Source organism: Cohnella sp. GCM10027633, from assembly GCF_042675445.1.
GTDB lineage: Bacteria > Bacillota > Bacilli > Paenibacillales > Paenibacillaceae > Cohnella.
Genome location: NZ_JBHTGV010000002.1, coordinates 137,161 through 252,503, shown reverse-complemented (window position 1 = coordinate 252,503; position 115,343 = coordinate 137,161). Strand labels below are relative to the sequence as shown.

Genomic DNA, 115,343 nt, shown 5'->3' with positions numbered 1-115,343 from the left:
TCGAACCTTTCAAGACAATACCTCCCTTGTGTTTATCATGCACAATCATCTATATAAATTCCGACCGGTACGGAATCTATATCAGCCTTTGACGGAGCCGATCGTAATGCCGCTGACGAAGTACTTCTGCGCGAATGGGAACAGCAGCACGATCGGCCCGGTAGCGACGACCGTCATCGCGAGCTTGAACGTCTCCTTCGGCGCGTCCAGACTCGTCACGTGCTGAGCCATCGCCGCGGATAAGTTGATGGAAGCCAGCATTTTGTACAATAAGTACTGCAACGGGATGAGATCGTCCTTGTTCGTGAACATCATCGCCGTCCACCAGTCGTTCCAGTAAGCCAGCACGGTGAATACGCCGATCGACGCCAACGCGGGCTTGGACAAGGGTAGGATCATCGTGACGAAAATCCGGAAGTGTCCCGCGCCGTCGATCTTCGCCGACTCGATGAGCGGCTCGGGAACGGAGCCGCGAATGAAGCTCCGCAGAATCAGCACGTACATGACGTTGAACATCGGACCGAGGATGAGAACGGCATACGTATTGGACAGATCCAGGTAACGGCTAATCCAGATGTAGAACGGCGCAAGTCCGCCGCTGAACAGCGTCGTGAAGAACAGGAAGAACGAGAAGACGTTGCGAGCCTTCAGTTCCTTACGGCTGATAACGTAAGCCGCCATCGACGAGATGAATAGCGACAGCGTCGTGCCGATGACGGTGATCAGAATCGACACGCGATAGCCGGACAAGATATCGGCCGGATATCTGAAAATGTAGGAGAAGGCTTCCAACGAGAAATCCCGCGGCCAGAACCAATACCCCTCCTTCATAACCGAGGATTCGGACGTCAGCGAGCCTGCCACCAAGACGATGAACGGGATGAGACAGAAGATCGCGATCAAGGTCACAATCGAATAGGAGAGGAAAGTGAAAGCCGGAGCCTTGCCGAGCGAGCTTCCGGAAGCGTTCGTATTCATGTCTGTCACCTGCTTATCGTAAGATTAGAACAATGCTTGATCTTTGTCGTATCGGCGCACGAGCCAGTTCGCCGTCAAGATAATGACGAGCGTGAGCACCGATTGGTAGAAGCCTACGGAGGAAGCCATGCCGAAGTCCGCCGTACCCATCAACGATCGGAAAGCAAGCGTATCGATAATATCCGTAGCGTCCATCAGCATGCCGTTATTGCCGATCAATTGATAGAACATATCGAATTCGCCGCGCATGATTCTCCCGAGACCGAGGAGGAGCAGAATGACCATCGTCGGCTTCAATAGCGGAAGCGTGATCTTCATAATCTTCTGCCTGCGAGAGGCGCCGTCGATCGTCGCCGCTTCGTAGATTTCCTGATCGATGCCGACGATCGCCGCCAAGTAGAGAACGCTGCCGTAACCGACCCACTTCCACACGTATAGCAGCGGCAGAAGCAAGTACCAGTAACCGGCCGTCGAATAGATGTCGATCGCTTCGAGATGTAGCGACTCCAGGATACGATTGACGATGCCGTATTCGTAATTGAGGAAGTTATAGACGAACGCCGATACCGTTACCCAAGAGATGAAGTACGGCAGGAACATCAAGGTCTGAGATAAGGACTTGAACCACTTCTTCTGAATCTCCGAGATGAATACGGCCGCCAAGATCGAGAAGAACGTATAGCAGCCTAAGAATACGACGTTGTAAGCAATCGTGTTGCGCGTGACAATCCACGCCTTGCCGGAATTGAAGAAGTACTCGAAGTTCTCCCAACCGACCCACGGACTCGAGAATAAGCCTCCTCGAATCGTGAACGACTGGAACGCCATCACGATGCCACCCATCGGCACATAGGCGTAGATGATGAAGTAAACCGCGATCGGAACGAACATCAGATATAGAACCCAGTTGGAACGAATATCTCTCATGCGACTACCTCCAAGCGTGCTGCTGTGCAGGAACTCCTCTGCCTATGTACCATCGTAAGGGAATTGCCGACTGCCTCATACCCGACAAATCTACGATTACCTTCGATAACTTAAGCTTGCCTTAGAAATAACAAGCCTGAACAGAGAAGAGCCTCTGTTCAGGCTTCGAATCAAGCGATATACGCATTCCGGCGACTATTCGATTCTGCGCTCAGGCAGTCGCAATACGACGCTCGTGCCCTCGCCCTCGCTACTCGCGAACTTCAATCCGTACATCGGGCCGTACGAGAGCCGCAATCGCTCTTCGATATTGTGCACGCCGTATCCGCCGGTTTGCGCTTGCGCCGGTTGACCGGAGACGACCGACGCCAACCGATCCGCGGTCATTCCGACGCCGTTATCCGCGACTTCGATGCAGACGTCGCCCCGATCCAGCCATGCGGAGATGCGAATCGTCCCCTCTTCGCTCTCCGTCTCCATAATTCCATGCAGAATCGCGTTCTCCACGAGCGGCTGCAGGATAATCTTCGGCAGCTCGCAATCGTACAGCTCCCGCGGCACCTCCACCTCCAACCGGATACCGTCCGAGAACCGCATATTCTGAATGCGCACGTAAGCTTCGATATGCTGAAGCTCGCTCTCGAGCGTCACGAATTCGCGTCCGTTAGAGAGACTGAGCTTATAGAACACGGCCAGCTCGTCCACGACGCGCTTAATGTCGCGCGAACCCGATTCGATCGCCATGACGTTGATCAGATCCAGCGTATTGTAGAGGAAGTGCGGATTGATCTGCGCTTGAAGCGCCTTCAGCTCCTTGTTCTTCACTTCCCGCCCGAGCGAATAAGTCTCGTCGATCAGCCCGGACATATTCTGCACCATGACGTTGAAGTTGTGCGTGAGCTCCCCGATCTCGTCCTCGCCGGCCTTCAGCGGGGCGAGATTGAAGTTGCCGTGCTTGACTTTGCGCACATGGACGATGAGCCCGCGGATTCGTCTCGTGGCGGAAGCCGCTACGAAGAACGACAGAGGCAGCATGAGCGGGACGACGAGCAGGAAGATCGAGACGATCTGATTGCGCGCCTTCACGCTGGATTGCAGAATATCCGAATACGGAACGATGAGCGCGAATCTCAATTCCGTATGCGGGATCGCAAGGACGCCGAGCAGATGCCGGCGTCCATCGATCGTATATTGATCGTTATCATACTGATCGCCGGACGTGCTCCGCTCGTACAGCCGGTTAATATCCCCGACCAAGTCCTGATGCGAGGACGGAAGCGAATCCGAGTGACTGAGCACGGCTCCCTGCTCGTTCATCAAGATCGCTACCGTATTCGGCGTCAGAACGGCATGATTCAGAACGGACTTCATCGCGGACGGCTTGATTCGTCCGCTGACGATGCCGTCGAATTGCTGGATATTGTGCTCGTTCGGCACTTTGCGCAGCACGGTAATCTCTCCGTCCTCGGCATCGGTCCCGACTTCCGAAGCCGGCAGCCACACGAAGGCTGCTTTGGACGACGAGAACGAACCGTACCACGGTTTGGTCGCCAGCTTGCCGATGCTCACGAAGTCGACGTTCTCCGTCGCGCCGGCCAGACCATGCTTCATATAGAGCTGAATCATTCCGATATCGTCGTTGTATCGGAACAGATTCACGAGCCTCGACAGCTCCAAGGCGTCCATATGCCACAGATTGATATCCTCGTATTGCTTCGAATCGGCGCTGACGCCGGCCTTCACGAGATCGTTCAAGGCGATGAAGTTGAGCACTTCCATGATCGCCTGCGACTTGTACTCCAGGTAAGATTTCGTCTCGTTCAGCATCTTGTGCGAGGAGTACACGGCCGCTTCCTTGTTCTCGTTCTGGGTGAAGTTGATATGCAGGAAGAGAAGCAGCAGGAACGGAATAAGGATGACCAATACATAGGTGGCGAACAACTTATACCGGATGCTCAGCTTGAAGAACTTCCGCCAATTGCCATAGCGATTCATCGTACGTTACGCTCCCTGTATTCGCTCGGCGTCATGCCGCTGTTCCGCTTGAAGAACGTCGTGAAATAGTTGGCATCGGCGAACCCGACCCGCACCGCGACTTCGAACAGCTTCAGATGGACGTCGCGAAGCAACTCCTTGGCCGCGTTCATTCTCGTCTCGGTAATGAACTCCTTGATCGTCTGTCCTCTCTGCTTCTTGAAGTAAGCGCATAGATACGTCTCGCTCAATTGCACGTGATCGGCGATGTCGCGGATCGCGAAGCCTTTCTCCTGATAATGCCCGTGAACGTAACGTACGATGTCACGCATCTTCCCGGCCCCCGCGCTGACTTCTTCGTCCCCCTTGTCCATGCACGCGTCGAGCAGCGCCAGCACGTATTGCTCCAGCGCGTCCAGACTAGGCACGCGGTCGATCTCCTTCCACATGTAACGCCGTTCGGTGTCCTCGGATAGCTCGGTCATGCCATTGTGTACCGCCGTATCCATAATCGCGAGGAGATATTGGAAGTAAGTATCCTTCAGCCGCAGGATATCCAGATCGAGCTTCCTGCGACAATGCTGCGTCCACTTCCTGAGAATAAGCTTGGCCTCTTCGAGATTCCCTTGACGGAGCTGTTCGCGAAGCATGCGGACCTCCTCCCAGTCCGTCTCGACGGGCTCGTGACGATTAAGCGCTTCGGCGAACTGCAGCCTTCCTCCGTCGGAATAATATTGCAGCGCGCTCGCCAACGAAGCACGGCGATAGGCTTCCGGGATGTCCGAGAGCGTCTTCGCCGGCTCTCCGATGCCCAACCTCAGGTCGATCGCCTCCCCGGCAATGCCGCGCAACGCGGCATCCACCTGCTCGATCTTCTCTCTCCCCTCCCGATAAGCGCTGCCGAATGCGCCCGGAAGCAGGACGACGAGCCGATTGCTCGAATCGAAGCCCGATAGGAGCAGCATCTCGAGCAGCTTCGAATCGCCGTTGATGCCTTCCAGTATCGACGCTTGCGTCGATGCCGGATCCTCGGGCAGATCCGAAGGATCCCAATACAGATTCGCCACGGCTACCGTATAGGGACCTTCCGGCGGCAAGAGGAACGTCTCCCGACTGCGAAGCGCAGGCAGCACGTGCGCAGACGAAGGATGGTTGATGAGCTTGCGCACCATCTCTTGACGGAGTACCGGCAAGCTACGATCTACGTCGGCTTGATATTGCCGTTCCTGCTCTTGCCGGTCGATCGCTTCCCTGCGCAAGGCGATCGCGGCTTCGACCGCGGAACGCACTTCCGTTAGAATCACTGGCTTTTCCAAATATGTTAACGCTTTCAAATGTATCGCCGATTTCAAATATTCCTTGTCCGAGAAGCCGCTTAAGAAGAGAATCTGGCAATTCGGGTCCGTCTCCCGGTATTGCCGCGCGAATTCGATTCCGCCCAGCTTCGGCATACGAACGTCGCACACGATAATATCCGGCTTCCACTCCAGCGACAACTCGAGCGCGACCAACCCGTTCTTGGCCGTATTCACCTCCATAATACCGAGCTCTTCCCAAGGGATATAGTTGCGAAGCAGCTCTCGTGTCCGTATCTCGTCGTCTACGATTAATAGTTTCATGAGCGCCCCTCCGTTGCAATGCGGATATATCCTTTCATTATAAATCCGGAGGGGTAGCGTGCCTACTTGGAAAATTAATGATCGTCTTCGATTGTCTATGGTTCGGTCGTGCGATTGCGAGGAAGTTACGCTAAAAACTCGGCATAAGACCTTAAATTTGTGGCGTTGATTGTAAATGGCAAGCAACTATAATAAAGATGAACTGCGCAATTATTTTACTGATTTGCGCAAATATAACGAAAGGAGAGGATGTTCGACAGACATCCAGATCGAACTTCATGGAAGTACATTCCACGACATGGAGGTACGATGATGTTCAAGAAAAAACTGGTCTCCGCCACGCTCGCCGCCATTATCCTGATCGGTCTATTGCCCGCCTACACGGCAAGCGCCGCAACGCTTACTTACTCGGCCGACCTCGCGACCGCGTTCGCGAACCCCGAACGAGGCTTCCACAACCGGTACGAAATCATCAACGACGTATCCGTCAACGACTATGCCAGTTCCGCGACGAGCATCGCCGGATTCAACCCCGACATGCTGGACCGCACGTTCGCCCGGGCCAAGCAAGCGGGCAACACCCTCATTCATAGCTACCTCCACCTAGACAAGTTCAAGAACGTCGACCAGCTTCCGCAAGCGCTGCTCGACAACCTCGACTCCGGCCTCGACGCCATTCGGGACGCCGGACTGAAGATCGTGCTCCGCCCCGCTTACGCATGGTCCGAATCTCCTCAGCTTCCCGAGAGCCGCATCCTCGGCCACATCGCGCAGATCAATGCCGTCATCACGGCGAACGCGGACGTCGTCCTCCACCTCGAAACCGGCTACCTCGGTCCTTGGGGAGAATGGCACACGAGCCAATTCACCGACGCGTTCAACCGCGAATCGGCCGACACCCGCTACCGCATCGTCAAGAAGATTCTCGACACGACTCCCATCTCCATTCCGATCGTCGTTCGCTACCCGATCTTCATCAAGGAGATCCTCGAGCTCCCGACGCCGTCCGGCACGACCGCCCTCACGCAGTCCGATCGCGACCGCATCGGCTTCCACAACGACTGCTTCCTGTCCGACACGGCCGACATGGGCACGTACGACAACAACTCCTGGATGGGCTGGTTCTACGTCGAGGAGAAGAAGCAATGGATGTACGACCTCGCAACTTCTGCCGGCGGCAATAAAATGATGGGCGGCGAGACGTGCGACTCTGCCGGTTCCAACGACTTGGCCGGCGTCAACGTGCAGTCCGAGATGAGCAAGCTGAACTTCACCGAGATCAACGAGGACTTCGCCGCGGTTAATATTAATATCTGGAAGAACGCCAACCTCGCCGCCTCCGGCAACGATCCGGCGGAAACCGCCTTCGCCCGCTTGGAGCGCAAGCTCGGCTATCGCTTAAGGCTCGTCGACGCGACGTTCCCGACGAGCGGAAGTCCGGGAGGCACCTTCGCCTTCTCCGCGCATCTGAACAACGACGGTTACTCCGGCATCGTCAAGTCGCGGCCGGCGTTCCTCGTGTTCGACGGCGGCACGCAGCGCTATAACGTTCCGTTGAACGGCGTGGACGTGCGCCAGTGGCTGGCCGGCGCCGTCACGGTCGGCAATCAGACCGTTACGCTGCCGTCGGCCATGGCCGGCGGCACCTACAAGCTGGCGCTTTGGCTTCCGGACGCGAACGAAGGCTTGCGGGCAAGACCGGAATATTCGGTCCGCTTCGCCAACGCGGGCACTTGGGACGCGGTCAAAGGCTACAACGTGCTGGCGAATGCCGTTACGATCAGCGGAACGCCGGTCGCTCCGCAAGCGCCGACGAACGTGCAAGCTTCCCCGGGCAGCACGCAAGTCGCGTTGACTTGGGATGCGGTAGACGGCGCGACGAGCTATTCGGTATTGCGTTCGACGACGAGCGGCTCCGGCTACGCGCAAGTCGCCACGGGCATTACCGGCACGAGCTATACGAATACCGGACTGACGAACGGTACGACGTACTATTACGTCGTGCGAGCCGTGAATAGCGTCGGCGCGAGCGGCAACTCGCCGCAAGCGAGCGCGACGCCGGCGGCGATCTCCGCCCCTGCGGCGCCCGCTTCGTTGACGGCGACCGCGGGCAACGGATCGGCATCGCTCTCATGGCCGGCTTCAACCGGCGCGACGAGCTACGCCGTATTGCGCTCGACGACGAGCGGCTCGGGGTATGCGCAGGTTGCTTCCGGCGTAACCGGAACCTCGTATGCCGACACCGGGCTGACGAACGGAACGGCTTACTATTACGTCGTTCGAGCTACGAACGGCGGTGGAACGAGCGGCAACTCGCCGCAGGCGAGCGCGACGCCGGCCGCTCCGCAGCCGGTGACGATCGATTCGTTCGCCAGCGCGACGGCGTTGTCCAACAAGAAGAACGACCTGAACCAGGATTCGAGTTGGACAATGGATAGCTTGTATTACGGCTCGGACAGCACAGGCAATATCGTCATCAACTCCGGCGGCAACGGTCAATACTTGCAGGAGAACGTCAACCGCAGCCTGGCCGGCGCGTCCAACCTCATCATCCGGGTTCGCGACTGGAGCGACTCCGACTCGGAGAACCATTGGAACGTCGTGTTGAACGACGGAACGGACCATACCGTCGGGCCGATCTCCACATACGGCAACGTGACGGGCAGCTATACGAACATCTCGATTCCGCTGTCCGCCTTCAACGCCAACTTGGCGAACACGCAGTACGTTCGCATCGTCCACCGCGATTCTTCGTACGCCGTCTTGCTCGTCGATTCGATCACGGTCGACGGCGGTGGCAGCGGCGGTGGCGGCGATACGGTCGCTCCGTCCGCGCCGGCGGCACTCGCGTCGTCCGGCGTGACGACCAACTCGATCAGCTTGACCTGGAGCGCGTCGACCGACAACGTCGGCGTGACCGGGTATACCGTGTTCCGCGGCGCGACGCAGGTCGGCACGCCGACGGGCACGAGCTTCACGGATACCGGTCTCTCCGCGGGAACCGCCTATTCGTACACGGTCAAGGCTCGCGACGCCGCGGGCAACTTGTCCGCCGCAAGCTCCGCGCTGTCGGTGACGACGAGCGCCGCATCCGATACGACGGCGCCTTCGGCTCCTAGCAATCTAGCATCCCCTAGCAAGACGAGCAGCTCCGTCAACCTGACCTGGAGCGCGTCGACCGACAACGTCGGCGTCACCGGCTATGCGGTGTTCCGCGGCGCGACGCAGGTCGGCACCCCGACCGGCACCAGCTATAGCGATACGGGCCTTAGCGCCGCCACGGCGTACGTCTACACCGTCAAGGCACGCGATGCGGCAGGCAACTGGTCCGCCGCAAGCTCCGCGCAGTCGGTCACGACCGACGCCGCGACCGCGCAGACGAGCTACGAAGCGGAAGCTTCGGGCAACACGCTCGTCGGTAACGCGGCGACCGCCTCCTGCGGCACTTGCTCGGGCGGCTCCAAGGTCGGCTACGTCGGCAACGGAGCGACGCTGCAATGGAACGGCGTCGTGCCGGCGACGGCGGGCAGCCAGACGGTCAAGTTCTATTACTTGAACGGCGAATCCAGCCGTTCCGCGCAAGTGAGCGTGAACGGCGGCACGGCCGTCACGGTTAACTTCCCGAGCAGCGGCGGTTGGACGACGGTCGCGTCGTTGGACGTGACCTTGACGCTCGCCGCGGGCGCGAACGCGATCAAGGTATCCAACGCCGGCGGATGGGCGCCGGACTTCGACCGCATCTCGCTGAGCGCGCCGCCGGACACGCAAGCGCCGGCCGCGCCGACCGGTCTCGCTTCGCCGGCCAAGACGAGCGTATCCGTCGACCTGACGTGGAACGCCGCCACGGATAACGTCGGCGTCGCCGGCTACCAGGTGTTCCGCGGAGCGACGCAAGTCGGCACGCCGTCCAGCACCAGCTTCACGGACACGGGCCTTACCGCAGGCACCGCGTATTCCTATTCGGTGCGGGCGCGCGACGCGGCCGGCAACGTCTCCGCCGCCAGCTCCGCTCTCTCTGTGACGACGACGCCGCCGGACACCCAGGCGCCGTCCGTTCCGTCGGGTCTCGCCGTCGCGAGCAAGACGAGCGGCTCCGTCAACTTGACGTGGAACGCCTCGACCGACAACACGGGCGTTACCGGCTACCAAGTATTCCGCGGCTCGACGCAAGTCGGCACGCCGTCCGGCACGAGCTTCACCGATACGGGGCTGAGCGCCAGCACCGCTTACAGCTACACGGTCAGGGCGCGCGACGCGGCCGGTAACGTCTCCGCCGCAAGCTCCGCCCTCTCGGTCACGACGAACGCGCCGCCTCCTGGCGGATCGGCGACGACGGTACCGACCGGCGTGCCCGTCAATCCTTACACCGTCAATACGCCTGACTCCGCCTTGGCCGTCCATGCGCTGACGAAGGGTGCCGACCCGATCACGAACCCGCTCAAGGGCTTCGCCATCTGGCACTGGGCGAGCGATAACGCGGACAAGACGGTGATCTCCGGCGGCATTCGCAACTCTCTGGAATGGAAGTATTTCGGCCTCGGCGAGGTCATGACCGGCATGAACGCGTACAACTGGGACATGGTGGAGAAGGTTCTCGACGAAGTCGCCTCCCACGGCAAGCAGGTCGCGATCCGGATCGCCAGCTGCGAATCGTTCTCCAGCAAGGACGTGCCGGACTTCCTCATGAGCGAAGTCCGCAACGGCTGTATTCTGAACTACGACTCTCCGACCGTCATGCAGGCGTTCCAGAACTTCATCGCCGCCTTCGGGGCGAAGTATGACGGAGACCCGCGCATCGGCTTCATTCATCAGGGGCTGATCGGCCGCTGGGGCGAGTGGCATACGTGGCCGAACGACGGCAGCAACGGCACGCAGAACTGGATGATGTCCGACGCGAACGCCAACATCATCCTCGACGCCTACGACGCCGCCTTCAACACGACGCGCCTCGAGAACCGCTACCCGCGCTCGGGCGGCGGCACGCATCTGACGACGCTGGCCAGCATCGGCTTCCACGACGACTCGTTCGCTTACCGCGAGATGGATCCGGCGCTCGGCCGCGTCGGCAGCATGACGCTGCCGCTGTCGATGGACGGCAAGTCCGACGCCCAGCTGACGCAGGCGCTCGTGTTCGGCTCCGAGAACAAGTGGGTCACCGCGAGCATCGGCGGAGAGGTTCGTCCGGAAGTGCAAGGGCAGCTGTTCGGCCCCGCATCGGCGACCAAGGACGACGCGATGATCGACGTCGAGATGTCCCACGCGACTTGGATGATCTGCCAGAACTGCACGTACAACATTAACGACCCTAACGAAGTCGCCGTCTGGCGGAAAATGGGCTACAACTTCTACGCGAAGAACGCCTACTTCAACAACACGGTGTCGGGCAACTTCAAGGTCGGCGTGCAGATCGAGAATACGGGCGTCGCGCCGTTCTACTACGGACCGAGCATGTATCCGGTAGAGCTCGCGCTCAAGAACGGCTCCGGCGCCATCGTCAAGCGATGGACGACGGACTGGGATCTGCGCACGATCATGCCGAAGCAAGTGCGCGCGTTCCCGGAATGGAACGTGCCGGGCAACCCGACGTACGTCGACTTCGGCCAGCCGCAATACTTCGACGCGACGGTGAACGCCGCCGGCGTCGCATCCGGCCAATACTCGCTCGTCATGCGCGTCGTTAATCCGCTCGAACGGATCACCGAAGCGTCGGTCCGCGCCAAGGGCCAATTGCCGGCGTACTTGCCGTGGTATAACCCGCTTCCGCTCCTGTTCGCGAACACGACGCAAGGCTCCGACGGCTGGTTGGGATTGGGCTCGATTACGCTGCAGTAGCAACGCGAGAAGGCAGTCCCGAGGAATTCCGGGGCTGCCTTCTTCTCTTCTTCATGTTTGAATGCAGTTTTTTCGTATAAGCTTTATAATATTGGAAAAAGGACGGTGATACGCATGCTTCCAGAACAACTCCAGAAGAGTCTAGTCGATAAAATCATTCGAGAGACAGATCCTGCCTTCATCCTGCTATTCGGCTCGTTCGCGAAAGGTACGGAACGAGACGACAGCGATATTGACCTTGCCTACTTCGGTAGTAAGCATCTGTCATCGTATGAACGGTTTATTCTTGCCGGAGATCTGGCTGCAATTGCCGGTCGTGAAATCGACTTGGTTGATCTCAAACCTATCGATACCGTTTTTACGGTGCAAATTTTCTCGGAAGGCGAACCTCTATATATAGAAGACGATAATGAATATACACGTCAACGAATGCGAGCTTATAGCATGTATGCGACATTAAACGAGCAACGCGCGCCGATTATCGAAGCCATTAAGGAACGGGGAAGCGTATATGGCCATGAATGATGTCCTATTGAATAAAACAACGACAATCGAGCGCTGCGTGAAACGGATTCGCGAAGTGTACGAAGGTAATCCCGCAAACTTATCGGATATCACCAAGCAAGATAGTATCATCTTAAACATTCAACGCGCTTGCGAGGCAAGCATCGATCTCGCCATGCATATGGTCAGCGGACGGAAGCTTGGCGTGCCCAAATCCAGCCGTGAAGCATTCACGCTTCTATGCGAGAAGGGACTTATCGATGCCGAACTAGCGAAAAATTTAATGAATATGGTCGGGTTCCGAAATATCGCCGTACATGATTATCAGTCGTTGAACGTCGATATTTTAGTAGCGATAGTAGAAAAGCATATCGATGATTTTAAGATGTTCGCGCAGGCTGTTTTGCGGTTGATGCAAGCGAGTGAATAGCTAGCCGACACAAATACAGAGGCAGCTCCCCATTCGGGAAGCTGCCTCTGTGCCGATTTACTTGCCCTTCGCCGCCAGCCAAGCCTCGAATTGCTCCTTGTACGCTGCGACGACCTTGTCGAGCCCGGCCTTCTTCAACTTGTCTAGCGCCTTCGGATAGAACGAGTCGAAGTCGGCGACGCCCATCTTCAGCGGATAGACGCTCGTCTTGATCTCGGCGAGCAGGTTCGCGTACTCGACGGATACCGCTTCCGTATCGAACACGAATCCGAGGTTGATCGCGTTGACGACGGATTCGTCGATCTTCCTCGATTCGATCAAGGAAGGGTGCAGGTTGGACGCGAAGCGAACGTACTTGTAGTTGCCGACCTTCCATTCCGGGAAGTCGACTTCGTTGCCGACCGGGCGCAGCAGCTCCATCTTGCCCGGACCGAGATCCTTGAACCAATCGCCCTCGAAGCCGTAGACGAGCAGATCGTAATTCTCCTGCTTGCTATACAGCCAATCGTAGAACTGGATCATCGCCTCGGGATGTTCCGACGACTTGGGAATCGCGTTGGCGTTGCCGAGCAACGGACGCATCTTCGGCTTATCCGGGGCGAACCGGAATACGGCGTACTCCGCCTCCGGTTTGGCGGCTTTGATCTGCACGATGTTCTCGTTGACGTTACCCATCGCGAACAGCGCGGTCCCTTCGACGGTCGGCTTGGTAACCTGATCGAGCGGCAACGTCAGAATGTCCGGATGAATGAGCCCTCTCTTGTACATATCGCGGAAGTAGAGACTGTCTTGCTTGAATTCCGGCGTCTCGACCCACGATTTGACGATGCCCTGCTGATCGACGTAGATTAAGTCGTCCACGACGTTGAAGGGATACGTGTCGTATTCGCGGTGTATCGTGTGCATCACGTTATTCGGTTTCTTGACGATGTAGAGGCTCGGGTCTTTCTCCGCTTGCTTGATCTTATCCGCCGTCTCGATCATCTCCTGCACGGTTGCCGGCACCGGCAGATCGTATTTGTCGAGCAGATCCTTGCGGTAGGACATCTCTTCGTAATCGTTCGCCCATTCTCTGTAGAACACGGGAACCGCGTAGATTTTCCCGTTGATTCTCATGTTCTCCCAGACATAATCGGGGAACGCGGCTTTCAAATTCGGGTATTTGTCCAAGTACTCGTCGATCGGGAGTATGGCGCCTCTGCCCGCGTAAACCGCCGTTCTGATCCAGTCCTCCATGACCGTGAGGTTATCGAAGGATTCGCCGGAGGTCAACATCAGGTTCGTCTTCTGCTCCCAGGCGTCCCATCCGATGAAAGTGAATTTGATTTCGATGTTCAACCCGTCGTCGGCCATCTTCTTGTTGATCGCATCCCACCGTTTCTGCGCGTCCGTCGGTTCTCCGCCCGGCGTGACGAAGGTAAGCGTGATTTTCTCCGTCGCCGTCGGCTTGGCCGTGCCTTCCGCCTCTCCCCCTGCCGTCGTCTCTTTGTTCGTCGCGGGCGCGTTGGTTCCTCCATTCGTCTCCTTGTTGTCCGAGCATGCCGTCAATAGACCGAAGAGCAGAACGACGGCGATTGCGAGAGCCGAGATTTTCCTTGCACTCCCCATGCTTTAACCCCCTTAAATGGTTGATCGTGCCTTGTATCGAATCCGCTCCGGCCATGGACGCTTCCGGAAAGCGGATGGTCAACCTTTGATCGAACCGATGATCAGCCCTCGGACGAAGTAGCGTTGCAAATACGGATACATCAGCACGATCGGACCGATCGTGACGATGGCCGTCGCCATCTTCGATGATTCGGCGGGCAAGATCGCCCCCGCGTTCGCGACGCCTTGGATTTCGGTCAGCATCCGGATATCGGACTGGATCTTGAACAGAAAATACTGCACCGGATACAAGTTCTGGTTGTCGACGAGCATGATCGCGTTCCACCAGTCGTTCCAGTAAGCGAGTCCGTAGAACAGCGCGATCGTCGCCAGCACCGGCTTGCACAACGGGAAGATGATGCCGAAGGCGATGCGCAGATCGTTCGCTCCGTCGATCTTGGCCGATTCGATCAGCGCGGGAGGCAACGATTGCATGAAATTGCGGGTCAGGAACAGGTTGAACGCGCTGAACAGCAGATTCGGAATGAGCAGCGCCAGCACGTTATTGCTCAGTCCGAGCTGCTTGCAAATCATGTACCACGGCACGATGCCGCCGTTGAAGATCATCGTGAAGAAGAAGAACAGCGCCAGGCGGTTCCGGTAGCGGACGGAATGGTTAGACAGCGTGAACGCCGCCATGGCCGTGATCGCGACCGCGAGCAGCGAGCCGGCCGCCGTCACGAAGACGGAGATGCCGTAGCTGCGGACCATCGTCGAAGTTTCGTTGAATAGCAGCTTATAGGCCGCGAGCGATAGCGATTCCGGGAAGAGGCTGTATCCGTTCATGCGGATCGCTTCCTCGGACGTAATCGAGATCATCAGCACGAGCAGCATCGGCAGCAAGCAGAACAGGCCGAACCCGACCAACAACGCGTGAATGAACCATTGGACGCCACGGGAGCCCGACCTCATTAATACAACGCCCCTTCCGGATAATATCGGCGGATGAGCCGGTTGGCGCCGTAGACGAGCACGAACCCCATGACGGCCTGGTAGACGCCGACGGCCATCGCCTGCGCGGGATCTCCGGATAGCCGGAGCGCGCGATACACGTACGTGTCGATAACGTCGGTAACCGGAAGCAGCAGCCCGTTATCCCGAATGATCGAGTACATCATCGCGAAGTCGCCGTAGAAAATTTTGCCGATGGCGAGCAGCATAAGAACGAGTACGGTAGGCAGGAGGAGCGGCAGCGTGATCGATCGGATCTGCTGCCACCTGTTCGCCCCGTCGATCTTGGCGGCTTCGAACAGCTCGTGATCGATGCCGATAATCGCGGCCAGGTAAATGACGGCGAACAACCCGGCGTCCTTCCATACCTTCATGATCGTCAGGATCACATTCCAGGCGTCAGGCGTGGCGTACCAGTTGATCGGCTCCATGCCGAGTCCCTGCAGAATCTGATTCAATAATCCGTACTGGGTCGAGAACAGGTTGTATACGACGTAACTGACGATGACCCAAGATAGGAAATGGGGAAACAGAAACACCGACTGGGATACCCGCAAAAACCATTTGTTCCGCACTTCGTTCATGACGATCGCCAGGACGATCGCGGCCAAGTGGCCGAACGCGATGAATAGAAAATTGAGCCGGAGCGTGTTCCATGTCACGTTATAGAAGTTGTCGGACTGGAAGAAGAAAGCGAAGTTCTTGAAACCGATGAACTCGTTCTGCCAGAAATACGAAGTGTCGTAGCTGAACTTCTGAAAGGCCATCCACAAGTACGGCAACGTCGCGTAACCGAATACGAACGTATAGAGGATAGCCGGCAACGCGAGTAAATAACTGAACGGATTGCGTAGGATGTCGCTCAGAAAGGAGTAACCGAATTTCCCTTGCATGGATGTATCCTCCATTCTTCGTATCTGCCTTGTCTCCTTCAATTGTAGAAACGTTCGATCGGCCGGTAAACTTCGAATACCCGGAAATCCTGAAAATCCCCGCTTTGCTACCCTTAAAAAAGCCGCAATTCCTCCGAAAACAAGACGATTTCCGGGAACCCGCCCGTTCTAATTGAAAGCGCATTCTCCATTCGATACAATCAAAGCAAGCTGTTATACGGGGGGACGCCGATGACGATCTGGAGCAACCTGAAACGGTACGCGATCTATCGCAGACTGTTGCTGTCCTATATGATCCTCGTGTCGATCTCCGTATTGCTCATTTCCGCCATGCTGTATCAGCGGTTCGCCTATCAGGTCGAATCGGAGATCAACCAGGTATCCATGTCCCGGCTCGACTATCTCCGGAGCGCGACCGACGCGATCCACAATCAGGTTCTGGCCGTCGGCAACGAGCTGCTGCATGATCCCGCCGTCATCACCGCCATGCTGAACGGCGAATTCGATCCGCTGCTCGAGAACGAAGTCGTCCTCCAATTCCGCCGCGTTCAAAGCGTCTATTCTTTCATTTCCTATATCAGCATTTACAACGAGAATACGCAGCGGTATTTGAACAACAGAGGCATCGATAAAGAAGTCGATAGCGAGGTCATCCGGTTGATCGGAAGCAACGAGGGAAGCCGCTACATGGATTTCGTGCCGCGGCTGCTGCATTTGGGGGATTTCATGCCGAACTCGTCGGGTACCGAGCGACTGCTTACGTTCGTGCTGTACTCCAACTTCTCCAATCTCATTCCGAAGAACGGCGCCTTGATCATCAACATCAATGAAGCGGAGCTGATCGGCAAGTTGATCGGCGACTTGACGGACTCGCAGGATCATCTGTGGATGGTCGCCGACCGCGACGGTACCCTGCTATCCCACAACGACCCCGGCATGTTCATGACGTCGATCGCCGACGCGCCGTACTTCCAAGAGATCTCGAGTACGTTAACGGACAAGGGCCATTTCACGGAGAGAGTCAACGGGTCCAGGCAGCTTGTCGTCTATGCCGCATTGGATAAGTTCGACTGGCGGATCATCGGAATGCGGCCGTACGAGCTGCCGTTCTTCGGAATAACCGAACCGCGAACGGTCTTATGGGCGGTAGGAGCCGTCCTCTTGGCGATCGGCGCGGCATTGGCCGTGCTGCTCGCCGGCCGGATGTATAAACCGTATTCCGTCTTCCAATCCAAACACAGATCGCTCGAGACATCCTTGAACTACGCCTATCCGGTGTTACGGGAGTCGTACGTCCGCGGGCTATTATCCGGCAAGGCGGACGCGCAGGCCGGCCGCGCCGGGCTGCTGAGCATGTCCCCTCCGCTTACGGAAGCTTACTTCTGCGTCATCGTGCTAAGCATCGACGATTATAAGCTGTTCTGCCGGCGCTCTTACAAGGAGCAGGATCTGCTCCGATTCGCGATCCGCAACATTACGGAAGAATTGTTGTTCCGGCAAGGCCGTTACCATTCGCTGGAGGTCGAGAGCGACCATCTCGTCGTGTTCGCCCCGCTCGATCGGCCGAACCTCCCCGACAATTTCGTCCTGACGCTTATCGAGCTGCAGCAGACGATCCGCCAATACTTCAAGCTATCGGTATCCGTCGGAATCGGGGACGTCGTCGACGCGCAAGAGAAAGTGAAGGACGCCTATCGGTCGGCGAAGGAGTTACTGAAGTACCGGCTCATGCTGGGACACGGCAGCATTATCGACCGCGCTTCGGTCTTGGATCGGATGACGCGCAGCCACGAATACCCGGCTAAAGCCGAGACCGCCTTGCTCGAAGCGATCGGTCTCGGACGCAGGAAAGAAGCCGAAGCGGAAATCGCCAAGTTCATCGCGGCGATCCGTCCTTTCCGATACAACCATGTCCACATGGATCTGAACCAGTTGAACATCTCCGTTCAGAAGAAGTACGGCAGCGCGCTCTCGCCCGAAGACTACGAGCTTCACGGCTCGCTGCTGTACTCGTTGTCCGATCTGGAGACGCTCGAAGAAGTCGAGGGCGCGCTGAGAGAATTGTGTTGCGCGATAATAGGCAGGCTGGAGGAGAGCAAGGGGAGCCGGAACGCGGAGCTGATCGAATCCGTTCGGCTTCTCATTCAAGAGAGGTATAGCGACCCGAACTTGTCGTTGGACGCGATCGCCGAGCAGGTGCATTATTCGAGCGGCTACCTGAGCAAGCTGTTCAAGCAGGAGACCGACCGGTCGTTCAACGACTGCCTGAACGCGGTCCGGCTAGAGGAGGCTGTCCGACTTCTCACGACAACCGGCGATTCGGCGTCGGCGATCAGCGAGAAGATCGGACTCGGCAGCAGCACTTACTTCTTCACGTTGTTCAAAAAAACGTACGGGATGACGCCGGCGCAATACCGGACGCGGCATTCGCTCGCCGATTTGGCGGCGAAGAAGCGCATCGAGTGAGGGGGGACCAAGCCTGTTACGCTTGTGTAGCAGGAATAAGCTCCAGCTCGTTCATATCCAATACAAAACCGTATGTCTTTAAAATATCGAGTCCAAGCAAACCTTTGTGAGACTGGGGCAGCATACCGACATCAATCTCAAAATTCTTGATACGCAATTGATCGATAACGATTTCATCCATTACCTTCGTATAGAATGGCACCGTCCCGCCAATGCCATATGCTTCATATACGGTGTCGCCGTTATCAAAGGACACTCCGATTTCTTCTAAAACGTCCGGACTGATAATCGTATGCGAAGAGCCGGTATCGATGATAATATCCGTCAGCCGCAACTCTCGCCCACGATAAGAAACAGTAAGCGAGGTTGTCAAAAGCCGACCATCGTAACAAATCCTCATGACCCTCGCCTCACTCGAATTAATGGGTCTCTACGTAGGTGTATCACGCATTCCTCATTGGATGTATGATATACGATGCTACCGGGTTCCGCGCTGAAAAAGGCCTTGTTTGCGTCACTCTCGGCTACCTTCCGAATCGGAGCCATCTCCGTAATAATTTTCTTATCGTCTTCCTCACGATAGTCGAGTATCGATAGATGAACAAATTGGTCAGGAAACAACTCCCGTACTTGTTGCCAGTTCAATTGGATCTCCTCCTTTACTCGTACTCTCTATTAAGAGTATCACAATTTTCATTAGGAGCAATCGACTTGATGATTCACGCCTTCGGAATCTCATGCTCCAACGCAACGCTCAGCGCCCACCGATTCGTCGAATGGCCCTGTACCTGCTTCACCTTACCCATGCGCGAAGCCGTTTCGACCGCGTCCATGTAGCCGGATGCCGGTTCGATCGCGAACGTATAATCGTCGAAGCCGCCGTAGTTCGCCCAGATCGCCAAGTACGGCGTCTCCTCCGGGTCGAACCGGAAGACGATGCGTTCGCCCGTCGCCGGATCGGCCAGGCCGGCCTCGCCCGCTTGCAGCGGCGCCTCGAAATAATACTTCTCCGCGGCTTCGCTCTCCGCTCCCTCTAACGTGGATAAATCGACGCCGCCGCCTTCGGAGGTCGAGGCGAACGGATACCGAGCGAAGTCGAGCGGCTGTCCGATTCTGCCATGATGCGAGTAAGCAACCTGTACGCGATCCAGCGCCGGGTCCGTAAGAATTCTCATCCCGGGGCTGATTCTTAAGAGCGGATGCGCAGCCCATAGATAGGAGAACGGATGCGGCGTCCCGTTATCCAGCCGGTATTCGATCCTGACTTCGGCGCCCTCTAATGTCACTCGTTTGCTCAGCCTGTAAGGCACCTGCACGCCTTCGATGTCCAACGCCAATGCATCTCCGTCGATCTCCCATCGCCAAGGCAAGCACCACACCTCGCCATGATCCGGGAATGCCGCGCCCCGCCACGGTTCGTCCGGACACGGGCACGCATCGATCGTCGGGAACATCTCGTCCCAACCGCCCCGATCCCCTTCTCCCCATCCCATGCCGTAACGGAGCGGCTCCCAAGCTCGATCCGTCCGGTGAATCCATTCCCTCCCCGTGCGCTTGTCGACGAGAGAGACGATCTTCCCGCCTCTGCCGGGTACGATCCGTACCGCCAACAGCTCATTCTCCCCGAGGATGCACGTATAGCCTTGCTCCGAATATTCGCTCCACGCGACCGATCCCATCCGCTGATTCCTCCTCATGTCGACTTCCATCGTCTTAAGTAATTACCCTTACTATACCTGAGGTCGACTCGGGTCTCCATTCACGATAGACGGATTATGATGGACGATATTCTCGCCTACCTTGATCCTTATTATAAAGAAAGAGCCTGACCGACTGGTCAGGCTCTTGCACGCTCTATACGAACCGAATCTCGTCGATCCAGATCGTCCCGCTGCCGCCGTGCCAGAACGTCATCGTCAGTTGCCCCGGGGCGCTGCGGTTGACCCCGTTGGCGACCAGATCGATCTCGATATCCTTGTACGCGGTCGTCACCGTGTTGCCGCTGAAGTCCGCGAGTGTCTTCTCCACGCCGCCGAGCGACAGCTTGAAGTGGGACTGCTCGCCGCCGTTCGCGCCCTTCACTCGCACGATCATCTTCGTGTAGCCGGTAATGCTCTGCGTCACGTCGGTGCCGAGCCAACCGTTGTTGCTGTACTGCAGCTTCAGCGCGCCGCTCTCGATGACGCCGGAGCCGTTCGAGAAGCTGTTCGCGCCCGCCCACTTGCCCAGATCGTTCGAACCCGGCCAGCTTGGCGAACCGTCGAAGTTGTCCAGCAGCAATCCCGTTCCGCCTCCGCCGGAAGCGCTCGTCGCGTCGGTGATGGAGCTGCTCGACGCCGATACGTTGCCCGCCGCGTCCTTCGCCCGAACGGTGAAAGTATACGAAGTGCTCGCCGCGAGCCCCGTGCTCGTATACGAAGTCGTCCCCGTCGAACCGACGAGCGTACCGCCCCGGTATACGTCGTAGCCGGTTACGCCGACGTTATCCGAAGCTGCGTTCCAAGACAGGCTGATGCTCGTAGACGTCTTGCCCGTGACGTTCAACCCGTTCGGCACGCTCGGCGCCTGCGTATCGCTGCCTCCTCCGCCGCCGCTCGTCGCGACCTGGATTCGGTCGAAGTCGGGCGCCCAGCCGCTCGGATTGGATAGCTTAATGGTATTAACCCCCGCCGCCAACGCCACTTGCGTCTGCACCGTGCCGACCGTCGTCCAACCGCCCGTGTTCGGGAAGTTCAACGTGACCGCGGAACCGCCGTTAACGCTCAGCTGCGCCGACCGGGTCGCGTCGCCGTTCAGATAAGATACCGTAATCGTCGCCGTACCCGCCGACGCGGCGTTAACGCCGTTAAATTGCAAAGTGCCGCCGTTGTTGCCGACATACCCGACCTTGCTGCCGCCGGAGCACGATCCGCACGAGCTGACCGCCGCGCCGCCCGCGAGCGTATTGCCCGAAGCTTCCGCTTCGTACGTCGTCGTGGTTCCGCCGCCTCCGCCGCTTGCCGACGTCGTCGCCGTCAAGGGCGAGCTTGCCGCCGATACGTTGCCCGCCGCGTCCTTCGCCCGAACGGTGAACGTATAGGACGTGCTCGCCGCCAGACCCGTATTCGTGTAAGAAGTCGAAGCCGTCGACCCGACGAGCGTGCCGCCTCTGTACACGTCATAACCCGTCACGCCGACATTATCCGTCGATGCGTTCCACGATAGCGATACGCTGCTCGAGGTGACGCCCGACGAACTCAATCCCGAAGGAATCGAAGGCGCCTGCGTGTCGCTGCCGCCTCCGCCGCTGACTCCGCCGTCGTACGCACCGCTCGTCAAGCTATAAGTCAGCGTATTATCGGACTTCAAGCTGCTGAACGAACCCAAATTCTGATCGGAAGGATCGCCGCCGATGCCGACTTTGCCGATCGGCGTACGTCCGCCCGCATAGTAGTTCGCGTTCGCGAACCGGACGCTCGGCTTCCAGCCCGACGGATCCAGAATCGCCAATGCCAACGTATACGTTCCGTTCGCCAATCCGCTCGGAATCGTGAACGACCCGTTTACCGTATTCGTCGCCGGCGCGTTATTGTAAGTCCTCGTGCCCGCGTTCCAATCCGTGCCCGGCAGCCATTGCCGGATGTCGGCATTGAACAGGCCTTTCCACGCCACCGTCTTGTCCGCCCGCAGCAAGCTCGCTTCGACCGGCCAATTGTAATAGAACGGCGAAGATCCTTTGTTCACGACGTTAAACGATACGTTCATCGTGCCGCCCTGCGATACGTTGCCCGAGTAAGACGCTTGATTGATCACGTACCGATACCCGAGCACCTTCTGCATCGACGTCGCCCCCGCGGCCGACGCGGAGTTGCCCGCGTTGTATTCCGCGATCCAGCCCAAGCTCGACGTATGCGTCTTCATGATCCAGTCGATGACGTAATTCGTATTGTTCACGTTGCCGAGCGTGCCGTCGGGGCTTCCGCCCAGGTTCGACTGATCGCCCCAGTCGTACGCGACTTCGCCGCTGTTGATCTGCGTCCGCCACGTGTCCCGGGCGATCTCCCCGTTGCCTCCGGACGCGTCGTCCGGCAGCGCGAAGGAATCCCATTGGATGCCGAACGGATAGTTAACGAACGTATCCGGATAGCGCACCATGACCTTCTTGTTCGGGAACGCGCTGACGTACGCATCACCGAGCGCCTGCTGGAAGCTCAGCGGAATGCGATCCGTTCCGTCGGCGAACTTGGCCGGCCAGATATGCTGCTCGCCCCAGTTGCCGAACAGGCCGAATTCGATCGCCGCGACGCGCGGATCGTTGTTCCACGCTTGTCCGAGCTTATTAATGAAAGCGACCATGCGGTTCTTGTACGTCTCCGAAGTCCATTGCGTGGCCGGATCTCCATGCGGAATGCCGTCCGGCCAATACTCGCCGACGTTCGGGTAGACGATGACGACGCGCGGCACCACCTTCAGGTTGCGATTCTCCAACCCGGCCCAAGCCGTATTGCTCCAATCCTTGATCTTCTGCACGGAATCGGAAGCGAGATTCTCCAGACTCGTATACGGAATATAGTGCTTGTAGATCGACGTGTACTCCTTGTCCGGGAAGTTGTTGCTCCCGATGTACACCGACGGCCTGAACCCCATGTTCGGGTTCTTGAACGCTTCCGACGTCTCGGATAGATTGACCGTGAGCGTCCCCACCGCCGCGTTCGCCTCCTTGCCCGGCCAACTCGACGCTCCCGCGGCCACGACCAAAGCCAAGGACAGCGACAGAATGGATGAACCGATTTTCTTCCTCATTACTGATTCCTCCTCAATGAAATTTACATTATAAGCGCTTACATATTGGAGCAAACGAATAGGGAGCGTCAGTCAAGACCCCCCTTATCGCCTTACCCTTTATGCGCGCTGAATGCAACGCCTTCGATAAACCGCTTCTGGAAAATGAAGAACATCACGATCATCGGGATAACCGCCATGAACGCCCCCGCCATCAGCACCGGATAGTTCGTCGCGAACTTCGAGACGAGCGTCGCGAGGCCGGCCGATAGCGTCAGCTTCTCCGGCGAGCTATTAATGATGAGCGGCCACTGCAGCTCGTTCCACGACCACAGCAGTTGAATGATGACGACCGCGACCAACGCCGACTTCACGAGCGGAAGCATAATATGCCAGAAGATCTGGAACGGATTGCAGCCGTCGAGTACGGCCGCCTCCTCCAGCTCTTTCGAGATGCCGAGGAAAAACTGCCGCAGCAGGAACGTAGCGAACGGACTGATGAGCGCCGCGATCCACAGCGCCGTTACGGTGTTGACGAGGCCCATCTTGCTCATCATCAAATATTGCGGCGTGTAGAAGACCGGGTTCGGCACCATCATGACCGAGATAATGAGAGTGAAGCACAGCGTTCTTCCGGGAAACTTGATTCTCGCGAAGGCGTACGCGGCCATCGAGCTGAAGATGACCGGGAACAGCGTCTTCATGAGCGCCGAGAATGCCGTGTTGATGTAATAATGGCTGAATTCCGATTGCTCGAACGCTTCCTTGTAGCTTTCCCACCGGAATTCGGTCGGGAAGATCACGATCGGGATTTGCGTCGCCTGCGTCTGCGTCTTGAGGGAGGTAAGCACCATCCAGATGAACGGGACGATCATGGCGACCGAGGTTGCGATCAGCACGAAATGAATGACGAGATTAACTTTACGGTTGGATAACAATGCGCCGCCCATTTTGTGCCTCCCTTAGTCGTATACGACCCATTTTTTCTGGAACAAGAACTGCAGTCCCGTCAGGATCAGGTTGATGACGAGCAATACGTTCACGATCGCCGCGCCGTAGTTCTGGTCGTAATACACGAACGCGTTCTGATAGTAGGCGTACACGAGCGACCGTACCGACGGCAACGCGACGTTCGTCTTGCCGATCAGCAGGTAGATCGCGTCGAACACCTGAGTGGCGCCGATGATGAGCACGATCGACGTGAAGAACAGCGTCGGCGTGAGCAAAGGCAGCGTAATGTAACGGAACTTGTTGAATCGAACGGCGCCGTCGATCTCGCCCGCTTCGTACAACGTCTTCGGAATGCCTTGCAAGCCTGCCAGGATCAGCAGCATGTTGAAGCCGATCGCCGCCCACACGCCGACCAAGACGACGGAGTACATGGCCAATCTCGGATCCGACAGCCACGAGAAATGCGTTCCGAGCACATGGTTCAGGAAGCCGTAATCTTGCGCGAACAATACGACCCATACCATGGCCGCAGCGGCCGGCATCGTCACTTGTGGCAAGAAGAAGATGACGCGATAGGCGGATTGCCCTTTGATCTTCGAGTTCAGCAGCACGGCGAAGAACGTGGACAGGACGATCGTGGCCGGTACGAACAACACGACGTAGTACAGCGTGTTGCGCAGGTTCTGCCAGAACTCCTCGTCGTTGAACAACTTCTCGTAATTGCGCAAGCCGACCCAATGATTCACGAGCCCGAAGTTCTCGGACTTCAGGAAGCTCAAGTAAATGGAATACAAAGCCGGCCAGAACCAGAACACCAGCGTTCCGATCAATGTCGGAGCGATCATGGCATACGCCCAAATGTATCTGCTTCTAGATGTCACCGCGGCCACCTCTTTCTTTTATCGAAGGCATTCCGCAAGCGCGGAATGCCTTCGATTCTCTGACTATTCGTTTCTTTATTGCGCGTCCGCGATCGCTTGGTTCATCATCTCGGCGACTTTCTTCGCGCCTTCTTCGATGGTGATCGCGCCGCCCCACGCTTGGGACATGATTTCCGATTCCTTCGCGAACCAGACCGGATACGATTTCGATCCGCTCGGATACGGTACGGCGTCCGCGACTTGATCGATGAACACTTGCAGGTTCAGGTCGGGCTTGGATTTCACCCATGCGTCTTGCGTGCCGTTGAACGCCGGGATCGCCGCGCCCATCTCCGCCGTGATTTCGGCAGCGCGCTTGGAGCCCAGGAACTGAAGGAACAAGCCGGCTTCATCTTTGTGCTTGCCTTTGGCGGACATGACGTTGCCCAGGCCGTTGATGATGTTGCCGCGTTTGACTTTGCCTTTCGGAAGCGGAGCCCAGTTCCATTTGCCCTTGATGATTTCGCTGCCGTAGATGTCCGCGTTGCGCCACGAGCCTTCGAAGATCATCGCGATCTTGCCGGACTTGAACATCTCGGTCGAATCGGTATCCGTCAGCTGTTGGTGCGTCGGAGAAGCGCCGTCGAGAACCATCTGGTAACGGGCTTTCAGCGCTTCGATGGAAGCCGGATCGTCGTAGCCGGATTTGGACATGTCGTCGTTCAGGACGTAGCCGCCGTTAGCCAGCATGTCGTTCCAGTAGCCGACTTGCGTATCCATCTTGGCCGCGAAGCCGTAGATGCCTTTGTCCGGTTGGGACAGCTTCTTCGCGACTTCCGCGAGCTTGTTGTAATCCCACGTGTCGTCCGGATACGGGATGCCCGCTTGGTCGAACAGTTCTTTGTTATAAGCAAGGCCGATCGTGTCGAAGTCCTTAGGAACCGCGTAGTTCTGGCCGTCGAGCGTATAGATCGAGCCGAGGTTGGCCGCGTAGTTGTTCAGATCGATGAGGCCCGATTGTACTTTGTCGGTGATCGGCTCGAGGAAGCCGCCCGTTCCGTACTTGATGAATTGGCCGCCGTGCATCCAGAACACGTCCGGAAGCGTACCGGCAGGCGCCGCCGCGGACATCTTCGTCCAGTAGTCGCCCCATGGGATGACTTCGACCTTCACCTTGATGTTCGGATTTTCTTTCGTGAATTCCGCCGCGATCGCTTCCATCGCAGGCTGTTGGATCTTATCCCAGATCGTATAGCTGATCTCGACGTCCTTGGCAGGCTTATCGCTTGCCGGCTCGCTTGCCTTCTGGGTCGATTGTCCGCCCGAAGCGGATTCGCTTGCTTGGTTGTTATTGTCGTTGTTGCCGCCGCAAGCCGTCATGACCATCGTGAATGCGAGAATCGTGCCCAGCAAGTAGGCTGACTTTTTACCGTTCTGCCACATCTTCGTTTTCCCCCTAATGGATAGTCGGATTGTCCCCGTCGCGAGTTTGTTCCGGAAAATTTGCGCAAATTTTCCGAAGCATTGCATCAAGAGCACCTTTGACATCTTCATCATAAACACTAGCTCCGCACAAAGAAATGCCGAAATTTAAAGATTCTTGCCCCATTTTTAAGAACGTGTTCCCAAGATTACGAGATCGATGCATAATACTCGGTAGGCAAATATTTGCCTAAATGAACGAAATACATGAATCCATTCATCGGAGAAAAAGGGAGAGATCTCGGTGATCAAATTGAAATTGGCCGTCATCGGCGCGGGAGCGCGCGGCTTCCTCAGCTACATGCCCTACGTCCTCAACCACCCGCACGAAGCGGAGATCGTGGCGGTAGCCGAGCCGGACCCGCAACGAAGAGCCGAATTCGCGAAAGCTTTCAAATTAAAGGATAGCCAGACGTTCCTCTCCTGGGAGCAGCTGCTGGATAAGCCCAAGCTATGCGACGCCTTGCTGATCTGCACGCAGGACCGCATGCATTTCGAGCCGACGATGCAGGCGCTGCGCAAAGGGTATCACGTCTTATTGGAGAAGCCGATGTCGAACAACCCGCTCGAGTGCTCACTCATGACGGAAGAAGCGACCAAGCGCGGGCGCCTGCTGTCGATCTGTCACGTCTCGCGCTATACGCCATTCTGGCAGCAGTTGAAAAGCTTGATCGCAGGCGGCCGCATCGGCGACGTCGTCTCGATGCAGCACAACGAGAACGTCGGCTACCTCCACTACGCGCACAGCTTCGTTCGCGGCAATTGGCGGAATTCGGACCTGTCCAGCCCGATGATTCTCGCCAAATCGTGCCACGACATGGACTTGATCCGATGGCTGGTCGACTCGGAATGCATCCGGGTGAGCTCGTTCGGCTCGTTAAGCCATTTCCGCTCGTCGAACGCGCCGGCCGGCTCTACCGAACGGTGCACGGACGGCTGCGCGGTCGAAGCTTCGTGTCCGTACTCCTCGACTCGATTCTACTTGCAGGATCTCGAGGCCAACCCGTTCGCGAGATTGATCGCCGACCCTCCTACCGTAGACAACCGGATGAGAGCGATTCAGTCCGGGCCTTACGGCAAATGCGTCTATCGGACCGACAACAACGTCGTCGATCACCAGGTCGTCAACATGGAATTCGAGAGCGGCGCGACGGTCATGTTCAGCATGTGCGGACTTACGCGGGACATTAACCGGATCGTTCAGATCATGGGGACGAAGGGCGAGCTGCGGGGAGACCTCGTCACGGGAACGATCGATCTGTTCGAATTCGACGGCGGCGTCCGGACGGTCGTGCAGGCATCGACGGCAGACGGGGGCCATCAAGGCGGAGACGACGGCATCATGCGGCAGTTCCTGTCCGACCTGCGGGAACGGCGCTTCGAGAACAACCTGACTTCCGCCGAAGCTTCGCTCGAGAGCCATCTGATGGCGTTCGCGGCCGAGCAATCCCGCCTACGCGGCGGAGAAGTCGTCGATATGAGAACGTTCCGTTCGATGACGGGCCTGTCGCAGCTGGCTTGAGCTCATGCGTCGCGGGGGTTTGGGCCCCGGCGACGCGGGAGTTTGGGCTCCGGCGACGCGGGGGGTTGGGCCCCGGCATGTATTCGGTTTTTCGAATACAATTCCTCAGACATTCGGGTAATGGGCAGATGTGTATGATTTTTCATATACATCTGCCCATTTTCGTAGCCGCGCGTCAAATAGACTCGAAATTTCAAATACACCGAAGAATTTGACCCGTTCAGCGCGACTTAAACACAATTTTTCGCATACATGCCGATTGCCGATTGACTCACTAACGTTTCTCCAGACAACAGGAGCACATGCCTTCGAATCTCTTCGAAGTCATGTGCTCCCTGTTTTTCACGCTCTATCTAGTTCATGAATTGCACGAACTGCAAATACCGTTTCAGCATCACGGCCGCTTCCGCCCGGCTTGCGTTGGCTGCAGGCACGAGGGCGTTACTCGCGTTCCCTTGAATGATTCGGGCTTCGACCAATTCGGCCAACGCCGCTTTCGCCCAAGCTCCGATGGAACCGCCGTCCGTATACTTGCCAAGTATTGCGCCGTCCGTACCCGTTACTTGAACGGACTTGTTCACGTACTTCAACGAGCGAGACAGCATGACGGCGATCTGTTCGCGCGTCACGAGATCGTTCGGCTTGAACGTGCCGTCGGCGTAACCTTCGACGATGCCCGCCTCGACGGCCGTCGCGATCGCGTCCGCATGCCATGCCTTCCCGTTCACGTCGCCGAACGCGGCGGCCGTGCCCGAAGAGGTCAATCCGAGCGACCGGACGAGCAAGGCCGCGAACTCCGCGCGGGTAATCGATTGGTTCGGCGCGAAGCTGTCCGCGGTCGTCCCCTGTATGATCCGCTTCGACGCCAACAGCTCGATATCCGTCTTCGCCCAATGTCCCTTGAGGTCCGCGAACGTCTTGCTGCTCGAAGCGACGGCGTACAGGCTATTGCCGTTGCGCTTGATGACGACTTCCGTATTGCCGTTGCTGCTTGAGAAGGTTGCCGGCACGAAGCTGAACGTCCCCGTAGCCGGGTCGTACAAGACCGCGGTAGACGTGTTCGGATCGACGGATCCCGGAAGGATGATCGATCTCTCCACGTACGTGCTGCCGAAGCTTCCCGCTTCGACCGTCTTGCCGTTGGCGCTCGCGGTAATCTTGTAATCGAATGCGGAGGACAACAGCGCGAGACCGTTCGTATTCGCTTGCTTATCGATCTGATCGGCCGCCGCTCCGGAGACTTTGTCGATCGTAATGCCGATCGTCATCTCTCCGACTTTCACGCCGAGCGAGTCGGCCAACGCTTGCAGATCGACCGCTTGGACCGGAACGCGGTAGTCGCCGGCATCGGTTCGCACGACGAGGATCGCTTCCGGCGTACTTTGCGCCGAACTAGCCAACGCGGAGGCAGGAACCTCGACCCTTACGTTGCCTCCGTCATTGTCCACTTCGACCGTAACCGATTTCGCTCCGCTGCCGTTGCCTTGAAGCGCTTCGAAGGCAGCTTGGAGTTTGTTCGGATCGACGGTCGCGACCGTTTCCTGCTCGCCGTTCGCATTCGCCCGGCGAGTCGTCTTCACGGCGTCTTGACCCAGCTTGACTCCGTTACTCGTCGCTTCCGGATTCGATGTCGGCGGCGATGTCGTTCCGCCGGACGGCGGGTTCGAACCGGAACCGGAATCGGTCGATACGGTTACCGTGAATGCCTTCGAGAAGTTGCCGTCGGAGGACGTAGCCGTAATGACGGTTTGGCCGATGCCTACAGACGTGAGCAAGCCTGCGGCGGATACATAGGCAACATTGCCGTCTGCCGAAGACCACACGACTCTAGCGTTGCTCGCATTGGCCGGCGCTACGGCAACTTCGATCTGCTTGGTTGCGCCCGGAGCCAATCGGAACTGCTCCGCCGTACTCGCGGTTAGGCCCGTAACCCTTGCCGGCGCTTCGGCCGCGCTATTCGCCACCGCTACGCTGCCCAGGCTTAGCCATCCGTCGCCGATTTGACCGGCATTGGCGAAGCGGAACGTCTTGGCGTTCGCGTTGACCTGCTCCAACGGGTTGACGTAACGCATGAAGATCTCATAGCTTCCGTTCGGCAATGCCGGATTGTTCGTCGATTGGAACAGCTTATTGTTATCGAATCCGTTCGTATTAGGCAGGATGTCCTTCAGATCCCAGCCCGGCTCCCATATGCGCACGAAGCCGTTGCCGGACTTGGCGGCAAGCTCCACCTTCCAATCGTAGTAGAACGGCGCTACGCCTCTGTTCTCCAGCTCCGCCGCTACCTTCAGATTACCGTCGGCCGCATCCAAGTAGGCGGTCGGCACATGATACTCGTAGCCCATGTCGCGGGAACCTTCCGTCGCTCTTGCCAGAGCCGTCGGCTCCAGCGGCGTTTGGAACACGCCTTGCGTAATCAACCACGATGCGTGGGTCAGCTCGAGGCTCGTGTAGTAATCCTCGCCTTGGGCGCCTTCGATCGGCGTCGATGGTTCATTGTATTTCGGCGGGTCGTTATTCCACATTTTCACCTGGATTTCCGGTCTCATCTCTCCGCCCATGCTGTTCGTCTTCCAGAACTCGTTCGCTCCCGCGTCGTTCACTCTGCCCCAGAAATGCCAGCCCTGTCCGCCCAAGCTCGGCGGAAGCGTCTGGAACGCGAACGAATCGTCATGATAGCCGACGTCGAAGTTCTTGGTCTTCAGGTCGCTGCTATCCTTCGGATATCTCAATACGAGCTGCGTCTCGTCGAACGCATTGTCGATATCGGTAAGAACCCGGTTCAGGTTAGCGTCGGTCGGCATCAGGTTAGGCGACTTCAAATTCCCGTCGTAAGGATACGTGTGCCATTCTCCCCAGAACCCGATCAAGCCGATCATGATGGCTCCGATGCGAGGGTCGCCGTCGTAACGGGAGCCGAGCGCGGCGATGAAATTGTCCAACGCGCCCAATAACCGCTCGTCGTTATAGTCCGGCGCCAGGCTCGTCGCGTCCTTGCCATTGTCGAATTCCGTATAGCCGTGCGTCGCAACCCCTGCATCGATCAGGAATTGCGGAATGCCCGAGGGCTTATTCGGGTAGTCCAGATACACCCGGAATACGGCCTGGTTGCCTCTGGAGGCTACAGCCGCAAGCCGTTTGTCCAGCTCGGTCCAGTTAAAGTCGTTCAGATTGTTCATCAGCTTGTTAAGCGGCAAGTAGAAGAATTCCATGCTGTACGGCAGTTGGGTCGGCCGATCTCTCCAATCGTCGCCGACTTTGAAGTAAGCTTCCTCCGAAGCATCGTAGAACGGAAGGAGGCCCTTCAACGGATTGTCTACCGGCGCGTCCTGGAACGCGAGCGCATGCGTTCCGTCTACCGTTGCCCAGGAAGGCGCGCTCGGATGGTCGACGGGATCCGTCGTCGATCCGCCGCCGGATCCGCCAGTCCTGCCCGCTAACGCGTAGATGCCGACCTGATCTATGCTGAGGACGTTATCGGCCTGATTGACGGGACTGAAGCCGAATTGAATTTGAAGCACCTTGCTGGCGTCGAACGTCGCATTGCAGGCGTCGCAGCCTTGCCATGCGGATTGGACGAGCGCGCTCCAAGGGATTCTGACCATCCCCGTGTAACCCGCGGCGATCGACAGAGATCCGCCGCCGAGCGTCGTCGGCTTCCAGCCGTCGTCCGCATCATAGAACTGCACCGTTCCGCCGGCCTTCAACGAGAACTCGCCTTTCGGCGCGTCCGTCACCAGCGAGATGTTCAGATCCATGCCCTTGTTGCTCGGCGACGTATTGTCGACCCAGAACGTAAGCCCGTCGAATGCCGACCAATCCGAATCCGTCCCGGTGAAGGCGACGCGCTTAATATTGACCCAATCGGATGTGGATTGGCCCTGAGGAGGAGTCACCGAGAATTTCATCGATTGACTGCCGTTCGAATACTTCGCGTCGTTAATCGATCGAAGCGTAGAAGGCACGCCGGACTCCCAATCGATCTTCCAAATGCTTTGCAGAGCGGCATCATCCGCGTACGATTCGAAATCGTCCAACGTCTTATCCGCCCGATAGAGCTTGATGTCATCGATCGTAATGACGTTATTCGCGTATTCCGCCGGCGGGTAGCCGAATTGAAGCCCGGTTACTTCGCTAGGATCCAACGCCGCTCCGCAGTCCGCCTGAACGCCGTCGCATTGCCATGCGGATTGCACGAATTGATCCCAACCGACTCTCACGACGCCCTCGAAGCCTGCCGGAATGCGCAGCGAGCCGCCATTGAACGCCGCGGGCTGCCAGCTTCCGTCCTCCGCGATCGTCTGCGCCGATCCGCCTTCCTTCAACCCGAATTCGCCTTTGGCAACGGGCGTCTGAAGCGCGACGTTCAAGCTGAAGTCCTTGCCGTCGCTCGTCGTATTGTTCACCCAGAGGCTTAAGCCGTCGAACTTCGACCAATCCTTCTTGTCCGAAGGGATCGAATGGCCGATATTCGCCCAAGTCGAAGCGGCGTTCGCGACCGCAAGCTTCAAGCCCTTGCTTCCGCTCGCCGAGCCGACCGTTCTCGTTACCGAGCCCGGTATGTCGGACCACGCTTCGGACCACGCTTGCCCGATAGCCGCGTTATCCGCGTAGGACTCGAAATTGTCGATCAATCCGGGAGTCGTCACCGGCGGCGTGCCCGTACCAGGATCCGTATCCGATTCGATTCTGTCCGTCAGATAGATTTCGTCGATATAGATCGTGCCCGTCGTATCCCAAGTGTTTAGCGATATCGCTAGACTCCAAATATCTTGCGATAAATCTACTCCGCCTGCCGCCAAGTCGATTACGATATCCTTGTAGCTTGTCGTAATCGTGTCTCCGCTGAATTGACCGAGCGTTTTATTAACGCCGCCAATGCCCAGCTTGACCAGACTCTCTTCGCCGCCGGCCTCTCCCTTCGCCCGAATAACAAGCTTATTCATTTCCGATAGATCGGGGCCGATTCCAGACTCGAACCACGCATTATTCTTTACCTGCAGCGTTAACGCGCCGTTCTCGACAACTCCGGCGCCGCCTCCGTTCGCGAAGTCGTGAGCACCGGACCATTTGCCCAGATCATTCGACGTGCTTGCACCCCACGCCGGCGTTCCGTCGAAGTTATCGACGAGGAGCTTCTGCGGAGGATCCTGCGGCGACGTCGGCGGCGCGGAGCAGTCCGAATCGCAATCCCCGATTAATACCGGCCCCAAGTTGAGCCAGCCGGCAGCGTCTTGATCCGCGTTCGCGAACCGTACCTTCTTCGCCTTGACGCTCGTCTCTTCCAGCGGATTGACGACCTTCATGACCAAGTAATAATAGCCGTCGTTCAAGTCCGGATCGGCGATCGTCGTATCGTAGTAATAAGGCTCGCCGAACGGGACGTACTCGGGATCGCCGTCGACTCCCCACTCCGGATACGTTCTGATCTGCACCGGCTGAACCTTCGTAATATCCCAGCCCGTCTCCCATTGCTTGACGAGCGTCCCCGACGCGTTCTTGACGCCCAGCTTAACCTCCCACGGATAAGCGAACGGGGCTACGCCGTTATTCTGAACGGTAACCCCGACCTTCAACGGATCGCCTTGCGCGACATCGTCGTAATAGGCGCTCTTCACGTTCAGATCGTAGCCCATCTTCCGCACGCCCGCGGCAACGGTTGCGTCGCCGGCGCTATAGTTGCTGATGCCTCCCTGGTTGATCATCCACGTCGCATGCGTCAGTTCGATGTCTTCCAGCGCGTTATCGACGTTAGTGCCGCCGCTGAAGAAAGTTTGCTGAATTTCCGGACGCACTTCTCCGCCGATGGACTGCGTAATCCACTTATTCTCGGAGCCCGCGGCCAGCATCTGGGTCATGAACGAATAATAAGCTCCGCCCATGCTCTCCGGCTGCGTGACGCTCTCGAGCGGATCGCCTTCCTTGAACCCGAAGGAGTCGTCGTGATAGCCGATATCGTAATCGCCCGCGTCAGGCAGCTTCGGATAACGAACCTCAAGCTTGGTGGCGTCGAAGGCGTTATCGTACGCGGCGAAAATCGTGTTGATCGTCGCGTCGCTCGGCATGTAATTCGGCAATCCGTCGGCCGTATCGTCATCGTATGGCCACGTGTGCCATTCCCCCCACAAGCCAACGAGCCCCATGTGGATGTATGCGATCCGCGGATCGCCATCGTACCTGTCGCCGAAAGCGGCAATAAAGTTCGTCAAGTAGGCGATCATGTCCGGATCGTCGTAATCCGGCTCGTCCTGATTCCAAGACGGGTTATTGCGTATCGTGACGTTATCGCGAATAAACTGCGGAATGGCGTTGGGTTTGTCCGGATATTCCAGATAGACCCTCATCGCCGCCTGATTCCCTCTTGCCGCGATGGCGTTCAATTGCGGCTCCAACCCCGCATCGAAGGTGTAAGTATCGGGCCCGCTCATGACCGCGTTCAACGGGACGTATACCCATTCCAAGCTGTGAGGGAACGAAGTCTCCGTCTCCCACGGATAGAAAGGCGCGAAGCCTTTCAGCGGATTGTCCAATGGACTGAGCGCCGGAGTCAAGTCATGCCGGGTCAGGTTGCTATCGACCGCGGGACTCGGGAACGGATTGGTCGGCACGCGGGATGGATCCGGGTCCGCGTAAGCGACGCCGGCGGCATTGCCGGAGAGCGTGCTCAAGAGCAAGCAAGCGATCAGGAACGCTTGGAAAGACGCCTTCTTGAAGGCGCGTAAGGATAATGAATGCAATCGAAATCCTCCTTGTTCGCTTTCTGCAGTGAAAGCGTTATCATTGGTGCGTATACACGTAATAGGCAATGAAGCATGGGGACGTACATGCGATGCTTCCGAAGAAATTTGCGCATAATCTCCTCGGCACGACCTGTCAAAATGCTCAAGATACTTTAACCATAGAGCAAGAAGAACTGTCACGAAATACCACATTTTTAAGATTGCTGTCCGAAATCTTAAGATCTTAATAACTGGGCCGGAATCTTAAATTTGTGGCGTTTCAACGCCAAATGCCGCTGATTTATGATGAAGGAACAAGCAGATAGACATCGACCCGGGGAGTTGGCTCAAGTGAGGTTTAAGACGAGGTTGCGTGCTGGATTGCTAAAGATGGGGTACTCCGTGGGGAACCAACTGTTCGTCTTGTTCCTGGTCAGCATCATCGGATTCGTTCTTTTGACCGGTTACGGGTCTTACTACTCGTCCCAAAGCATCCTGAAGGATAAACTGACGGACGCCTCGAAGCAGACGATCACGCAAGCCGGCGAGAAGCTGGATCTGATCTACACCCAGTACGACGAAAAAACCGAGCAGATCGCGATCAACAATCTGTTCCTGAAAGACATCAGAGACTACTTGAACCCGGAAGTGCCGGAAGTAGACCGCGCGCTGGCCAAGACGAAAATCCAAACGAAGCTGGACGATCTCGTTGCGGTCGACGATTCGTTGACGTCCGTTCAGCTGTACGATGCCGACGGACGATGGGTCGTATCCGGCAGAAAGCCCGCGATCGCGACGGAGGTCGCGAACGAATCGTGGTTCGCCGGCATTCGCTCCAACAACGGACAAGCGATCTGGCTCGAAACCTTACCCGAGGGCTACTCCGGAGGAGGCGAAGCCGCGATCGGCTTGACGAGGGCGATCGGGAATCAGGGCGCGGGCGAGTTTCTGGGCGGCTTGCTCTACGAGATCAAGCTCGACTTGATCGGCAGCGAGCTGGAAGCCGTCCGAATCGGAGACGGCGGCGTCAAGATCGTCGCAAGCGAGAACAATGCCTTGATCTATACAAGCTCCGCAAGCGATACCGAGAGCGCGAACGCCATGATACAAGCGATGGCAGAGCGAAGCGACGATAGCGCGAGCTCGGGGTTCGACTACGTGAAGGACGGCAACGGGATCAACCAAGCGCTCGTCTACGCGAGCTCGGAGAAGAACGGCTGGCGCACGCTGGCTTACGTGCCGGTCGGCGAATTCCTGAGCGAGACGCGTTCGATCTGGCGCAATACGCTCTACATCGCCGGGCTGTCGCTCGTATTGGCGATCGTCATGGGCTGGTGGATGGCGCGCCGGTACGGCCAACCTCTCATCCGGCTCAGAGAGCTGATGAAAGCCGGAGAGCAAGGCGACCTTCAGGTTCGCATGGTGTCGTCCCGGAAGGACGAGATCGGTCAACTCGCCGGCAGCTTCAACGGCATGATGTCGCAGATTACGGGGTTCGTCCATAAGACGGCCGACTCGGCCAAGCAAGTGTTGACCACGTCCGAAGAGTTGCTCAGCGTCTCTCAATCGACCGCAGCCGCGGCCGAGCGGATGACGAGAGCGAACCGGGAGATCGCCGCGGGCTCCGCCGAATTGTCCGGCGAGACCGAGAAGGTAAGCGGCATGGCATCGGAGACGACGAACCGAATGGGTTCGGTTATAGAGAGCAGCGTCCATATGGAGCGATCCGCGACCGAGCTCCGGCAGGCGGGACAGCAAGGTCAGGCTCTAATGGTTCAACTGCGCGGACAAGCGTCGGAGGTCGAGACGAAGACCCGGCTCATGGTAAGCAGAGTCGAGCAGTTGAAGGCGGGCAACCAGTCCGTGAAGACGGTCATGAACAAGCTGAACGACATCATGAAGCGGACGAACATATTGGCTCTGAACGCGTCGATAGAAGCCCATCGCGCCGGCGTCTCGGGCAAAGGGTTCATGGTCGTCGCCGACGAGATCCGGAAGCTCGCGGAGCAATCCAGGGCGACGATCGAGGGTGTCGGTGACATTACGAATCAAATCCTGCACGACATCGACCGCACCGCCTCGTTGATGGAAGAGACGTACCCGATTCTCACGAAGCAATCCGAATTGGTCATGAGCACGGACGAGATTTTCCGAACGGTACAGGAGCGGCAGAACGGGTTCCTCGGGAATCTGTCCGTCATGTCCGACGTCCTTCGCGACATGGAGCAATCGCAGATCCGGTTGGCGACGGCCATGGAGAACGTAAGCGCCATATCGGAGCAATCTTACGCGACGTCCGTGGAAGTGGCGGCGCAAGGTGACATTCAATCGCAGATCAGCAACCGTCTGCTGCAGCTGTCCGAACAGATGGCGGAGCTGTCGGGCGGTCTTCGGAGAGACTTGGATCAGTTCAAGTTCTGACGCGTTGAAACGCGAAAAAAGCGGCTGCTCCCGATATTAACCGGGGCAGCCGCTTCTTCGTTCGAGAACAATTAATCCAACGCTCCGTACACGACTTGGCGCAGACGAGGTTGCGTCTCCCGCTCCAAGTTCGGGAGCATCTGCTGCATATAGACGATCGAGAGCTGCTCGGCGGGATCGACGAGCATATAGGTTCCGGCCAATCCCGGCCATCCGAAGTGACCGATCGATCCGTTATTGCCTCCAACCGCCCGGTTCATCAGCGTCTGTACGCCTAGGCCGTAGCCGTAACCGCTGGAATCGCCCCCGAAATCGCGAAGTTGCCGTTCGTCCAGCTGATTCGTCGCCATGAGCGCGATCGTGCGCGGGCTCAAGATCCGCTCGCCTTCCAGCTGCCCCCCTTGCGCGAGCGCCTGGGCGAATCGGCTATAATCTCCGATCGTGGACAGCAACCCGATGCCGCCGCTCTCGAATCGGCAATCGGGTTCGTACCATCCGTCCATGGGCGGGTTATGACCGCTAGGGGTCAGCTTACCGCCCGGCTCGTAGTGATACAACGTGCATAGACGGCGTCGATTGTCATCGGTCAATCGGAACGCGGCGTCGCGAATGCCGAGCGGGTCGAAGATCTCCTTCTTCACGTATTGACCGAACGTCTGTCCGGACACCGTCTCGACCAACGCCGCGAGCACGTCGTGACTTAGGCCGTAGCGCCAGCGCGTGCCGGGCTCGAAGGCGAGCGGAATCGCCCCGAGCGCTTGCGCGAAGCTTCGCGCGTCCGACTCGCTCCGCGCTTTGTCCCACAGCTCTTGCGTTCGCCGCTCGGTATCGGTCGCCGTTCCGCCGTACGTAATTCCGGACGTCATCGAGAACAAATGCTTGATGCGGACCGAACCCGAAGCCGGACTCGTCGTCTCGTTCCCACCCTCGTCGATCCGGGCTACCTTCGGATTCGCGAACGCCGGCAAGTATTCTTCGAGCGGATCGTCGAGCAGGAAGCGCCCTCTCTCGTATAGCTGCAGCGCCGCGACGCAAGTAACGACCTTCGTCATCGAATAAACGCGATACAACGTATCCTCCGCGATGGGCTGCTTCTGCTCTCTATCGGCGAACCCGAAGCTTTCCCGATACAACGTCTCCCCGCGCCGCGTAACCGTGCAGGCGACGCCGGCCGGTCCCCGCTCGACGATTCGCCGGAGCAGCGGCGTCATACGCTCGTTCAGTCTGTCTCTCGCGCTCATGGACAATCTCCTCTCGATTAGCGGCTTATGCTCTTCATTATCCGAGTCTTGTCCGAGCATGGCAACCCCGCTGTCGGACTCGATTTATTCCTCTAACTCGATCGCCAGAACGTGCGCGTATCCGGTCGGCCCGCGTTCCGGAAGCCGAACGACCAACGTGCCGTAAGCTTGCGCGAATTCGGTCTCTCCGACGCCCAGCAGACGTACCGATTTGACTTTCTCCGTCTCCCTAAGCGAACGAATCACCGCTCGTCCGTCCTCGGGCCAGCGCATCTGAAAGGCGAACAGCGTTGATCCGCGCTTCGTGAACCGGTAATCGTCGGGCGTCCAGTTAACCGCCTCCTCCTTGAAGTGCTCGATAACTACGCTGGACGGGCCTTCCCCCGACACGCGGAACGGGCGCGTCCCGTAGACGGCCTCGCCGTTCGTTTTCGTCCACTTGGCGAGCTCCCGAAGCAGGTATTCGCATTCCTCGTCGATCGTGCCGTCCGGCTTTTGCGGAATATTGAGCAGCAGGCATCCGTTCTTCGCGATAATGTCGATTAAGATTTCGATCACGTGGCCCGGCTTCTTGTAGACGGTTCTCACGTTGTAGAACCAATCTCCGACGCACGTATCGGTCTGCCACGGATCCGGCTTGATGTCAGGTTCTTGGCTGCGCTCGATATCCAGCACGCCGACCGAGAAGACCTCGCTTCGCCGATCCTTCTGGTTATAGACGGCCCGATTAACGCCGCCGTTCAAGCTTGCGCTCGTGTTGTACAGATGCGCGACCGCATGAAGCCCCGCTTCGTAATGGCCTTCGCCGAACGGGAGCGCTCCGTCGGAATACAGCAAATCCGGTTGATACCGGTCGATGAGCTCCTTCATGACGTCGAACCAGCGCTGATGCCAACCGGGGTTCGAGCTGTACCAATCCAGGAGATCCATGTACTCCTTCTCCGCGGAATAGTGCTCGCGGTTCGCCAGGTAGAAATCTTCGTACGCGGGATCGTTGCCGTCGTAAGGAATGCCGGCGAACGCCCCCTCCTTGTCCGCCCCCTTGTTCCACGACCACCAACTGAATGTCGCTCCCATATGCTCGGTTAGCCCGAAGGGCAATCCCCGCTTCTTCGCGGCCGCCTGCCACAAGCCGACGATGTCCTTCTTCGGCCCCGTCTCGACCGAATTCCACTTATGAAGCTTGGAGCCGTAGTTGAAGAAGTGATCGTGATGCATGGCTTGCGCGACGAAGTACTTCGCCCCCGCTTCCGCATAGAGATCCATCAAGCCCTCGGGGTCGAAGTTCTCGGCTTTCCATCGTTGCACGATATCTTTGTAGCCGAATACCGAAGGATGACCGTAATGTCTCGTATGGTAGCGATAGGCATCCGACCCTTCGTTATACATCCCCCGGGCATACCAGTCTCCGTACATCGGAACGGATTGAGGCCCCCAATGCGACCAAATCCCGAGCTTGGCGTCCCGGAACCAATCCGGGCATTCGAAGGTTCGCAGCGACTCGAACGTGGGGACATACGGTCCCTGCGCGATCGACGCTTGCAAAGGCCGAAGTTTCGTTGACATGAATGAACCCCCTCTAATAGACGTAAGCCGCGTACTCCGGCCTCATCATCGTAGCAGTTGTGTGCTATGCTGATGAAGATAGATTCCTAACCTTATCTTGTAGAAAACGAACCCCATCGAAGCGAGTGGTTATCCATGGACGATTCCCGTCAACGCCTTATCCGGCTTTACTTGGCCAATCTGCGCGTCAACACGACCGTCGTCGGCTTTAATCCCGTCATGCCTCATTGGCGGGAGCTGGACTATCGGCCGGAGTACAACAAGTTCTACTTGATCGTAGACGGCGAAGGCTGGCTGAAGATCGGGGATCGGGAATTGTATCCGAAGCCGGGACAGCTCGCGCTGATGCCCGAAGGCGTCACGCAATCCTACTCGACCGTCGGCGACCGTTATTATACGAAATATTGGTGCCACTTCACGGCCAAGGTAGGATCGTTGAATTTATTCGACCTCATTCAGCCGCCATGGCTGGTCGACACGTCGGGAGACGACGAGCCGGCACGACTCTTCCGGGAAATGCTGGATCACTCGGTAAGCGATCGATTAAGCTCCGGCTTGCTGCTTCAGGCGGCGTTGCTCCGGCTGATCTCCTATTACGTGGAACGGGCGAACGGCGCCGGCCTTCGCATCGCGCGCTCGGAAGCCGGCGAGCAGCTTCGCAGCGTACTCGCTTACATCGACGAGCACGTGCGCGAATCGATTACGATAGCGAGCATGGCGGATCTGATCCACGTTCACCCGAACTATTTCATCCGGCTGTTCAAGAAACACTTGGGCGTATCGCCGATCCAATACGTGAATCGCAAACGAATCGAGGAGGCGAAATGGCTGCTCGCCTCGTCCGATTTGCCTCTATACGAGATCGGGCCGCGAATCGGCATTCCCGACGTATCCTATCTTTCCAAGCTGTTCAAAGCGGCTACCGGATTCTCTCCTAGCGCGTACAGATCGATGCTCGCCGTCGAACGTTAACGCCGTCGATTCCGGGGCATTGCTTCTTAGCCGGCGTTCTCACGGACCAACCCAAATCAAAAAAGGGGCCCCCTAGCCAACGCGACCTCCGGTTCGCGCGGCTAAGGCAAGCCCCTTCTCTTCTGCATTCGATTTCCTGACTATTCCACTAGCCGTTTCGACCGCTAAGTCCGAACCTTGCCGCAAGATTCGCGTTCGACGAGCTCGGTCTTCAAGCTGATGTTGACTTCGGAAATATACTTGTTCGTAATGAGCTCCGCGATCATCTTGACGATCAGCGGGCTGATGTCGTATCTGAATCTTCTAACGGTCGTCAGCGGCGGCATCATGAATTCGGATAGCTTCAGATCGTCGAAGCCGACGAGCGAGATGTCCTTCGGAATCTTCAGCTTCAGCTCGGCCAAGCCCTTCATCGCTCCGAACGCGATCATGTCGTTGAAGGCGAATATCGCCGTAATCGCGGGGTGATCGGCGAGCAGCTGCTTAACCGCTTGATACCCGTGAGCCGGATCGAACGCTCCCGCCGAGATCCTCGACTCGTCCCACGTCAAGCCCAGCTCGCGGAACGCATCCCGGCATCCGCGCAGGCGGTTCTCGTTCACCAAGTGACGGCTCGGGCCGGCGATCAGGCCGATGTTGCGATGGCCGAGTCCGTGCAAATACCGAACGACCTCGCTAGCGCCCTTGCGATTGTCGTAATCGATGAAGTTATGCGCGCTGTCGTAGCTTCTGCCGTTCGTCACCAAATAGGGGATGCCGCGATTCGCGAGCTCCTCCACCAGCTTATCCTCGATGAACGGATCGAACACGATCGCCGCGTCGATCTTCTTCTCCCCCAGCAGCCGATAAGCCGAAGAGGCCGCGTTCAAATCGGCCGTATGCGTAGCCAGATGGAACTGATGCCCGTACGCTTCGAACTGCTCCTTCAGATCGTTCAAGTCGGCGGACGACGCCGGATCGTTATCGAAGAAGTCGTTCGCGTCCGGAACGAATACGGCGATGCTGTAGGAGATGCCCGACAGCTTGGAAGGAGTGACGCCGGGTCTCAGATAGTCGCCCGCGATCTCCAGCACCTTCCGCCTCGTCTCCTCGGTGAAGTTCCCTTGGTTATTAATGATGCGGGACACGGTGCTGATCGACACGTTCGCTTTCTCCGCGATTTCCTTGAGCTTAATGGCCCATCTCCTCCGTTCGGGTACAACCTACACTCTCATCTTAATGACAGCGGATTACGGAGTCAATCGATAGACTTCTCCAACCGGTACCAAGGCAAGCGCGCGAGCGGCGCTTCGACGCGGACTCGGCACGGTCCGACCGCCCGGCTTCCGTCATCCCCGACCCATTCGCCTTCCGGGAACGCGATCTCTCGGCTTGTCGATCCCTTCTCCAGGATCGGGGCAACGAGGATCTCGTTCCCGACCATGTATTGATCCTGTACGGACGCGTATCCTTGTCCCGGGAACACGAACTCCATCGCGCGCAGAATCGGCGTCCCCTCCCGGCCCGCTTCGTCCGCGAGGGCGAGAAGCTCTGCGCTCAGTCGCCCGCGCAGCTTCGCGGCTTCCAGGCTGTACGCCGTCATCGTCTCGTCCAGCACCTTCCACGGCGCCGTCGAGAATTGCATCATAGGGAACAGAGCCGCGCACTGCGCGTAGCGGACGAACAGCTCCGGATCGAACGCGGCCCTGCCGAGGTCTCCGTCCCAGCCGCCCCCGACCATGTCCGGACAGTTGAACGAGAAGCCCACGAGCCCCTGCGCGATCGCGTTCGGAATGAGCGATTGGAGGCCGTCGCGTCCCCAGCTATGCGGCTTATCCCGCAACCGTTGCATGAGCGGCGCTCCGCCCATCTTCCAACTGGCGCGGAATTCGCTCAGCGGATAATGCAGACCGAGGCGGCTGTACGCGGCGCAATCCTCGTTCGGAACGTTCGAGCCGCGCCACTCGAAGCCCGCGACCCACTCGCTGTGGCCGTCGCCCGCGGGATCTCCGGCGTCGAACTTGAACCCGTCGATGCCGTATCGCGCCACGAGATCGTCGAGCGTGCCCTTGAACCAATTCCACGCCTCTTCGTACGTGTAGTCCAGCACCGTGCTATACCCGTTCCACCATCTGCGGATCGCGGTCTTCCCGTTCGCGGTCCGAACCAGGTACCCTTGCTTCTCGAGCATTCTGCCCGTGCGGCTGTCCGGACTGACGTACGGGCATACCCACAGCATGACCTTGAAGCCGAGCTCGTGCAGCTCGTCGACCATCTTCTTCGGATCGGGGAAGCGCGCCGGGTGGAAGCTCCACGTGCCGTAATCCTCCATCCAGTTGTCGTCGATGATCAAGACGCCCGGCGGGAACCCCCGGCGAATGATCTCTTGCGCGTAGGCGATCGTCTTCTGTTGCGTCGGTTCGTAGTGCATCTCCATCCACGTGCAATATTGCGGCGCCGTCATCGACAGCGGATCGGGCGTCCGTCCGAGCGCGGGGAAGTGACGGCTTGCGGCTTCGCGATACGCTTCCGGAAGCGAAGCGCCGTCTTCGCTGATCGTGATGTCGCCTTCCGCATCGATATGGAGGGTGCCGGACCGGAATTCGAACTCGAACGGCCGGTCGTGCCAGACGGATCTGCCGCGACTCGATACGAGGAACGGGGAACCCGAGTTTTCTAGCAAGTCGGATAAGTCTTGTCGGACGTCTTCTCCGCCGTACGGCATGCGAACCCCGTCGTGAATCGCGCCGCCCCACCACCGTTCGTCTTCTAACAATGCAATCGTATGTATCGCCATTTTCGGCACTCCCATCGTTTAGGAAAATATTTGCGCAACTATTTTAATCATATCGTCGCACCTCGTTTCCGTCAATGGAGAAATCGTTCTATCCACAAGCAAAAGGGACCTGATTGTCAGGCCCCTTAGGGAATCGCGTTGTTCTATTCAATAAGGCGCTGCATGAAACTCTGCCTCTTCGCTCCGGCTCGCCCGCAGCACCGCCTTCACGTGCTTCAACTGCGCAACGATAATGACGCTGATGATGACGAGCAGGAACCACGAGCTCATCTTGCCGAGGCCGACCATCCGCCAGCCGTCGTGCTGGTCGGGATACTTCCACGCTTGAAAGTACGTCGCGATGTTCTCGGCCAGCCAGATGAAGAAACCGACGAGGACGAAAGCTAGGGTGAGCGGCATCCGGTACGTCGTTGCCCGCACGCGATAGATGATCCGCGTACGCCGGAAGACGATCAGCACGAGCACGGCTAACCACCACCGGATGTCCGGGATGTAATGGTGCGTGAAGAAGTTCAGGTAGATGGCGCCGCCGAGCAATCCCGCCGCGGCCAGGCCCGGCCAGCCCGTCATATCCATGCTCAGCCTGCGCCATGCTTGGCACATATAGCTCGCGACGCTCGCGTACATGAAGCCGCTATAGAGCGGTACGCCGAGCAGCTTCGTATAAGCGGGCTCGGGATACGACCACGAACCCATATGAACCTTGTAAACCTCCAGCACCAAGCCGATCAGATGGAACACGCAGATAACCTTCAGTTCGTCGCGCGTCTCCAATCCGCCGCGGTACATTGCGTACTGCACCGCGAGCAGAATAAGAAGTATGGCGTCGTATCGGTGCAGGAACGGCACTTCGACGACGCTCGACAGCGACAGCGTGCCGAAGATCGCCACGGGAAACACGCAACTCATCGCCTGCTGATAACCGAAGTGCAGCAACTGCACGATCGGCGTAGAGAGTCGCCGTATGTTATTGTTCATCGCTTCGGTATTCCAGAATGTCGCCGGGCTGGCAATCGAGCGCCTTGCAGATCGCCTCCAAGGTGGACAACCGGATCGCCTTCGCCTTGCCGTTCTTCAAGATGGACAGGTTGGCCATCGTGAGCCCGATTCGCTCCGACAGCTCCGTCACGCTCATTTTCCGCTTGGCCAGCATCACGTCAATGTTGATAATCATCGCCATGTCCTATCACCTCAGACCGTGAGATCGTTCTCGGATTTGATATCGATCGCCTGACGCAGCAGCTTCTCTAGGACGGCCGCGAACACCGCGATTACCATCGACGCGAAGATGACGACCATGCCGATCAGGATGACGCCGGGAGCATCGTCCCGCTCCGCGAACAAGTAGAAGAGCGGCATGCCCAATACCCACAAGGCGCTGATCGCAAGCGCGCACTGCTTGATCCGCATGAGCGCCGTAACGGACAGCTCCGAGAATGCGTCGTTGCGATCGATGTACGTGAGCAAGTTGAACGCCAGGTACAGCGCGAAGTAGAACGGAATCGCCGACGCATACAGATCGAGGTACGCGAGCGGTCTCAAATACGCATGGTCCGGGTACATTTCCACCAAGTAATTCGCGATCTCGGGCACGACGAAGATGCACACGGCAAGGACCGGCAACCCCATCAAGACGACGGCCGCCTTCAGGAATAACGTAGGGACGCGTTTCATGGCCACACCTCAATTCGATATTTTCGTATTGAATGTAGCACATTATTTATCGTAATTCAATAAATTTATATTGAAAAAGCGAAGAAGGCGCAGCGCGATTGCCTGCACCTTCTCCGCTCTTATGAAATCCGCCTGCGATCCGTCGCTTACCCTTGCTTCACCAGATGGTCCGCCGTGCGGAACGCGAGCGCCATGATCGTCAGCACCGGGTTGACGCCGCCGTTGGTGACGTGTACCGAACCGTCGCTCACCCAGAGGTTGTCGTAGCCGTGCACCCGTCCCGAACGATCGGTGACGGACGTCTCCGGATCGTCGCCCATGCGCAGCGTGCCGGCCTGATGCTGCCCGCCGCTAAGCCACCCGCCGACGGGTCCCGTATGCCACAATCGCTTCGCCCCGGCGGCCGTAAGCCAATTGCCCGCTTGCTCGACGAGCATGTTCGCCGCGCGAACCGATTCGGTGTGAATGCTCCCGGACAGCTGCGCCACCGGCATGCCGTAGCGGTCCTTGACCGCTCTCGACAACCGCACGCGAGCGTCCGGCGTCGGAATTTCCTGGATCGGGCCTTGAATCTGGCTCGTCCGAGAGTAGCTGTCGCGCATCGTCTCCTTGCCTGCGATTCCCCACCTCGCGGCGTCCGGCGCCAGCGCCCGGAACCAATGGATGAGCGGCAGCCGGGTGAACTCGTTGGCGAGCAACCCTCCGCCGATGACCCCCGCATTACCATGGGCAAAACGAAGCGTCGCGACGCTCACGCCCGGACCGCCGTCTTGGACCGGATCGTCGAACAAGCCGAAAGCGCCCACGTAGACGTGGCCCTGGAGATGCCGGCCGACTTGCCCATGCCGGTTACCGACGCCGTCCGGCTCCGAATCGCTGGCCGAAGCCATCAGCAAGCGCGCGCTCTCGATCGCACCGGCCGCCGCGATGACATGGCCCGCCCGCACTTCCCGCCGGCGTACGGATCCGCCGGCTTCTTGCGCCAGAACCACGCCGGTCGCGCGCTTGCCGCCTTCGGTTACGATCCGCTCCACAATCGTCTCGCAGAGCAGGTCGCAGTTGCCGGTCGCGAGCGCCCGCACGAGCATCGTATTGTGTCCCCCGTTCTTGCTGTTCGTCGGACAGGCGAATCCGACGCATTGGCCGCAACGCCCGCAAGCCGGACGCCCGTCGCGCTCCACGGAGTTGATGAGCAGCGGCACCGGACCGACGTCCCAGCCGAGCTTCTCCGCCGCTCGGGCCAGCCGGTCGCCGTCCGAGTTGTTCGATAGCGGCGGCATCGGATAAGGGCGGCTCCGTTTCCCGTGACCGGGATGGGCGTTCCCGTCCCCGGATACGCCGATTTCCCATTCGGCCCGCACGTAGTAAGGCTCGAGCTCCTCGTACGTAATCGGCCAATCGGCAAGCGAGCTGCCGTCGGGAACGCCGTAGCGCGTCGCCATCCGGAAGTCGTCCGGATGGAACCGCCAAGCCTGCGCTCCATAGACGCGCGTACCGCCGCCGACCGTCATGGCGTTATTATGATAGTCGCCTTCGAAAGGCAGCGTAATCCGTTCTCCTCCGTCGGGCGATACTATCGTCCTAGGATGGCCTTCGATGTCAGGCCCCGTGTTATGACCATACTTGCTTAACCGATGGTTGCGCAGATGGTCCCGGCCGACTTGATCGTAGCGAAGCCAGCTGCCGCGTTCGACGACGAGCACGCAGATGCCCGCTTCCGCCAATACGCAAGCGGCGACCGAGCCTCCGGCACCGGCGCCTACGACGATCGCGTCGTAGCTGTCACGAAGCTGATCGAACGAGATGCGGTGCAGCTCGGTCTCTTCTACCGGAACCGTGCTCCCGTCGAGCGGTCCGGCGCGGAACCCCATCATCTCCCACGACTTGCCCCCGCGATTCCCGCCCGCCTCGGGATTGCCATAGTAACCTTCAGTCACTAGACTCAATAGCTCGTCGAAGAAGAGCCTTGCCGGGACGGGACGGTCGCCGAACCGATCTTGCTCGAGCTCTTGCAGCATGCCGTCTTGCTCCTCCGCCGACAGCTCCGCGAACGAACGGCCGTATCGGTCGACCGCCCATGCGGTCAGTTCGATCAAGCCTGGCGCGATGACCTCGTTCCAGTGCTTCGGATCCTCGGCCGCTCGATGTTCCAAGTAAGTCATGACGCCCGATTCCGTCGCCGAAGGCCACGCATCGGCTGGTATGAGCCGATCGGCAACCGCTTCCAAGGCGGAATATATCTCTTCCGTAATGACACTTTGATTGCCAGTCTGCATCTGTTCCGCCCCTCCCTATGACATGCATAGCCTTATCCTATCAGACGCAGGGACGCTCGTGTATCCTGATTCGACTCCATTAACGGGACTTTTCGTCCTTAGGTTATTTACATGTGGATAACATTCGGTGTGGATATGTGGACTTCGTTAACGCAGAGCAAACAAATCGCAAGGGAGCCGGCGGTTAATATGTGCATAAGCCTGTGGGTAAGTGGGACAAGACGGGGATAATGCCGAAAAAGGCTATAGCCGTCCTGCTGGACGGCTATAGCCTAATCTGGCGCAAAGGGTCGGTTTATTCCGCAATCATCACCCGAAGCTTCGCCTTATGTTCCCCCTGCTCCAGCTTCCACCCCGGCTTGCCGAAGTACGGCGTGCCGTCCGGCTTCCACAGCAACCGCTGCACGCGGGCGTGCCGGTTCGGGTCGTATAGCGGATCGCCTTCGATCTCCCGGTACGGTCTGGCATGATACACGAACAGATCCGCGGCGCCGTCCTCGGACACCGTGAAGCTATTGTGTCCTGGGCCGTACTCGGAAGCTTCCTCGTTGCTGACGAATACCGGCTCCTTCGACTTCGTCCACGAAGCCGGATCGAGCAGATCGCTCGTCTCATCGGCCAATAACAAGCCCATGCAATAGCGGTCGTCGGTACCGCTGGCGGAGTACGCGATGAATACTTTCCCGTTCCGCGCCAGCACGGCCGCTCCTTCGTTCACGCGATGCCGTTGAACCTCCCATTCGTACTCCGGCGAAGAGAGCTTGACGGGTTCCCCGGAGATCGTCCACGGGTTGTCCATCGGCGCGATGTATAGACAGGAATCCTCGATGATCTGCGCCCATACCAAGTACCTCCGTCCCCGGTGCTCGAACGTCGTCGCATCCAACGAGAAGCTTGCGACGGGCAACTGGATTCTCCCCCGCTCGGTCCAAGCGCCCGTCAACGGATCATCGTCCTTGCATTCCAGAACATATGGACGGATCGCCCACTTGTCCTCGGCCGTCCCCGCGGCGAAATAGATATACCATCGTCCGTCGATCCGGTGCAGCTCCGGCGCCCAGATATGATTGCCCATCTCTCCGGCGTCGCGCTTCGTCCAGACGACCGTCTCTTCCGCTTCGGCGAGTCCCGCCACGGTGCGCGAGCGCCTCAGCACGAGTCGATCGTACGCCGGGACGGACCCGGTCATATAGTAGTAACCGTCCGTATGCTTCATGACGAAAGGATCGGCGCGATTCGGAACGAGCGGATTCGGATACTCGTCCGCCCGTACGGTGCCTTCCACGACAAAGCTGCCCGGCTTGTCCAGAAGCGACGGATCGATCGGCTCCCAATCGACCGGGAACTTCCCGACGATTCCGCCCTCGAGCACGACCTCGACGCTGCCCGGCAAGCTCGGCGACTCTCCCGCCGCCGCTACGGCGGCTAACGGCTTCACTTCCGCGATTCTCATCTTAGCGGATCCCTCTCCTTGTCCCTGCACGTAATCGGATGACAAGAGTATAGAAGGTTGCTCCCCGCCGTTCAATCGCCTAATCCGATCAATTGCTATCCTATCGTGCTGCGGATCGGTTAGAACCTTCCGATCGCGACGAACAACGCCAATGCCAGGAACACGACGTTCACGCCGATATCGCGAGCTTCATGGCGCTTCAAGTGGAACAGCGCGCCCAGCAGGACGACTACCGCCAGCAAGCTTGCGGAGATCGGCGTCCATGCCGGCGCGATCCCCGTCGCCTCGGGCACGATCAGCCCGATCGCCCCGAGCAGCTCCGCCGCGCCGATGAACGCGACCAACCCTCTCGGGACGTCCTTCACCCATCCCCAGTCCTTGGCCGCCAGATCGACCCGAACCGCCTTTAACCACCCCGAATAGATGAATCCGAACGCGAGCAATCCTTGCGCGATCCACAACGCGACGTTCATTGTCTACCCTCTCCCTATCGTTCGGATGGTGTATCCTTTCGTCCGATAGGTGTATAATACGCCCTAGGTGTCACATGATGAAGTAGTTACTTTATTTAAACCTAGTATACTTATCGATACCATGACCCTTTACAGCGATCGGAGGCCGTTCCATGTCATCCTACTGCAAATTCGAATCCGCGCTCGAGATTCTCGTCGGGAAGTGGAAGCCCGTCATTCTGCTGCGCCTGTTCGCGAACGGGACGATGCGGTTCGGCGAGCTTCAGAAGGCGATACCCGACATTACGAAGAAGATGCTCACGCAACAACTAAGGGAACTGGAATACCACGATATCGTTCATCGCGAAGTGTATCACCAGGTCCCTCCGAAGGTGGAATATTCGATTACGGAATACGGTCAAGGCATGAGAGCCGTCCTGCAGGTGCTGAACGATTGGGGCGTTACGCATCTCTCTCATTTGAATGAATTATATGGCGATCGTCCTATTCAGCGAGACGAACGCCCCGATCAAGACGGTTAATCCGCTACTCCGGCTTCAACGCCACGAACACGTCGATCTCGTTATCCTCTTGATCGGGCTTATAGCGTTCGTCCCACACTTCGAAGTCGAAGCCGTCGGGCTGGCGTCCGTTCTCTCTCGTCCATTGTCCGTAGAGCAAGTCGTACGTGCGGCCGAGGTCGGATTCGAGCCCTACGTGCGTCACGGTCACATACTGCCTGGCGGGCAGGACGTGGACGATCAGGCCTTCCGGCGGCGCGGTTCCTGCCGACACTTCGTAGCCGATGATCTGCGTGAAACGGTCGACGTGCGGATTGAAGTTCTCTTTCATCGGATAGATCTGCACCAAGTGAACATGCTCGGACGACCGCTCGAATTCCTCCTTGCGGCCGGTCACGGTCCGGTATGCATGCTTGCCGATATCCGATTCCACGATCTCCTGAAGATTAGCTTCATACTTGATCCCGATGACGGTAAAAGACGGCAATTCGATCACTGTCGGTTGTTCCGTACGGTTAGCGGTTGTCATGGACGATTCCTCCGATTAGGTTTGATTGTGCAATCTTCCGATTAGCTCCGCGATGTTAATCCCGTTAATCGTTAACCCCTCGATCTCGCAATCTTCGATCGTAACGTTCTTCAGATTGCAAGACTTGATCGTGCTGCCGGCCATCTCGCACTGTTCGAACCGCATCGGCCGCTGCTCGCCTTGATCTTCCCGGTACGCCGGATGTCCGACGGGCGGCAAGCCGATTCCGTGAATGTAAGCCCCGCCCAGCTGCGCCTCGAAGATCTCCAGATCGGACAAGTTCGCGTCCTTGATGAGAATCCGGGCCATATTGACGTTCGTGAATTTGGAATCGCTCAATTCGACGCAATCGAACTCGGACCCTTTCATAAAGGAAAACTTAGCCGTCAGCTTCTCGTTCTGGTGAATGAAATTCATCGTTCATCCCTCCGTATTCTTAATAGGTGCGTAGATGTCGTAATCGAAGAAGTCGATCTCCGAACGGGGAAGCCATCATCGCCTCCCGCTATTCGTTCGTTACAATGGAACGCTATTCTGCGCGATTCATGATGCGTCGTCTCTCTCCCCGTCGATGCCGCCGAAGGCGAGGTGGTAGCCGTCCGGATCCTCGACGACGAACTCCTTCCACGGCCCAAAGTCCGGATAGACGACCGGCTCCCTCGCGAACTTGGCGCCTTTGCTCTTGAATTCCTCGTACAAGCCGTCGAGCCCCGCCCACGTCACGGTATAGCCCTGCACGTCGATCCCCGTGTCCGCGCCGCTCTCCGGCGGGTTCGGAACCGGCTTGAAGCCTTCCGGCGCCTGATGCAGCTTCAGCGCCATGCCGTTCAATCCGTCCCGCTCCGCCCACCAATCGGTCACGTTGAAGCCGAGCACTTCCCGGTAATACTGCCGCGAACGAGCGATGTCGGATACCGCGAGCACGCTAAGCGAACTGCCGATCTGTTTCCCCATCCAAGAGCGCCTCCAAATCATAGATACGTGAATATGCGAATATACATTCGCCTTTTGGCATGGGAAATCCTGCTAAAGCAAAGGGTAATTTGGTGGAATAATAATTTTTACAACCCAGCTACAGAATTCTTTTCCTGATTCTATACTCTTGCGGTTGTTTTCCCGTCCTCAATTTAAACCATTTGCAAAAATAATGAACGCTGCCGAATTGCATGGACTCGGAGATTGAGGTTGAAGTAAGGTCGGTCTCGACCAGCAGACGTTGAGCCTCTGTAAGTCTAGCTTGGTCATGAAACGTATGCGGCGCTATACCGAACCGTCCCTTGAATATTCGAGACACATAATCGTGGCTATAGGGCATCCATTGCGTCAACCATGCGGGATTGTAGCTTTGACCGCCAAGTTCGGCGAGATTATCTTTGACCTTAGCGATTTGTCTGTCGAGAGGGGAGCCGAAAGATTGTTCTTCGCTCGCCCATCGAAACACTTTGACGATAAGTTGGGTCAACAATCCTCTTAGAATCAGCTCGTTCATTCGCTTCCCGCCGCGATATTCATCAACAATTTGTTCGAAGTGCGGCAACGGCCAAGTCCCCGTCTCCATCCGCCTAGGGAACACTCGTTCCGGATCCGGTTCGTAACGATCGAACTGCTCCCAATTTACGTCCGCTATCTTATTAATAATATTGTCGCCTTCTTGACCCAGATCTCCTGCGAATGCGAAATGCAGCCCGTACAGAACCAAGGGTTCTTCCACGCTCGATTCGAACCAATGCGGCTCCCCGGGTCCGTACGCGAATAAGCAGCCGGCATTCGCCCGAAACGACTCGTTGCCGATCCGCGCCTTTCCCTTGCCCTTCCTGACGTAGATCCATTGATAATCTCCCACAATACGCGGCCCGAACGACTCACCCGGGCGACAGACGAGCCGGTTGGAGTAATGCACGACCGGTTGCAACACAGTCGATTCCCATTCGCGATATTGCACGATATTCAACCCTCTCTCTAATCATTCCGATAGATTACAATCTAATACGCTCATGTTCAAATTCATTATAACGGCCTGATGCTATGATTGTATTAATACCGAGAGGAGGATTCCAATGAACGCCTTACCTGTAAATGACAATGACAAGAAACCGATCTCCGGAACGTTCGCCGATTCCACCGAGCTATTGAACCACCCCGAGCAACTGCGGGCCACGGCCGAACAGGACGGTATGTTATTCTTCCGCGGTCTTATCCCGAGAGAACGCGTGCTGCAAGTAAGAAGAGAAATTCTGAGTATCCTCAACAGCTACGGAATCTTGGACGAACGAGCGGAATTGATGGATGGCATGGCGGATATAGAAGCCGTCAACCGATATAGCGACGATGACCTGAAGTGGAACGGCGTCGGCGTTACGCAGGACATGTACCGCGACATTCAGAAGCTTGAAGCCTTCCATGCCCTGGCTCATTCCCCCGAGGTAAAAGCCATGTTCGCGAAGTTATTCAACGACGTTCCATTCCCTCATCCCCGGCATATCGGCAGAATCATGTTGCCCCACCGCGATGCGAAGATCACGCCGTCCCATCAGGATTTCCTTCATATCCAGGGCGCCGCCAACACTTGGACTTGCTGGATTCCGCTCGGCGACGTCTCTAGAAGTCTCGGAGGATTGACCGTGTTAAAGGGAAGCCATAAATCCGGACTTCTTGGCGTAACGAACGCGCCCGGTGCCGGAGGGTTGGAGACGATTCTGTGCGGACTGAACTACGAATGGGAGACCATCGACTTCGAAGCCGGAGATGTGTTGACCTTCCATAGTCACACCGTTCATAAGTCGACGCCCAATCTTGTCGCCGGGAAAATTCGGCTGTCCTGCGACTATCGCTACCAACCGATCAGCGAAGTCATCGAGGGTGCTTCATTAAAGCCTCACGGTCCATATGAATGGGATGACCTCTACGAAGGTTGGACCAGCGAAGATCTGAAGTATTACTGGAAAAGCAACGACTTCCAATACACGGAGTTCGACGATTCGATCCGTTGGCAGAAAGAGAAAATTTGTTAATTCCCTATCAGATCCTGCTCCATACAAAAAGCTGCATGCTCTGAATATCGGAGCTCGCAGCTTTTTGTTCTACCCTTTAACGGAACCGAGCACGATTCCTTTCGTGAAGTACTTCTGGAGGAACGGATACAGGATGAGAATCGGCAGGGCGGTAACGAATACCTGCGCCCCTTTCAAGGTTCTGTCCGACACGTTAGCGAACATCTTCGCATCGTCCAGAGTCATAATATCGTTCCCTTTAACGACAGCTTGCAGCATCGTCTGAAGCGGATAATCGGCCATGTCCGTCATATACAGCAATCCCGCGAACCAGTCGTTCCAATGACCGACGAAATGGAATAGCGTCACCGTTGCAATTACCGGCATGGATAACGGCAGAATAATACGAGTCAAGCTCGTAAAATAAGAAGCTCCATCTATGAATGCCGCCTCTTCGATTTCACTCGGCAATTGCTTCAAGAAGTTCATCATCAAGATTACGCTGAAGATCGGCACTCCGCCAGGCAGCACCAAAGCCCAGACCGAGTTCATTAGTCCAAGATCGTGCACGATAATGTACGTAGGAACCAACCCGCCGTTGAATAGCATGACGAAGATCATCCCCCACATATAAATATGCCGACCCTTGAATTGTTTGGTTGATTTAGCTAACGGATACGCCATGAGTACCGTAAGGAGATTGTTGATTAGCACGCCCAGTAACGTTCTTTCGGTGGAAATCCAGAATGCCTTCAATACTTCCGGGCGAGTCATAATGACTTTATAGGACTGCACGGTGAAATCAACCGGCCACAATCCGACTAAATTGGCGTTCGCCGCATGGCTGCTGCTCAGGGAGACGGCTAGTACGTTAATAAGCGGAAGAATACATAGGAATGCCGCTCCGGCAAGTATGATGTAGTTAAATATTGCAAACGTTCGCGTTCCCCATGAATCATGTAATTTGTTCATCTGTTGCCCTCCCGAAGGAACATTGCGATTAATAGTCTAGAATACGCGGTATCTCGTCAATTTGTACGCCAACCAATATCCCGCTATGATCAACACGCTATTGACGACGGATTTGATCAGTCCAACCATCGTGCTGAGGCTCCAGTTCGTTTCCTTAAACGCGACACGATACACATAGGTATCCAGAATATCTCCCTTGTCCATCACTAAGGGATTGTAGAGATTAAAGATTTGTTCGAACCCTGCGTTCAATACGCTGCCTAAACTGAGTATCGCCGTCAATAAAATAATAGGTACGATGCCCGGAATCGTAATATGAATCGTCTGCTTCCAACGATTCGCTCCATCGATGACGGAGGATTCGTACAACGCAGGATCGATTCCCGTCAACGCCGCCAAGTAAATGACGGTACCCCACCCAAAGTTTTTCCAAATGTCCGTCAATATGATAATCCAGGGAAAGCTCCGGTTATCTCCAAGGTAATAGAAGGGCTCCATTCCAAACCAACCTAGAAACGAGTTCACGATTCCCGATAAGGAAAATACGTCCAAAATAAGACCGGCAAGAATGACCCAGGATAGAAAGTGCGGCAAATAAATAATCGTCTGTATGCCTTTCTTGAACAAGCTCTTCCGAACTTCATTAAGCATTAAAGCAATAATAATCGGCACAGGAAATCCGATAAGAATCTTCATTCCGGCAATAAATATCGTATTCTTCGTCACGCGCCACACGTCTGGCAGTTCGAGCATGAAGTTGAAATACTTCAACCCGACCCAGGGTGAATCCCATATCCCTTTAGAAGGCATAAACTCTTTAAAGGCAATCAATAATCCGTAAAGCGGTAAATAGGAGAACAGAATGAGAAAAATAACGCCAGGCGCAATCATGAGATGAAGTTGCCATTCATTCGTTGCTAGACGCCTCTTGATCGAATTCATGAAGACACCACCAATGCCCGATTAGATGTGCCAAGTCTCGCCGCAATGACGAGCCTTGGCACTCGATTACGATTACAACTTACTTCTGGCTAGCCAACTCGGCGTTCATTTCGTCAACGATTTGCTTTCCGCCCAGGTCGTTATACTGCTTAATGAAGCCGTCATAAGAATCGACCGGCGCACTGCCTACGATAATTTTAATAATCGTTTGATTCTCCAGATCGAGCAAGGATGCGCTCTTGAGCTTGCCCGTTTCCGTCGCTCCTCCGAACCAGCCGTTGTACACGATCGTTTTGTAGCTGTTTGCGTTCGGTACGCCTTCCAAGAATGTTTTATACCAGGCCCAGTTCGCCGCGTCCCCTTCTTTGCCCTTCTTCACATTCTGGAACGTTACGCGTTGGTCGACGGGCATATTCTCATCCGTGCCGGACTTGAAAGCTTCCGTGAAGAGATTGTAACGATTCGCGTTCGCATCCGGACGATCGTTGAATACCGGCAGCCAGTTGTTAATGCTGGCATTCGCGTATTTCGGATCTTTGTTCAACTCCATCCAAGCCTTCGCCCACTCATTATCGAGGTTGCTGTAAGAAGTCTCGGCAAGGTTATTCAGAAGAACGATCAACGCTTCAGGATGCTCGAATCCTTTGCGAACTACGAAATATCCAGCTACGTTGATCGGCACGTTAGGTTGGTACTCCGCTCCGCCGAGACCCGGCATAGGCATGCTGACGAAGTCGGCTTCTTTAACATTCTTCGGTACGTCTTGCAATGGCCACAATGGCGAGAAAAATTCACCGATCAGAATGCCGACTTTGCCCTGGGACACAAGTTCCATCGATTTCGGCATATCTTTGGTCACGAACTCCTTGTCGATAACGCCTTCTTTGTACAAGTCCGCTAACATCGTCAAGCCCTGTTTCATATTCGGGTTCAAGCTTCCGTATGTCAGCTTGCCTTCGGCATCTTGTTGATACACTTTAGGATAGGCGCCGTAAGCGTTCATCAAGGCGGTGAATTTAAGATCCAACTGGTTGTTCATGGACAATCCGAACGTATTCGGTTTGCCATCGCCATCCGGATCCTCTTTGGCGAAACGTTTCGCCAGATCGATCAACTCTTCGAAAGTCTTCGGCATCGTTGCACCGAGCTTGTCCATCCAGTCTTTACGGATATAGACAACCGGCGAGCCGTTTAAGGCATCCGTTACGTTAGGCATGCCGTAAATCTTGTCGGCACGCTGAGCGCCCTTGAACAATAAGCCGTCTTTGTATCCGACGATTTCTTTTGTTTTATCCGTTGCGTATTTGTCGAAGTAGGGTTTCATGTCTTCAAGCATGTCGTTCTTGATGAGTTGGTCAACGTCGGCTTGCTCCGCGAAGAAAATATCCGGCAGGTCGTTGCTGGCAATACCAAGCTTGATACGCTCGCGATAGTTCTCGTAAGGCACGGCGAATTTGTTGGAGGCTTTAATATTTGTCGTCTTCTCCATCATTTCATACACCGCGTTGTTGCCTGGATCTTCGCCCTCAGGGTAGACCTTGATGTCGAATACATTCTTCGCGAAAACGACATTGACGGGTTCCTTGAATTTGTAATAATCGACCGCTTCAGTCGAAGTAGCCGTAGATGAAGCACTTGCCGATTCCCCTTGTGTTGCTGTCGGACTTGCCGAACCCCCGTTGTTACTGTTGTTACTGTTGTTGCTGCAGGCCGTTGCCATGACAAGTGACAAAGCTAAAGTCGCCAGCAGAGTGACGCGTAGCGGTGCTGATTTCACATGCATCCAATCCTTTCGAAGAAAGTTATTGTGTTTGCCACAGTTTTATCGTAATGGATAGACCCTATTGCCCATAAGAAGAAAGTCTTTACGTTCGTGCACGATTTTGTCCTCTGTCGCCATTTGAGTTTTTATAATGAAAAGACGATTCCCTCACGGGAATCGTCTTGGTTGGACCTATTTACAATTATGAAGTCGATAAAGCGGAAGATCGAAAATCCTGCGGCGGAATGCCCACCGTCTTGCGGAATACCTTCGAGAAATAGTTCGCGCTTTGAAATCCCAGCATGTCGGACACATCCTGAATGCGGTAACGTTCCTCAAGCAACAACCTCTTGGCTTCTTCCATCCGTACTCGCGTAATAAAACTCATCAATTGCTCTCCCGTAATCTGATGAAATAAGCGAGAGAGGTAGGATGGACTTACAAACTTCAGCTTGGCCAACGCGTTAAGGGTTAGGTCCTCGTTCAGATGTTGAAGGATATACTCTTTAACTTGAGAGACGAGCAAGTCGGAAGGATTGTCGCGAACCGCTCCCATCTTAGCGGAGATATGATGGAAGAGCTGCACGAGAAAACTCTTCATGGAATCGATATCCCGATGGGCTTTGAAATTCCCCAAGCGCTCGGTAGTCTGCGAATCCAATTGGTTCTGTAGATTATACAGAAGTAGAAATTGAGTAAGTTGATGTGCAATGGCAACATAATGCAGAGATAATTGTTCGTGGCTAGACAACCCCGCCCCATTCCTGCCGAAGGCATGATCAATGCAACGCTCGAACCTCTCCGAATCCCTTGTCTTGAGTGCTTCGGACAGCTCTTGAGTCATCCGATTCAGAAGTTGATATTGAATCGCCGAAGACTTGTGCCGGTCGGGAGACACAAGCAGCGTACTGCTGAATGAACAGAGTCGTAATGACGATTCCGCATACCAGAATGCTTCAGGCCACTTCTCCCAAGACGATGCTTGGGGAGTCAGAACGATCGAGAATGTAATCCCAAACACGCGTTGGACGGTCTCATGCGCAATCGCCAATCGTTCATTCCACTGCTCCAAATCGGGCTCCGGTTCATCCGTCAGCGCTTGAAGGAGTACAACGTACCAGCCTTCGAAACGAAAGTTTACGAATTGATATTTGCCTAACCATAGTTCATTGACCACATTCTGCACGGAAAATTGCAGTAACAATTCGTCTTCCTTACGGAAACGCGTACCGAAGTCATCGATTCGCATAATCAAAGTCCATACCGCTCTCTTTGCAGAGAGCGGTATTTTCTTCTCAATGAAGGCATCCGCCAATGATAGGGTATGATCGGTCTCCCCTCTGAGCAGTCGCGCCCACCATTTGTCCTGCATTAACGGAAGCGCTTGACGCGATAAATTTTGGGCTTCATCTAAGGAAAGCATCATGTTATACACTTGATCGAGCTGTCCCATCGCTGACTGCAGGCTTTCCACAACCTCTTCGTCCTCAGCCGGCTTGAGCAAGTAATTAAACGCTCCCAGTTGCAATGCCTTTCTTGCATAATCGAAATCCGAATATCCGGACAGGAAGATGACCGCCGTATGCTGCCATCTCTCTTTTACTCTATGCACGAGTTCAAGTCCGTCCATCTCAGGCATCCGAATATCAGCGAGAACGATATCGAATGGCTCTTGCTCGAATTTCCTAAGCGCTTCTCTTGCGGAGAAGGAATAGCAAATTTCGCTAAACTGCAATAGGGAATCCGTTAGCATCTCCGCTAACCCTTCCGCGATCGCGGGTTCATCGTCAACGATAAGCAGTCTATACATGTCCGGTCACCCCCTGCATACTGGATGTCTTGAACGAAGGCTGTTCCTCTGCCCGAGAATTGAGCCGATCCAACGGGATTCGAATCGAGGCCATAAAGCCTTCAGGCGCTTCATTCGTCAGCGTCAACCCGCTATCGTCTCCATATAGATGTTGAAGTCTCCAATTAATATTCCATAAGCCGACATGCTCTGACCCATTCGATTGCTTATCCAACCGGTTCATCAGTTTCAGCCAGCGCTCCGTTTCCATTCCTTTCCCGTTATCTTTGACATCTATTCGCAGGAACCCTTCCTCTCGGAAGCACGCAACCTTAAGATAACCAGGACGATCGACCCGTTCGATTCCGTGTAGCAAGGCGTTCTCGACAAGCGGTTGCAGAAGCAGACCCGGAACTTGGAGCTTCAGCAAGTCAGGTTGAATGTCAATATGGAATTCCAGGCGGTTCGAGAATCTCATCTTCTGAATTTCCAAGTACGTTTTGGTGTATTTAATTTCTTCGGACAATGGAACCTCGCGAGATCCCTGCTGGGTAACGAACCGGAAATAATCCCCTAAATACTTGCATAGCTTGGCGACTTGCTCCATCTCGCCCGACTTTGCCATTCGATAACCGATATAGAAACAATTAAAGAGAAAATGGGGGTTAATCTGCGACTGCAGCTGCTTTAATTCGGCTTGCTGACGTTGAATCTTGCTCTCGAATACTTCGCCGATCAGACTTCGAAGCTGCACGACCATCTTGTTGAATTGCTTATATACAAATCCGAATTCATCCTTCTGACTAACGGGCAAGGAAGAGTTCAAATTCCCGATTTCCACTTCTCGCATCATCTTGACAAGCTTATGAAGAGGCTTATGAATCTGATTATACGTAAACCAAGAGTATAGTATTGCGAATAAAACCATACTGATCGTTATGCCGAAATACCATTTCCAGATTACCGATACAGGAGAGAGAACGTCTTTCTCGGCAATGTAGGAAACCAATGTGAAATTGCGATCCGTCGAGCGTTGTACGAGATACGCTTTCCCCTCAACATGGATGCGGCTCGTCTCTTCTCCGTCCAATTGTTCGTAAATGTTACGATCCAGGGTTTCCGATGTCTCGTCCCCGATTCTTTTCTTCGTCTCTTCGTCAATGAGGAATACTTTGAACTTCTGGTTATCGTCCACCCTGTTCATCGTTTCAATAATGCGCCCCTGCGAAAGCTGCGTACCCAGGATGTAAAGCGCGTTTTTATTATTCTCGTCCGTGACAGCCGACGAAAAAGTAATCGTATCGTTGGCAATGTAACTGACGATTTCATCCGCATGGTTCATATGTCTGCGAAGAATGGTCTCGTCCATCGTCTTGATGGTCGTGACTCCCTCGTTCACGGAAAACTTAAGTTTGGATTGGGGAAGCAGCAGGAATACATCGGTGACGTATTCGCTTGAATAGTTCACGATCTTCATCTTCGAACGGATGCTGTTCGCAAGCTTGACAAAGTCATAACTAAAGCCGTCATTCTGGTGTAAATAGACGGCCGGCATATCGGAGTCATTGTTAAGCGCGATTAACATTTGGTTAACGTTGCGCAGTTCTTCCTGCAAGTAGTTCATGAAAAATTGCAGCTTGGAATGGGCGGATTGCTGAGCTTGATTCGATAAAGAATTCCCTGCTACCCACAACGCCCCGTAACAAATCGCGGTAAAGGGGATCATCACCGCAAGGAAACCAAGGAACATTTTACGGAACACGCCCGTTCGCATTAAACCCTTTACTCCCACCACCACTCTTCTCCTCACCTCCCCCAAGACATACTTCCATGCTTGAGACTCCACTCGTTGACTTCCCGCGTTATAGATGCCCCCCCAAGCGCAAGCCACCGTTCCTTGAAATTGTCATAGTCAGCTAATGAAGCTCCCATGATTATCTGGGTGATTTGTTCGTATTCCAATCGGTTAAGCGCTTGTCCCTTCATTTGCATTTCCGGTGTCGGAGCATCGAAGAAAGCGGAGTACTGGAATTTCGGATATTGGCCGAGCACGGATTCGGCTTCGTCGAACACTTTACGATACGCCCACGAGTTGAGCTGATCCCCCGCTTGAATTTTATAATTGTAGATACTAATAGCAGCGGAAGAAGTGAGCTTGGATGTATCTCCCGTCCTCAGCGCCTCGCTAATTTCTTTGCCGGTCTGCAAATTGCGAAAAGGCGAGTCGAAGAGATAGGGCTTCATATAAAGATGGGCGGAGAAGTCCATATAAGGACCTTCTCCCGCCTTTTTCCAGAATGCGCCCGGCTCTCCTTCATTAGATTGCATCATATAGGTGACATTCAAAGCTTTGACCAAGGCTTCGGGATGCGCATAGCCCTTCCTCACGACGACCCAGCTCCCCACGAAGGGTTGCGCTTTCGGCACGGCTAATTGTCCGTTTACGGTAGGAACGGGCGCCACGATCCAATCGGCGGCAGGGTTGTTCATGACGGTTTGCTTAAGAGGCCAGAGCGGATAATGAAACGGCCCGAACACGATGCCGATCTTGCCTGCCGAGATATCATCCCCTACCTTCGTCAAATCCTTGAAGGGGAATTCCGGATCAATGACGCCGGAATCATACCAACCCTTGATCAATCGAAGCACGGGAATCATCTTGTCGGATAAGGAACCGTATTGCAGGCCGCCTGCACCCGAGTTCAACCACAAACCCGGATAAGCCCCCATCCCGGCGGCTACCGCATCGAGCGTCATTCCCCCGGGAAGGGCTCCCGCACCTTGGCCTGTCCCTTGCTCGAATGCGACCCCCCAAGTATCTTTAAGCCCATTGCCATCCGGATCTTGCTCGGCGAATGCATGAACGACCACGTTTAATTCCTCTGTCGTTCTAGGGACTTCAAGCTTCAAGCGACTTAGCCAGTCTTTGCGGATATACATCAGAGCGACTGAATTGCCCATATCGTAAGGCAACGGTATTCCGTATATTCGGCCCTCTTTGGTCGCCGGAGTAAAGGCGATATTGTTCTGATAACCCATGTTTTCTTTCAAACCAGGCAACGCGTATCGGGCCCAGATCTCGGTCAGATCCTCTACCTGGTTATTCTTAATCATGCGGGATAGCTGCTCCATGGAAACTTGGACTGCGTCGGGCAAATCGTTACTCGCGATATCCAGGTCGATTTTCTCCGTAATTTTACTGCCGTCCGCAACCCATTTGTTCCGAAAATCAATATTCAGGAAAGATTTCATATATCGGGTATGCAAATTATCTTCGATGCTCTCGCCGGGTGCAAACTGCATGACATTGTTCATTCCTGCCCATACGCTCATCCGGATGGTCTCGGGATATGGGGTAATCGGACCCTCAATTTCCATGTCCTTATCGCGAATTGGAGAATTGGATGGAGAAAAGTCGCAACCGGCTATTAAGCTAAGGAATAGTACGCAAAGAAATCCAACCCCGTATAATCTTCTCTTCGAGTTAAGGACCACCTGGTTCAGCCCCCTGCCAATACGTTTTCCTACTATCATAACATCTCGCCTGGCAGGCACCACAAACATATCATGGAAGCGCTGAGTCCAGACCTTAAGCTTGGATAACGAAAATCCTTGCCCGGTTCATGCCCTCTATTCTTACAGATAAGTTCGCGGCGTGCGGGTAAAAGGCGAATGCCGAATTCGTCGGCTTCTCCGGATACAGGAGCTGAACTTCGGCAGAACTGTCGAACCATCGCGCCAGCGGCACGTTGAATACTTCCTCCGTACTTTGCAGCTTCCATACGGCAAGCAGCATCCTCTTGCGCTGCCGATCAAAGAGGCCGAACGAGATCCACCCCTTGCTCTCCCCTAGTCGCGTTAAGCCGGTAGGGTATACGGGAACCGATTGTCTAATGTGCGAACGCTCATTCTTATAGGCGACGATGCCTTCTTGGATCAAGGACATATTGTAATCGTCCGCGGCGTAGAGATGACCGGCCAACACAAGATTTCCGCACATCCCGTTCACAAGATTGAATATCGTCTGCTCGCCGTCCCGCATCGATTGTTGATAGCTTTGTTCCCATACAAGTCCCTCGTTCTTCTGTTCAAGAAACGGAAGGGGATACGGGTAGCTCCAGATCCCCGACTGCTCGGGCAGCACCGCGGCTTCCGTTCCGGTAAGGATTGAAGGGTACCTGTCGTAAAACTCCTGATCGCTCGTGCTCTGAACGTGAAAATGAGCTAGCGCCGCATAATCTTCCCGCATTGCCCCGGAGCCGCAATTTTCTAGAATCAGCTTGGGATGGTTCGCCCTTACTTCATCGATGAAGGAATAGAAGGCATCCATGTTCTCCCGGACGCCGTCCTTCGACACCCCGTCTCCACTGTCCGCATGCGGAATATAATCGTTATAATCATTCTTGACGTAGCCCACGCCCATCCCGACCAACTTATCGAAGATTCGGTGGAAATAATGTCTAACCTCCGAATGGCCAAAATCAAGGAATACGCGGTCGGGTCCACCGATTCTTCTCCCGTTATGAAGCAAGAACCATTCGTCCGGCTTGGCGTAGAGCTTGGATTTCTCATGGCACATTTCGATTTCCAGCCAGATTCCCGGGGTCATGCCCGCTCTGGCAATATCGTTGAGCATCTCCTGCAGGCCGCCTTCGCCGAAACGCTCATCGACAGGCTCCCAATCCCCAAGCACCTGGACGGGCTCATCCACATGGTCCATGAACCAGCCCGCATCCATGCAGAAGATATCCGCTCCCGCCGTCGCCGCGGACGCGATAAGCGGTTCTAAGCGTTTCCTCGTAGGAAGACCCCAGATGCCATTCATGAAATCATTATAGACGACAGGAAATTCACCCTCCCAAGCATTGGAAGGTTTAAGCGCAAGACGTCTATAGTGCGTGAGTGCAGCAACCGCATCATTGAAATCTCCCTCTGTACAGCCGAAAGCAATAGGAACGCTCGTATACGTTTCGCCCGGCAATAAAGTTTTACTCCAGTTTCCGAACCGCTCGCTTCCTGCGTCCGCATGAAGATATAAGCACCCCTCCGGGCCAGACCAAGACCCTCGGAAACCGATCTCTACATTCCATGAAGTGGAAGTTTCCAATTGGACATACCACGCCTTGCAAGTCTCCTTGTCTTCGAGTACGAACATGGGCAAATACTTGCCGGTGCTGAAGGAACCATAGGAGGAGAAACGAATAGTGTTGGACGGCGGATGCGGCGATTGGTGATAGAGTCCCAAATCCTCGAGACCTTGATTGCGCCATTGTCCTTCTCCATGCCACGTCTGATGAGCGTAATGAACCCGTATCTTGTCCGGATGCTGCCAATTCTTGAGCCCTTCTGTCGCGATTCCGTTCAGGAGCGCGGAAGAGAGGTAATTGAGCTTGCGAGACTCTTCTCCCGTATTCGTAACGGAGGTCTTCTGGCGAATAACCGCGCAACCGGGTACGAATTCGTAATCGACTCTGACTCTTAAGCGCTGAACGTCATGGATATAACTTGCGCTGCAACCCCGCTCGTTACGTTCGAAATTCTCTACTCTCATCTCGGCCGGCAATATCGAACCGCCATTAGGCGGAACGGGAAACAATAAGCGATTGACCCCTTCAATACCGAGTTGAAAGGGTACGGCCGGGATCGCGGCGAATCGTTGATGGCGCTCCCCTGTCGTATGAATAGCTGCCATGGCTAATGTCGTTTCATTGCCTATAAACTCCAGTTGAATGCCTTCATGTTGAATAATTGTCTTGTTCATATTGTCCGTCATTCTGTATCGTCTCCTTGTTATTGATGAGAAGAGCAAAACCTGCAAGCGGAATATCCTGCAGGTTCGTCCGATTATCGTTTAATTTGATATAGGTTTAAGGCATTCTCGAACATGATCTTATCCGCGAATCTCTCCGCGTCCTTCGTTCTCCAAGACCCGCTGGAGACTTTATCGGATAGAACCTTGGAAAGTACATGACGGAAAGCCATGGATGCTCCGACAGCCTCTTCTCCTGTCCATGTGTCACCGCCCCATGCGATTTTCCCGCTATCCCTAAGCACGTCCGCATACACCTGGACTGCATCGACCGCGGCGGATGTCGAGATCAAGGGAAGCCAGTTGATATCGATCACCACGTTATCGTAATTATGGGCTAACGCGGCCGTATCGTAGATCCAAGGGAAGCCTCCGTGGAACAACACGAACGTATTATTCGGATGATCGACGATAAGCGGTTCAAGCAAGATCGGATTGGAGCCTCCGAGTTTCGCAAGTCCTGTATGAATTTGAACGGGTAGTTCTAATTCAGCGGCAATGTCTAACGCGAATTGAAGCATGTAATCTCCGAAGAGATTGCGCTGTAATTCAGTCGTCTGAGCAGGATGCTTGCCGTAAATAGATTCCGCGTCTTCGCGAGTCGCTTTCGTAAACTGAATGGTCCGCTGATAGGCGGAAGCGCATTTCAAGGCAGCAATGGACGGACGGCGACTTCTCAGTTCGTGCTCGAATCTTTCTAGATATTCTTTAAAGGTCGGCAGCCGTTCGAATTGCTGGTGAATACTCGTCTTCTCATTGGTCAGCGACTCCGGATGAAACCCCATCATCCACATATCCAAGCGATAAACAGGCGTAATAAACTCCGGATAACCGACATCGCTGCCGGTATCCCAGAAGCAGTCCTCTAGAAAACCCAGGTAGCCGCCATGCTGCTTCATGAGATTCAGATGCCAATGCGGGTCTTGATGCGCACCGCGAATTTGTTCCGACACCGCGTCCCAATTATGAGCCGTGAGCTCTTCTATTCCATAAATTCGAATAAGGGATTTCTCTAACCATTGGAAGTACGTGTTGTAACGAATTTTATCCAACCAAGCGGTACGCGCTTCTTGATTCGCCTCCGGCGTCGGACCGCACCATCCTACATAGGACCAACCGAATAGCTGCTCCAAATCCAGCCGTTGTTGATATTCCGACTCCCGGTGATGCTCATGCGTGCTGAATACGGGCTTCGTACTCAGGACGGCCTCCCAATCCTTCCAGCCGCTATCGCTACTCCGTATGATGCTCATGTGGATATGACCTCCTTCTCGATCTCAATGATCAATGATGCCGGAACTTCCGCGTCTCTGATCACCTTCAAGCGCGCGGGAACGATTACCCTGCCGACAACGACGCCCTGCTCTCTATGCCAATTCACTCGTATCGGGCCATAAGACGTCGGCAGCTCCGCCGACAATCGATCGGGGCCTTCATCCGCAGGTTTGCGAAGGCGTATCGTCCCCTCCCCCAGCCTCAAGACGTCTACTCCGCTAATCAGCTGAAGCAGCAGGTACGCCGGCGATGCTCCCCAAGCATGGCATTGGCTGACGAGCGGACCTTCCCATAGGTAAGTCGGAACGTTGCCTCCATAAGTGCTCGGCGTTACCCCGTGAGGCGTAGAAGCATCGAAGGTTTCCCACCAGGTCGTCGCGCCTCGATCCACCATGGCCCCCCAATAGCTTCTTATGAGATGGATCGCTCTGCCGGACATGCCGATTCTGACGAACACTTCGAGGACGATGTGTTGGAAGAATGCGCCCTTAATCTCAACCAATGCACCTGTGTCATAGTATCTTTCAATGAACCGCGATGTCTCCTCGTCCGTCATGACTCCGCACCATGCGGCCAGGAAATTCGTCTGCAGCGATAAGTGCTCGGATACCATCTCTCCAGCCATACAATCGCTGAAAGCCTCTTGTTCTGCCAACCATAAGTGCTTGCGGATATCCGCCTTTAATTGCTTGGCGCGGAGCTCATAGGCTACGGCTTCATCCGGTCTGCCCAAAGCGTCCGCCATCTCGGACATCGCTTCCAGAGCCGCGTAGTATAATGCGTTAATCGCCGTTACCTTGTCTCTCTTGTCGATATGAACGGTCCAATCGATGAAGCACCACCAACCCGGGCGATCCGCACCCGCGAACAGCCCCGTCAAGTCTCTCTGCGCATCGAACCATTCCATCAGCCTGCGAAGGTTGGCCCAGATCTGCTCGATCATCGCGCGGTCGCCCGAATAACGCCAATAATCTCGGACGCCTAGCAGCCAATGACCGCAGAAATCCGACAGCAGCTGCGTATTGCGTTCTGGCCCCGTTCCGGGAATGGACCCGTCTTCGTTCTGAATACGCGCTCCTTGCAGCAACGATTTGCGGAGCAGCGCGGTGTCCCCGAACAAGTGATAGATTGCCTTCCCCATGACGACGGCATCCGCGACCCACAGTGCCTTCTCGCGCCACGGACAATCCTCCAGATGATCCTGGCTGTTCATCAAGGTCGTGTATCGACTAATGTCCCATATCCGATTCAACCGTTCATCGTCCGTCTCGAATCGACCTTCTTGCTTGAAATCGTAATGCTGGTGTTCGAAACCAAGCTTCGTTACGGTTAGCGGCTTGGATGCGGCTAGGAAGGTTAGCTGCAGGAAGCGGCAAGCTCTTCTCCCGAACGGCGATAGGCGGTTGATTCCCTTGCAGAGAACAAACGTATCGACATACTGAAGCTCAAGCGATTCACCGTAGGCGATTCTAACGACCCCGCCTTCGGGAGCTTCAATATTCAGCAGCGGACGCCCAACGACTTCCCTCCCGAAATCATAGACGACGCCGGGCAAAGAATAGGGAGCCGAGCAATCCACGGTCATCGCGCCGGCAGGGGCATCCGCCAGCAGATTCGATTCTCCATCGACCGATCCGTAATTTGCTTCGGTCCGAACGATGGCAATTGGCGACACATGCTCCCGGTGCAAGGGAGCGATCTCCGCTGCGATTAGGTTTGTCCAAGGACTTGCCGCATCTCCGATGGAGGCAACGACCTTGGCGTCCTCCCATGCCGTATCGATGTAATCCGGGTATTGCCAGCCGTCCTCGCGATCCACCACATAGATCTCATTAAAACCGCCCCATTGACTAATCCGGTTGTTCTTCGTCTCCCAACGCGGTGAAACTCTGCATTTCCAATGCTCGTCTGTTCCAAGAAGAGGCTTGCCATCCTCCGTCTGAAGCTGAAGATAGAGGCCCCCCGGACCCTGCATTTGGTTCGTGACGATCTCCTTCTCTCCGAAGTGGTAGACGACCGCAGACAGAACATTGTCGCCCGCTTGAATGAAGGAGGTGATGTCGATCGAATCGTAATATTGCCATTCGGGAGAACAAGGCGATGGACCTCTGCCCGCTGGTTGTCCGTTCACGAACAGTTGATACTCTTGGCTAGCCGACACCTTAACCTGATATACCGAATCGTTGGCTTGGAATGACCGGCGGAATTCCACGTAATTATTGGATTGCCCGACAGCAATAGTCGGGTGCCATATCCAGCTTGCCTGGCTCATTATGCATGCTCCTTCGGCAAGCTCTTCTTCCCGATCGCCTTCGCCATACGTTCAATTTCTTCGAATTTCTCCTCGACTAAATACTGCCCGTATCGAACGAATTCCGAATTCGGAATGTGCGTCCAGAACTCCCAGCCGCCGATGTTCCTCCAGCCTTGCGATTGAGCCTGAACGATTGCTCGCTCGCTGCTAATATAACGGTCAAGCTTGGCATCGTTCCATTCGAGCATTTGCCGGCCAAGACTCGCCAACCTATCCACAATCCGATCCGCATAGCGTCTGCCGAGCTCCGGAGAGGAGCCTTTCTCGATGAGCTCATCCACGCCGTAATCCGGATCCTGACGGATGCGTTCGATTTGCACCAACTCGGAATGAAGATCCCATAGCAATGACGTTTCGCCAATGCCTGCATGATCCCCCAGATAACCTTCATCTAGCGCTAGCCAATATTCCGGCGATCCGAACACCGGAATTCTCAGGCGCTCCGACATTCGAACCGCCGTTTCCCGTATGACGATCTGTTGGTTATGACCGTAGTGTCCTGTCAGCAGGATGATCGCCTTGAATCCATTGCGATGAAACTCATAGCAGTATTGCTCAAGCCACGTTCGGAGCAACACGTTCTCCCATGCCATCTCCGGCTCCATAATTATCGTCGCGGGCTTATCCAAGCCTCCCATGCCGCCATATAGCGGCGGATGTACGACGCCGCCTCCGGCTTGCGCAGCCGTACGTACGAGCAGTTCATGCGCTTTGAGCGAATCCAGTCCCAGCGCGTTATGCTCTCCATGCCATTCCACTGTCCCGAGCGGCAGGAACAGGATCGGAAGCTTGGCCTGCGCATCGCGGAATTCTTCAGGCAGCATGAGCTCCCATTGAATACGATGTCGATTTATCTGATTCGTCATTGTGTTCGACTCCTTTAATGATTGAATGATTAACCGCTAGCCTAACGCACGAGCTTCTCCATCCCCGCGCTGGCCCTGCATTCCGTCTGGCCCGGGCATTTTACGGTGCCTCTAACCTCGCCGCTCCTCGTACGCTCCGCTTCCACTTCAATTAAACCGTGTGGAGTCGGGACCTCTGCCTTAATCCAATCGAGAGATCCCAGGGACGGCATGACGGAGAAGCTGCCAAACCCTGGCGTCAAGGGTCGGACGCCGGCGACGTAAGCCTGCAAACCATAGCTTCCCGTTCCACCCCAAGCATGAGTGAGAGATAACGTGTCTCCCCGATCGCCAATCGGAAGACCGCCGTTAATATTCATCATTTCCCAATAGGTTTTGTGTCCTTGTTCTAGATGGCTTCGTCCCACGCGTCGCATGACCTCTAGTCCACGATCCGTCTGACCGGCGTGAAAACTCGCCAATGTCTCGTAAGCGGACATGTACGGCCATATATTATTGTTGTGCCGCCATACCGCGGATTGTTGCGGGAGCACGTCCCACCACCATTCACCGTCCAATGCTTCGTCGAATATCGGAACGACATTAATCGAGCCGCGTTCCGTCCAGAACTGCTTCTCGATCTCCCGCAAGATTAGCCGCGCTCTTGCGGGGTCGACCACATCATGAAGAATCGCCCACAAGTTTCCGTCGATCGCATATCGGTCCCGTTCTTTCGCGCCTGCCGGCATCATCGTCAAGAGCGGATTGCCCGGAACGCTGAACTGGGCAAGGATAGAGCGTTTCGTTCTCTCCGCCTGCTGCCGGCAATACTCCTGCAGAGGATGTTCCGCGAGCGCGAATAATCGATCAAGCGCATCCCAAGCCGCCTTCTGCGCCATCGCCAAGCCGCTGATCTTGCCTCGCGCTTCAATCGAATACATCCAGCTGTTGAGGCCGCTGATCAAGCCGTCCGATTCCATTCGCCTGTTCATCCACGTCACGACTTCGCATAACCTGCCCACATTAGCCCGAAGGTAAGTCAGATCCCCCGTCAACAGCACGTATTCCCACAAATTAACGATTGTCCACATCGTCCATTCATAGAAGATTTGGCCATAAGCGCCGCTGCCCGGAATAATGCCTTGCTCCTCTCCTTCCATATGCTGGAGAGTTAAGAGCATCTCTATTGTATTCTTGACAATCTCAGGCTTATCGAAGGCATATAACGCAGTTAACGATGCAGGTCTGAGATCTCCGCCCCAGATGTCTTTGTCTCTGCGAACGCCGTCCCAGATCACATAGTCCGAATAAGGACCTTGCAAAGATCGCTGCGTATATTGCGAAGGCTGACTGCAAAGTTCTACCGTATACGTTCCCATCGTCCAGCATTCGTTGATTAAATCGTCATTGCATTCGAAGCCTCCGACGGGTTGATAGGGAGCAGCTGTATATTCGAGCCATAATCGGCGGATGGAGAGCGGCTCGCCCGAACGGTTATCCAGCTCGAGATAACGAAGAACCGTCAAGTCCTCTTCCAGCAGATAAGCTCCATTCCCGATCGGAAGCCACTGATCCGCCTGGCCGTAAGGGCGCATTCTCACATAAGTCGGGAATCTTCCGGCAACCCACGCTTCATCTTCGAAGCAGCGATATAGGGAAGAGAACAGTCTATCGTCGCTCGTATAGGCATAGCGTATCTGCGACCGCGCAGCAGCCGCGTCGCCCAATTCCATATGAAGCAGTCCCGCTCGCTTTAATCCAAAGTCGAAGCGAACCTTCTGTCCCGGCTGAAGATCGAACGGTACGAATCCATCCGGAACGAGTCTTCTGTCATGAGGCGAATAGGAAATTCTCATCTGCGCACCTCGCGCGCGACGCCAGGAATGAGGGATAGCTCCCGCCTGAGATCATTTTTCATCCAATCGCACACATCCCATAGCTCGGCTAATGGAGTCCCGGCGTGAGGAACGGCATGCATATAGGGAATCGGCCCATATTCCGGCGTAATCGTCAGCCCTTGTTTTCCTCGTTCGGCATGCAGCGTAACGATTCGTTTCCACCAGTCGTAATGGGCTTGGCGCTCAAGCGTATACTCAGGCGCGCTTGGGTCCGGCACCTGAGGTCCTTCGGCGAATCCTACTCGCGCATGAATATGAACGGCTCTCTCGCAAGCGAGCTCGAGCGAGGCGGCATGATCCTCTAGCAACGATTCGCATACGCATACCCAGTGGCTGAAATCGGCGGCGATCTTCAATTCCTTGTAGTGATTCAACAGCCGAGCCGTATGCCAAGGGGTAAACATCGCTCTCCCCCTATGCGTCTCGTGGGCGACAGGTATACCGACCTTCTCCTCGATTCTCAGCGCGTGCTCGAAGAATCGCCGCTGACCGTCCCATGACATGCTGTCTTTGGCGCTATGAATGACAATGACTCGCGGATTCATCTCTGCGGCATTGAGTATGGCGTATTCCGCCTCGGCCTCGTTGTTCGCGAAGCACAATACGGCTGTCGTAAAGTTGTATCGTTCGGCAAGAAGTCTGAATTGGAAAATAGCTTTGCCTTCCAGAGGAGTATGTTCGATTCCGTCATAACCGGCGACGGCCATTTGCTCGAACTGCTCTTCCATCGCTCCCGACATGCCCCATACGGACTTTAAGATATGAATATTCATGGTTGCTCACCTCGATATCGTCTTCTCCTATTTATCTTAGATAGTGGGCACCGATTCATAAATAATATCCTCTTGTCATTCGGGTAGATTTTTGTCCGAATTCACCGCTGACAAGAAATGATTCCCCTCCCGCCGCCGACTTCTGCCAACTCGTGCTTAGCCGGGTACGTCGGATCACGAAAGCAGGCCCGAGGATAACTCCCTCAGGCCTGCTTCCGTGATTCGCGTTATTAGCTCCGTTCGGTTAACGAACGGTTCAATCTGGCCTTCATCTCCTCGTTCCGGTCAAGCAGCGGGAGCAGCTGCTTGCGCGTCAACGATAACAGCGTGCAATCTGTCAACGCCTTGAGATCGGCGTTGCGAGGCGCGTCTCTCAGCAGCGCGATCTCTCCGAAGTGGTCGCCGTCCTGGAGCACCGCGATGCGCGCGCTCTCTCCGCCTCCGGTCGACTTGCTCACTTCCACCTTGCCGCGGGCGATAATATACATCTTGTTGCCGGCGTCGCCTTGCCTGAAGACGTATTGTCCCCCGGCCACTTGCTCGGTCGCCAGCAAGCCCGAAATCTCGTCCAGTAAGTCCTCGTCCATGTAAGAGAAGAACGGGAGCTGCCTCAAGCGGTCGACATCGATGCTTACCTCGCCGTCCTGCGACAGATGGAAGCCCTGCTGCTTGTTCCAGAGCTCGTAATACGCGCCCTGCTTGCTCATCAATTCGGCGTGCGAGCCTTGCTCGACGAGCTCCCCTCGATGAATGAAGTAGATGAGGTCCGCCTGCGAGACGGTCTTCAGACGATGGGAAGCGGCGACGACGGTGCGCCCTTGATTGGCGCGGGCAAGCATGTCGTTCAACCGGACTTCCGACTCCGGGTCCAAGGAAGCCGCGACTTCGTCGAGGAACGTCAGCTCGTTCGCCCGCACGAGCGTACGCGCGATCGACAGTCGATTGCGCATATCGACGGACAGGTTGGCGCCGTCGTTCTCGATCCATGTCTCGTATCCGTCCGGCAACTCCATGATCCGATCGTGAATGCCTACTGACCGCGCCGCCGCTATCACTTCTTCGTCCGACGCGTCGGCATGCCCGACCAGCAAGTTGTCGCGGATCGTCGCATGGAACAAGTAAGGCTCTTGGAAGATGACGCCCGCCTGCTTCAGCAGCGACGACAGCCGAACGTCCCGCAAGTCGCGGTCGTCGATCCGAACCGAACCGCGTTGCGGATCATAGAAGCGCATGAGCAGCTGGAGCAGCGTGCTTTTGCCCGAGCCGCTGGCGCCGACCACGGCCACGTAGCTTCCGGAAGGAATCGATAACGACAGCTCGCGTATGACCGGATTCGCCTCCGAATAACCGAACGTGACGTTGTCGAATCGAATCGCGTTCGCGATTCCCGGACTGTCGATCGCCCGTTCGTCCTCCGTCAAGTCGTCCGGGAGCTCGAGCACTTCGTTGATTCGCCGCATGCTCACCTCGCCTTCGATCATGGCGGGCACGACTTCCATGAAGGAGATGACCGCCAGCCCGAGCGTGTCGAATACGGCATAGAACGCGAGCAATTCGCCGATCGTCATGTACCCTTCGAACGTGAAATACCCGCCTACCCCTAGGATGGCCGCATTGACGACGGACAGCACCATGATCGGCAGACGCTCGAGGTTCGAGTTGACGAAGCTTCTTTTGACCCCGAGCGCGAACCATACCTTTAACTGCTTATCGAATCTTCGGCTCATCGACTCCTGCAGCCGGAAGCCTCGGATGAGCTTGTACGTCTTCATCTCCTCGTCCATGTTGTTCGAGAACGATTCGACGACGCCGACGTATTCCTCGTTATATCGCTGGGCCCGCTTGTTCAATAGCTTCTGAGGCAGGAACATGAACGCGATGCCGACGACCGCGATCAGAGCCAGCTGCCAGTTCAATAGGAACAGCAAAGCCGTACCGACCAGCATGCTGAGCGCGGATACGATCAGGATGGACAGCGTCTGCAGGTTCGCGTGCTCGACCGCCGGAATATCGATCGTGAACCGGGCGACGATATCCCCGACCCGATAGCGCGAGTAGAAGTGGGCGGACAGCTTCTGAATCTTGTCGTACAAGTCCCTTCGCAAGCCGATCAAGATCGTCTCGTTCAGCTTGGACATCAGATAGTCGCCTCCGACGCCGATCGCCAGATTCAACAATCCGCCGATCAGAAGCGTCGACAGCAGCACGACGAAGACCGTGACGTTCCGCGGGGCGATCGCGTCGTCGATCAGATACTTGATGCTTAAGGACGTGAAATACTCGAACGACAGCTCGAACAATAGGGCGAGCATGAACAAGGCGAATACTTTTTTGCTTCGCGCCAAGTAACGCAGGACGGAACGGTACAAGTAGATCAAAACTGCTCACGACGCCTTCTCGTTGATATACGCACAACCGCGTTGCGTACTGAATTCGAGAAGAGACGCCCGATTCCCTGCCGAATGCCGTCGAATCGCGTTAATTCGCAGGCCGGTACGATACCCGATAGTGTCGACCCGCTTCGATCGTCAGTTCATAGCGGCCGTCCCCGACATTGCGCACTTCGCCTTCGGCGCACGCGGGGAGCTCCGAACTAGCGAAAGCGAGTACTCCCGTTCCGGTCGTGCCGTTGACGCCAATCGTATGCAAGTCCATATCCAACGATACTTGCCCGACTCCGGTCGGCACCGTTCCTCGCATCGAGTCGAGACCGCCAAGGTGCGGAGCGATTCGGTACGTCTCGTAGCCCGGCGAAGTCGGCGTCACGCCCAAGAAGTATTTGCCGATCAAGTAGATCGGACCGGCTCCCCACGCATGGCATAAGCTCTTCCCGAACGGCATACCGTACATGGCGTAATGCTCGTCGTCCGCCAGCGAAGGATCGTACTCCTCCCAGAACGTCGTCGCGCCCAGCTCGATCATGCCTCCCCAGTAGGACAGCATCTCCCTGCGTACGTAATCGTGAGCCCCGCTCTCGCAGAGCACGGCCAGCTCGTGGAACCGCATGTACGGCGTCCGGATCTTCGGTACGCCGGGGTTCAGCATGACGTTGCGAACGACGCTGTCCCGCTGCTCCGCGTTCAGATACCCGTACGTCATCGCGAACATGCTCGCATGCTTCGTCAGCGCCGGCTTCGTCTCGCCGTCCACCCGATGGTGCAGCAGCCCTCCTTGCTCCTCGTCCCAGAACAGGCGGAGCGTCGCGGCCTTGATCTCCTCCGCCAGCGTTCCGTACGCGGCTGCGGCTTGGTCGTCGCCCATTAACCCGGCGAATCGGCTCATCGCTTCCAGCGCGCGGGCGAACAGAATCTGCTCCGTGCTGACGGCGCCCTCGTTGGAGAGGTCCGCCCAGTCCACGAATACCCAATCCTGCGGCCGGCCTACGACCAGTCCTTCTTCGTTCCGCTGCTTCAGGCAGAAGTCCATGAGCGATACGGCGCGATCGTAGTTCTGCCTAATGAAGGCGAAGTCGCCGGTATAGAGGTAGTAATCGGACAAGGAGACGAACCAGTAGAACGAGTAGTCCAGAATCGTGTTGATATGCATCGTCACGGGATCTTTGCCTCGGAGACCCACGATCGTCCGTCTCGTAACGTCGAGATCGAAGAAGCTGTAATAGTTCATGAGGAAAGCCTGATAGGCGTCGCCAGACCATACCCACCGATCGCGCTTAATGCCGTCGAGGAAAAATTCCCGCGTGTTCAGATGCAGCGTGTAGAGAGACATCTCGTAGATCTCGTTCAGCTTCGGATCCGAGCATTCGAACGAGCTTCGATAGTCCACGGGGACATATTCATAGAGCATCGATACGCAGTCCCAGCGAACGCCCGGTTCGGCTTGAATCCAGACGTAGCGATACGCTCGGGCGTTCGGGAGCGTATAGATTCCCTCTTCCCCGGCAGTTGCCGCAAGATCGGCCGCTTCGAATTCGTCGATCAGGACGCACTCTTCCGGCGACAGCGCTTCGGCGACCGACTCCCCGTAAGAGATCGTCACCTTGCCCTCGCCCGTCAGTCCATGGAACCGGAGATAGCCGAACGTCTCCTTGCCGAAGTCCAAGAGCGGATGTCCTTCTCTGTTCTCGAGGCTAACCGGCTCCCAAGGCGTCACGGCCAAGCGGAACCGGGACGGAGCCGCGTCGGGCGAATCGAACGTCCAGCTGCCCGCCTGAACCCAGTCGTTCTGGTAAGTCGTGACTTCCCAGGACGAATCGGTCCGTATATGGTCCCCCTCGACGTATAGCGCCGGCATATCCGCATCATGGAACACGCTGATGGAGATCTCGTGACGCCCTACCGGCAGCGTGATCTCGGACCGGCTTGTACGATCGTTATCCTTGCCGTCCAGATAGAGGGCAAACGTCCCTTCGGCGAAGATCTTGATCGTCTCTTCCTGCGGCAGATCGTAAGTATAGCGGAACTTGACGTTGGAATAGTGGCGGTCCAGCCGCCAGAAGGACGGATAATTCCCCTGTCGCGCCGTGCGCTGAACCGACATTCGCTCGTGCAGCCTGACCTCGAAGTCCCCCGGGTACCAGATCCAAGTTGCTCCTTGCCTTGCTTCTTGCTTCCGCAATGTCGCTATCCCCTTTCCCTCTCGTTACATCGATTGTATACTAGGTGAAACCAGGACGAACCCGGGAGAAGTGACAACGAACATGGGCCATAGTGACACCATTATAGAAGGACATTCCCATACGAAAAAAGCGGCCAAAGCGCAGCTCCATCACTCCGCGGAGTCCGAGCATTTTCAGGGGGACTTCCCTTTCTTCGTCAATCGGTGGGAGGAAGGCTTCCAGCTGCGGGAACACCGTCATGCCTACGCGGAAATCGTCTACGTCATGTCGGGCGAAGGCTTCCACTACGTAGGAGACGGCGTGGAGAGAACGGGAAAGGGCAGGCTCTACGTCTTGCCGGTCGGCACCTCCCATCTATTCCGCCCCGTGAGCGCGACGGGATCGAATCGGCTGCTCGTCTACAATCTGTGCATCCGGCCGGCGTTCATCGACGAGTTGACCGCTTGGATCGGGCGGCATATCGGCGGGGACGCGCCGTCCGTCTTCGCCGGCGAGCCGGGGACGCATCTCTCGCTCTTGGATCGGAGAATGGAGCTCGGAAGCTTGTTCGAACGGCTGCACCGGGAGTTCACGGAGAAGCCTAGCGGCTACGGACAGAGCATGCTGTCGGACGTGATGCATCTGGCCGTACGAATCGACAGGCTGTCGGCGGAGGCAGCTAGCCCCAGGGCAGCGTCCGCTTCGACGGGCGGCGCAGGCCGAACCGGGCTGCTGAGGTTGTTGGAGGGGATGGCCGATCGCATCGCGGAGCCCCTCACGGCGGAGAGTCTGGCCGACGAATCCGGCATGAGCAAACGGAACTTCATCCGGCTGTTCCGGAAGCTGACGGGGATGGGGTTCTCGGCCTATCTGCAGCATAGACGCGCGGAGCTGGCGTGCCGGCTGTTGCGGGACACGGACGATTCCGTCGACGAGATCGGCAGAAGCGTCGGATACAAGGATCCCGGCCACTTCCGCGAAGTGTTCCGCAAAGCGATCGGCACCACTCCGCTGAAGTATAGGCTGGAAGCGAACGGCAAGTAAAAACGGCGGCAGCCGGGGACCCGTGAGTCCTCGTCTGCCGCCGTTCGTCTTACTCCGCCGCTCCTACCGCTCCATCAGATAGAACAAGTAATCGGTCGGGATCCCCGCATGCCCTTGCTGCCTAAGCATCGCGGTTATGTTGCCCCGATGATACGTCCCGTGGTTGACCACATGCTGCAGAATGTCGGAGAACCGCGTATCGAGACTGCCGTGCCGCGGATGCGAGATCGTCATCGCCTTGTCCGGATCGGGCGTACGCAACAGCAAGTCGCGATACCGTTCGGCGACGCCGGCGAACAGCTGCCGCATCTCGTCGACGGTTCTGCCCTGCGACTCCTCCGTCCACCCCGGCATCTTCGGGAAAATCTCCTCGTTAGGCACTTCCGATAGCACGTGCAGGTACAGCTGATCGAACAAGTAAATATGTCCGAGCGTCCGAGCCACGGACGGGAATACGCTCGTCACCTCCGCTTGGAAAACGTCTTGCGGAAGCTGTTCCAGATGAGCGAACAGTCTGTCGTTCGCCCAGACATGATAGTCGAATAATTCATTCGCGCGTTGAACCATGGATGACTTCACCCTTCCTTCTCTTCTTCGTCGTTCGGCTGCCATCGCCTTGTTCCTATCATACGACGGGTTCGATGACAAACGCTGTCAGCGAAGTTCAATCGGGATCGTCTTCGTGCTGCGCGGCGATCGCGGACGCGAGCTCCCGGACCCGGCGCTTCAGCGCCAGCGGCTCCCGAATGCGAATGGACGTGCCGAACGTCAACAGATAGGCTGGAAGGTACTTGTCCATCGTCGGAGCGTCGAGCAGGAAGCGCGCTTCCCGGTCGGTCCGCTCCGTCACGTAGTGTCGCAGATGCCAGTGCGCGCATACCGCGTTCAGCGCGTCTTGCTCTCCTTCGATGCGGATAACGACGGACGGACCGTCCGCCACCCGCCCTTGCTCGGATCGGTCCCGGAAGTACGCGGATGCGGAGAAGCCCTCCGGCTTCTCGAACGTCTCTTCGGTCGGCTCCGTCCGCTCGATGCGGTCCACCCGGAACGTCCGCACCGCCCGCGACCTGCGGCAGAACGCGACGGCGTACCATTCGTTGCGGTCGTACGCCAAGCCGTACGGATCGATCTCTCGCTCGCCGGCTTGCTCGGCGTTCTCCTTGCGATAGGCGATGCGGACCGTTCGTCCGTCCTTCGCCGCCTGCTCGAGCTCCCGCAGCGACGGGACGACCGAAGGCGGCCTAGCCGGAGCGAAGACGTCCAACCCGCCCGTCAGCCGGGTCAGGTCGTGCCGCTGCTCCTCGTGCAGCCCGTTCTCCACCTTCTTCAGCGCGCCTTCCAGCTCTTCCGTATACGGATAGCCGGCGCCTTGCGCGAATTTATAAGCGTCCAAGAGCGCCTTCAGCTCCAGCGGGTTGAAGAACAACGGCGTCTCCTTGAAGCTATCCAGGATGCGGATGCCGCCGTCGTGGCCCGATTCCGCGACGACCGGCACGCCGCTGGCGCATAAGGCGTCGATATACCGGTACACCGTGCGGACGCTCGTCTCCAGACTGTCCGCGATCTGCGAGGCGGTGAGCTTCCTCCCCTCCCGCAGCATCCATAGCATGGACAGCATATTATCCCATTTTGCCATCGGATCACCTCTGAGACTAACATAGTCTCAGTCTATCATACCGGCCAATGCCATTCGACGAGATCGTCGCTCCACGCGATGCCTATGCACGCGTGAGTATCGAAGATGACGTCCTCGCCCTGAGGGCCGGTTCCGTGGAAGAACAGCAAGTACTTGCCGATTCCCGCTACGCTGGTGCAGTCCAGCAGGAAACCGGCCGTTATCCGGCCTCTCGCCCACTCCCACTCCCGCTGACCGAGCGTGAGAAGCGTCCCGTCATCGTCCCAACGGACGAGGTCCGCGGATCGCTTGACGCCGATTCCGTTGTCCGGGGAATGAAGCATCAGATAATGGTCTCCCCGGGCGACGACGCACACGTTCTCTCCTGCCTCGGCATGCCCGGCGTACGACCAATGCTTCAGATCGTACGAATACGACATGCTGACGCCGTTCTGCTTGAAGAAGCACCACCACTTGCCGGGCTCTTGAATGCTCTCGACAAGGTACGGGTCGATCATGCGGCCCATCTCCTCGACCGGCGTATCTACTCCCTTCACCTTCAGCAGCTCCGGCTCCGTCCAATGAACGAGATCCGCGCTCTCCATCGTATAGAGGCGGGCCGTCCCGTTCGCGTACTTCTCCCCGTTCGGCCGCGGGTACGTCTGCAGGCACATGACCCACCGGCCGTCGCGACGAACGACATTGCCGGGACTCGAATAGTTCAAGGCTTGATCTCTCGGCGTCAGCCGTCTCGGCTCGCTCCAGCGAATCAAGTCTCTGCTCTCGCTCGTAGCCGTATAGAGGAACGCTTGCCCGTCCTCCTCCGTCTCAACCAACGTGTAGAATAAACGGAATACGCCATCAGCGTAGATGGCCGCTGGATCGCGGTAGGCGATCCGTTCGTTGCCCTTTAACAAGATCGGCGACGGAATGCCGGCTAACGATAAGCTTGCCACAATTGCGCGCTCCTCTCTTCGCTTGCTACTCGGACGTCCTCCGGACGCCCGCGCCGTTCCCGCGAAGGAGCTGTTCCCGATATTCGCCCGGCGCCTTGCCGGTCTCCATCTTGAACGCCTTCGCGAACGATTGCACGGTTAAATATCCGACTTGCAAGGCGATGTCCTGTATCTTCCAATTCGGCTCGCCGAGGAGCGCCTTCGCCTTGTCGATCCGCTTGTCGCCGATCGTCTCCTTGAGCGTGCGGCCGGTCTCTTCCTTGTAGATCTTCCGCAGGTGCGACGTGCTGATCGCGAACAGCTCGCTTAGCCGTTCGATCGACAGGTCCTCGCCGAGATGCTCGTCGACGTATGCGGTCACGTCTGCGATCAATTCCTTGTTCTTCATGCTTCTCTTCTGGTCGAGCTGGTCGAGGATCAGATCGTACAGCACCTGCATGTACTTCACCATGCTCTGCATCGTCTCCAGCTCGATCAAGTCGGTGTAGCGCAATTGCTGGATGGACGACTGGAAGCCGAGATTGGCGTCGATCTCGTAGATGCTCCGCAAGGAAGACGAGAACAACTGCAGGAAGTACTGCCGGACGACTTCGATCTGGTCGGCATGGTGCGTCATCATATGACGCTCGAACTCCAACAGGCTCTGCGAGACGCCGTCTCTGTTCCCGGTCTTGAAGAACGTGAGCAGCTGCTTCTCGATCTTCAGCGGGTAGAGGGCGATGGCCGACTCCGTCTGAGGCTCCTTGTAGAAAATCACGTTGTTATAGCCGTAGATGAGCTTCTGCCCGGCCGCGGATTCGGCTTCCGAGAAGCATTCGCCCAGCTCGTTCAGCCCTCTGTGCAGCGAGCTGACGCCGAGCGTGACCGATCGGCCCGATTCCGCCTGCAGCGTCTCGTGCAAGTAACGAAGCCATGGGTACAGCTCGGCGCGTATCGCCGCGGCGTCTTCCCCGGTATGGCGCGCGTTCAGCACGAGCACCATCTCGTTCGTCTCGGACTCGACGAGGTAGCCGGCATCGAACCGGTCGCCGAAAGCTTCGGCTTGGATCCGTTCGGACAGCTTCACGAGCAGCTCGTTGCGCATCGATTCGTGCACTTCCTGGCTGAACTTCGCGTAATCGTCCAGGGAGACGATGACGATAAGGAAGCTGCCTTCCGCATCGAGCTTGACCCCGTAGTACGTGAGGCGTTCCGTCGTCCTGGCGTCGATCAGCTCGACGCCGCTCGCGAGCCGCAGCAGGAACTTATCGCGGCTGTGCTTCTCGTAATCCTGGAGCAGCAGCGTCAAGTCTTGATTGTGCACGATGAGCCGGTTGACGTTCCGTTCGATCTGCGCGACTTCCTTGCCGCCGTCCGCGGCTTGCCGGGAATCGCTCGATGCCCCCCGCAGCATGCCGAGCATACGATTAAGGGGATTGAATATTCGCCTCGATAACAAGAGCGAGCCGAGCAAGCTAAGCAGAATCGCAAGCGTGCAGATGATGACCGTCGCCTTGCTCCATACGCTCAGGCTCTTCGTGATCGCCTTCTTCGGGAGTGTGTAGATGTACTTCCAGCCGCTCGCCTCGGATTGGACGTAGCAGACGAGCGATTCCGCGCCCCGTACGTCGGTGAACAGGTTCCCGGACGCGCCGCTCAATATCGAGATATCGAATTCGCCCGACGTTCCGCTGACGGGCGACGAATCCTCCGATGTTTTCTGAGAGAGAATATGGCCTTCCCGGTCGGTCACGATCAAGTGCGCGTCGTCGTTCGTGTTGAGGGAGTCCATGATCTTGATTAGATAGTCGCTCTTGATGTTCATGACGACGTACGCGGCCGGCGTTCCCGAATAGATGATCGGCAGCGTCTTCACGATCGTCATGACCGTCTCGTCGCGCGTCGACGAGATCGCGGGAAGCGCGCGCGTGCGATCGAACGACTCGTCGATCGTCTGGCCGACGAGCGACTCGGCGAACGCCCGGTCGTTGAACTGCGCCAGCGGAAGCGCGCCGTCCTTGGAAGACAAGACGAACCGCGGGCCGGTATAGTAAATATAGACGGAATGAATGTAGTCGCTCGCGAGCACGACGTTGTCCAGCCGCTGCTGGACCCGAAGCTGCATGACGATATCGGAATTGTTCTGATACTCCATGTAGTTCAGGAACGTCGAGTCGAGGAATACGGCTTCCATCGCCTTGTCGACCTCGGACAGGACGATCTCCTGCCCGTTCTTCAGCAACTGCAGCGTATTGCTGCTCGACTGGATGGCATCCTTCCACAGAATCTTCGAGGACGTATAATAGAGCGCGCCGCCGGATGTAAACGCAACCAATAACGACAACGCCAAGAAATAATAGAAATACTCAAATAAGCTGCTCTGCATGAATCGCCATCTCTTCGCGCGAACCATCGGTAGACCCCCCTCCCCATGCGGAACGGCGCCGCGCCCCCTTCGTCCGAGCACGTTACGCCCCGGCCTTCATCCGCGTCCCCTTCAGCTCGTTGTACAGGACGATCTTGGAATCGAGCACCGCCTTGCCGCCCTTCTTCTTCCACGTGTCGACGTAGTCGTCCCATTCGTCCAGCGACGCTTGGCCGGTCACGAACCGGATGAACATCTCCTCCTCGTACTTCGCCACGTCGGCGCCGTACGTCTTATGTTCCTCCGTAAGCGGGATGCCGTAGAAAATATCCGAATACAACGTATAGCTCGAAGCCGCATCGATGAACCGGTTGTTCTCTCTCTCGATCGGGTCCTTCGTGCCCTCTCCGGCCTGTTGGACGAGATCGACGCGGGAGACGATCTGGCTGAGCGGGTCCAGCCACTTCTCGTCGTAAGCCCGCTGACCTTCCGGCGTTCTCGGCTCGGTCGCGGACGTATAGTGCGTCCCCTTCACGCCGAACTTCGCCAGCTCCCAGCCTTCTTCCGTCGACAAGTAATCCAAGAACCGGATCGCCGCTTCGGGATGCTCGGCCTTCGCCGAAATCGCGATCGATGCGCCGACGTTGCCGAAAGAGTACATGCCGCTCTTGCCTTCCGGACCGACGATGCCGGGCAGGATCGGCTCCCACCTTGCCTCCGGCACGAGCTCCTTCATCTTCAACTGCTGGGTCAGTTGCTGCGGCGCGATCGACCACCATGCGTTGAAGTAGCCGATCTTGCCTCGGGCCGCTTTCAGCAACGCCTGATCCTGCTTAATCGTGAACAGCTCCGGATCGACGACCTTGGCGTCCCACAGCTTCTTGATATACGCGATCGCCGATTTGTAAGCCGGAGATATCGCGACGGGAACGATCGTATCGCCTTCCGCGTAGCTCGCCATCGGCGCGCTGCCGCCGATGAAGCCCGGCGCGATGCCGTAGGCGCCGAAGATCGGCATGAACGATTCGCTGTAGGAGTTCGTCACCCCGAGCCCGTACGTGTCGTCCGCGCCGTTGCCGTCGGGATCCTCGAATGTGAACGCTTGCAACATGGTTTCGAACTCGTCCAGGTTCGCCGGCGGCTTCAGCCCCAGCTTATCCAGCCAATCGCCCCGCACGACCGGCACTTCCTTGCCGGCGACGTTCTCGTAAGGGATGACGTATTGCTTGCCCTTATATTTCGTCAGTTCCCACAATTCCGCGGGAATGTTCTTCTTCAAGTTCGGACCGTAGCGGTCGATGAGGTCCGTCAGCTCCAGATAGAGGCCTTGGTCGGCGTAGTTCTGGTAATCGAAGCCGCCGAGCCGGCTGAGATCCGGGATGTCGCCCGAAGCGGCGAGCACGTTGTACTTGCCGTTGAAGTCGTTGTTCGGATACATCGTCGCTTTCAGCTTGACGCCGGTCCGGGCTTCGAGCTCCAGCGTGCTCGGGTTGTCGTCCTTCCAGACGCGCCCGAGATCCGGCTGGATGAGGGAGAGCGATGCGGAGGCACGCGGCGAATCGCCGTCGCCGGCCGCGCCGGAACCGGTCGGCGCGTTGCCGCCGTTCGCGCAGCCGGCCGCCATCGCGACCGTTAAGGATAAGGCGCAGCAAGCGGCCGCGCGGGATCTCGTCGTCGGTTTCATCGGCATCCCCCTCCCGTCTGATAGAGTTATATTATAAGCCAAGCCCGGACGACAACATAGCCTTTTATCCCTTTACAGATCCTACCATGAGTCCTTGCACGAAATACTTCTGGAGGAACGGATACACCATCACGATCGGCAGCGCCGACATCATGATCGTCGCGGCGCGTATCGTCTCGACGGGCGGAGGCAGGCTGTCGCCGCTCAGTTGGTCGATGGAGAACGTGTACATTTTCCGCAGAATCAACTGCAGCGTCGATAGATCGGGATTGTTGATATAGATAATGACGTTAATATATTCGTTCCAGTGCCCGACGCCGTAGAAGAGCGCGAGCGTGGCGATGATCGGCAGCGACAGCGGCATCATGATGCGGATCATGATCCCTAGCTCCGAGCACCCGTCGATGCGGGCCGACTCCCGGAGCTCCGTAGGAACCCCTTGGAAGAAGTTGCGCATGAGAATCAGCAGCCAAGCGTTGATCGCGGAAGGCAGCATGAGCGCCCATACGGTGTCGACCAGATGCAGCGAGCGCACGACGAGGTAGGACGGAATCAAGCCGCCGCTGTACAGCATCGCGATGAGCACGATCATCATCAAGACGTTGCGTCCCGGCAAATCCCGGTTGGACAGCACGTACGCGCCCAGCGACGTCATGACGAGGTTGATGATCGTGCCGACGACCGTAATGAAGATCGTGACGCCGTAAGCGTCCAGCAAGCCCGAGTAGCGAAGCACGTAACGATAGCTGTCGAGATGGATGGACTTGGGGAACAGCAGCATCCCATTGTTCTCGACGATGTCCTTCATATTCGCGAACGAGACGAACAGCACGTTCAGGAAAGGATACAGAGTCGTGACGCAGATGAGCATCAGGAACGCCCAGATCGCATAGTCGGCGATGCCGGGCTTCGTCAGATTGCCGGTCGAGCCCTTTACCATATGCCGCCCTCCTCGTCGATTTTCTTCGCCATCCGGTTGGCGATCAGCACGAGCGCGAGCGCGATGAGCGTCCGGAACATGCCCACGGCCGCCGCGTAGCTGAAGTTGTTGATGTTGAGCAGACCGACGCGGTAAATGTAATAGTCGAGTACCTCCGCGACGGAAGACACCTGCGGGTTGATCATGACGAGCACTTGCTCGAAGCTGACGCTGAGCAGCCCGCCGAGGCTCATGATGAACATGATGCTGATGACGCTCCGGATGCCGGGCAGCGTAATGTGCCACATGCGCTGCAGGCGGTTCGCCCCGTCCATCGCGGAAGCTTCGTACAGATGGGGATCGACCTTCGTCAGCGCGGCCAGGAAGATGATCGCGTTCCAGCCGATTTCCTTCCACAGCGCGCTTCCGACGAACATCGTCCGGAAGTAGTCGGTCGAGGACAGGAACGGAACCGTGTCGCCGAACGACGACTTCAGTATCGAGTTGATCAGGCCGCTCTCCGAGAAGAAGTTGTACATCAAGCCGTAGACGACGACCCAAGAGACGAAGTGCGGCAAGTACGACACGGTCTGGAACAGGCGCCGCCACCTCGCGAACCTCATCTCGTACATCAGGATCGCGAACAGAATCGGGGCCGGGAAGCCGAACAACGTCCGATAGAAGGCGAGCACGATCGTGTTGTTGAACACGACCCAGAAGTCCCCGTTCTCGATGAATCTCTTGAAGTGGTCCAGCCCCGCCCAAGGGCTGCCGAACATGCCGTCCATGAAGTTGTAATGCTTGAACGCGATAATGCCCCCGGCCATCGGAGCGTAATGGAAAATTGCGTAGTACGCGAGCACCGGAACGAACAGCGCGTACAGCGAACCGTAACGTCTCATCGTATTGCGGAATCCTCTCCGCTTGCTCGTTCGCGCCTTCTCCCGCGCGGCGACCGCGGGCGCGCTCAGGTTAGCAGATGACATCGGCATCGTCCCTCTCCTTCTTGCGATGGAAGTTATGGTGTAGGTGTAAGCGGTTTCGGTCTATCGCGGCCGATCCGTATCCGTATCATGGCACGGCGGGCGCGCGGCCGCTAGCGGACAAATCGCGCATACGGCGCCATTTCGCCGAATCGTCGATTCGGATAAATAACGTCGGTTTGGCGCATTCGGGAACGGAACGGGGGACCGCGAGCGCGGCCCCCCGTCGGAGCGACCCGCGCTCCCGTTCTATTCCGGGCTTGTCGTCGGCTTATACGCCGGAAGCCATCTGCGTGCCCTTCAGCTCGTTGTACTTGTTAACCTTGGAATCGAATACGGTCTTGCCGCCCTTCTTCTTCCACGTCGCGACGTAATCGTCCCACTTGTCGAGCGATTCTACGCCCGTGACGAACTTGATGAACATCTCTTCTTCGTACTTCGCCACGTCGGCGCCGTACGTCTTGTGTTCCTCCGTCAGCGGAATGCCGTAGAAGATGTCCTGGTACAACGTATAGCTCGATGCGGCGTTGATGAACCGGTTGTTCTCGATCTCGACCGGGTTCGTCGTACCGGCCGCGGCCTTCTGCACGAGATCGACGCGGGAGACGACCTGGCTCAGCGGATCGAGCCACTTCTCGTCGTACGCTTGCTGGCCTTCCGGTGTTCTCGGCTCGGTCGCCGACGTATAATGCGTGCCCTTAATGCCGAAGCGCGCGAGCTCCCAGCCTTCTTCCGTGGACAGGTAGTCGAGGAACTTAATCGCTTCCTCCGGGTTTTTGGCTTTCGCGGAGATCGCGACGGATGCGCCGACGTTGCCGAAGGAGTACATGCCGCTCTTGCCTTCCGGTCCGACGAGTCCCGGCAGAATCGGATCCCACTTCGCGCCCGGCACGATCTCGTTCATCTTCAATTGCTGGGTCAGCTGCTGCGGCGCGATCGACCACCAGGCGTTGAAGTACCCGATCTTGCCTTGCGCCGCCTTCTGCAGCGCTTGGTCGGCCTTGAGCGTGAACAGCTCAGGATCGATGACCTTGGCGTCCCACAGCTTCTTGATGTAGCCGATCGCCTCCTTATACTCCGGCGACACCGCGACGGGGGTAATCGTATTGTCCTTCGCGTAGCTCGCCATCGGCGTGCTGCCGCCGATGAAGCCGGGCGCCACGCCGTACGCGCCGAAGATCGGCATGAACGATTCGCTGTAGGTGTTCGTCACGCCCAGTCCGTACGTGTCGGCTTTGCCGTTGCCGTCCGGATCGTCGAACGTGAACGCTTGCAGCATCGCTTCGAATTCGTCGAGGTTCGTGGGCGCCTTCAGCTGCAGCTTATCCAACCAGTCCCTCCGCAGAACCGGGACTTCCTTGCCCGCGACGTTCTCGTACGGGATGACGAACTGCTTGCCCTTGTATTTCGTCAGCTCCCACAGCTCGGCCGGGATGTTCTGCTTCAGGTTCGGACCGTACTGTTCGATCAGTTCCGTCAGATCCATATAGAGACCTTGATCCGCGTAGTTCTGGTAGTCGAAGGCGCCGAGCCGGCTGAGGTCCGGGATATCGCCCGAAGCGGCGAGCACGTTGTACTTGCTGTTGAAATCGTTGTTCGGATACATCGTCACTTTCAGCTTGACGTTCGCGCGGGCCTCGAGCTCCTTGGTCCCCGGATTGTCGTCCTTCCATACCCGTCCGAGATCCGGCTGGATCATGGAGAGCGCCGCGGGCTCCTTCGGCGTCTCGCTTGCGGCTTGGCTGGATGCGGGGGCGGATGCGGACGCCGGCGCGCTATTCTCTGTATTCGTATTGCCGTCGTTGCCGCACCCCGCTACCAACGCTGCGGACAAGCTTACTGCGCATAAAGCGGTGATGCGGGTTCTCGCGATCTGTCTCATGTGATCTCCCTCTCGATTCGATAATATCGTTCCGCATGGTGTAAGCGATTCCAATCTCCGCCGTACGGACCGTACCCGAATCATGGCACGCGGAACGCCGCCCCTTCCATCGATCAATCCGCCGTTTTCGCTTCTTTCCGCTGAATCAGCGGTTTGGATACTTATAATCGTTCTGGTTCGTAAGACGTTAAAGAGGGTCATCCCTTGGTCGGCTAGCCGACCGAAGAATAACCCTTGCCTCGCGGTTCTTCTATTCGATTGCTCCCGCTCCGTCTCCGAACCTTAGCGTCAGGATGGATTCAGCCGGACAATCAAACCCGCCGGCGCCATCCGCATTCGCCCCCTCCGCATCCGCATCCGACTCGTCGAGCATGACGCTTCGCGCCTTGACGACGCCTAGCGGACTCGACGCCGATATGACTCGCGACTCGCGATCGTTCCATAGCCGCAGCACCAAACCGTCCCCGTCTTCCGCCTGCTTCAGACAGCTGGCGAACGGCTCCGCGCCGTCGGCATCGGCGACGCGAAGCAACGAGGCGCAAGAAGGGAGCTCGCCACCGTGCAGCGAATCGCCTTCGGCGAGCAGCGGCGTCCGGTAATCGCTCGCCTGGGCCAAGCAATCGCCTTGCCGCCAATCGCCTTCATGCGGAATGAGCGCGTATTCGAAGCGATGCTCGCCACGGCATTGGCCGCCCGGCGCCGGATAGTTCGCTCCGGCCGCGGGTCCGATATGGCCGGCGGACCGAAGCAGCGTCAAGAGCAGGCGAACGCCGTCGTCCCCTTGCTCCGCCTCGTAAGCCGGCAAGCCTCGCGTAGATAGGCAGAGGCCGTCCCTGCCGTCGGACACGTCGACGAATTCCTGGAACGGTTCGTCCCGCCACTCCGGTCCGGGCTTGCCCGCCGTCCTCTCGACGACGTGATAGTGATCGTACGCGGACGCCGTCTCCGTCCGGATGCCCGTCTCGAACGCGACGCGAAGCATGTGGTCGTCGCAGTTATTGTCCAGCTCGACGGCTAACTCCAGCCGATCGATGCCCGCGCGCAGCGTCGCGTAAGCGACGATCGGCATTCGGCGCTGCGTCGCGGAGCGAGCCGACGGCCCGGCTGCTTCGGGCAGTGACCAAGCCAGCTCGGCTCGGAACACGACCCGGTCGGCGAACGCTTCGTGCAGCCGCCATGCCGCCCCGACGGCGCGCGAATCTCTCTCGTCCCGCTCAGGGTACTCATGATGGTCGTACAGATCCCCAACCTCTTCTCGATCCAGGAAGTAATGCAGCCCCGAATAGACGCGACTCGTCCGCTTGTAGGTCAAGTCGAACGTTCCGTCCGCATGGAAGCGAACGGCAAGCCCGGCGTTCTCCATGCCGTTGTCGGTTGCCTTCACCTTCGCCATCGCCGTCGCCGTCGCCGTTACGACCGCTTCCCTGCTTGCCAGACTCGCTTGCCGAATCCAATACGTCCGGTATCCGATTCCCGGCACCGCTTCCGCCAAGAAGTCGACCTCCAAGACGGTTAACACGAGATCGTCCGCCTTGTCGTCGTCCGCGTCCTTGGACGACACGCGGGCAAGCATGTCCGCGGTCATATAGACGCTCTCCAAGTCCTTGTTCTTGCAAGCGACCCGGCGAACGCGCGAAGGAACGACGGCTCCCTTCTCGTCGATCAGCTCGTAGGCTTCGTGCTTGAATCGGCGCGTAACGCGAGCGAGCTGCCGTACCGGCGCCGTCTTCGTCCTTCCGAGCGGATTCACGACGACGAGGGCGACGGCACGTTCGTCCGCATGCGACGTGTCGATGGCGGGCAATAGCGCGTGCAAGCCGTCCTTGATCAGATACGCTCCCGTGCCCTCGATCTCTTCGTAGCGGTTCATCATGTCGCGGTGCACTTGGTCCAGGCTGCAGCCGCAGATGGAGTCGTGCGGGTGGTTCGCGAGCAGCAGCTTCCATAGATGGCGAAGCAGTCCGGCCGGATATGCCGCGCCGCCCGCCATGCGAGCCATCGTCCATAGCGGCTCCAAGCTTCTCTGCAGCATCGTCTCGCAGCGGTCGTTCGCTTGCTTCAAGGGCATATGCGAGGAGAGCGTGCCGACGAGATCCATCGGCGCCTGCTCCGAGCCCCGCATCTCGCCGCGATATTGCTGTAAGGTCCCCGCTTCCGCCGCCACGGCGTTCAAGTAGTCTTCCGGCGTGCCGAAGACGATCTCGTATTCGTCCTGGTTCGCGTTGATGTAGTCGACGATGCCCGGCAGAGAAGCTCTCGGCTCCATATGATCGATGCCGACCGGGAAGTATAGCGGCGATGCCGCCGCCTTCGCGCTCTGTTCCGCGGCTTCCTTCAAGAACGCCTCCAGCACCGCCGCCGGTTCCGGCCGCAGCGATTCCGGCCTCGTTATATCCGTCCAGATGTCCGGATAGCTCAGGAACACTCCTTCGCTATACCCGCGGTTGGCCGCCAAGACGCTCGAGCCCGCGGGTCCCTCCCATTCGAATTCGTACCAGGACCGATCCTCGTCCCGCGTCGGCCGTCCTCGCCCGAACGTCGCGAGCCGGATGCCGAAGCCGTTCAGGATGAGCGGCAGGCTGGCCAAGCTGCCGAAGGAATCCGGCACGTAGCCGAGCATCATCGGTCGCCCGCCCTTCCCGCGCGTTTCCTGCATCCCGATGAGCAGGTTGCGGATCATCGATTCCCCGTTCTCCAGAAACTGATCCGCGAGCACGTACCAAGGACCGGCGATCAATCGGTCTTCGGACAGCAGCGAAGACACCAGCTCCCGCTTCTCCGGCCGAATGGACAAGTAGTCTTCCAAGACGATCGCTTGCCCGTCGAGTAAGAACCGGTAATTCGGATGCTCGGCTATGATGCTCAGCAGACGATCGACCAGATTCACCCAACGGACTTGGAACTGCCCTCTCGTCATGACCCATTCGCGATCCCAGTGCGTCGTCGGCGTCACGAACGCCTTACGTCTCGTCATCGTACGATCCTCCATTCCGGCGCGGCCAGCAGTCCTGCCGGCCACAGCACGTAACCGTCCGTGTAGGCGTCCCCTTCAGTCAACCAGCTCCATGGCGCGTAGAAGGGAGCAACGGCAGGCAACATATGCAGCGGACCGAACGTATTGCGTCTCGTCAGCACGACGTCGACCTCAAGATCTCCCTTCGCTTCCGGACTGCCGCTCCAATCCATACGCGCTTCGCAAGGCTCCCAAGCGACGACTCGTTCCTCTCGCCCGTCGCGAACGACGAGGCAGGCGGCCTCGTAGGAAGGAAACGATACGACGAGCGGCCAGTCTCGGATGCCTTCGGATCCGGAGGCATCCGAGACTGGCCGCGGCAACGAATACGTGATGCGCCCTCCGTAGAAGGGCAAGCCTTGCTTCGCGACGTCGCCGACGTCCAGCTTCTCGGGCAGTCTCGTCAGCGTCTTGCGGTTACCTTGCAAGTCGACGCCGAACGAACCTAGCACGTAGATCGCTTCCAACTGGGAAGCCTCTTCGAACCTCGTCTCCAACACGACCCGATTATCCCCGAGCCTCAGCGCTTCCGAGGGAATCGCAAGCCGAACGAAGCAGCGGTCGACCCATCGCCCCTCGGTCGACCGGTTCGTAACCGGGCACCCGTTCACGGTGACGAGGAACCGTTCCGGCCGTTCGATCGCGAGGCAGACGTCCCCTTCCGGGATATGCTCCGCTTGGAAATCGAACGCCAGCTTGACGGGGTAACCCTCCGAAGCTTCCCGAGCGCCATTCTTGGCCGCGAACCAAGGCTGGACCATATCGCCTCCGCGGAACGGAACGCCGATCTCCGAGCGAATCGCGCGATCGACGCGCAAGATGTCGTCGGCCTCTCTCGCCGGTTCTTCTCCCCGCTGCAGGGAGGCGTAATCCAGCACGCACACGTTCGGTTCTTCCAACCGGTAAGCGAAAGATCCCTCCCACGTACCCGCGCGAACGAAATCGGCGACATCGCGAACAGCCACGGGTACGGATACGGGAGCCTTCGACCGGTCGATCACGAACGCCCTCTCGCCTCCGGGAGGGAAGTCGGCTACGATAACCATTCCGTCTTCTTCGAGCTCGGCGCCGACGACCGTCCGGGTACCCGTCGCGCAGTGCCACTCTTCCGCCACCCCTGTCGCCGGGACGCGAATGCGAACGCCGCTTTTGCCCCGGTTGCCGTCCATGTTCAACAGCACGAGGTACAGCACGTCGCCCTCTTCCCGAATCTGGGCGCACATATCGTCGATCTCTTGTCCAGTCGCCGAATCCGTCACCAGAATTCCCGCCGAACCGAGCCGACGCAACGCCGCGATCGTCTCGTCCCGGGAGAAGGGGACGCTCGTCGAATCCGCAGCCAACGCCGAAGCCTCGTCGGAAAGGACGGCATCGACGTAGCCCGGCGCGGAGCCGACGAAGAGCACGTTGCCGCCCGCCTCCCGGAACCGGCGAAGCAACGCCAGCGTCGCGCTTCTCATCGTCTCCATGCCGCCGACGACGACGGTGCGATAGCGGGCTTGACCGAGCTCGAAGACAGGCCGTCCGTCCTCATCCGCATCAATGCCGCCGAGCCGCGCCATCATCTCTTCGTCGCCGTAATCGAAGTCGATGCGGGCGCCCGCGAGCCAATGGAACAGATCCTCGTATTGCCGTTCCAGTTGCCGGACGGCAGGAGACTGCGCCTCTAACTGCCGAGACCATCCCGGGTACACTTGACACCATACGCTCTCGATCGGATTCAGCACGAGCACGTCGCATATCGGCTTGCCCTGGGACAATATCACGCCGAGACGGGCGAAGTACGTCTCGACGTACGCATACTCCCTCCACCAAGCCGATTGGTCGGACAGGCTCGCCGGATAATCCCTCTTCGCTTCCCCCTCCATCGTGTACCAAGAGAGATGGTGGCACCGCAGGTTAATGCCGAAGAGCGCTTGCCAATCTCCGACCGCCTTATGGCTCTTGAAGTTCATCTGCCATCCCGTGCACCCGTACAGCTCGGACAACAGCCACCGCCGTCCCGTCTGGCGCGCAGCGGACGACAATTGCTTAACGATCCAATAGCACCTGTTGCCTTCCGTCAAGACGTCCACGCCCGGATAATCCATATGCTCGTAATACCGCATGACGGATCCGCACATGGCCGCTTGCGCGGACAACGAATCCTCGTGCAGCACGTGCCCGGTCAGAATCATCCGGTTCCGCCCGCACCACTCCCGCACCGGCACGGCGAAGTTGTCCAGGAACAATTGCTGCAGCAGCTCCATGTAATGCCACTTCACCTGCGATACGGCCCGGCCTTCCGGGTGCAGGAACAGCTCCGGCAAGCGGTCCTCCAAGCCATACCCGAATCGTCGGTCGAACGCTTCGAACAACGCGTCCGTCCAAGGCGTCAACCATTCCGCGTCGCGATTGCGCAGGCCGAAGCCGTCCATGACCGCTCCGCGGTGCGGTTCGTCCGTGAAGATGCCTCGGACGACTTGCCCGAAGCGCCGTCCGATCCGGTCTCCGTACTTCTCGTGCGTACTCTCCAGAAACCGGGCCGTCGCGTCCGCGTTCATCGTATCGACGTAGCAGTTCCCGTTATAGAACGGCTCGCCGGCCATCTCCTCGATCGTGAACGCCAGCACCCACTGAGACGGATCAACGCTCCCCGTCTCCGTATCCCGATCCTCCAGCCGCAGGCAATCGAATACGGCCAACCCTTCGAGCCTGCACGCGAAGACGGCGATCGCCCCCTCCGCGCCCGCATACTCGCCGGGGGGATAGACGCTCAGCCGAATGAACCTTCGCCGATAGGCCGGGTCGGCGGTCACCGTTCCCCCCGCCGTTCCGCTCGGCCACCGGTCCTCGTCGTACAGCCATGCCTCCAAGCCGAGCTTCTCCGCCTCTTCGGCGCAAGCCTCGGTAAGGTCCATCCACTCGTCGCCCAAGTATTCCGTTGCCAAGCCCGTACGCGAATGCATGAAGAAGCCGCCGAAGCCCATCTCCTTGAACACGCGAATCTGGCGCAGCATTTCTTCTTGGTTCAATTCCCCGTTCCACGACCAGAAGGGCTTGCCCCGATACGCTTCGGTCGGCGACTCGAACAAGGAGAAGGCTCCGTTACCCGACGATTCCATTGCGCTCTCTCCTCTCATCAGCAAGGCCCCTCCGTTCAACCGGAGGGGCCGCTCGCGACAGACTGCATTCCGTCGTTACTTGGCTTGCTTGGAAGCGACGAACGCGGCCGCTTGCTTCTTGACTTCTTCGGCGACTTTCTCCGCGCCCGCTTTCTTATAGCGCTCGATGAGATCGGCGACGGAAGCGTCGACGTCTTTGACGAGACCCAGTTGAATCGGCAACGAGTATTGCTTCTCGATATTCACGATAAGGGCGAGCTCCGTCTTGATGTTCGACGTGTCGACGTTGAAGCCGTTAAGCAGATACGGAGCCGCCTTGTCGAGCAACGCCTTCTTCGTGTCGATGTACTGCTGCGTGTAGCTCTCGAGCGGCGGCCATTGGTCGCGGTTGTTGGACCACCAACCCGCTCCGTACATCGGGTACGGGTTCGGATCGGACTTGGCGACGACGAGCTTGCCGTCCCCGTTGATCGTGTAGTGCTTGCCTTCGACGCCGAACGCGAGCAGCATGTTGTACGATTTGTCCTGATGCAGCAAGTCGACCGCCTTCATGGCGCGTTCATAGTTCTTGGTCGCCGGCGAGAACGCGAAGCCGTTGCCCGTCGCCGGACGGGTCATGACGACACCGGAGGCGGTCAGGTTGTTGACAGAGCCGAGCTCCCAGCCCTTGGCGATCATGTCGTTGCTGTACTGCGCGTAGTTCTCGAACGCGTTACCCCAATAGCCGGATTTGCCTTCCTTGGCGAGATCTTGGGCCGCCGTTTTTTGAACGAACGGGTTTTTCGGCAAGAAGCCTTTGTCCGCCCACTCCTTCATCTGCTTCGCGGCCGCGGTGTACTTCGCCTTGAAGCCCTCGTCGAGCAGACCGGTGATCGTGTAGTTCGGATCGTCCGGGAAGAAGCCGATCAGGTCGCGCGATTCCTTGTGCACCCAGTTCTGCAGCAGCCCGCCGAAGATGCCCTGAATGTCGGTAGCGCCGCCGTCGACTGGCAGCATGCCCTTCTCGTTGTCCTTGATCGCTTGGAAGTACGGGGTGAGGTCCGCATAGGACTTGATCTCGGGCACGCTATACTTCTTCCGAATATCCTCGCGATAGAATCCCGTGCCGACGTCGAGCTCCTTGAACGTTTGCGGGATCATGTAGATCTTGCCGTCGACGCGGGCATCCGCCCACATGCCGTCGGTCGTGGCCGCCGCGGTCATGGGCATGTTGTTCTTCACGTCGTCGAGCGTAATCTCGCGGTAACCGCCTTTGGACGCGTTCGAGCCGTAGTTCACGTTGCCGAAGATGACGTCCCAATCCTGCGGGGAAGCCAACACCAGCGGGTACTTAGTCTCGTATTCGGCGAACGGCAAGTACGTCAGCTCGATCGTCGCGTTCAGGTCCGCTTGCAGCTTCTTGTTGACCTCCGCCATGACGGCGTCATTGTCCTTCGGCGCTTCGCCGAGCAGGACGAACCGGAGCGTCACCTTCTCCAGCGGCTCGGGGGCCGATTCGGACGGCGTACTGGACTCTGACGGCGTGTTCGATTCCGACGGCGCGCTCGTCTCCGAAGGCGGAGCGCTGCTGCTGCTCGCATTCTTATCGTTGTTGTTGGAGCAAGCAGCTAGTACAAGCATGAGACAGATCATGGCGAACAAGACGGAACGGAACGGCTTGGTTTGCATGCTCATCTTCGTAGCAACCTCCCATATATTGGTTGTATCTTGTTAACCGCCCACGTAGAGCGGGATTAACCTTTGACCGAGCCGATCGTCAGACCGGCGATAAAGTACTTCTGCGCGAACGGATAGGCGAAGACGATCGGCCCCGTCGCGACGACGGTCAGCGCGAGCTTGACGGTCTGCTGCGGGAGCTCGATGGCCGATACCGCGCCGCTGTTCTGAAGCAGTTGCTTCGCGAACGTCGTGGAGCTTAAGATGCGGTATAGCGTGTATTGCAGCGGGAACAGCTGATCCTCGGAGATGAAGAGCATCGCCGTATACCAGTCGTTCCAGTAGCCGAGCGCGATGAACAGGCCGATGGAGGCGAGCGCCGGCTTAAGCAGCGGGAACACGATCGTAATGAAGATCCGGAAGTCGTTCGCGCCGTCGATCTTCGCCGATTCGGAGATCGAGTCCGGGATGCTGCCCGAGATATAAGTTCTCAGAATGAGAATGTAGATGACGTTGAACATGCCGTTCAGGAGCAGGATCGACAGCGAGTTGCGCAGGTCCAGATAGTTGGACACGAGCAAGTAGTAAGGAACGAGCCCGCCGCTGAACAGCGTCGTGAAGAACAGGTAGAACGCCAGGTGGTTGCGGTATTTGACGTCCTTCCTCGACAGGACGTAGGCGCACATCGAGGAGAAGAAGATGGCGACGCACGTCCCTACGACCGTAATGAAGATCGTAACCATGTAGCTGTGGATCAGCTTGCCCGGCTCGCTCGCGATGAACTTGTACGCGCTGAGATCGAACGTTCTCGGGAAGAGCGAGTAACCGTGCCGCAGAATCGTGCTCTCGGATTCGATCGATCCGACGAGCAGCAGGACGAACGGCAGAATCGCGGCGATGCCGACCGTTCCGACGACGAGGAACGCCAGAATGTTGAAGGAAAGCACGTCTTTGGTCATTTTCACAAGGGATACCCGCCTTTCTCCGCTCGGAGGATCGGTCTAATAGAGGGCATAATCGCGATTCCATCTCTTCACCATCCAGTTGACGGCGTAGATGATGAAGAAGCTGAGCACCGACTGGTACACGCCGCCCGCGGAGGACATGCCGAAGTCGTTCGAGAAGATGAGCGACCGGAAGACGAACGTGTCGATGATGTCCGTCCTGTCCGCCAGCAGCCCGTTGTCTCCGATCAACTGGTAGAACATGTCGAACTCGCCGCGCATGATACGGGACAAGCCGAGCAGGAGGAGCGTGACGATCGTCGGCGTAAGCAGCGGAAGCGTAATGTACCGGATGCGTTGATAGATGTTCGCGCCGTCGATCTTCGCCGATTCGTAGCTCTCTTGGTCCGTGCCCATGATGGCCGACAAGTACAGCACGCTCGAGAAGCCGATGCCCTTCCAGACGTAGAACAGCGGGAGCAGGATCAGCCAGGCGTTCGGATTCGAGTAGATGTCGATCGGCTCGGCCCCGATCGACCGGAGCCAGCCGTTCACCGTGCCGTAATCGTAGTTGAAGATGTTGTAGAAGAACGCCGACACCGTCACCCAGGAGATGAAGTAGGGCAGGAACATGAACGTCTGGGCCGTCTTCTTGAACCACTTGCCGACCATCTCCGCGATGAGGACGGCGACGAGCACCGAGACGATCGTATTGAGCGCCAGGAACGCCAGGTTGAACAGGATCGTGTTCTTCGTGACGTTCCACAGCTTGCCGGAGTGGAAGAAAAATTCGAAGTTCGTCAGCCCGTTCCATTCGCTTCCGAAGATGCCGCCGTTATACGTGTACTCCTTGAAGGCGATAATGACCCCCGGCATCGGCAGGTAGGCTAGCACGAGGAAGTAGATTCCGACGGGCAAGAACATCAGATATAGAATCTTATTCTTATAGATTTCGTAGAGAAATCCGCGTTTTTTCCGGACCGCCTCCATTGCGTTCTCCTCCTTCCAAGCACACTCATGTATGCGCTTTCAAGTTGTTGATCCCATCATATAGCGTTCGCATTCGCGCCGCCACGAGGCAAAATTACGATCTCTTGGTTATTTTATGGCGCGGTCTACAACGGCAACGAGATGACCGCCGTCACGCCGGGCCCGTCGTTGTGCCTGTACGATAATCCGTAACGCTCCCCGAACAGCAGCTTAATTCTGCGGTTCACGTTCCTCGCGCCGTAGCCCCGGGTCGGGTCCGCTCCCAGCTCGTCGAGGATGCCGCCGAGCTTCTCCCGCACGATGCCTACGCCGTCGTCCTTCACGGTGATGACCAGGACGTTGCCCTCCGCGTATGCCCGTACGACGATAGACCCCTTGCCTTCTTCCGTCTCGAGAATGCCGTGGATGATCGCGTTCTCGACGAGCGGCTGCAGCGTGATTTTCGGAATCGGGTGATCTAGCAGGTCGGGTGACACCTCCCAGGATAGCGCGATGCCGTTCTTGAATCTGGCGTTCTGAATGTCGGCGTACGCCTGAATATGCGCGAGCTCGTTCTGCAGGGTGACGATGTCCTCTCCTCTGCTGAGGCTCAGCTTGTAGAACTTGGACAGCGCCTGGACCAGCTCGTAGATGCTCTGCTCGTGAATGCGCATGGCCTTCCAGTAGATCAAGTCGAGCGTGTTGTACAGAAAATGCGGGTTGATCTGCGCCTGCAGCGCCTTGAGCTCCATCGACTTCACTTCTTGCCCGAGCTCGTACTTGTCTTCGAGCAACTGGGATACCCGCGAGATCATCGACTTGAAATTGCGGGCGAGCTCGCCGATCTCGTCCTTGCTGCTATGCTGCACGTGCACGTCGAAGTCGCCTTGCTTGACGTTCTTCATCTGCCGGATGAGCGTACGGATGCGACGCGTGGCCGACGAAGCCGCGAGGAACGCGAGCGGCAAGGAGAAGACCGCGATCGCGAGCAGAATGTACATCATCTGCTTGACGTTGTCGCGCTGCGAACCGAGAATGTCGCGATACGGGACGAGACTGACGAGAACCCAATCGGAATCCGCCACGTTCTGCGCGCCGACCAAGTACACTTCGTTGCCGATCTGCCTCTTCGTCCACGCCCCCGCCTTCAGATCGTCCTTCGTATTGCCCTTAAGCACGTCGTTCCGGAAGGAGAATCCCGCTTCCGCCGCTTGGGACGAACGGGAGACGACGGTTCCTTCGTCGTCGATGAGGAAGATGGACGAGGTTGCCGAGAAGGCGACCCGGTCCAGAATCGACGAGAACAGGTTCTCCGGAACGTCCGCCCGCAGCAAGCCGATGCTGTCTTGCAGGCTGTTCGCGTCCGCGATGCTGCGGACGATCGCGATCGTCTTCGTCGTGCCGTCTCGATGGCTGACGACGACTTCGCTCGGAAACATCTCGAACGTATGCGAGCCGCGCAGAAGGTTCTCGTACCCGATCGTACCGACGATCCGCTCCATTCTCATGAAGTCGTCGGTCTCGTCTACCGCCGTGAAGGCCCGGTCCGTGTACATGCTCGTCTTCAAGATGTCGTTGCTCGGCTTGGAGAAGTAGAACTGCTTGCGGATCTTCTCGATGTCGAAGTTCCAGAGCCCGTAATTGTTCCCGTAGTATTCGGGCGTGCGGCTCAGCACTTCCTGCACTTGCTCGTTCGCCGACAGAACGTTCAAGTACGTCTTGACGACGCTGAGCTTGTACTCCATGAACGCGCGGCTCTGCTCGAACGCTTGCCGAGAAGAGTATCTCGCCTGCTCCTCGAGATCCCTGGCAGTGATCCGGTAGTTGATGAAGACGAACAAGCCGAACGAGACCGCGAGCAGGAGCAAATACTGCAGGAACAGCTTGTAGCGCAGGTTCAGGTCGCGATATCGCTTAACGGGATTGATCATAGTAATGTTTCACCCTGTACTCGGAAGGTGTAAGGCCGGCGTACTTCTTGAACAGCGTGGAGAAGTAATTCGGATCCGTCAGCCCGATGGCGGCCGCGATCTCGCTCAGCTTCATGTTGCGGTCCTGCAGCAACGCCTTCGCCTTCTCGATGCGCAGGCCGGTAATATAATCGTTCAACGTGCGTCCGGTCGACTTCTTGAAAAAAGCGCATAAATACGTCAGGCTGAGCAAGGTGCGGTCGGCGATCGATTGGATGGTAAGCTGGTTGCTCGTATAATGGGCGCCGACGTACTTCAGCACTTCGTCCAGCTTGTCCGTGCCGTGCTCCTTGCCGGCCGGCTTGCGCATGACGGCGTCGACGTTGTCGAGCAGCAACTCGGATAGCTCCCCGAGCGTCACCCGCGTATCGATCTCCCGCCACAGATAGCCGGCCTCGCTCTCGGATTCCGTCAGGTCCCACTTCATCGTCGTCTCGAACAAGACGCGCATGTAGTTGAAGTACAAATTCCGGATCTTGTTCGTATCCGGGTCGCCCGCGGCGGCGATGTCCCGGGTCGTTCGCCCGACGTATGCCGCGACCTCTTCCGGCGACTCCTCCCTGAGCAGCTTCTTGAAGCGCGCGAGCTCGCCCTTATCGATCGGATAGCTGCCGGGCTCGCGCGCGCGATCGGCTACGATGACTTGGCCGGTACCCAGGTAGAATTGCCGCTTCGCCGTGTCGCGCGCCTCCTTGTACCGCGAACCGAAGCCGCCTTCGTCCGCGAACGGAGGCGCGACGCCGACCGTCAAGCTGCACGCGCCCTCGGTCGCGCTTCGGATTCGCCCGAGCGCTTCCGCCGCCGTTCCGGCGACCGTTGCCGCGGGCAGCGATGCGTCCGCGCAAGCGATCATCGCCAGCGCGTCGTCCTCGAGGAAGCCCGAGATGAACGCAAGTCCCCCGAGACGCTCCGTCTCGCCGAGGCGGACGAGCAGCTCGTGCTTGAGAATCGCCTTCTCCCCGCTCTCGACGGATGCCGACCAATTCAGCTGCGCCGCAAGCACCAGGTAACGCATGCCCGTCCGAAGCCGCAGCACGTCGGGGTCCAAGCGCCCGGCCAGCTCGGGCAAGCCCGTGCCTCTGCCGATCAGCTCTAGCACGGCGTCTTGTCTACGGTAATGAACTTCGCCCTTGCGCCGGTCGGCTGCCTCGATCCGGCTCACGATGCCCTCGATTAGCGTCCGCAGCGCTTCCAGATCGACCGGCTTGTCCAGGTAGTCGACCGCGTGAAGCTGAATGGCCGACTTCAAGTACTCCTTGTCCGAGAATCCGCTCAGGAAGACGATCTCGCATGCCGGGCACCGTTCCCGGATCTGGCGCGCGAGCTCGATGCCGTTCATTCTCGGCATGCGGATATCGGTCAGCAGAATCGCCGGCGGGAACGTCTCCGCGAGCGCAAGCGCGGCCAAGCCGTTCTCGGCGGCGCGAACGTCCCGGATGCCCCAGTCCGCCCATGGCACGAGATCCTTCAGACTTTCCCTCGTCGTCTCCTCGTCGTCGACGATCATCAGATTCGCCATCGCTTGTCCCCCTTTTTGGTCGTTGCTTATGACCACATTTCGCGGGAAGGCTCTTCGTTTCCTCTTTGTCCGGATCGAGATTGTGCATGATCATTGTTTTTAACATAAATAAAAGGACGCTTCGGCAGCGTCCTCATGCTTAGCGGTATTCATCGGCTTCTACGCGTTTATACTCGGAAGGCCATACGCCCGTTTCTTTCTTGAACAGCTTGCTGAAGTATAAGGGATCTTGGTAGCCGATCAGCGCCGCGATATCTTTCATCAATAGCTTCGGCTGGGTTTCCATCAATTCCTTCGCGTGCTTCATTCTTAACGTGACCAAGTATTTCGCGGGGGACATCCCCTTATACTTCACGAACAATTTGCTCAGGTATGACGGGACGAGGCCGAACTTCTCCGATAACGTCTGATGATTGATCGGTTCCGTTAAGTTCTTGCGCAGGAACTCGTCCAACCGCTCCATCAGTTGCCCGGATTGATCGGTCTCGTCCTCGGTCCGCTCCTTCATCGCGAAGGCCATCTTATAGACGATGCTTAAATACGCATACAACTGATCGTAGCTGCCTGAGTACAGAACCGCCTGATGAATGTCCGATTCGAACGGATGGGAGAAATACGGAGACGGCGTATCCAACGATCGCAGGCAGAGGGCGGCGATCTGCTGCAGCGTTTTCTCCACCTCGTATTGCCTCGGCTTCGACGATTTCCATTGCTCGACGAGACCGCGCAGCACTTCCAAAAAAGGCTCGAACGTATTGTGCTGCAACGCCAGCAAGAGCTTCTTCTCCGTTAACGTATCCAGCTTCGGAATGTCGGTCGCCGCATCGACGGACTGCGACAACGTAAACACTTGCGAGACGCCGATCGAGATTATCTTATACAGCCTGGCCCGCAGCATTTGCGCGTTCGCATGAACGTCTCCGATCGTCAATTCCGATGAAATTCCGATCGTGATGGAAGTGCCGATATCCGTTGCCCATCGGATCAGCAACGCTTCGGCGCACGCCTTCAACCGATGCGATAGCGGCTCCGCGACGTAACGATAGATTACGACTTTCTCGGAATCGCTCTTGCCGTCCAATATCCAGAAGTTGCGTTCATCATCCAGCGATTCCCCGCAAATGCCGAGAAGGTCGAATCGGGACCATTGTTCCGTGACGGGATTGTAATCTTCCAACGAGTAGCTGGGGAAGGAACCCGCGCACAGGAGCATGACTCCGTACAATCCCTCTTCGAGAAGACGGGGAGGCGGGGCTCTCCTGGCACCGCCCTCGTTGGTCAGAATCTCCTCCATATACCGATTCATCTCCGCTTGATTCCGGCTGTCGATCTGATCGGCGATGTTCGAGAGTACCTTCTGCAGTTCGGATAGCGAGAGCGGTTTCAACAAGTAGTCGAACACGTTCATGTTCATCGCTTTCTTGGCGTATTCGAACTCTTGATAGCCGCTGACGATCACGGGAACGATCGTCGGGTACGCTTCCTTAAGATGGGCAATCAATCCGATCCCGTCCATGACGGGCATGCGAATATCCGTGAATACGACGTCGATATCGACCGTACGCAGCAACGAGACCGCCTCTTCGCCGTTGTACGCGGTAGCGACGACCCGGAACAGCGGGTTCGTCATCTCTATGCCCATCTTAATGCTATTCAGAATCGGCATTTCGTCTTCCGCCACCAATACCCGGATCATGCCTCAGTCCTCCTATCGTGATGATCGATCCGTGCGGTTCGTTGGCCTCTACCCGGAATATCATGTCGCGATCGTACAGCAGCTTCAGCCGCACGACCGTGTGATGCAAGCCGAGTCCCCCGAGTTGCAGCTCAGACATGCCGGCGGACATATTCCCGGAGAACTGCTCCGTCTTGCGAATCAACCCCTCGAGCATCTCCCGATCGAACCCGCTTCCGTTATCCTTCACTTGCATGAACCAATGGCCGGCATCCAGCCCGATAACGACGTCGACGTGCCACGGCGGCGGCAGCGTGACGAACGCATGCTGGAAGCAATTCTCGATTAACGGCTGCAGCATCAGCTTGGGAATCGGGATAGAGTGCGCCTCGTCTTGGACGTCGAGCGCATACGTGAAGTGATCCTGGTACCGTTCCTTCATGAGCTCCAAGTAATGCCGGGCGTAGGTGAGCTCCTCTTGAATCGTGACCTCCCGGTCTTGATAGGTCGTAATGTAACGCAGCATGTTGGACAGCTTGTGGCACATCTCCATAATTCTCATGACGCCCGCCTCCATGCCGGCGGCACTGATGACGGATAGGACGTTATAGAGAAAATGGGGATTCATCTGCGATTGCAGCGCCCGGAACTGCGCGTTCAATTCGTGCGAACGGGACTCCACGACTTGATCCATCGAATGCTTCAGCCGATCGAACATCTTATCGAAGGCCCGGTTCAACTGAACGATCTCGTTGCTGTTATGGTCGTTCGCGACGTCCACGGACAAGTTATGCAGGCTTACTTTCTTAATGGAGGCGGTCAATTGCTTAAGCGGCCTTATCATCTGGCGGGTGATGAGGTAGATGACCGATAACGTAATCGCCATCAGCGAGATTCCGGTTAAGACGAGCGTCTTGCGCAGAACCTGTATGCCCGGCAGCGACGAGCCCGACTTATCCAGCAGCATGACGGTCCATCCGGAATATTCGGATCGCGATGCCGCCATGATCTCGTTCTTCATCGCGGACTTGCGGTCGATCGCGCCGTTGACCGTGTACTCGGCTTGCTGCCGGTCGCCCGTGCCGTAGATGATGTTGCGTTTCTCGTCGTACACGTAGACCCTCACCTGCGGGAAGGTAGAGAATTGGACGATGCTCTCGAGCTTCGAATACGGTTGTTGAATTTCCAGCATGCCGTAGGACTCGTACACGTCCCTGATCTCGCGATAGATCGAGATGATCTCCGTGTCGGTCTGATCCGACCAATAGTCGTAATGAGGCGGGGCGATGATCCGATTGCCTTGATAGCTTAATAGGGTTTGATAATCGTTCATGAAATCCGAAGTAAACATTCTGGCGGCGATGACGGATTCGTCGACTAACGAGGTTCCGTAATTCAGATAGTCGCCCTTTGCGTTAAATAGGCTGAACCGCATGGCGGTCAGATTGGGACCGTTGATCGAAGCGAGCATGTCCATCACGTTGTGTTGGTCTTCCAGATGTTGATCGAAGTAATTGCCGGTCACGGAATCGTCCGATTGGCGAGCATGGATGAACGCGCTCTGAATGACCTTGTTCGTAACGGTTTGCAAGGCAAGATGGTCCAGCTCGCTTAAGAAGCCGTCCAGTTGCTCTGAGGTCTTCACCGCAAGCTGGTTGAGGTTATCCCGGGCGTTGCGCTCGATGCTTCTTGCCATATAGGAATAGAAGAAGCCGAAGGCGACGGCGATGATCGCGATCACGACAATCGAATAGTTGATGAACAATTTCGTCTGCAATCGCAACGACCTCAATAATAGCCCTCCTACTAGCCTTTGACCGCGCCCGAAGTCATTCCGGATACGATATACTTCTGCCCGAGCAGATACACGATAACGATAGGCACGATCGTAATGACCAAGTCCGCGAATACCAAATTCCAATCGCCGGCATATTGTCCGTAGAAATTATACACGGTAAGCGGCAGCGTCCACTTGGCCGCGGTATTGAAGAAGTAGAGCGGAATCATGAACTCGTTCCAGATCGCCATCGTCGTAATGATAATATTCGTAACGAGCACGGGCTGCAAAAGCGGCAGAATGATGGCGAAGAACATGCGGTAAGGGCCGCAGCCGTCCACGATCGCGGCTTCGTCCAGCTCCCTCGGAACGGATCGGATGAACCCGGTGAAGATGAACACGCTGTACGACACGTTAATGCCGATATAGATAAAAATAACACTCGCGTAAGTCCCCGACAATTGCATCATTTGCATCAGGCTGATCGTAGGCACGACCGAGAACGGAGCAATCATCCCGAGCAATACGACGATGAAGAGAATATTCGTATATCGGCTCGTTCGCCGGGCGATCGTGAACGAACACATGGCCGCGAATACAACCGTCAGGCAAACCCCGAAGAAAGCGATAATCAGGCTGTTCTTGAACGCTCTGCCCATGCCTCCGCTATGAAACACCGTCGCGTAATTATCGAAATGCCATTCGCTCGGCAGACTCAGATTAAAATGCGACGCTTCCAGAGGGCTCTTCAAGGAGCCTAGCACCATAATGGCGATCGGAATCAAGATTACGAGGCTCGCAAGCAACAGAATGATTTCCAAGCTATAGCGTTGGATTCGTCCCGGTCCCATTAATAGTCGACCTCTTTTCGCTTCAGATACGACACTACGATCAGCGTAATCGCCGCAATGATCAGGAACAGAATCATTCCCATCGCGCTCGACCTGCCGTACAAGCCGTTGGAGAACGCCCGATAGACCTGCGTATTCAATACTTCCGTGCCCGATCGTCCGTTCGTCAGCACGTAGACTTGATCGAACACTTTAAAGCCGCCGATCAGATTCAAGGTGACGTTGATCGTGATGGCCGGCATCAACAAAGGAAACGTAATATGGCGAAATTGTTGAAGGCGCGAGGCTCCGTCGATGTTCGAGGCTTCGTAGTATTCCTTGGATATGGCTTGCAAGCCCGCCAGGAAGATCATCATGCAGAACCCGCTCCACTTCCAAACCTCCATGCTCATGACGATGGAGAACGCCGTTCTCGTATCGCCCAGCCAATTGATCGCGAGATCGTCGAAGCCGAGGAATCGCAGCAAGTGATTGAATAAGCCGTCCATGCTGAATATCGCGGAGAACAGCAAGCCGATCGCGGTAACGCTAACGACCGCCGGAATATAATAGACCGCTCTCAGGAAGTTACGCGTGACCAACCGCTGATTCAATCCGAGAGCAAGCAATAGCCCCAGTAAGATCTTCAAGAACGTCGTGACGGCCGCGAATACGAAGGTGTTGTTCAAAGCCGCGTTAAAGTCGGCATCGTCGAACAAATACTTGAAGTTATCGAAGCCGATGAACTTGATCGCTCCCCAATTCGCGAGATTCTCCGAGCCCCAATTCGTGAACGCGAAGCCTAAGCCGACAAGGCTCGGGAAGATGAAGAACAAACCGTAGAACAAAACCGTGGGGTATGTGAACGAGTTCGGATAATAACGCTTTATGCTTCCCACAACGACCACTCCTAGCTGATTCCGATTTATTGGCAAAGGCCTTGTCGGATGAACAAGGCCTTTGCCTGACAACCTATTGCGCGCTTCTTAGAAACCCGGCTGCTCTTTTTGCTTCATGTAATCCGCGTATTTCTTGTCCCAAGCGCCGACGACTTCGTCGGGCGTTTTCCCTCCCGATACGGTCATGTCCACGTACAATTGCCACAGATCCGGGAAGATCGGGGACACGAATGCCATCGGATCGTTCACTTGCGCGATATATTTGTTCGTCGTTATATAATTATCGACCAACGCTTTCACCGCAGGGTGAACGTCTCCGCCGTCGACGTCCTTGAAACCCGGCGATCCTGGATTTTCCGCGTAATACATGTTCATGTAAGCCGGCTGCGAGATGAGGTTCAACACTCTCTTGGCCGCTTCGATCTTCTTGGAATCTTTCGGAATGAAGAAACCTTGCACGAACGCGCCCGTACCCATGATTTGCTTATCCCCGAACGGAACGACGAACGCGCCGAGATTATTCGGGTCCATGTTGTTCTTGTTCAACAGGTCGCCGACCGTCCATTCCCCGTTATAGACCATCGCGGCTTTGCCGGTCGCCAACGCGTCCTTGGCGTTGTCGAAGGTAGCCGTCATATGATCCTTGTTCACGTAGCCCTTCTCGTACAATTCAACGAAGCTCGTCAATATCGTCTTGAATTCGGGAATGTCCGCCCACTTCATCTGGTTGGTCAACAGCTTGTCCCATGTTGCCTGCGCTTTGTCGCCCAACAACACGGGCAGACCGATCGTCATGAAGATTTGCGTCGTCCACGAGTCTTTGTTCGACATATAGATCGGCGTAATGCCGTTGCCGTTGGTCTTGATCGTCTCCAATACGTTCAAGAACTCGGCGTACGTCTTCGGCTCCGTCAACCCCAGATTCTTGAACACCGTTTTATTGTAATATGCGGCGGAATAGAAACTGGAAGACTCTACGGGCATGGCATAAATGTTGCCGTCCGCGGCTTTCAGCAGATTCGGATTCGCCAGGCGCGTGATCCACGGCTCGTTGCTAAGATCGACCATGTTCTTCGGAGCATCGATCGTGATGTATTCCGACGGCGCGTTGTTCATGAGAATGTCCGGCACTTCTTTGGTGGCGATCTTCGTCTTGACCAAGTTGTAATATTGATCGTCCGGTACGATTTGAATATCCAGGGTGATGTTCTCTTCGGTTTTCAATTTATCCGCGATTTTCTTGTAAGCCTCTCTGTACTTCGCCTGAGAGGTCAATAGGGATACCGTGACCGCTTCCTTCTCCGCGGCGGACGTCTCGCTTGCCGTCTCCGTTGCGGACGCGTTCTCTTTCCCGTTCGATTCGTTGGAACCGCACGCCGCCGTAATCGCCATCATCATGGCTAGCAATAGCACGAGAACGGTTTGTTTCTTCATTAGGCGTTTCATCTGTGTTTCTGCCTCCCTATTCTTGTTCCGAATGTAGTTGCAACGTCAGTATATTCCGATATTTCGTTCCGTTAAATAGATAGAATGGAACAGTTAGGATGGAACTTTTTAAACTCATGAACGACGGGCCGCCGATTTCAATATGTTCCATTTCGACTGTTACATAATTGACATTGATCAATCGCGCCGGCTTCTCTATGATTTGTAACGAAGCTCTTTGAAAGGGCTTTCATAAACCATGGCAACATTATATATCAAGAGAGGTGCAAATGATGAATCAGGTTAATCGAATCATGCTGTCGTTATTCGCGTTGTGTACGTTGCTGGTCGTCGGATGGGCGTCCATCCCCCCTAACGTCACGTACGCGGCCACGACGGTGACGGCGATGCCGGACATGCCGGGGCTCGGCATCAGCTCGGACTTCGCCGTCAAGGTTAGACCGGTGGGCGGAAGCGCTTGGACGACCGTCAAAGTATTCTCCTATACGAACGACTACGTCAACCATATGGCGCGGGTAACCGCCGACGGTCCCGTGGAAGTTCAAGTGACGGACCTCGTCGGCAATATCAATTCCTATCAGTTCGAGCCGAAACGCTACAACATCACGCCTGCCGTAAGCGGCAATACGCTGACGTTCACGGCCAGCCCCCTTCAGAAATTCGCGATCGGCTGGGGAACGAACGTACACAGTTGGCTTACCTTCGTCGTCGAACCCGTCGAGACGAACGCTCCGGGTCCGAACGACGCCAACGTGGTCAATATCGCGGACTTCGTTACGGATAATACGGGCGGTACCGACGTTTATGCCGGAATAGACAAGGCGATCAACTACTTGCTGGAGACGCCCGGCAAGTCGATTATTTATTTCCCGGACGGGATTTACCGAACGCATTCGATCGAATTGAATCTCGTAGACAACGTGGCGTTCTACTTCAGCGCCGGCACCCGAATCGTATGGGACGAGAACAGTTGGGGCTCCAATATGTTCAGGGTCAGCGGCAGCAATAACGTCAAGTTCTACGGCAGAGGCATGCTGGACGGCACGTATCGCATTCATGGAGGGCGAGGCGCGTCGGGCATCGGCTGGTGGGACGGCATCAACATGACCCATCTATCCGGGAGAATCTCGAACGGGCTGACCGTTGACGGGCTATGGTTCATCGATACGCCCAACTCCCCGATGCGCACCGAAGGCGGGAATAACGCGACATTCTACAATACGAAATACGTGAACTACGGCGGCATCATGAACGACAATATCGTCGTCTACGGCGGGAACAATATTACGTTCGACGAGAGCATCGGCCTTGCGTCCGACGATTCCTGGTCCGCCCATACGGGGGCTTGGGGAGGCTTCACGAGCACCTATAACGTCAGCTTCACGAACAGCACGTACATCTCCAGAGGCGACGGCGGTCACGGGGGCATTGCTTACGGATGCAACGAGGCGAACTACGAAGGCGGGGACGTCTGGGGGATCACGTACCGGAACCTGTCCATTCCCCAATTCGGACAGACGCTCGATTCGTTCAACGCCCCCTTGAACGGGAAGTACGGCAACTTCCTGTTCGACAACGTCCAATTCACGGGATCGTCGGCCATGACGCACACGGCGTTCGACCATTTCGCGAACTTGAGCGGCACGATCATCCTCAACAACATGTCGTTCAAGGATACCGGCGGAGAGATCGCCGGCAATCCGTCGAACAAGATTACGGATCTGTACATCAACAACCTGAAGATGAACGGCAACGCGATCAACTCGGCGGCGCAAGGCGGATTCGCGATTACGAACGCGAACAACGTGCATTGGAACGCCGGCACCTATCCGACGTTCACGCATCCGGCGCCCGTCCCCGCTCCGGCGGCGATACCGGTGTACGGCTTGCCGATCTCCGACAACTTCAACGACGGTACGCTCATGAATTGGTCGGATCTATCCGGCTCGCACTTCAACACGAACAATATCTCGAACGCGAACGACCCGAGTACTTCCGACAAGAGCGTCAGCCTGAACGATCTCGAGTGGAGCGGCGTCGCCGGCATGATCAAGCGCTTCTCGCCGCAAAGTCAAGATAAGATCGTCACCGTGGAAATGGACTTGAAGCCTTCGGCCAACAATAAAATCTCGAACGTCTACATTAACGATCGCGTAGGCGCGATCGTCGCCGGCGTGAGGTTCTACAACAACGGGAAAATCCGATACTTCGGCACCAAAGGCTCGAACTTCGATCCGGGCATCGATATTACGACGTACAACGCCAACGCTTGGTATCACCTGAAATGGGTACTGAACGTGGGGCTGGGCAAGTACGATCTGTATATCGGGACGGGACGAGGCGTCGTGCCGAGCACGCCGACGCTGAGCGGCATCTCGTTCAAGAACGAAGTGCCGAATATCGCGAGCGTTCGCATGGACACCGAGAGCACTTGGCTCGTATACGATCAGCAGTTGACTTCCTTCAACGTGGACAACGTCGCGATCAGCTCCTCGAGTAATGCAATGACAGTAGTGAACGATAATGATTCCGGCATCACTTACAGCGGCGCTTGGGGGTATGCGCCGAACCGGATTTACGGCGACTATCAGAACGACGTGCATCATACGTCCGCGAACAACGATTTCGTGCAATACGCGTTCACCGGAACCGGCATCAGCTACATCACGGAGAAGAACAGCGATCAAGGCAACGTCGACGTCTACATCGACGGCGTCTTCCAGACGACGCTGAACTTGACCGCTTCGAGCAGGGCCGTCCAGCAGAACGTATATACGAAGACCGGACTGCCTTACGGCTCGCATACGATCAAGCTCGTGAAGACATCCGGAACGTACATGTTGGTAGACGCGTTCAAGGTGACGACCGGCGCGACGCCGACGACGGTTAACGACAACGCGAGCGGAATCGCCTACACGGGCGCGTGGGCGGTATCCGGCGCCAGAGGCTTCGGCGACTATTACGACGATCTTCACTACACGACGTCGAACAACGATTACGCGCAGTATACGTTCACGGGAACCGGGGTCGGCTATATCGCCGAGAAGAACAGCGACCAAGGCAACGTGGACGTTTACATCGACGGCGTCTTCCAGACGACGGTGAACGCCTACGCGGCAAGCCGGTCGGTACAGCAGACGCTCTATACGAAGACCGGATTAACGAGCGGCTCGCATACGATCAGGCTCGTGAAGACGTCCGGAACGTATATGGTGGTGGATGCGTTCAGCGTCATTCCTTAAACGGCGGTTATAAATTGAATAGACAGAAAACCCGAGAGATCGGCCGCCGATTAGCGAGCGCGTTCTCTCGGTTTTTTTGCAGTTCATATTACGGATTAGAACTCGAACGAGCTTCTTCCCGACGGAAGCGCGATCTCCGTTCCCTCTCCCCACGGCTTAGGAACGACGAGGCATCCGGCCGTATTCGCGGGAATCGTCGCTTCCAGCCGCAGGCCGCCGCCCTCGAGCCGCTCCCAACGGACGGAGATCGTTCCTCTGACGGTCTCGATCGACGAGCGGACGTAAGCGAGTCCCTCCGGAATCGTCGGCCGGATCCGAATCGTCTTGAAGCCCGGAGACGCCGGCGCGATGCCGGCCAAGTATTGCAGGAACAGCCGCGCCGGATAGGCGTTCCACGCATGGCTATGGGATTCGATATCGTCGAAGCCTTCCCACGTCGTCCGCGAGCCCTTATCGATCATGTGTCCCCAGCCGGGGAATTCCGTGCGGTTCAAGAGCCGGAAGGCTGTCTCCCCTCTGCCGTTCTCGAACAGCACGCGGAACAAGTTCAGCGCGAGCAGCGTCCGGCAGCCCAAGCCTCCCTCCTCGATCCGTTGCAGCAGCGCTTCGCGTTCGCCATCGTCCAGCGCCCCGTATTGGAATCCGACGACGTTCGTGCCTTGATGGCTCTCGGCGGAGCCATAGCTGTCCGCGAAGCAGCCGCGTTCCGCATCGTAGAGATGGCGACGAACCGCGGCTCTCAGATCGGCGCTAGCTTCCGCGTACCGAACGTGCTCCGCTTCTTTGCCGATCAGCGCCGCGATCCGCGACAGAAGATCGAGCGCATGGGCGAGCTTCAGATTGTGCACGGTCAAATACGGTCCGGAGTGGTCGATGTCGGGATACGGCCAATCGCTGATGTGCCAGCCTTCGTCGTCCGACGCGTATTTCGGGACGAGGCCGGTCTCATCGATCCTGCCCAGATAGTACCGCGCCATGGTTTCCGCCGCATTGAAGTATTCACTTAGAGCTAGCCTGTCATCGAAAATCTCGTACATTTTCCATAGCAACGTGACGAAGTGAAGGTCCCATTCCGGAATGCGCAATCCGAACGACTCCGTATTGGTCGGGAATACGAAAGGAAAGCGGCCGTCCTCCTCCTGAGCATCGGAGAAATCCGCCAACACCTTGAGCAGCATGCGATGGGAGTCGAAGCCGTAGCCCAGCGTCTCGGCCTGCATGTCGGAATCGGCCAAGTACTGGGCCTGTTCCCGGTGCGGGCAATCGGTCAATTGACCGAGCGCGTTGTTCTTCTGCGTCTGAATGCAAGCTTCGTAAATGCGGTTCAATAGAGGTTCCGAGCACTCGAAGGACGCGCCGTAATCGAGCGCCGTATGCGCGGAGACGACTATCGCCTGCTCGGGTTCCAGCCATACCGGGCATCCCGTCACCTCTACGTAGCGGAAAGCCTTGTACGAGAAATCCGGCTCCCATCGCTCGATCGGCGACCCCTTGGACGTATACTCGTCGTAATACGTCTCCGAATCCTCGTTGGCGACGTTATGCTTCACTTCTCCGTTCTCCAGCAAATCTTCCGAATACCGCATGCGGACGACGGCGTCCTTCACTCCGCGCAACTCGAGCTTGGCCCAGCCGGAGACGATCTTCCCCGCATCGAACACTTGCCAACCGACTCGCTGTACGCCGCAGGGAACCGGAACGATCTCCTCCTCGGCATATCCTTCCGGGATCGTCTGCGGCCGCAACCGCCATTCGAGCGCTTGGACCGGCGACAGTACGGCCGAGCTCCAGCTCGAATCGTCGAAGCCCGTTTCCCGCCAACCGTCCGGCTCCAGGCGCGAATCGTACGCTTCGATCGCCGAGACGCGGCGATTCTGCTGATAGGCGGCGCCGTTCTCGTAGGGCGTCCGGCTCAGCGCCTTCCACGATTCGTCCGTGACGAGACGGCCGGTTTCTCCGTCCGCGGTGCGCCATTCGGCTTGCAGGATCAATCCGGGTTGCCCGTCGACGTAGTTCTGGCCCCCGCCGCCGATATAATGGACCGCGGCCGCGATGCAATTCTCCCCGGCTCCGAGCAATCCGGTAACTTCGTACCCCAGATACAGCTTCGATTTGGCAGGCTCGCTAGGCGCGGGAGAGAGCAATCCTCCCACTCTCGTTCCGTTAACGAACAGTTGATAGTGATGATGCGCGGACACGTAGATTTTCGCTAACGCGGGCGCTTCGGACAGCTCGAATGCCTTGCGAAAGTATGCGAAGTCGTTCGCTATGACTCCGTCCTGCTTCCAGATCCAAGCCGCCTTCCAGTCCTCTTGGGATAAACCGGTATCAAAAAAAGCCGACTGCGCCAAGCTCGGCTCCTTCCACTCCGAATCCCCGATCTCCAACGTCCAAGAATACCGCGTGCCCGCAGACAACGGTTTGCCGGGATAAGCGATTTGCAGCGTATCGTCCGACCGAACGACGCCGCTGTCCCACATGACCTCGTCTTCGCGCCGTACGACGATGCGGTATGCCCCTTGGGACGCGCCGATCTGCCCGCTTCGCAGCTTCCACGAGAAATCGGGGTCTCCCTCGATCGCTAACGGATCGACCCTGCAGTTAACCTTCAGTTCGCAAGCTTCCAACGCTTCCCTATGGCTCACCGGCGTTCCGCTCCTTATAGTTCTTCTTCTCCAAGAATAGCATAGATCTTCGATTATTGGACTTGACGGTTAATCGGAAACCGTCACTCGGGCAAAGGCAAACGAACAGGCTGCCGACGGATCGGCAGCCTGTTGCTGTTAAAGCATTCGAATAATATGCGGTTACAGCGTCAATTCGCCTCGACGATCTGCCACTGCTGGTTATAGCCGCCGTTGTCCGTCCAAGCGATGGCGTTGGCGCCGTTATCGAGCGAGCCGCCGGAGATGTCGATCAGATCGGCCGTCGCCCGGTTCTTCAGCTTATAGAATCCGCCGCCCGCGTCGACCAGTTGCCAATGTTGATTCGTCCAACCGCCGTCGGTCCATTGCTCGATGATCGTGCCGTCGGTCGCGCTGCCGTTCGTCAAGCCCAGCAGCAGCCCGCTGCCTACGTTCTTGATCTTGTAATAGCCGCTGCCCGCGTCGACGAACTGCCAACGCTGGCTCGATGCGTTGTTGTCGTCCCACTGCTCCGCATCCGCGCCCGTTGCGGTCGAACCGCTCCGGATGTTCAGCACGTTCCCGCTCTTGCGGTTGACGAGCTCGTACGTGGCGCTCGTGTTCACCGAGAAGGCAACGCCCGCCAAGCTGCCTGTCGCCGTATCGACGTTCAGCTTCGGCGACCAGCTCATCGACAGCGTCGTCGCGGACGGGAACGCGAGCGGAAGCCAGACGTACTTGGACTCGTTGACCGGGGCCGACCATGCGCCCGCCCATCGGTCGCCCATGTAGAGATAGGACGTCGTAGACGAACCGGCCACCGGAATGACATACGCGGATTGCGATTCGAACGTCCGCGAATCGCCGAAGTTGGACAGCGCGCTCCACGTCCCCGAGATACTGCTCGCGGTGGCGTACTTCGCCTGGTTCGGCGCCCAGCCGGTTGCGCCGGAAGTGATCAGGAAGTAAGTCGATCCCCGCTTGAACATTGCCGGCGCCTCGCGGTAGCTGCCCGGCCATAGCGTGCTGACGAGCGAATCGACGCCAAGGAAATCGGATGTCAGGCGGTAGATGTTCAGGTCGGCGTTCACGCTCGTCGCGGAGATCAGGTACGCCGTGCCGTTGTCGTTATAGACGGTCATGTCCCGCGAGTCGTATCCGAGCGGACGGAAGCTGCCGTGATATGTGTACGGCCCCTCGATGTTGGACGACGACGCGACGGCGACTCTCGCTTCGCCGTAATCGACGCCGTTCTCCTTGTGCGCCCACAGCACGTACTTGCCGGTCGAAGCGTTATAGAGCAGCTTCGGCCGTTCGATATTCGCGGTCGCCAGCTCGGCGGCCGACGTCTTGGACAGAATGTGCGCGCGGAATTCCCAGTTCTTCAGATCGGTCGAACGGTATAAGGACACGTAGTTCGTCCCGTCCCGATTCTCGCCGGCCCAGTAATAATAGCTGCCGACCTTGATCATGCCCCCGCCGTGGGCGTGCAGCGGATTGCCCGCCGTATCTTTGAACGGAATACCGTTAAGCAGACTAACCTGCGCCGCGTCGGCTTGCCCGGGCGGCACGTTCAACCAGAGGGACACGATCAACAAGGACGACAATACCGCGACGATAGCGCTTCTGATCGGAGACTTGCTACTGTACGCGCGAGTGTTCATTACCTTACCTCCTTGGCTGGATTGGATTGTCGGTTACGGTTTGTAACCGCTTACTCGAATCGATTCGGCTGCTCCCTCCCCTCTGCTCCCACTGTATCACGGTCGCCCCGAGCGCCCAATTGAACGATCGGGGCATGAGTGACAATTCCAGGCGATTCCAGGTGTACAATCGGGAGATTCGTATACTTATGCCGTGCGGTTAATGATCCTCTTAGCCGCCTGCCAACCGGGAAGTTCCGCTCATGGAGGTGTTCCCGGCCCCG

The 115,343-nt window shown here is 57.0% G+C and carries 77 protein-coding genes (2 of these 77 only partly in view); 11 read left to right on the top strand and 66 right to left on the bottom strand.

Annotation, left to right across the window (positions count from 1 at the left end; all coding sequences use genetic code 11):
• The 5 genes from ACFQZG_RS05745 to ACFQZG_RS05725 form a co-directional block, all read right to left on the bottom strand.
• Positions 1 to 13: the 5' portion of an extracellular solute-binding protein gene (locus ACFQZG_RS05745; protein WP_378150603.1), read on the bottom strand. Its footprint begins 1,604 nt before the window's first position; the window shows 13 of its 1,617 coding nt (coding positions 1-13); its start codon is at positions 11 to 13; its stop codon lies beyond the left edge, outside the window.
• Positions 14 to 81: 68 nt separating this feature from the next.
• On the bottom strand, positions 82 to 978 hold the full coding sequence (locus ACFQZG_RS05740; protein WP_378150602.1) for a carbohydrate ABC transporter permease: 897 nt from the start codon (positions 976 to 978) through the stop codon (positions 82 to 84).
• A 24-nt stretch (positions 979 to 1,002) separates the two neighbouring features.
• The gene (locus ACFQZG_RS05735) at positions 1,003 to 1,905 is read right to left on the bottom strand and encodes an ABC transporter permease (protein ID WP_378150601.1); all 903 of its coding nucleotides are present in this window, start codon (positions 1,903 to 1,905) and stop codon (positions 1,003 to 1,005) included.
• Between the two features lie 195 nt (positions 1,906 to 2,100).
• Positions 2,101 to 3,900: a sensor histidine kinase gene (locus tag ACFQZG_RS05730; protein WP_378150600.1), complete on the bottom strand. Its 1,800-nt coding sequence runs from the start codon at positions 3,898 to 3,900 to the stop codon at positions 2,101 to 2,103.
• Positions 3,897 to 5,498, bottom strand: coding sequence for a response regulator (locus tag ACFQZG_RS05725; protein ID WP_378150599.1), 1,602 nt, complete (start codon positions 5,496 to 5,498; stop codon positions 3,897 to 3,899). Before ACFQZG_RS05725 ends, ACFQZG_RS05730 begins: the two co-directional genes overlap by 4 nt.
• Positions 5,499 to 5,810: 312 nt before the next feature.
• Here ACFQZG_RS05725 and ACFQZG_RS05720 point away from each other — a divergent pair, with 312 nt between their 5' ends.
• The 3 genes from ACFQZG_RS05720 (at position 5,811) to hepT (ending at position 12,264) form a co-directional block, all read left to right on the top strand.
• Entirely contained in the window at positions 5,811 to 11,330 is a 5,520-nt protein-coding gene (locus tag ACFQZG_RS05720; protein WP_378150598.1) for a DUF4832 domain-containing protein, read from the top strand.
• 114 nt (positions 11,331 to 11,444) lie between these two features.
• Entirely contained in the window at positions 11,445 to 11,855 is a 411-nt protein-coding gene (gene mntA, locus ACFQZG_RS05715; protein WP_378150597.1) for a type VII toxin-antitoxin system MntA family adenylyltransferase antitoxin, read from the top strand.
• Complete coding sequence (gene hepT / locus ACFQZG_RS05710; protein ID WP_378151576.1) at positions 11,848 to 12,264, top strand: type VII toxin-antitoxin system HepT family RNase toxin; 417 nt, start codon at positions 11,848 to 11,850, stop codon at positions 12,262 to 12,264. Before mntA ends, hepT begins: the two co-directional genes overlap by 8 nt.
• Positions 12,265 to 12,321: 57 nt before the next feature.
• Here hepT and ACFQZG_RS05705 read toward each other — a convergent pair whose 3' ends face one another.
• The 3 genes from ACFQZG_RS05705 to ACFQZG_RS05695 form a co-directional block, all read right to left on the bottom strand.
• Positions 12,322 to 13,872 carry an extracellular solute-binding protein gene (locus tag ACFQZG_RS05705; protein WP_378150596.1) on the bottom strand — a complete coding sequence of 517 codons (1,551 nt, stop codon included), beginning with the start codon at positions 13,870 to 13,872 and terminating at the stop codon, positions 12,322 to 12,324.
• 78 nt (positions 13,873 to 13,950) lie between these two features.
• Positions 13,951 to 14,823 carry a carbohydrate ABC transporter permease gene (locus ACFQZG_RS05700; protein WP_378150595.1) on the bottom strand — a complete coding sequence of 291 codons (873 nt, stop codon included), beginning with the start codon at positions 14,821 to 14,823 and terminating at the stop codon, positions 13,951 to 13,953.
• Complete coding sequence (locus tag ACFQZG_RS05695) at positions 14,823 to 15,755, bottom strand: ABC transporter permease subunit (protein ID WP_378150594.1); 933 nt, start codon at positions 15,753 to 15,755, stop codon at positions 14,823 to 14,825. Before ACFQZG_RS05695 ends, ACFQZG_RS05700 begins: the two co-directional genes overlap by 1 nt.
• A gap of 231 nt (positions 15,756 to 15,986) precedes the next feature.
• On the opposite strand from ACFQZG_RS05695, the gene ACFQZG_RS05690 reads away from it, so the two are divergent.
• Positions 15,987 to 18,221 carry a helix-turn-helix domain-containing protein gene (locus ACFQZG_RS05690; protein ID WP_378150593.1) on the top strand — a complete coding sequence of 745 codons (2,235 nt, stop codon included), beginning with the start codon at positions 15,987 to 15,989 and terminating at the stop codon, positions 18,219 to 18,221.
• A 16-nt stretch (positions 18,222 to 18,237) separates the two neighbouring features.
• On the opposite strand, the gene ACFQZG_RS05685 is transcribed toward ACFQZG_RS05690, so the two are convergent.
• The 6 genes from ACFQZG_RS05685 to ACFQZG_RS05660 form a co-directional block, all read right to left on the bottom strand.
• Positions 18,238 to 18,621 (bottom strand): aspartyl protease family protein, encoded by a 384-nt coding sequence (locus ACFQZG_RS05685; RefSeq protein WP_378150592.1) that lies wholly within the window; start codon positions 18,619 to 18,621, stop codon positions 18,238 to 18,240.
• Between the two features lie 319 nt (positions 18,622 to 18,940).
• A complete protein-coding gene (locus ACFQZG_RS05680; RefSeq protein ID WP_378150591.1) occupies positions 18,941 to 19,900 on the bottom strand; it encodes an aldose epimerase family protein in 960 nt (319 codons plus the stop codon).
• Between the two features lie 175 nt (positions 19,901 to 20,075).
• The gene (locus ACFQZG_RS05675) at positions 20,076 to 23,003 is read right to left on the bottom strand and encodes a fibronectin type III domain-containing protein (protein ID WP_378150590.1); all 2,928 of its coding nucleotides are present in this window, start codon (positions 23,001 to 23,003) and stop codon (positions 20,076 to 20,078) included.
• A 92-nt stretch (positions 23,004 to 23,095) separates the two neighbouring features.
• A complete protein-coding gene (locus ACFQZG_RS05670) occupies positions 23,096 to 23,932 on the bottom strand; it encodes a carbohydrate ABC transporter permease (RefSeq protein WP_378150589.1) in 837 nt (278 codons plus the stop codon).
• A 12-nt stretch (positions 23,933 to 23,944) separates the two neighbouring features.
• Positions 23,945 to 24,814 (bottom strand): carbohydrate ABC transporter permease, encoded by an 870-nt coding sequence (locus tag ACFQZG_RS05665; RefSeq protein ID WP_378150588.1) that lies wholly within the window; start codon positions 24,812 to 24,814, stop codon positions 23,945 to 23,947.
• Positions 24,815 to 24,889: 75 nt separating this feature from the next.
• The gene (locus ACFQZG_RS05660; protein ID WP_378150587.1) at positions 24,890 to 26,236 is read right to left on the bottom strand and encodes an ABC transporter substrate-binding protein; all 1,347 of its coding nucleotides are present in this window, start codon (positions 26,234 to 26,236) and stop codon (positions 24,890 to 24,892) included.
• Between the two features lie 283 nt (positions 26,237 to 26,519).
• Here ACFQZG_RS05660 and ACFQZG_RS05655 point away from each other — a divergent pair, with 283 nt between their 5' ends.
• The gene (locus ACFQZG_RS05655) at positions 26,520 to 27,797 is read left to right on the top strand and encodes a Gfo/Idh/MocA family protein (RefSeq protein WP_378150586.1); all 1,278 of its coding nucleotides are present in this window, start codon (positions 26,520 to 26,522) and stop codon (positions 27,795 to 27,797) included.
• Positions 27,798 to 28,150: 353 nt separating this feature from the next.
• Here ACFQZG_RS05655 and ACFQZG_RS05650 read toward each other — a convergent pair whose 3' ends face one another.
• Positions 28,151 to 34,534 carry an S-layer homology domain-containing protein gene (locus ACFQZG_RS05650; protein ID WP_378150585.1) on the bottom strand — a complete coding sequence of 2,128 codons (6,384 nt, stop codon included), beginning with the start codon at positions 34,532 to 34,534 and terminating at the stop codon, positions 28,151 to 28,153.
• Positions 34,535 to 34,918: 384 nt separating this feature from the next.
• Here ACFQZG_RS05650 and ACFQZG_RS05645 point away from each other — a divergent pair, with 384 nt between their 5' ends.
• Positions 34,919 to 36,937, top strand: coding sequence for a methyl-accepting chemotaxis protein (locus ACFQZG_RS05645; protein WP_378150584.1), 2,019 nt, complete (start codon positions 34,919 to 34,921; stop codon positions 36,935 to 36,937).
• A gap of 71 nt (positions 36,938 to 37,008) precedes the next feature.
• On the opposite strand, the gene ACFQZG_RS05640 is transcribed toward ACFQZG_RS05645, so the two are convergent.
• Both ACFQZG_RS05640 and ACFQZG_RS05635 read right to left on the bottom strand, forming a co-directional pair.
• Complete coding sequence (locus ACFQZG_RS05640) at positions 37,009 to 38,178, bottom strand: serine hydrolase domain-containing protein (RefSeq protein ID WP_378150583.1); 1,170 nt, start codon at positions 38,176 to 38,178, stop codon at positions 37,009 to 37,011.
• An 84-nt stretch (positions 38,179 to 38,262) separates the two neighbouring features.
• Complete coding sequence (locus ACFQZG_RS05635; protein WP_378150582.1) at positions 38,263 to 39,744, bottom strand: alpha-L-fucosidase; 1,482 nt, start codon at positions 39,742 to 39,744, stop codon at positions 38,263 to 38,265.
• Positions 39,745 to 39,879: 135 nt separating this feature from the next.
• Here ACFQZG_RS05635 and ACFQZG_RS05630 point away from each other — a divergent pair, with 135 nt between their 5' ends.
• The gene (locus ACFQZG_RS05630) at positions 39,880 to 40,716 is read left to right on the top strand and encodes a helix-turn-helix domain-containing protein (RefSeq protein WP_378150581.1); all 837 of its coding nucleotides are present in this window, start codon (positions 39,880 to 39,882) and stop codon (positions 40,714 to 40,716) included.
• Positions 40,717 to 40,880: 164 nt separating this feature from the next.
• On the opposite strand, the gene ACFQZG_RS05625 is transcribed toward ACFQZG_RS05630, so the two are convergent.
• The 8 genes from ACFQZG_RS05625 to ACFQZG_RS05590 all read right to left on the bottom strand — a co-directional run bounded on the left by ACFQZG_RS05625 (position 40,881) and on the right by ACFQZG_RS05590 (position 49,368).
• Positions 40,881 to 41,876, bottom strand: a complete 996-nt coding sequence (locus ACFQZG_RS05625; RefSeq protein ID WP_378151575.1) for a LacI family DNA-binding transcriptional regulator — start codon at positions 41,874 to 41,876, stop codon at positions 40,881 to 40,883.
• A gap of 77 nt (positions 41,877 to 41,953) precedes the next feature.
• Positions 41,954 to 43,492 (bottom strand): glycoside hydrolase family 31 protein, encoded by a 1,539-nt coding sequence (locus ACFQZG_RS05620; protein ID WP_378150580.1) that lies wholly within the window; start codon positions 43,490 to 43,492, stop codon positions 41,954 to 41,956.
• Between the two features lie 147 nt (positions 43,493 to 43,639).
• Positions 43,640 to 44,470, bottom strand: coding sequence for a DUF817 domain-containing protein (locus ACFQZG_RS05615; RefSeq protein ID WP_378150579.1), 831 nt, complete (start codon positions 44,468 to 44,470; stop codon positions 43,640 to 43,642).
• On the bottom strand, positions 44,460 to 44,672 hold the full coding sequence (locus ACFQZG_RS05610; RefSeq protein ID WP_378150578.1) for a helix-turn-helix domain-containing protein: 213 nt from the start codon (positions 44,670 to 44,672) through the stop codon (positions 44,460 to 44,462). Before ACFQZG_RS05610 ends, ACFQZG_RS05615 begins: the two co-directional genes overlap by 11 nt.
• Positions 44,673 to 44,683: 11 nt before the next feature.
• Complete coding sequence (locus ACFQZG_RS05605) at positions 44,684 to 45,166, bottom strand: DUF2975 domain-containing protein (RefSeq protein WP_378150577.1); 483 nt, start codon at positions 45,164 to 45,166, stop codon at positions 44,684 to 44,686.
• A gap of 146 nt (positions 45,167 to 45,312) precedes the next feature.
• Positions 45,313 to 47,442 carry a GMC family oxidoreductase gene (locus ACFQZG_RS05600; protein ID WP_378150576.1) on the bottom strand — a complete coding sequence of 710 codons (2,130 nt, stop codon included), beginning with the start codon at positions 47,440 to 47,442 and terminating at the stop codon, positions 45,313 to 45,315.
• Positions 47,443 to 47,737: 295 nt separating this feature from the next.
• Entirely contained in the window at positions 47,738 to 48,895 is a 1,158-nt protein-coding gene (locus tag ACFQZG_RS05595) for a family 43 glycosylhydrolase (protein ID WP_378150575.1), read from the bottom strand.
• 119 nt (positions 48,896 to 49,014) lie between these two features.
• Positions 49,015 to 49,368 (bottom strand): DoxX family protein, encoded by a 354-nt coding sequence (locus ACFQZG_RS05590; protein WP_378150574.1) that lies wholly within the window; start codon positions 49,366 to 49,368, stop codon positions 49,015 to 49,017.
• A 152-nt stretch (positions 49,369 to 49,520) separates the two neighbouring features.
• On the opposite strand from ACFQZG_RS05590, the gene ACFQZG_RS05585 reads away from it, so the two are divergent.
• Positions 49,521 to 49,889, top strand: a complete 369-nt coding sequence (locus ACFQZG_RS05585) for a winged helix-turn-helix transcriptional regulator (protein ID WP_378150573.1) — start codon at positions 49,521 to 49,523, stop codon at positions 49,887 to 49,889.
• A 4-nt stretch (positions 49,890 to 49,893) separates the two neighbouring features.
• On the opposite strand, the gene ACFQZG_RS05580 is transcribed toward ACFQZG_RS05585, so the two are convergent.
• From ACFQZG_RS05580 to ACFQZG_RS05565, 4 genes are all read right to left on the bottom strand, one after another.
• Positions 49,894 to 50,397 (bottom strand): GyrI-like domain-containing protein, encoded by a 504-nt coding sequence (locus tag ACFQZG_RS05580; protein WP_378150572.1) that lies wholly within the window; start codon positions 50,395 to 50,397, stop codon positions 49,894 to 49,896.
• 15 nt (positions 50,398 to 50,412) lie between these two features.
• A complete protein-coding gene (locus ACFQZG_RS05575; protein WP_378150571.1) occupies positions 50,413 to 50,814 on the bottom strand; it encodes a pentapeptide repeat-containing protein in 402 nt (133 codons plus the stop codon).
• A gap of 126 nt (positions 50,815 to 50,940) precedes the next feature.
• The gene (locus ACFQZG_RS05570; protein WP_378150570.1) at positions 50,941 to 51,351 is read right to left on the bottom strand and encodes a VOC family protein; all 411 of its coding nucleotides are present in this window, start codon (positions 51,349 to 51,351) and stop codon (positions 50,941 to 50,943) included.
• A 118-nt stretch (positions 51,352 to 51,469) separates the two neighbouring features.
• Positions 51,470 to 52,339, bottom strand: coding sequence for a helix-turn-helix domain-containing protein (locus tag ACFQZG_RS05565; protein ID WP_378150569.1), 870 nt, complete (start codon positions 52,337 to 52,339; stop codon positions 51,470 to 51,472).
• 115 nt (positions 52,340 to 52,454) lie between these two features.
• On the opposite strand from ACFQZG_RS05565, the gene ACFQZG_RS05560 reads away from it, so the two are divergent.
• Positions 52,455 to 53,408, top strand: coding sequence for a phytanoyl-CoA dioxygenase family protein (locus ACFQZG_RS05560; RefSeq protein ID WP_378150568.1), 954 nt, complete (start codon positions 52,455 to 52,457; stop codon positions 53,406 to 53,408).
• 69 nt (positions 53,409 to 53,477) lie between these two features.
• On the opposite strand, the gene ACFQZG_RS05555 is transcribed toward ACFQZG_RS05560, so the two are convergent.
• The 14 genes from ACFQZG_RS05555 to ACFQZG_RS05490 all read right to left on the bottom strand — a co-directional run bounded on the left by ACFQZG_RS05555 (position 53,478) and on the right by ACFQZG_RS05490 (position 76,341).
• Positions 53,478 to 54,359 carry a carbohydrate ABC transporter permease gene (locus ACFQZG_RS05555; protein ID WP_378150567.1) on the bottom strand — a complete coding sequence of 294 codons (882 nt, stop codon included), beginning with the start codon at positions 54,357 to 54,359 and terminating at the stop codon, positions 53,478 to 53,480.
• A 36-nt stretch (positions 54,360 to 54,395) separates the two neighbouring features.
• Positions 54,396 to 55,301 (bottom strand): ABC transporter permease, encoded by a 906-nt coding sequence (locus ACFQZG_RS05550; protein ID WP_378150566.1) that lies wholly within the window; start codon positions 55,299 to 55,301, stop codon positions 54,396 to 54,398.
• 79 nt (positions 55,302 to 55,380) lie between these two features.
• On the bottom strand, positions 55,381 to 57,078 hold the full coding sequence (locus ACFQZG_RS05545; protein WP_378150565.1) for a type 2 periplasmic-binding domain-containing protein: 1,698 nt from the start codon (positions 57,076 to 57,078) through the stop codon (positions 55,381 to 55,383).
• 187 nt (positions 57,079 to 57,265) lie between these two features.
• Complete coding sequence (locus ACFQZG_RS05540; protein WP_378150564.1) at positions 57,266 to 58,873, bottom strand: response regulator; 1,608 nt, start codon at positions 58,871 to 58,873, stop codon at positions 57,266 to 57,268.
• Positions 58,866 to 60,650 (bottom strand): sensor histidine kinase, encoded by a 1,785-nt coding sequence (locus ACFQZG_RS05535; protein WP_378150563.1) that lies wholly within the window; start codon positions 60,648 to 60,650, stop codon positions 58,866 to 58,868. Before ACFQZG_RS05535 ends, ACFQZG_RS05540 begins: the two co-directional genes overlap by 8 nt.
• An 8-nt stretch (positions 60,651 to 60,658) precedes the next feature.
• Positions 60,659 to 62,185 (bottom strand): extracellular solute-binding protein, encoded by a 1,527-nt coding sequence (locus tag ACFQZG_RS05530; protein WP_378150562.1) that lies wholly within the window; start codon positions 62,183 to 62,185, stop codon positions 60,659 to 60,661.
• A gap of 256 nt (positions 62,186 to 62,441) precedes the next feature.
• Positions 62,442 to 64,625, bottom strand: coding sequence for a glycoside hydrolase family 36 protein (locus tag ACFQZG_RS05525; protein ID WP_378150561.1), 2,184 nt, complete (start codon positions 64,623 to 64,625; stop codon positions 62,442 to 62,444).
• A 71-nt stretch (positions 64,626 to 64,696) separates the two neighbouring features.
• On the bottom strand, positions 64,697 to 65,914 hold the full coding sequence (locus tag ACFQZG_RS05520) for an amidohydrolase family protein (RefSeq protein WP_378150560.1): 1,218 nt from the start codon (positions 65,912 to 65,914) through the stop codon (positions 64,697 to 64,699).
• Positions 65,911 to 68,208, bottom strand: a complete 2,298-nt coding sequence (locus ACFQZG_RS05515) for an alpha-L-rhamnosidase-related protein (protein WP_378150559.1) — start codon at positions 68,206 to 68,208, stop codon at positions 65,911 to 65,913. Before ACFQZG_RS05515 ends, ACFQZG_RS05520 begins: the two co-directional genes overlap by 4 nt.
• Positions 68,208 to 69,116 (bottom strand): creatininase family protein, encoded by a 909-nt coding sequence (locus ACFQZG_RS05510; RefSeq protein ID WP_378150558.1) that lies wholly within the window; start codon positions 69,114 to 69,116, stop codon positions 68,208 to 68,210. Before ACFQZG_RS05510 ends, ACFQZG_RS05515 begins: the two co-directional genes overlap by 1 nt.
• Before the next feature lie 41 nt (positions 69,117 to 69,157).
• Positions 69,158 to 70,951, bottom strand: coding sequence for an alpha-L-rhamnosidase C-terminal domain-containing protein (locus ACFQZG_RS05505; RefSeq protein WP_378150557.1), 1,794 nt, complete (start codon positions 70,949 to 70,951; stop codon positions 69,158 to 69,160).
• Complete coding sequence (locus tag ACFQZG_RS05500) at positions 70,948 to 71,766, bottom strand: sugar phosphate isomerase/epimerase family protein (protein WP_378150556.1); 819 nt, start codon at positions 71,764 to 71,766, stop codon at positions 70,948 to 70,950. The genes ACFQZG_RS05505 and ACFQZG_RS05500 overlap by 4 nt, the downstream gene beginning before the upstream one ends.
• A 230-nt stretch (positions 71,767 to 71,996) precedes the next feature.
• Positions 71,997 to 74,135 carry an ABC transporter transmembrane domain-containing protein gene (locus ACFQZG_RS05495; protein WP_378150555.1) on the bottom strand — a complete coding sequence of 713 codons (2,139 nt, stop codon included), beginning with the start codon at positions 74,133 to 74,135 and terminating at the stop codon, positions 71,997 to 71,999.
• Between the two features lie 109 nt (positions 74,136 to 74,244).
• A complete protein-coding gene (locus ACFQZG_RS05490) occupies positions 74,245 to 76,341 on the bottom strand; it encodes an alpha-L-rhamnosidase-related protein (protein ID WP_378150554.1) in 2,097 nt (698 codons plus the stop codon).
• Positions 76,342 to 76,423: 82 nt separating this feature from the next.
• On the opposite strand from ACFQZG_RS05490, the gene ACFQZG_RS05485 reads away from it, so the two are divergent.
• Positions 76,424 to 77,365, top strand: a complete 942-nt coding sequence (locus ACFQZG_RS05485) for a helix-turn-helix domain-containing protein (protein ID WP_378150553.1) — start codon at positions 76,424 to 76,426, stop codon at positions 77,363 to 77,365.
• Positions 77,366 to 77,428: 63 nt separating this feature from the next.
• Here the strand turns inward: ACFQZG_RS05485 and ACFQZG_RS05480 are convergent, their stop codons facing one another.
• The 20 genes from ACFQZG_RS05480 to ACFQZG_RS05385 all read right to left on the bottom strand — a co-directional run bounded on the left by ACFQZG_RS05480 (position 77,429) and on the right by ACFQZG_RS05385 (position 107,550).
• On the bottom strand, positions 77,429 to 77,932 hold the full coding sequence (locus ACFQZG_RS05480; protein WP_378150552.1) for a DinB family protein: 504 nt from the start codon (positions 77,930 to 77,932) through the stop codon (positions 77,429 to 77,431).
• 97 nt (positions 77,933 to 78,029) lie between these two features.
• Entirely contained in the window at positions 78,030 to 79,001 is a 972-nt protein-coding gene (locus tag ACFQZG_RS05475) for a helix-turn-helix transcriptional regulator (RefSeq protein WP_378150551.1), read from the bottom strand.
• A 35-nt stretch (positions 79,002 to 79,036) separates the two neighbouring features.
• A complete protein-coding gene (locus ACFQZG_RS05470) occupies positions 79,037 to 79,936 on the bottom strand; it encodes a sialidase family protein (protein ID WP_378150550.1) in 900 nt (299 codons plus the stop codon).
• Between the two features lie 25 nt (positions 79,937 to 79,961).
• Positions 79,962 to 82,328 carry a helix-turn-helix domain-containing protein gene (locus ACFQZG_RS05465; protein ID WP_378150549.1) on the bottom strand — a complete coding sequence of 789 codons (2,367 nt, stop codon included), beginning with the start codon at positions 82,326 to 82,328 and terminating at the stop codon, positions 79,962 to 79,964.
• 55 nt (positions 82,329 to 82,383) lie between these two features.
• Positions 82,384 to 83,964, bottom strand: coding sequence for an extracellular solute-binding protein (locus ACFQZG_RS05460; protein WP_378150548.1), 1,581 nt, complete (start codon positions 83,962 to 83,964; stop codon positions 82,384 to 82,386).
• Between the two features lie 64 nt (positions 83,965 to 84,028).
• Complete coding sequence (locus ACFQZG_RS05455) at positions 84,029 to 84,904, bottom strand: carbohydrate ABC transporter permease (RefSeq protein ID WP_378150547.1); 876 nt, start codon at positions 84,902 to 84,904, stop codon at positions 84,029 to 84,031.
• On the bottom strand, positions 84,898 to 85,875 hold the full coding sequence (locus ACFQZG_RS05450) for an ABC transporter permease (protein WP_378150546.1): 978 nt from the start codon (positions 85,873 to 85,875) through the stop codon (positions 84,898 to 84,900). The genes ACFQZG_RS05455 and ACFQZG_RS05450 overlap by 7 nt, the downstream gene beginning before the upstream one ends.
• Before the next feature lie 262 nt (positions 85,876 to 86,137).
• Entirely contained in the window at positions 86,138 to 87,748 is a 1,611-nt protein-coding gene (locus ACFQZG_RS05445; protein WP_378150545.1) for an extracellular solute-binding protein, read from the bottom strand.
• 250 nt (positions 87,749 to 87,998) lie between these two features.
• Positions 87,999 to 90,722, bottom strand: a complete 2,724-nt coding sequence (locus ACFQZG_RS05440) for a glycoside hydrolase family 38 N-terminal domain-containing protein (protein ID WP_378150544.1) — start codon at positions 90,720 to 90,722, stop codon at positions 87,999 to 88,001.
• Positions 90,719 to 93,865: a glycosyl hydrolase gene (locus ACFQZG_RS05435; RefSeq protein WP_378150543.1), complete on the bottom strand. Its 3,147-nt coding sequence runs from the start codon at positions 93,863 to 93,865 to the stop codon at positions 90,719 to 90,721. The genes ACFQZG_RS05440 and ACFQZG_RS05435 overlap by 4 nt, the downstream gene beginning before the upstream one ends.
• Positions 93,866 to 93,940: 75 nt before the next feature.
• Entirely contained in the window at positions 93,941 to 95,539 is a 1,599-nt protein-coding gene (locus tag ACFQZG_RS05430) for an ABC transporter substrate-binding protein (RefSeq protein ID WP_378150542.1), read from the bottom strand.
• Positions 95,540 to 95,598: 59 nt separating this feature from the next.
• The gene (locus ACFQZG_RS05425; protein ID WP_378151573.1) at positions 95,599 to 96,480 is read right to left on the bottom strand and encodes a carbohydrate ABC transporter permease; all 882 of its coding nucleotides are present in this window, start codon (positions 96,478 to 96,480) and stop codon (positions 95,599 to 95,601) included.
• 42 nt (positions 96,481 to 96,522) lie between these two features.
• On the bottom strand, positions 96,523 to 97,455 hold the full coding sequence (locus tag ACFQZG_RS05420) for an ABC transporter permease (RefSeq protein ID WP_378150541.1): 933 nt from the start codon (positions 97,453 to 97,455) through the stop codon (positions 96,523 to 96,525).
• Positions 97,456 to 97,580: 125 nt separating this feature from the next.
• Complete coding sequence (locus ACFQZG_RS05415; RefSeq protein WP_378150540.1) at positions 97,581 to 99,365, bottom strand: cache domain-containing sensor histidine kinase; 1,785 nt, start codon at positions 99,363 to 99,365, stop codon at positions 97,581 to 97,583.
• Entirely contained in the window at positions 99,349 to 100,923 is a 1,575-nt protein-coding gene (locus ACFQZG_RS05410; RefSeq protein WP_378150539.1) for a response regulator transcription factor, read from the bottom strand. Before ACFQZG_RS05410 ends, ACFQZG_RS05415 begins: the two co-directional genes overlap by 17 nt.
• Positions 100,924 to 101,062: 139 nt before the next feature.
• Positions 101,063 to 102,619: a response regulator transcription factor gene (locus tag ACFQZG_RS05405; RefSeq protein WP_378150538.1), complete on the bottom strand. Its 1,557-nt coding sequence runs from the start codon at positions 102,617 to 102,619 to the stop codon at positions 101,063 to 101,065.
• The gene (locus tag ACFQZG_RS05400) at positions 102,573 to 104,390 is read right to left on the bottom strand and encodes a sensor histidine kinase (RefSeq protein ID WP_378150537.1); all 1,818 of its coding nucleotides are present in this window, start codon (positions 104,388 to 104,390) and stop codon (positions 102,573 to 102,575) included. Before ACFQZG_RS05400 ends, ACFQZG_RS05405 begins: the two co-directional genes overlap by 47 nt.
• A gap of 14 nt (positions 104,391 to 104,404) precedes the next feature.
• Positions 104,405 to 105,226, bottom strand: a complete 822-nt coding sequence (locus ACFQZG_RS05395) for a carbohydrate ABC transporter permease (RefSeq protein WP_378150536.1) — start codon at positions 105,224 to 105,226, stop codon at positions 104,405 to 104,407.
• The gene (locus ACFQZG_RS05390) at positions 105,226 to 106,104 is read right to left on the bottom strand and encodes a carbohydrate ABC transporter permease (RefSeq protein ID WP_378150535.1); all 879 of its coding nucleotides are present in this window, start codon (positions 106,102 to 106,104) and stop codon (positions 105,226 to 105,228) included. Before ACFQZG_RS05390 ends, ACFQZG_RS05395 begins: the two co-directional genes overlap by 1 nt.
• A gap of 87 nt (positions 106,105 to 106,191) precedes the next feature.
• Positions 106,192 to 107,550 (bottom strand): ABC transporter substrate-binding protein, encoded by a 1,359-nt coding sequence (locus ACFQZG_RS05385; protein WP_378150534.1) that lies wholly within the window; start codon positions 107,548 to 107,550, stop codon positions 106,192 to 106,194.
• A gap of 272 nt (positions 107,551 to 107,822) precedes the next feature.
• On the opposite strand from ACFQZG_RS05385, the gene ACFQZG_RS05380 reads away from it, so the two are divergent.
• Positions 107,823 to 110,792, top strand: coding sequence for a hypothetical protein (locus tag ACFQZG_RS05380; RefSeq protein ID WP_378150533.1), 2,970 nt, complete (start codon positions 107,823 to 107,825; stop codon positions 110,790 to 110,792).
• A gap of 95 nt (positions 110,793 to 110,887) precedes the next feature.
• On the opposite strand, the gene ACFQZG_RS05375 is transcribed toward ACFQZG_RS05380, so the two are convergent.
• From ACFQZG_RS05375 to ACFQZG_RS05365, 3 genes are all read right to left on the bottom strand, one after another.
• Positions 110,888 to 113,437: a family 78 glycoside hydrolase catalytic domain gene (locus tag ACFQZG_RS05375; RefSeq protein WP_378150532.1), complete on the bottom strand. Its 2,550-nt coding sequence runs from the start codon at positions 113,435 to 113,437 to the stop codon at positions 110,888 to 110,890.
• 170 nt (positions 113,438 to 113,607) lie between these two features.
• On the bottom strand, positions 113,608 to 115,080 hold the full coding sequence (locus tag ACFQZG_RS05370) for an RICIN domain-containing protein (RefSeq protein WP_378150531.1): 1,473 nt from the start codon (positions 115,078 to 115,080) through the stop codon (positions 113,608 to 113,610).
• A gap of 240 nt (positions 115,081 to 115,320) precedes the next feature.
• Positions 115,321 to 115,343, bottom strand: partial view of a hypothetical protein gene (locus ACFQZG_RS05365; RefSeq protein ID WP_378150530.1) — the 3' end only. The gene runs 640 nt beyond the window's last position; only the last 23 of its 663 coding nucleotides appear in the window; its start codon lies off the right edge, out of view; its stop codon occupies positions 115,321 to 115,323.

Bases quoted from the DNA above. Each gene is read 5' to 3' on its own strand.
- ACFQZG_RS05445 (WP_378150545.1), bottom strand. From the start codon at position 87,748: ATGAGACAGATCGCGAGAACCCGCATCACCGCTTTATGCGCAGTAAGC.
- ACFQZG_RS05720 (WP_378150598.1), top strand. From the start codon at position 5,811: ATGTTCAAGAAAAAACTGGTCTCCGCCACGCTCGCCGCCATTATCCTG.
- ACFQZG_RS05395 (WP_378150536.1), bottom strand. From the start codon at position 105,226: ATGGGACCGGGACGAATCCAACGCTATAGCTTGGAAATCATTCTGTTG.
- ACFQZG_RS05550 (WP_378150566.1), bottom strand. From the start codon at position 55,301: ATGAATTCGATCAAGAGGCGTCTAGCAACGAATGAATGGCAACTTCAT.
- ACFQZG_RS05615 (WP_378150579.1), bottom strand. From the start codon at position 44,470: ATGAACAATAACATACGGCGACTCTCTACGCCGATCGTGCAGTTGCTG.
- ACFQZG_RS05510 (WP_378150558.1), bottom strand. From the start codon at position 69,116: ATGACGAATCAGATAAATCGACATCGTATTCAATGGGAGCTCATGCTG.
- ACFQZG_RS05730 (WP_378150600.1), bottom strand. From the start codon at position 3,900: ATGAATCGCTATGGCAATTGGCGGAAGTTCTTCAAGCTGAGCATCCGG.
- ACFQZG_RS05705 (WP_378150596.1), bottom strand. From the start codon at position 13,872: ATGGGGAGTGCAAGGAAAATCTCGGCTCTCGCAATCGCCGTCGTTCTG.
- ACFQZG_RS05660 (WP_378150587.1), bottom strand. From the start codon at position 26,236: ATGTGGCAGAACGGTAAAAAGTCAGCCTACTTGCTGGGCACGATTCTC.
- ACFQZG_RS05635 (WP_378150582.1), bottom strand. From the start codon at position 39,744: ATGTCAACGAAACTTCGGCCTTTGCAAGCGTCGATCGCGCAGGGACCG.
- ACFQZG_RS05425 (WP_378151573.1), bottom strand. From the start codon at position 96,480: ATGACCAAAGACGTGCTTTCCTTCAACATTCTGGCGTTCCTCGTCGTC.
- ACFQZG_RS05605 (WP_378150577.1), bottom strand. From the start codon at position 45,166: ATGAAACGCGTCCCTACGTTATTCCTGAAGGCGGCCGTCGTCTTGATG.
- ACFQZG_RS05485 (WP_378150553.1), top strand. From the start codon at position 76,424: ATGGGCCATAGTGACACCATTATAGAAGGACATTCCCATACGAAAAAA.
- ACFQZG_RS05465 (WP_378150549.1), bottom strand. From the start codon at position 82,328: ATGGTTCGCGCGAAGAGATGGCGATTCATGCAGAGCAGCTTATTTGAG.
- ACFQZG_RS05430 (WP_378150542.1), bottom strand. From the start codon at position 95,539: ATGAGCATGCAAACCAAGCCGTTCCGTTCCGTCTTGTTCGCCATGATC.
- ACFQZG_RS05505 (WP_378150557.1), bottom strand. From the start codon at position 70,951: ATGAGAATTTCCTATTCGCCTCATGACAGAAGACTCGTTCCGGATGGA.
- ACFQZG_RS05640 (WP_378150583.1), bottom strand. From the start codon at position 38,178: ATGAGCGCGAGAGACAGACTGAACGAGCGTATGACGCCGCTGCTCCGG.
- ACFQZG_RS05450 (WP_378150546.1), bottom strand. From the start codon at position 85,875: ATGCCGATGTCATCTGCTAACCTGAGCGCGCCCGCGGTCGCCGCGCGG.
- ACFQZG_RS05700 (WP_378150595.1), bottom strand. From the start codon at position 14,823: ATGAGGTCGGGCTCCCGTGGCGTCCAATGGTTCATTCACGCGTTGTTG.
- ACFQZG_RS05520 (WP_378150560.1), bottom strand. From the start codon at position 65,914: ATGAGCATCATACGGAGTAGCGATAGCGGCTGGAAGGATTGGGAGGCC.
- ACFQZG_RS05370 (WP_378150531.1), bottom strand. From the start codon at position 115,080: ATGAACACTCGCGCGTACAGTAGCAAGTCTCCGATCAGAAGCGCTATC.
- ACFQZG_RS05610 (WP_378150578.1), bottom strand. From the start codon at position 44,672: ATGGCGATGATTATCAACATTGACGTGATGCTGGCCAAGCGGAAAATG.
- ACFQZG_RS05500 (WP_378150556.1), bottom strand. From the start codon at position 71,766: ATGAATATTCATATCTTAAAGTCCGTATGGGGCATGTCGGGAGCGATG.
- ACFQZG_RS05420 (WP_378150541.1), bottom strand. From the start codon at position 97,455: ATGGAGGCGGTCCGGAAAAAACGCGGATTTCTCTACGAAATCTATAAG.
- ACFQZG_RS05670 (WP_378150589.1), bottom strand. From the start codon at position 23,932: ATGGGCGGCGCATTGTTATCCAACCGTAAAGTTAATCTCGTCATTCAT.
- ACFQZG_RS05585 (WP_378150573.1), top strand. From the start codon at position 49,521: ATGTCATCCTACTGCAAATTCGAATCCGCGCTCGAGATTCTCGTCGGG.
- ACFQZG_RS05620 (WP_378150580.1), bottom strand. From the start codon at position 43,492: ATGGCGATACATACGATTGCATTGTTAGAAGACGAACGGTGGTGGGGC.
- ACFQZG_RS05595 (WP_378150575.1), bottom strand. From the start codon at position 48,895: ATGAGAATCGCGGAAGTGAAGCCGTTAGCCGCCGTAGCGGCGGCGGGA.
- ACFQZG_RS05600 (WP_378150576.1), bottom strand. From the start codon at position 47,442: ATGCAGACTGGCAATCAAAGTGTCATTACGGAAGAGATATATTCCGCC.
- ACFQZG_RS05695 (WP_378150594.1), bottom strand. From the start codon at position 15,755: ATGCAAGGGAAATTCGGTTACTCCTTTCTGAGCGACATCCTACGCAAT.
- ACFQZG_RS05460 (WP_378150548.1), bottom strand. From the start codon at position 83,964: ATGAAACCGACGACGAGATCCCGCGCGGCCGCTTGCTGCGCCTTATCC.
- ACFQZG_RS05410 (WP_378150539.1), bottom strand. From the start codon at position 100,923: ATGGCGAATCTGATGATCGTCGACGACGAGGAGACGACGAGGGAAAGT.
- ACFQZG_RS05475 (WP_378150551.1), bottom strand. From the start codon at position 79,001: ATGGCAAAATGGGATAATATGCTGTCCATGCTATGGATGCTGCGGGAG.
- ACFQZG_RS05685 (WP_378150592.1), bottom strand. From the start codon at position 18,621: ATGAGGATTTGTTACGATGGTCGGCTTTTGACAACCTCGCTTACTGTT.
- ACFQZG_RS05405 (WP_378150538.1), bottom strand. From the start codon at position 102,619: ATGATCCGGGTATTGGTGGCGGAAGACGAAATGCCGATTCTGAATAGC.
- ACFQZG_RS05735 (WP_378150601.1), bottom strand. From the start codon at position 1,905: ATGAGAGATATTCGTTCCAACTGGGTTCTATATCTGATGTTCGTTCCG.
- ACFQZG_RS05575 (WP_378150571.1), bottom strand. From the start codon at position 50,814: ATGAATTTCATTCACCAGAACGAGAAGCTGACGGCTAAGTTTTCCTTT.
- ACFQZG_RS05690 (WP_378150593.1), top strand. From the start codon at position 15,987: ATGACGATCTGGAGCAACCTGAAACGGTACGCGATCTATCGCAGACTG.
- ACFQZG_RS05680 (WP_378150591.1), bottom strand. From the start codon at position 19,900: ATGGGATCGGTCGCGTGGAGCGAATATTCGGAGCAAGGCTATACGTGC.
- ACFQZG_RS05415 (WP_378150540.1), bottom strand. From the start codon at position 99,365: ATGATCAATCCCGTTAAGCGATATCGCGACCTGAACCTGCGCTACAAG.
- ACFQZG_RS05480 (WP_378150552.1), bottom strand. From the start codon at position 77,932: ATGGTTCAACGCGCGAATGAATTATTCGACTATCATGTCTGGGCGAAC.
- hepT (WP_378151576.1), top strand. From the start codon at position 11,848: ATGAATGATGTCCTATTGAATAAAACAACGACAATCGAGCGCTGCGTG.
- mntA (WP_378150597.1), top strand. From the start codon at position 11,445: ATGCTTCCAGAACAACTCCAGAAGAGTCTAGTCGATAAAATCATTCGA.
- ACFQZG_RS05530 (WP_378150562.1), bottom strand. From the start codon at position 62,185: ATGAGCGTATGGGCAGGAATGAACAATGTCATGCAGTTTGCACCCGGC.
- ACFQZG_RS05630 (WP_378150581.1), top strand. From the start codon at position 39,880: ATGGACGATTCCCGTCAACGCCTTATCCGGCTTTACTTGGCCAATCTG.
- ACFQZG_RS05455 (WP_378150547.1), bottom strand. From the start codon at position 84,904: ATGGTAAAGGGCTCGACCGGCAATCTGACGAAGCCCGGCATCGCCGAC.
- ACFQZG_RS05560 (WP_378150568.1), top strand. From the start codon at position 52,455: ATGAACGCCTTACCTGTAAATGACAATGACAAGAAACCGATCTCCGGA.
- ACFQZG_RS05540 (WP_378150564.1), bottom strand. From the start codon at position 58,873: ATGTATAGACTGCTTATCGTTGACGATGAACCCGCGATCGCGGAAGGG.
- ACFQZG_RS05525 (WP_378150561.1), bottom strand. From the start codon at position 64,625: ATGACGGACAATATGAACAAGACAATTATTCAACATGAAGGCATTCAA.
- ACFQZG_RS05440 (WP_378150544.1), bottom strand. From the start codon at position 90,722: ATGACGAGACGTAAGGCGTTCGTGACGCCGACGACGCACTGGGATCGC.
- ACFQZG_RS05740 (WP_378150602.1), bottom strand. From the start codon at position 978: ATGAATACGAACGCTTCCGGAAGCTCGCTCGGCAAGGCTCCGGCTTTC.
- ACFQZG_RS05675 (WP_378150590.1), bottom strand. From the start codon at position 23,003: ATGAGGAAGAAAATCGGTTCATCCATTCTGTCGCTGTCCTTGGCTTTG.
- ACFQZG_RS05570 (WP_378150570.1), bottom strand. From the start codon at position 51,351: ATGGGGAAACAGATCGGCAGTTCGCTTAGCGTGCTCGCGGTATCCGAC.
- ACFQZG_RS05555 (WP_378150567.1), bottom strand. From the start codon at position 54,359: ATGAACAAATTACATGATTCATGGGGAACGCGAACGTTTGCAATATTT.
- ACFQZG_RS05515 (WP_378150559.1), bottom strand. From the start codon at position 68,208: ATGAGCCAGGCAAGCTGGATATGGCACCCGACTATTGCTGTCGGGCAA.
- ACFQZG_RS05380 (WP_378150533.1), top strand. From the start codon at position 107,823: ATGAATCAGGTTAATCGAATCATGCTGTCGTTATTCGCGTTGTGTACG.
- ACFQZG_RS05385 (WP_378150534.1), bottom strand. From the start codon at position 107,550: ATGAAACGCCTAATGAAGAAACAAACCGTTCTCGTGCTATTGCTAGCC.
- ACFQZG_RS05435 (WP_378150543.1), bottom strand. From the start codon at position 93,865: ATGGAATCGTCGGGTAACGGAGCCTTCTCCTTGTTCGAGTCGCCGACC.
- ACFQZG_RS05725 (WP_378150599.1), bottom strand. From the start codon at position 5,498: ATGAAACTATTAATCGTAGACGACGAGATACGGACACGAGAGCTGCTT.
- ACFQZG_RS05590 (WP_378150574.1), bottom strand. From the start codon at position 49,368: ATGAACGTCGCGTTGTGGATCGCGCAAGGATTGCTCGCGTTCGGATTC.
- ACFQZG_RS05580 (WP_378150572.1), bottom strand. From the start codon at position 50,397: ATGACAACCGCTAACCGTACGGAACAACCGACAGTGATCGAATTGCCG.